The 92,376-nt window shown below is 39.8% G+C and carries 80 protein-coding genes, 1 pseudogene and 3 other annotated features (1 of these 84 cut by a window edge); of the genes and pseudogenes, 62 read left to right on the forward strand and 19 right to left on the reverse strand.

Translation table 11 applies throughout. The annotated features are described in order from the left end of the window. A protein-coding gene (locus KHA95_RS19640) for a hypothetical protein (RefSeq protein WP_349305505.1) crosses the window boundary here: on the reverse strand, positions 1-110 show its 5' portion. 256 nt of this gene lie to the left of the window's left edge; the window shows 110 of its 366 coding nt (coding positions 1-110); its start codon is at positions 108-110; its stop codon lies beyond the left edge, outside the window. 33 nt (positions 111-143) lie between these two features. Further along, positions 144-1,265, reverse strand: a complete 1,122-nt coding sequence (locus KHA95_RS19645) for an IscS subfamily cysteine desulfurase (RefSeq protein WP_213139253.1) — start codon at positions 1,263-1,265, stop codon at positions 144-146. A 197-nt stretch (positions 1,266-1,462) separates the two neighbouring features. Here KHA95_RS19645 and nadB point away from each other — a divergent pair, with 197 nt between their 5' ends. From nadB to nadA, 3 genes are read left to right on the forward strand one after another with little or no spacing between them, the layout of a single operon-like run. Then, positions 1,463-3,019 carry an L-aspartate oxidase gene (gene nadB, locus KHA95_RS19650; protein WP_213139254.1) on the forward strand — a complete coding sequence of 519 codons (1,557 nt, stop codon included), beginning with the start codon at positions 1,463-1,465 and terminating at the stop codon, positions 3,017-3,019. Next, complete coding sequence (gene nadC, locus KHA95_RS19655) at positions 2,988-3,836, forward strand: carboxylating nicotinate-nucleotide diphosphorylase (RefSeq protein WP_213139255.1); 849 nt, start codon at positions 2,988-2,990, stop codon at positions 3,834-3,836. The genes nadB and nadC overlap by 32 nt, the downstream gene beginning before the upstream one ends. Then, the gene (nadA, locus tag KHA95_RS19660) at positions 3,833-4,939 is read left to right on the forward strand and encodes a quinolinate synthase NadA (protein ID WP_213139256.1); all 1,107 of its coding nucleotides are present in this window, start codon (positions 3,833-3,835) and stop codon (positions 4,937-4,939) included. The genes nadC and nadA overlap by 4 nt, the downstream gene beginning before the upstream one ends. 61 nt (positions 4,940-5,000) lie before the next feature. Here nadA and KHA95_RS19665 read toward each other — a convergent pair whose 3' ends face one another. Continuing rightward, a complete protein-coding gene (locus tag KHA95_RS19665; protein ID WP_213139257.1) occupies positions 5,001-7,148 on the reverse strand; it encodes a lamin tail domain-containing protein in 2,148 nt (715 codons plus the stop codon). 329 nt (positions 7,149-7,477) lie between these two features. Here KHA95_RS19665 and KHA95_RS19670 point away from each other — a divergent pair, with 329 nt between their 5' ends. The 7 genes from KHA95_RS19670 (at position 7,478) to glpK (ending at position 14,436) form a co-directional block, all read left to right on the forward strand. Continuing rightward, the gene (locus KHA95_RS19670) at positions 7,478-9,127 is read left to right on the forward strand and encodes a glycerol-3-phosphate dehydrogenase/oxidase (RefSeq protein WP_213139258.1); all 1,650 of its coding nucleotides are present in this window, start codon (positions 7,478-7,480) and stop codon (positions 9,125-9,127) included. Between the two features lie 39 nt (positions 9,128-9,166). After that, on the forward strand, positions 9,167-10,162 hold the full coding sequence (gene dhaK / locus KHA95_RS19675) for a dihydroxyacetone kinase subunit DhaK (RefSeq protein WP_213139259.1): 996 nt from the start codon (positions 9,167-9,169) through the stop codon (positions 10,160-10,162). Between the two features lie 20 nt (positions 10,163-10,182). Further along, positions 10,183-10,806 (forward strand): dihydroxyacetone kinase subunit DhaL, encoded by a 624-nt coding sequence (gene dhaL / locus KHA95_RS19680; RefSeq protein ID WP_213139260.1) that lies wholly within the window; start codon positions 10,183-10,185, stop codon positions 10,804-10,806. 27 nt (positions 10,807-10,833) lie between these two features. Continuing rightward, the gene (gene dhaM, locus KHA95_RS19685) at positions 10,834-11,226 is read left to right on the forward strand and encodes a dihydroxyacetone kinase phosphoryl donor subunit DhaM (RefSeq protein ID WP_213139261.1); all 393 of its coding nucleotides are present in this window, start codon (positions 10,834-10,836) and stop codon (positions 11,224-11,226) included. A 40-nt stretch (positions 11,227-11,266) separates the two neighbouring features. Further along, complete coding sequence (locus tag KHA95_RS19690; protein ID WP_213139262.1) at positions 11,267-11,830, forward strand: glycerol-3-phosphate responsive antiterminator; 564 nt, start codon at positions 11,267-11,269, stop codon at positions 11,828-11,830. A gap of 246 nt (positions 11,831-12,076) precedes the next feature. Next, positions 12,077-12,907 carry an MIP/aquaporin family protein gene (locus KHA95_RS19695; RefSeq protein WP_213139263.1) on the forward strand — a complete coding sequence of 277 codons (831 nt, stop codon included), beginning with the start codon at positions 12,077-12,079 and terminating at the stop codon, positions 12,905-12,907. 35 nt (positions 12,908-12,942) lie between these two features. Then, complete coding sequence (gene glpK / locus KHA95_RS19700) at positions 12,943-14,436, forward strand: glycerol kinase GlpK (RefSeq protein ID WP_213139264.1); 1,494 nt, start codon at positions 12,943-12,945, stop codon at positions 14,434-14,436. Positions 14,437-14,643: 207 nt separating this feature from the next. Here glpK and KHA95_RS19705 read toward each other — a convergent pair whose 3' ends face one another. Next, entirely contained in the window at positions 14,644-16,101 is a 1,458-nt protein-coding gene (locus KHA95_RS19705; RefSeq protein ID WP_213139265.1) for a carbon starvation CstA family protein, read from the reverse strand. Between the two features lie 607 nt (positions 16,102-16,708). Here KHA95_RS19705 and KHA95_RS19710 point away from each other — a divergent pair. The 11 genes from KHA95_RS19710 to KHA95_RS19760 all read left to right on the forward strand — a co-directional run bounded on the left by KHA95_RS19710 (position 16,709) and on the right by KHA95_RS19760 (position 29,989). Continuing rightward, entirely contained in the window at positions 16,709-17,659 is a 951-nt protein-coding gene (locus tag KHA95_RS19710) for an ABC transporter permease (protein ID WP_213139266.1), read from the forward strand. Next, positions 17,652-18,602 carry an iron chelate uptake ABC transporter family permease subunit gene (locus KHA95_RS19715; protein WP_213139267.1) on the forward strand — a complete coding sequence of 317 codons (951 nt, stop codon included), beginning with the start codon at positions 17,652-17,654 and terminating at the stop codon, positions 18,600-18,602. The genes KHA95_RS19710 and KHA95_RS19715 overlap by 8 nt, the downstream gene beginning before the upstream one ends. After that, complete coding sequence (locus tag KHA95_RS19720) at positions 18,599-19,360, forward strand: iron ABC transporter ATP-binding protein (protein ID WP_213139268.1); 762 nt, start codon at positions 18,599-18,601, stop codon at positions 19,358-19,360. The genes KHA95_RS19715 and KHA95_RS19720 overlap by 4 nt, the downstream gene beginning before the upstream one ends. A gap of 205 nt (positions 19,361-19,565) precedes the next feature. Further along, entirely contained in the window at positions 19,566-21,443 is a 1,878-nt protein-coding gene (locus KHA95_RS19725; protein ID WP_213139269.1) for a sigma 54-interacting transcriptional regulator, read from the forward strand. Positions 21,444-21,699: 256 nt separating this feature from the next. After that, complete coding sequence (locus tag KHA95_RS19730; RefSeq protein ID WP_213139270.1) at positions 21,700-22,671, forward strand: enoyl-CoA hydratase/isomerase family protein; 972 nt, start codon at positions 21,700-21,702, stop codon at positions 22,669-22,671. Positions 22,672-22,780: 109 nt separating this feature from the next. Then, a complete protein-coding gene (locus KHA95_RS19735; protein ID WP_213139271.1) occupies positions 22,781-24,190 on the forward strand; it encodes a TIGR00366 family protein in 1,410 nt (469 codons plus the stop codon). 356 nt (positions 24,191-24,546) lie between these two features. Continuing rightward, complete coding sequence (locus KHA95_RS19740; RefSeq protein ID WP_213139272.1) at positions 24,547-25,938, forward strand: phenylacetate--CoA ligase family protein; 1,392 nt, start codon at positions 24,547-24,549, stop codon at positions 25,936-25,938. Positions 25,939-25,952: 14 nt separating this feature from the next. After that, positions 25,953-26,999, forward strand: a complete 1,047-nt coding sequence (locus tag KHA95_RS19745) for a zinc-binding dehydrogenase (RefSeq protein ID WP_213139273.1) — start codon at positions 25,953-25,955, stop codon at positions 26,997-26,999. 137 nt (positions 27,000-27,136) lie between these two features. Beyond that, entirely contained in the window at positions 27,137-27,994 is an 858-nt protein-coding gene (locus tag KHA95_RS19750) for a 3-hydroxyacyl-CoA dehydrogenase (RefSeq protein WP_213139274.1), read from the forward strand. Then, positions 27,981-28,784: an enoyl-CoA hydratase/isomerase family protein gene (locus tag KHA95_RS19755; protein ID WP_249317107.1), complete on the forward strand. Its 804-nt coding sequence runs from the start codon at positions 27,981-27,983 to the stop codon at positions 28,782-28,784. The genes KHA95_RS19750 and KHA95_RS19755 overlap by 14 nt, the downstream gene beginning before the upstream one ends. A gap of 2 nt (positions 28,785-28,786) precedes the next feature. Further along, positions 28,787-29,989, forward strand: coding sequence for a thiolase family protein (locus KHA95_RS19760; RefSeq protein ID WP_213139275.1), 1,203 nt, complete (start codon positions 28,787-28,789; stop codon positions 29,987-29,989). Positions 29,990-30,293: 304 nt separating this feature from the next. Here KHA95_RS19760 and pssA read toward each other — a convergent pair whose 3' ends face one another. Continuing rightward, the gene (pssA, locus tag KHA95_RS19765; RefSeq protein ID WP_213139276.1) at positions 30,294-30,785 is read right to left on the reverse strand and encodes a CDP-diacylglycerol--serine O-phosphatidyltransferase; all 492 of its coding nucleotides are present in this window, start codon (positions 30,783-30,785) and stop codon (positions 30,294-30,296) included. 187 nt (positions 30,786-30,972) lie between these two features. Between pssA and rpoN the strand changes: the two genes are divergently transcribed. Continuing rightward, entirely contained in the window at positions 30,973-32,307 is a 1,335-nt protein-coding gene (rpoN, locus tag KHA95_RS19770) for an RNA polymerase factor sigma-54 (RefSeq protein WP_249317133.1), read from the forward strand. 48 nt (positions 32,308-32,355) lie between these two features. Here rpoN and KHA95_RS19775 read toward each other — a convergent pair whose 3' ends face one another. Continuing rightward, positions 32,356-34,071, reverse strand: coding sequence for a putative bifunctional diguanylate cyclase/phosphodiesterase (locus KHA95_RS19775; RefSeq protein WP_213139278.1), 1,716 nt, complete (start codon positions 34,069-34,071; stop codon positions 32,356-32,358). Between the two features lie 241 nt (positions 34,072-34,312). On the opposite strand from KHA95_RS19775, the gene KHA95_RS19780 reads away from it, so the two are divergent. From KHA95_RS19780 to KHA95_RS19795, 4 genes and pseudogenes are all read left to right on the forward strand, one after another. After that, positions 34,313-35,179: an SAM hydrolase/SAM-dependent halogenase family protein gene (locus KHA95_RS19780; protein ID WP_213139279.1), complete on the forward strand. Its 867-nt coding sequence runs from the start codon at positions 34,313-34,315 to the stop codon at positions 35,177-35,179. A 73-nt stretch (positions 35,180-35,252) separates the two neighbouring features. Then, complete coding sequence (locus KHA95_RS19785; RefSeq protein WP_213139280.1) at positions 35,253-36,179, forward strand: manganese-dependent inorganic pyrophosphatase; 927 nt, start codon at positions 35,253-35,255, stop codon at positions 36,177-36,179. A gap of 324 nt (positions 36,180-36,503) precedes the next feature. Beyond that, complete coding sequence (pheA, locus tag KHA95_RS19790; RefSeq protein WP_213139281.1) at positions 36,504-37,325, forward strand: prephenate dehydratase; 822 nt, start codon at positions 36,504-36,506, stop codon at positions 37,323-37,325. A gap of 14 nt (positions 37,326-37,339) precedes the next feature. Then, a pseudogene (locus tag KHA95_RS19795) lies at positions 37,340-37,975 on the forward strand (DsbA family oxidoreductase); the annotation flags it as partial. An 811-nt stretch (positions 37,976-38,786) separates the two neighbouring features. Here KHA95_RS19795 and KHA95_RS19800 read toward each other — a convergent pair. Continuing rightward, the gene (locus tag KHA95_RS19800) at positions 38,787-39,458 is read right to left on the reverse strand and encodes a hypothetical protein (RefSeq protein ID WP_213139283.1); all 672 of its coding nucleotides are present in this window, start codon (positions 39,456-39,458) and stop codon (positions 38,787-38,789) included. Between the two features lie 116 nt (positions 39,459-39,574). After that, positions 39,575-41,578 carry a penicillin-binding transpeptidase domain-containing protein gene (locus KHA95_RS19805; RefSeq protein WP_213139284.1) on the reverse strand — a complete coding sequence of 668 codons (2,004 nt, stop codon included), beginning with the start codon at positions 41,576-41,578 and terminating at the stop codon, positions 39,575-39,577. A 128-nt stretch (positions 41,579-41,706) separates the two neighbouring features. On the opposite strand from KHA95_RS19805, the gene KHA95_RS19810 reads away from it, so the two are divergent. Continuing rightward, positions 41,707-41,907 (forward strand): hypothetical protein, encoded by a 201-nt coding sequence (locus KHA95_RS19810; protein ID WP_213139285.1) that lies wholly within the window; start codon positions 41,707-41,709, stop codon positions 41,905-41,907. Between the two features lie 7 nt (positions 41,908-41,914). On the opposite strand, the gene KHA95_RS19815 is transcribed toward KHA95_RS19810, so the two are convergent. Genes KHA95_RS19815 through KHA95_RS19830 form a run of 4 tightly spaced genes read right to left on the reverse strand, consistent with a single transcriptional unit; the run spans position 41,915 to position 44,769 of the window. Then, a complete protein-coding gene (locus KHA95_RS19815; RefSeq protein ID WP_213139347.1) occupies positions 41,915-42,355 on the reverse strand; it encodes a threonine/serine exporter family protein in 441 nt (146 codons plus the stop codon). Beyond that, a complete protein-coding gene (locus tag KHA95_RS19820) occupies positions 42,355-43,104 on the reverse strand; it encodes a threonine/serine exporter family protein (RefSeq protein ID WP_213139348.1) in 750 nt (249 codons plus the stop codon). The genes KHA95_RS19815 and KHA95_RS19820 overlap by 1 nt, the downstream gene beginning before the upstream one ends. 21 nt (positions 43,105-43,125) lie before the next feature. Continuing rightward, entirely contained in the window at positions 43,126-44,052 is a 927-nt protein-coding gene (locus KHA95_RS19825) for a sensor histidine kinase (protein ID WP_213139286.1), read from the reverse strand. 15 nt (positions 44,053-44,067) lie between these two features. Continuing rightward, entirely contained in the window at positions 44,068-44,769 is a 702-nt protein-coding gene (locus KHA95_RS19830) for a LytR/AlgR family response regulator transcription factor (RefSeq protein WP_213139287.1), read from the reverse strand. A 175-nt stretch (positions 44,770-44,944) separates the two neighbouring features. Here KHA95_RS19830 and KHA95_RS19835 point away from each other — a divergent pair, with 175 nt between their 5' ends. From KHA95_RS19835 to leuD, 21 genes are all read left to right on the forward strand, one after another. Beyond that, a complete protein-coding gene (locus KHA95_RS19835) occupies positions 44,945-45,691 on the forward strand; it encodes an ATP-binding cassette domain-containing protein (protein ID WP_213139288.1) in 747 nt (248 codons plus the stop codon). Further along, positions 45,684-46,847, forward strand: coding sequence for an ABC transporter permease (locus KHA95_RS19840; protein WP_213139289.1), 1,164 nt, complete (start codon positions 45,684-45,686; stop codon positions 46,845-46,847). The genes KHA95_RS19835 and KHA95_RS19840 overlap by 8 nt, the downstream gene beginning before the upstream one ends. A 51-nt stretch (positions 46,848-46,898) precedes the next feature. Further along, positions 46,899-47,181 (forward strand) — a binding site (T-box leader). A gap of 95 nt (positions 47,182-47,276) precedes the next feature. Next, positions 47,277-47,517: a binding site (T-box leader), on the forward strand. A 64-nt stretch (positions 47,518-47,581) separates the two neighbouring features. Further along, on the forward strand, positions 47,582-48,973 hold the full coding sequence (gene trpE / locus KHA95_RS19845; RefSeq protein WP_213139290.1) for an anthranilate synthase component I: 1,392 nt from the start codon (positions 47,582-47,584) through the stop codon (positions 48,971-48,973). A 405-nt stretch (positions 48,974-49,378) separates the two neighbouring features. Next, positions 49,379-51,136 carry an ABC transporter ATP-binding protein gene (locus tag KHA95_RS19850; RefSeq protein ID WP_213139291.1) on the forward strand — a complete coding sequence of 586 codons (1,758 nt, stop codon included), beginning with the start codon at positions 49,379-49,381 and terminating at the stop codon, positions 51,134-51,136. Further along, entirely contained in the window at positions 51,136-53,139 is a 2,004-nt protein-coding gene (locus KHA95_RS19855) for an ABC transporter ATP-binding protein (RefSeq protein WP_213139292.1), read from the forward strand. Before KHA95_RS19850 ends, KHA95_RS19855 begins: the two co-directional genes overlap by 1 nt. Positions 53,140-53,427: 288 nt before the next feature. Beyond that, positions 53,428-54,189: a class I SAM-dependent methyltransferase gene (locus KHA95_RS19860; protein WP_213139293.1), complete on the forward strand. Its 762-nt coding sequence runs from the start codon at positions 53,428-53,430 to the stop codon at positions 54,187-54,189. Positions 54,190-54,487: 298 nt separating this feature from the next. Beyond that, complete coding sequence (locus KHA95_RS19865; RefSeq protein WP_213139294.1) at positions 54,488-54,802, forward strand: hypothetical protein; 315 nt, start codon at positions 54,488-54,490, stop codon at positions 54,800-54,802. Positions 54,803-54,960: 158 nt separating this feature from the next. Beyond that, complete coding sequence (locus KHA95_RS19870; protein WP_213139295.1) at positions 54,961-55,503, forward strand: helix-turn-helix domain-containing protein; 543 nt, start codon at positions 54,961-54,963, stop codon at positions 55,501-55,503. Between the two features lie 64 nt (positions 55,504-55,567). Further along, positions 55,568-56,668, forward strand: a complete 1,101-nt coding sequence (locus tag KHA95_RS19875) for an ABC transporter ATP-binding protein (RefSeq protein WP_213139296.1) — start codon at positions 55,568-55,570, stop codon at positions 56,666-56,668. Continuing rightward, entirely contained in the window at positions 56,661-57,464 is an 804-nt protein-coding gene (locus tag KHA95_RS19880; RefSeq protein WP_213139297.1) for an ABC transporter permease, read from the forward strand. The genes KHA95_RS19875 and KHA95_RS19880 overlap by 8 nt, the downstream gene beginning before the upstream one ends. Continuing rightward, positions 57,461-58,267, forward strand: coding sequence for an ABC transporter permease (locus KHA95_RS19885; RefSeq protein ID WP_213139298.1), 807 nt, complete (start codon positions 57,461-57,463; stop codon positions 58,265-58,267). The genes KHA95_RS19880 and KHA95_RS19885 overlap by 4 nt, the downstream gene beginning before the upstream one ends. Continuing rightward, positions 58,264-59,337 carry an ABC transporter substrate-binding protein gene (locus KHA95_RS19890; RefSeq protein WP_213139299.1) on the forward strand — a complete coding sequence of 358 codons (1,074 nt, stop codon included), beginning with the start codon at positions 58,264-58,266 and terminating at the stop codon, positions 59,335-59,337. Before KHA95_RS19885 ends, KHA95_RS19890 begins: the two co-directional genes overlap by 4 nt. A 525-nt stretch (positions 59,338-59,862) precedes the next feature. Beyond that, positions 59,863-60,768, forward strand: coding sequence for a branched-chain-amino-acid transaminase (ilvE, locus tag KHA95_RS19895; protein WP_213139300.1), 906 nt, complete (start codon positions 59,863-59,865; stop codon positions 60,766-60,768). Positions 60,769-60,791: 23 nt separating this feature from the next. Further along, a complete protein-coding gene (gene ilvD / locus KHA95_RS19900; RefSeq protein ID WP_213139301.1) occupies positions 60,792-62,456 on the forward strand; it encodes a dihydroxy-acid dehydratase in 1,665 nt (554 codons plus the stop codon). A 1-nt stretch (position 62,457) separates the two neighbouring features. Continuing rightward, positions 62,458-62,706: a binding site (T-box leader), on the forward strand. 218 nt (positions 62,707-62,924) lie between these two features. After that, the gene (ilvB, locus tag KHA95_RS19905) at positions 62,925-64,658 is read left to right on the forward strand and encodes an acetolactate synthase large subunit (RefSeq protein WP_213139349.1); all 1,734 of its coding nucleotides are present in this window, start codon (positions 62,925-62,927) and stop codon (positions 64,656-64,658) included. After that, entirely contained in the window at positions 64,655-65,173 is a 519-nt protein-coding gene (ilvN, locus tag KHA95_RS19910) for an acetolactate synthase small subunit (RefSeq protein ID WP_213139302.1), read from the forward strand. The genes ilvB and ilvN overlap by 4 nt, the downstream gene beginning before the upstream one ends. 18 nt (positions 65,174-65,191) lie before the next feature. After that, positions 65,192-66,196: a ketol-acid reductoisomerase gene (gene ilvC, locus KHA95_RS19915; RefSeq protein ID WP_213139303.1), complete on the forward strand. Its 1,005-nt coding sequence runs from the start codon at positions 65,192-65,194 to the stop codon at positions 66,194-66,196. Between the two features lie 17 nt (positions 66,197-66,213). Continuing rightward, positions 66,214-67,761, forward strand: coding sequence for a 2-isopropylmalate synthase (locus KHA95_RS19920; protein WP_213139304.1), 1,548 nt, complete (start codon positions 66,214-66,216; stop codon positions 67,759-67,761). A gap of 342 nt (positions 67,762-68,103) precedes the next feature. Continuing rightward, positions 68,104-69,168 (forward strand): 3-isopropylmalate dehydrogenase, encoded by a 1,065-nt coding sequence (gene leuB / locus KHA95_RS19925; RefSeq protein ID WP_213139305.1) that lies wholly within the window; start codon positions 68,104-68,106, stop codon positions 69,166-69,168. Between the two features lie 7 nt (positions 69,169-69,175). Then, the gene (gene leuC / locus KHA95_RS19930) at positions 69,176-70,591 is read left to right on the forward strand and encodes a 3-isopropylmalate dehydratase large subunit (RefSeq protein WP_213139306.1); all 1,416 of its coding nucleotides are present in this window, start codon (positions 69,176-69,178) and stop codon (positions 70,589-70,591) included. Further along, the gene (gene leuD / locus KHA95_RS19935; protein ID WP_213139307.1) at positions 70,588-71,169 is read left to right on the forward strand and encodes a 3-isopropylmalate dehydratase small subunit; all 582 of its coding nucleotides are present in this window, start codon (positions 70,588-70,590) and stop codon (positions 71,167-71,169) included. The genes leuC and leuD overlap by 4 nt, the downstream gene beginning before the upstream one ends. A gap of 249 nt (positions 71,170-71,418) precedes the next feature. On the opposite strand, the gene KHA95_RS19940 is transcribed toward leuD, so the two are convergent. Genes KHA95_RS19940 through KHA95_RS19950 form a run of 3 tightly spaced genes read right to left on the reverse strand, consistent with a single transcriptional unit; the run spans position 71,419 to position 73,360 of the window. Further along, a complete protein-coding gene (locus tag KHA95_RS19940; RefSeq protein ID WP_213139308.1) occupies positions 71,419-72,105 on the reverse strand; it encodes a hypothetical protein in 687 nt (228 codons plus the stop codon). Further along, positions 72,102-72,992 (reverse strand): ABC transporter ATP-binding protein, encoded by an 891-nt coding sequence (locus tag KHA95_RS19945; RefSeq protein ID WP_213139309.1) that lies wholly within the window; start codon positions 72,990-72,992, stop codon positions 72,102-72,104. The genes KHA95_RS19940 and KHA95_RS19945 overlap by 4 nt, the downstream gene beginning before the upstream one ends. Beyond that, positions 72,989-73,360, reverse strand: a complete 372-nt coding sequence (locus KHA95_RS19950) for a GntR family transcriptional regulator (RefSeq protein WP_213139310.1) — start codon at positions 73,358-73,360, stop codon at positions 72,989-72,991. The genes KHA95_RS19945 and KHA95_RS19950 overlap by 4 nt, the downstream gene beginning before the upstream one ends. 296 nt (positions 73,361-73,656) lie before the next feature. Between KHA95_RS19950 and KHA95_RS19955 the strand changes: the two genes are divergently transcribed. From KHA95_RS19955 to KHA95_RS19965, 3 genes are all read left to right on the forward strand, one after another. Further along, on the forward strand, positions 73,657-75,816 hold the full coding sequence (locus tag KHA95_RS19955) for an MMPL family transporter (RefSeq protein ID WP_213139311.1): 2,160 nt from the start codon (positions 73,657-73,659) through the stop codon (positions 75,814-75,816). A gap of 111 nt (positions 75,817-75,927) precedes the next feature. Continuing rightward, a complete protein-coding gene (locus tag KHA95_RS19960; protein ID WP_213139312.1) occupies positions 75,928-76,608 on the forward strand; it encodes a response regulator transcription factor in 681 nt (226 codons plus the stop codon). Continuing rightward, on the forward strand, positions 76,605-77,984 hold the full coding sequence (locus KHA95_RS19965) for a sensor histidine kinase (RefSeq protein ID WP_213139313.1): 1,380 nt from the start codon (positions 76,605-76,607) through the stop codon (positions 77,982-77,984). Before KHA95_RS19960 ends, KHA95_RS19965 begins: the two co-directional genes overlap by 4 nt. A 45-nt stretch (positions 77,985-78,029) precedes the next feature. Here KHA95_RS19965 and KHA95_RS19970 read toward each other — a convergent pair whose 3' ends face one another. Continuing rightward, a complete protein-coding gene (locus tag KHA95_RS19970; protein WP_349305506.1) occupies positions 78,030-78,617 on the reverse strand; it encodes a Uma2 family endonuclease in 588 nt (195 codons plus the stop codon). A 214-nt stretch (positions 78,618-78,831) separates the two neighbouring features. Here KHA95_RS19970 and KHA95_RS19975 point away from each other — a divergent pair, with 214 nt between their 5' ends. The 3 genes from KHA95_RS19975 to KHA95_RS19985 are packed head-to-tail and all read left to right on the forward strand — an operon-like array spanning position 78,832 to position 80,604. Continuing rightward, entirely contained in the window at positions 78,832-79,155 is a 324-nt protein-coding gene (locus KHA95_RS19975) for a PadR family transcriptional regulator (protein WP_213139314.1), read from the forward strand. Positions 79,156-79,161: 6 nt separating this feature from the next. Further along, the gene (locus KHA95_RS19980; protein WP_213139315.1) at positions 79,162-79,827 is read left to right on the forward strand and encodes a DUF1129 family protein; all 666 of its coding nucleotides are present in this window, start codon (positions 79,162-79,164) and stop codon (positions 79,825-79,827) included. 12 nt (positions 79,828-79,839) lie between these two features. Beyond that, complete coding sequence (locus KHA95_RS19985) at positions 79,840-80,604, forward strand: HAAS domain-containing protein (protein ID WP_213139316.1); 765 nt, start codon at positions 79,840-79,842, stop codon at positions 80,602-80,604. A gap of 109 nt (positions 80,605-80,713) precedes the next feature. On the opposite strand, the gene KHA95_RS19990 is transcribed toward KHA95_RS19985, so the two are convergent. Continuing rightward, positions 80,714-81,244, reverse strand: coding sequence for a hypothetical protein (locus tag KHA95_RS19990; protein WP_213139317.1), 531 nt, complete (start codon positions 81,242-81,244; stop codon positions 80,714-80,716). Positions 81,245-81,477: 233 nt separating this feature from the next. On the opposite strand from KHA95_RS19990, the gene KHA95_RS19995 reads away from it, so the two are divergent. The 7 genes from KHA95_RS19995 (at position 81,478) to KHA95_RS20025 (ending at position 90,138) form a co-directional block, all read left to right on the forward strand. Further along, positions 81,478-82,866, forward strand: a complete 1,389-nt coding sequence (locus KHA95_RS19995) for a TldD/PmbA family protein (protein WP_213139351.1) — start codon at positions 81,478-81,480, stop codon at positions 82,864-82,866. 4 nt (positions 82,867-82,870) lie between these two features. Further along, entirely contained in the window at positions 82,871-84,214 is a 1,344-nt protein-coding gene (locus tag KHA95_RS20000) for a TldD/PmbA family protein (protein ID WP_213139318.1), read from the forward strand. A gap of 191 nt (positions 84,215-84,405) precedes the next feature. Further along, positions 84,406-86,133, forward strand: a complete 1,728-nt coding sequence (locus KHA95_RS20005) for an ABC transporter substrate-binding protein (RefSeq protein ID WP_249317108.1) — start codon at positions 84,406-84,408, stop codon at positions 86,131-86,133. Between the two features lie 114 nt (positions 86,134-86,247). Beyond that, positions 86,248-87,204 carry an ABC transporter permease gene (locus KHA95_RS20010; protein WP_213139352.1) on the forward strand — a complete coding sequence of 319 codons (957 nt, stop codon included), beginning with the start codon at positions 86,248-86,250 and terminating at the stop codon, positions 87,202-87,204. Positions 87,205-87,250: 46 nt separating this feature from the next. Beyond that, entirely contained in the window at positions 87,251-88,177 is a 927-nt protein-coding gene (gene opp4C, locus KHA95_RS20015) for an oligopeptide ABC transporter permease (protein ID WP_213139320.1), read from the forward strand. A 6-nt stretch (positions 88,178-88,183) separates the two neighbouring features. After that, positions 88,184-89,170 carry an ABC transporter ATP-binding protein gene (locus tag KHA95_RS20020; RefSeq protein ID WP_213139321.1) on the forward strand — a complete coding sequence of 329 codons (987 nt, stop codon included), beginning with the start codon at positions 88,184-88,186 and terminating at the stop codon, positions 89,168-89,170. Then, positions 89,167-90,138, forward strand: coding sequence for an ABC transporter ATP-binding protein (locus KHA95_RS20025; RefSeq protein WP_213139322.1), 972 nt, complete (start codon positions 89,167-89,169; stop codon positions 90,136-90,138). The genes KHA95_RS20020 and KHA95_RS20025 overlap by 4 nt, the downstream gene beginning before the upstream one ends. Before the next feature lie 42 nt (positions 90,139-90,180). Here the strand turns inward: KHA95_RS20025 and KHA95_RS20030 are convergent, their stop codons facing one another. After that, a complete protein-coding gene (locus KHA95_RS20030; protein ID WP_213139323.1) occupies positions 90,181-90,609 on the reverse strand; it encodes a hypothetical protein in 429 nt (142 codons plus the stop codon). Positions 90,610-90,714: 105 nt separating this feature from the next. Between KHA95_RS20030 and KHA95_RS20035 the strand changes: the two genes are divergently transcribed. Beyond that, entirely contained in the window at positions 90,715-91,905 is a 1,191-nt protein-coding gene (locus KHA95_RS20035) for an amidohydrolase (protein ID WP_213139324.1), read from the forward strand. Positions 91,906-92,058: 153 nt separating this feature from the next. Here KHA95_RS20035 and KHA95_RS20040 read toward each other — a convergent pair. Then, the coding region (locus KHA95_RS20040; RefSeq protein ID WP_213136900.1) for a transposase at positions 92,059-92,376 on the reverse strand (318 nt) is incomplete at its 5' end.

A 92,376-nucleotide genomic window follows, 5' to 3' on the forward strand; every position in this document is an offset into this window, starting at 1 on the left:
TGTAAAGCTTGCTGCTTCTGAGCCTGAAACTGCTGCTCCATTTGTGCTTTGTTTTGCTGCAATTGCTGATCGTGCATCTGCATTTGCTGTTCTTGGAAGTTTTGTTCCACGTGAAAAACTCCTTTTTGAATAGCATTCTGCATTTATGAACTTTTATCCATAATAATACGAATAATCGTCTCCGCTAATTGCTGTACATCGTTCTCCGTCGTTTCTTTTCCGAAAGAAATCCGAATAAATTCTTTTGCCGGTTTTCCGCTTAAGCCGAGCGCAGTCATCGTTTTTGATGGTGCTTGTAAGCCAATTTGGCAAGCACTTCCCGTTGAAATCGCAAAGCCGAATCGGTTGCATTCAAGCATGACAAATTGCCCTTCCAAACCTTTCACACGCATGCCAAGCGTTGATGGAAGCTGTGTAGAAACATCTCCGCCATAAATGACGCATGAAGATTTGACAGGACTTAAAGCCTCAAGAAAAAGAGTACGGAGTTTCCAACATTGCTGTTGGTGCTCTTCCATTTGTTTATATGCTGTTTGTGCTGCTGTGATCATGGCTGCAATTGCAGGAACATTGACAGTCCCAGGGCGAAAGCCATTTTCATGAACCGTTCCAGGCAAAAATGGATTCCAGCGCACACGTGGATTAATATATGCCGCTCCAATCCCTTTTGGTCCGTAAAACTTATGCCCGGAAATCGATAGGCTATCTACATGCGTTGCAATATTTTTTGCATCAACCTTTCCGAACGTCTGTACACAGTCACTGTGGAAAAGAATATCATTTTCTTTGCAAAGCTTACTTATTTCTTCAATCGGTTGAAGTGATCCGATTTCTGGGTTGCCATGTTGAATCGTAATTAGAATCGTATCCTCCCGAATCGCCTTTTTTAATTCAGAAACCTCAATTTGACCTGCGGAATTGAATGGAAGGGCGGTCACCTCATAATGATTTAGTGAATTGAGAACAGAGGAGTGTTCTGCCATTCCCGTAATAATATGTTTTCCCTTTTTTAGTGGGGAGGAAAGGAGCGCATGGATGGCTAGAAAATTACTTTCAGACCCACCACTTGTAAAATAGATTCCGTCTTTCTCAACCGCTAGCAGCTCAGCCAATGCACGACGGCAGTTTTCTAAAAGAGAGCTCGCTTCCTCACCAATATCATGCAAGCTGCTCGAATTTCCATAAAACTCTGTTGCTGCTTTTATATATACTTGAGCAGCTTCTTTATCTAGTGGACATGAAGCAGCATAATCAAAATATTTCATTTCCATTCCCCAACCTTTCTTGCAATAGGAGCGCATAAATCGGTTATTACCGATTATCTCGACTTTACTACCGATTCTTGCCATGTTATTACCGATTATCCCAGTTTTACTACCGATTATTAAAAAAACTCTTGTCATAAGTTTAAATCTATGTAAATATATGTGTCAAGACAGTTGTAAGATCATGGGGGTGGATGATGAAGTATTCCAACGTTATTATTATCGGAAGTGGGATTGCGGCTTTGCAATTGGCAAGGAAGCTTCGTGATGATTTAAATGTGATGATTATCACAAAGTCGTCGCAGCTAAATAGTAATTCCTATTTGGCTCAAGGGGGAATTGCTGCGGCAATCGGAATGAATGATCATCCAGAAAAACATTTTATCGATACGCTCGAAGCGGGTAGGTATCACAATCACCCCGGGGTTGTGCGAGCCTTAACCGAAGCGGCGCCAAACCTTATTAGTGACCTTGTTCATCACGGATGTGTATTTGATAAAGATGAATATGGGGAGCTTGCACTTGGAATGGAAGGCGCACATAGCGAAAAGCGAATCATTCACGGGGGCGGTGATGCAACAGGAAAAACCATCATCGATTTCATGGTTGCACAAAATAACAACATAAAAACAATTGAGAATGTATATGTGTTTGAGCTTTTGCTCGATTCAGCAGGAGAACGATGCATCGGTGTGAAAGGGAAAATGCCCGATGGCAAGATCGAAACTTATTTTGCGGATCATATCGTTCTTGCAACTGGAGGCTGCGGACAATTATACCGTTATACATCGAACGCGGAGCCGGTTATTGGTGATGGGATTGCGCTCGCATACCAAGCAGGAGCGGAAATTTCCGATATGGAATTTATCCAATTTCATCCGACCCTTCTCTATGTAAATGGAAAAACGCGTGGGCTCATTTCAGAGGCTGTGCGTGGAGAAGGTGGAAGACTTGTAACAGAAGAAGGCAAGCTGATCATGGAACATGTTCATCCTTTGGCAGACCTAGCTCCAAGACATATCGTTTCTCAGACGATTTATGATTATTTAAAGCGAGGAAAACAAATCTTTTTAGATATTTCAAATGTGAAATATTTTTCAAAGCGATTTCCTACAATCGCATCCAATTGTAAAAATAATGGAATCGATTTAAAGAAAAATAAAATTCCGGTCGTTCCCGGCAGCCATTTTTTAATGGGTGGCATTAAAACCGACCTTTTTGGAAGAAGTAGCTTGAAAGGGTTATATGCGATCGGGGAAGTCGCCTGTACAGGAGTGCATGGGGCGAATCGGCTTGCGAGCAATTCACTGTTAGAAGGATTGTTTTTTGGCCAAATGCTTGCGGAACACTTAAATAAGCAAAGTAAAGAGAAAATAAATTTCGATGTTTTTTCACGAAAGAAAGCTACCGTACAAAAGAATTTACCATCGATCCAAGATATTCAACATTTGATGATGGAGCGTGTTGGAATTGTGCGGTCGCAAGAAGGGTTATTACGGCAAAAACAATGGTTAAAAAGCTTTTCGATCGAAAACGTAGATTTAGCTGAATTACCTCACGAAAATATCTCGCAAGTTTTTATGCTTATTACCGCGTCATTAATTACAGATGCCGCTTTGGAACGAACTGAAAGCAGGGGAGGGCATTTTCGCCAAGATTATCCATGTGAAAACGATCACCTATGGCTGCGCAAGGAAATTAATTTAAAAGGGGATGGAGCGCGTGAACAAATTGAAGCTACGGCGGTTACTTGAGCCATTTTTTATTGAGGATATTGGAGATGGAGATGTGACCTCTCACATTTTTGCAGAAGATCAGCAAGGAATCGTTCAATTTATTGCAAAAGATCATGGGATTTTCTGTGGTGAGGAAATCATTCAAACGGGTTATCGCATTCTTGATCCATCGACGAAGGTGGAACTTAACATTAAAGACGGGGAGCGAGTAGAAAAGGGGCAAGTGCTTGCAACGATAAATGGATCGGTATCAACACTCTTAAACGGGGAGCGCGTCATCTTAAACTTAGTACAAAGAATGAGCGGAATTGCGACAAAGACACGAGAAGCCGTCTCTATTTTAAATAGCTCCCATACGAAAATTTGTGATACGAGAAAAACGACACCGGGATTAAGAATGCTCGAAAAATATGCGGTTCGCTGTGGCGGCGGCTATAATCACCGTTTTGGTCTTTACGATGCAGCAATGATCAAAGATAATCACATTTCTTTTGCCGGATCGATTACAAATGCGATTGAGGCAGTGCGAACGAATGTCGGTCATATGGTCAAAATTGAAGTAGAGACGGAAACGAAGGAGCAAGTGATGGAGGCAGTAAAGGCGAGAGCAGATGTCATTATGTTTGATAACCGTGAGCCAAGCGAAATTAAAGAATGGATCGAGCTTGTTCCTGAAAGCATCATTACGGAAGCGTCGGGCGGAATTACACTCGATACGCTTGCATCGTACAGCGATACGGGTGTTGACTTCATTTCATTAGGGTTTTTAACGCATTCGGTTCAATCATTAGATATAAGTGTAAAAGTCACAATCAAGGAGGCGGAGCGGGTATGAATATTTTCCAAACATTAGAGAAGCAATCGAATGTTCTTCCTGAACAATATCGAAAGATGGGCACGGATGAATTGGAGAAAATCGTTCAATCAGTGAAAGACAAACTCGGCAGCAAATTATATATTCCTGGGCATCATTATCAAAAAGATGAAGTCATTCAATATGCGGATGCAACAGGGGATTCACTGAAGCTTGCGCAATTATGCGAGGAAAACCGAGAAGCAGAATATATTGTTTTTTGTGGTGTACATTTTATGGCAGAAACGGCGGATATTTTAACGACCGAACATCAAAAGGTGTATTTGCCTGATATGCGAGCAGGCTGCTCGATGGCAGATATGGCTGATATTTATCAGACGGAACGGGCATGGACAAAGCTAGAAAACCTATTTGGTGAAACGATTCTTCCATTAACATATGTGAATTCAACCGCTGCAATTAAATCTTTTGTTGGCGTTCATGGCGGGGCAACCGTTACGTCTTCAAACGCAGAAAAAATGGTTCAATGGGCGTTTACGCAAAAGGATAGATTACTATTTTTACCTGACCAACATCTCGGAAGGAATACGGCTTTCAATCTAGGTGTAGGTTTAGATGAAATGGCCGTATGGAATCCAATCAAGGATGAATTAGAATACGATGGACCACTGGAAAAAGTGAAGGTCATCTTGTGGAAAGGTCATTGCTCTGTTCATGAAAATTTTACAGTGGCCAATGTCGAGGATGTGCGTCGTCAATACCCCGACATGAATATTATCGTCCATCCAGAATGCAGCCGCGAAGTCGTGGCGGTTTCGGATATGGCTGGCTCAACAAATTATATTATCGAAACAATTGAAAAAGCAGAGGCAGGGACGGCGTGGGCGATCGGAACAGAAATGAATCTCGTCAATCGGATCATTCAGCAGCATCCAGATAAGCAAATCATTTCACTCAATCCGCATATGTGCCCTTGCTTAACGATGAACCGAATTGACTTGCCACATCTTGCTTGGTGCTTGGAAACGATCGAAAAAGGCGAGGAGCATAACTTAATTAAAGTGGATGAGCAAGTGACAAAATATGCGAAGCTGGCGCTGGATCGGATGTTGGCATTAGTGTGAAATAAAATTGTACCAATAGATTGGCTGCGATTATGCCCGTCTATTGGTACTAGTTTACTAGCTATTTACGTTTCCTCTTAAGTCCTACCTTGTCTTCTTTCAATAATTGTTTTTTATCGATTATGAGCATGTGATCCATTGGGGATGTGGCAGTATAACGGTATTTATTGGCCCCTGATTCAAATACAACGTATAAGTATTTAGACTGTACATTAGCAATTCCTTCTGGCATTGGGATTGCCTCGACACTTCCTTGTGGCTTCGACTGTGCACCATCAAGAAACCAGGTGGGAACAGCTTTATTAGCAATTGTTATATAATCATACGGTTTTTCCTTTAATGGATTGTTATAGCGATAGAGTGCACTATCATTATCCGTGCCATAGGATGTGCTTAATATTACACCTTCCTTTTGAACGATCGCTCCCTGAACTTTATCGGTTGTCGAAAAAATATAATCTGGAATTGCAGGTAACTCGGATGCCTTATTCCACTGCTTATCGGTAAGCATGTCCGAATTCGAATGTAAATCAAAGCCAATCATCCAAGCATAATGAGTTTTTCCGGTCCGTGTTTTTAGGTGATGAGAAGGGTCTGTGGGATTGGCATTCTCTTCGTAAAATTCCCCAACCCAAAGTATATTCTCATCGTAAAAAGTGTAAGATGCATCGACGGGGACAGGTATATGATACTGGAAGTAGATTTCTCCATTATTAGGAGCAGATATAAGATCACTAATTGTAAATGAGTACAACGAATTCTCTGAGGAAACCCACACATGGTTCTTGCTGATTGTTATCCCGCCGGCATGGCCTGTAAATGGTGAGCCGTCTTTGTTATACAGCAAAACAGATTTAACCAATTCCTCGGTCGTTGCGTCTACTATCGTTATCGTACTCGGTCTATCGTTCTCCAAATAATTGACGATAAGCAACCAATCTTTTGGCTCGTAGTACGTCATCCCCTGCGGTATAAGATCCTGTGCTAAGCCGGGAATAATGGGACCATCTTTACTGATATCCCACAACTTATGATAGGCTGGATCCTTTTCGATAAAAGACCTTTCTTCCTGAGTAATCAGTTGATGAGATGGTTTAACCGTTAGAGGTGCGGATTTTTCTGAAAGATTTCCTGATATGTCCTCCGCAGCTACTTCAAGCGTGTATTCCACGTTTCCAGCTAATGTGGATAAGATGAATGTATGTTTTTCGGGAGGAACGGAAAATTCCCATATCCCATTTTTGTAAATGTGATATCGATATATATCTGTTTCATTATTAGGGCTCCATGTCAGCTTAATTTTTCCATTTCCCGGAACAGCATGAACATTTTCTAGTATGCTTGGTGGGCTCTTTTTCAATATAGGGCGCGGAGGGACTTGATTATTTTTAACCCATCCAGGTGAAGGTTTTTGATGTCCGCTTATTTTTTCCATCATCAAACTCCCATCTATTGGGTAGCTATAAACAATCGAATGGTTTAATGACACATCAACATCAGAATAACCTGCCTTAACCACCTCAGCCCCTTGTGGATCATTTATAGTAACAGTTTGATAACCACTGTTTCTTAACCCGCCAATATTATCCAATCCATATACTTTTTCAACGCTTAAATATTTATCATGGTAGGATGCAAAGTAATGATTATTAAATGCTTCTAATGTTAAATGCTGAATTTCCGCCCTCCTTGTCCAAAATAATTGTGTATTCCAAGGTTGGATGAAAATAGAATCCGTAATTTTCTTTCTCCAATTTCCAGACCAGATCGAATATCCTTTTAAGTTAATTGCTTCATTGCTATTATTGTAGATTTCAATGTATTCAAAGGCATTATAATTTCCGTAATTATCGGTGTCGGGTACAACTTCGGTAATGAGTATAGTAGGTGCATTGTCGACCTTTATTGATTTATTGAAGTCTTGGCTAAAAGTCGCTAACTTCTGCTCAAATCCTAGCTTCGGAGCCAATTGAAGCCCGTGAATTTTATAAAAATCCCATAATGGAATATTGGGGTTATTGAATTTTTTTAGCCAATTCCTTTGCTGATCCGATTGATTCATGATTGTCCAATGATGATCCATCCCAGTAAAATGATTTACTTTAAATGATAATGATGATTCATCTTGTAAGGCAAATCGTTCTTTAACTGGAAAGATGAAAAGTGTAATCGCTATAAATACTAGCAAACAAAAAATCTTCTTATTCACTTTTTATCCTCCTTTATAATCTCTTCACTACCCTTTCACCTTCACTCTCTAACTTAGGAATACGAAACTTTAACAAGTCAGACAGAAACCATTAGTTGTTTGTACCTATAATGTGCAGATGAGAACCGAAATTTTGACGATCATTCTTTATCATCGCAACATCCAAGGAAAAAGCACAAAAGATTCGACTAGACCGTTACTGTTTCAATGTGCTAAGATAATTATAAGTTAATAATCTGGTTGGAGCCGAAGAGAGACCAAAACAACATTATTGCAATATGCCATAGTGTTTGTTTTGGTCTCTCTTTTTTTATAAGGAGGAGAAGGAAATGGCTGGATTTTCGGGATTGGAAAGAAATCGGCTGCTTAATGAAATGCAAGGTGAACAATATGATTTGCTTATCATTGGTGGTGGGATAACAGGAGCGGGGATTGCACTCGATGCGGCGACGCGTGGACTAAAAACGGCGTTGGTGGAGATGCATGATTTTGCTTCGGGAACATCAAGTCGTTCGACAAAGCTTGTTCATGGCGGATTAAGATATTTAAAGCAGTTTGAAATTAAGGAAGTAGCAGACCTTGGCAAGGAGCGGGCGATTGTTTATGAAAATGGTCCGCACGTAACTACGCCGGAATGGATGCTCTTGCCATTTCATAAAGGTGGGACGTTTGGACGGTTATCGACTTCATTTGGATTACGAATGTATGATTTTTTAGCAGGAGTGAAGAAATCAGAAAGAAGAAGAATGCTTTCGAGAGAGGAAACGATCGCTAAAGTTCCGTTTGTAAAAAAAGGCGGTTTATTAGGAAGCGGGCTTTATGTTGAATATCGAACAGATGATGCGCGGTTAACAATTGAAGTGATGAAAACAGCGTTTGAAAAAGGGGCGATTGCCGTAAATTATGCAAAGGTCGATTCATTTGTATATGACGAGCAAAATCAACTGTCTGGAGCTGAAGTAATTGACAGGATAACAGGAAATCGAATGGTCATTCGAGCGAAAAAAGTCGTGAATGCAGCTGGACCATGGGTCGATGAATTACGGGAAGCGGATGGCTCGAAGAATGGAAAGCATTTGCAACTATCTAAAGGGGTTCATATTGTTTTTGATCAATCGATATTTCCATTACAACAAGCTGTTTATTTTGACACAGAGGATGGACGCATGGTATTTGCGATTCCACGTTCCGGAAAAACGTATGTAGGGACGACCGATACATTTTACGATGGGGATCCCGCTAAAGTTCACGCATCAAAAGAAGACAAAGAATATATATTACGGGCCATTCGATACATGTTTCCAGAATTAACCGTGCAGGAAAAAGACATCGAATCAAGCTGGGCGGGAGTAAGGCCACTTATTTACGAAGAAGGAAAAGATCCTTCTGAAATATCGAGAAAGGATGAAATCTGGGTTTCGGAGAAAGGCCTGATTACGATTGCCGGTGGAAAATTAACTGGTTACCGGAAAATGGCTGAAACAGTTGTGGACTTAGTTGTGAAACAATTGGGCGAAACGGGGGATGGAGAGGCTGGTATATCTGTCACAAAAAACTTACCGATCTCTGGTGGTGATATTGGTGGATCTAAAAACCTTGATTCATTTTTACAAGCAAAAATAAAGGAAGCAGAAAATTTAGGAATTTCAAAGGAAGAAGGAAGGATGTTAGCGAATGTTTATGGGACAAATGTAAACAAGGTATTTTCTTTTTTGCCAGAAGGAGATGTTTCATTGCCAAAAGGATTGTATGCCCAATTGCAATATGCCATCTATCATGAAATGGCGATGAGCCCCGTTGATTTTTTCTTTCGAAGAACGGGGGATTTACTATTTAATATTTGCATAGTAAAAGCATGGAAAAAGGAGGTGGTTAATAAGATGTCCATTATATATCAATGGTCAGAAGAAAAACGGAATCAATATGAAAAAGAACTAGAAAAGGAAATTGACCTTGCTTCATCGAGTCTCAAAAAATGATAAGCAGATTAGTAAATATATAAATACAGGAGGATTTTAATGAAAAAAATACTGAACAATCCTAATGATGTTGTTGATGAAATGTTAGACGGAATGGTAGTAGCGCATTCTGATTTAATTAGAAGAATCCCTGGCACTACAGTAATTGTTCGTAAGGGGTCTCCTGTTGTAGGAAAAGTAGGTATTGTCAGCGGAGGAGGGAGTGGACATGAGCCCTCACATGCTGGGTATGTTGGAGAAGGGATGTTAGATGCTGCTGTTGCAGGTGAAGTATTTACTTCTCCTACACCAGACCAAATTTATGAAGCGATTAAAGAAGTCGATAGTGGAAAAGGGGTACTACTTGTTATAAAAAACTATACTGGTGATGTTTTAAATTTCGAAATGGCGGCTGAACTTGCGGAAGCGGACGGAATCAAGGTGGCAAAAGTAGTCGTTAATGATGATGTCGCAGTCGAAGATAGTACATTTACAAGTGGAAGAAGAGGTATTGCGGGTACTGTATTTATCCATAAAATTGCAGGTGCATTAGCAGAAACTGGAGCTTCATTAGAAGAGGTAGAGGAAATAGCCAAACAGGTTATCCAAAATGTTAAATCTATGGGGATGGCACTGTCCCCTTGTATAATTCCTGCTATCGGAAAGCCGGGTTTTGAATTATCAGATGATGAAATGGAAATTGGGATTGGAATACATGGCGAACCTGGAATAAAGAAAACAAAAATTCTCTCAGCCGATCAAGTGGTAGATATTTTGTTGGAAAAAGTTCTTCAAGAAGAGGGTTTACTCGGTATGGAAAATTCAGCAGTATTGATTAATGGTTTAGGTAGTACTCCATTAATGGAACTATACGTTGTTGCTAAACGAGTGGCGGAAAAATTACATGAACAAAATATAAAAATACATTCATCCTACGTTGGTAATTATATGACAGCAATAGAAATGGCTGGCTTCTCCATCTCAATTTTAAAATTAAACGCATCATTAACGAAATTATTAGAAGCAAAAGCGAATACGATCGCATTTAAAAATTAATTAGAGAGGATGCTAACTTAATGGCGGAATTTGGAGTTAGGCAAGCGAAGGAATGGATGAAGAATATTAATCTACTTGTTCAGACACATAAAGGAGAGCTAAGTGAATTAGATCAGAGTATAGGTGATGGGGATCATGGATTAAATATGAGTCGAGGGTTCCAGGAAGTCCTAGAGAAAGTAGGAGATTCAGAATACAGTGATCTAGGCTCATTATTTAAAGATGTAGCTATGACATTAATAACTAAAGTTGGTGGTGCATCAGGTCCACTATATGGAAGTGCATTTTTAAAAGCTTCTCAATATGCAAAGGAGAAGGAAACTTTATCTATAAAGGAGCTCGGATACCTTTTGCAAGAATCTTTAGAAGCGATTAAGCTACGTGGCAAGGCCCAGATTGGTGATAAAACAATGGTTGATGTTTGGGAATATGCTCCTGCTATGTTATTCAATGAGAGCGAGAGTTTAGATTGGGACAAATGGATTGTATTTTTAAAAGATAAAATGGAGCATACCGGCAATTTAGAAGCAAGGAAAGGGAGAGCAGCATATTTGGGTGAGCGATCAATTGGTCATATTGATCCAGGAGCATTTTCCTCCTATTTAATATTTAAAGCAATGAGAGAAGTTTTTAAAAATACATGAGGTTGTATTTTGAAAGGAAGGTCTTCATTGAAATATGTAAATCTTGTACTTGTTTCTCACAGCAGGAAAATAGTAGAAGGGTTAAAGGAGCTGCTAAACCAAGTGGAGCCGAAAGTAAAAATTGCCGCGTCTGGCGGATTTGATGGTGACATTGGTACGAATCCAATGGAAATAAAGGCAGCTATTGAAAGTGTTTATTCGGATAAAGGTGTAGTCCTTTTATTTGATCTAGGTAGTGCTTGGATGAATGCGGAATTGGCGATTGAAATGCTGGATAATCTAAAAGCAATAAAAATTGTTGATGCTCCATTAGTAGAAGGTTCCTACGCAGCTGTTGTTGCTTCAGGTCTAGGTAAAGAGTTGGAACAGGTGGTTGCAACAGCAGAAAAGGTTAGAGCAGTAACTAAAATAAACCGTTAATTAGGTTGAAAAATACGATTTAAAAGAGAGGAGGATAAGAGTGTCATTTGATGGACAACAAATCCTACCTGCACTTCGTGATTTAAGACAATTTGAGAAAATATTAAACAGTCCATTTGAATATATGGTTTTACTTGAGGTTCACATTAGCAATCTAAAATCTATAATAGATACTGCATCTAGGAATCATAAAAAAGTGTTAGTGCATACGGATTTGATTCAAGGGTTAAAAACAGATGATTATGCTGCAGATTATATTTGTAATAATATTAATCCGGCAGGTATCATATCTACTCGATCTAATATGATCATTAAAGCAAAAGCAAAAGGGTTACTTGCTATTCAGAGAACCTTTTTATTAGATACGATTGCCTTGGAAAAGAGTTACTCGATTATCGAGCGGACAAATCCAGATTTCATTGAAGTGCTTCCTGGAATTATTCCAGGTATGATCAGTGAGGTTCAAACAAGAACAGGGATACCTGTAATTAGTGGCGGGTTAATTCGTACACTATCGGATGTTGCAAATGCGATCAATGCCGGAGCAAAGGCGGTAACAACATCTCATCCAGAATTATGGAAAGGACCTATAAACAATAAGTAGATTTCCGAAAATAAAAATTATATATAATATTGACAATATTATATAAATGGATTACACTAATAACAAGTTAATATTCGTGATTGGGTCGAGGAGTCCACATTTACTCATCTACGTTTGGTAGATGAATTTAAATGTGGGCTTTTTTATGTTGACTCAAATAATTGGAGGTGACATATCGATTTTTTTATAGCTTTAAATTTCATAGTTATTCAGTTACTAAATTAAGAATAAAGGGGAGGAAGAGGAATGTCACCATTTATTGGAGAATTAATAGGGACGATGATTTTAATCATATTTGGTGGTGGAGTTGTCGGTGGTGTATTAATGAAAAAGTCCAAGGCCGAGAATTCAGGGTGGATTGTCATTGCTGTTGGATGGGGGCTGGCGGTTGCAATGGGGGTATACGCAGTTGGAAATTATAGTGGAGCCCACTTAAATCCGGCAGTTACAGTAGGACTCGCTTCGGTAGGATCATTTCCCTGGTCCGATGTACCAATGTATATTTTAGCTCAAATGATTGGTGCAATATTAGGCGCGGTTATCGTTTACTTCCATTATCTTCCTCACTGGAAACAAACAGAAGATCAAGGAGCAAAGTTGGCAGTTTTTGCTACATCACCTGCGGTCAGACATCCATTATCAAATCTTGTAAGCGAAATCATTGGAACCTTTATTCTATTACTCGGATTATTGACAATTGGCGCAAATGAGTTTACAGAAGGATTAAATCCATTAATTGTAGGTGCTTTGATTGTGGCCATTGGTTTATCTTTAGGAGGAACTACTGGGTATGCGATTAATCCGGCACGAGATCTTGGTCCAAGGATTGCTCATTTCTTCCTCCCCATTCCGAGGAAAGGGTCATCAGACTGGGGATATGCTTGGGTCCCTATTGTTGGCCCAATGATTGGTGGTTCATTTGGTGCACTCTTTTATCAAAAAGTCTTTGAAGGTACAAATAATATTGCATTTTGGATTGTAGGTGCCATTACAATTGTACTTTTACTTGCAGCTCAAATAACGGTGAACAAAGAAAAGAAAACGGAGGTTTATAATAAACTAGTAAAAAATGCATAATTAAATAAAAAGAAAAATTTATAGGAGGAAAAAACATGTCTGAACAATTTATTCTAGCACTAGATCAAGGAACAACGAGCTCAAGAGCTATTTTATTTAACCAAAAAGGTGAAATTTATCATACGTGTCAACGGGAATTCCCACAATATTTCCCACAGCCTGGCTGGGTTGAGCATAATGCGAACGAAATTTGGAGTTCAGTTTTAGCTGTCATTGCTGGTGTGCTTTCAGAAAAAAATATAAAACCGGAACAGGTAACTGGAATCGGAATTACAAATCAGCGGGAAACGGCAGTCGTGTGGGATAAACATACCGGAGTCCCAATATATAATGCGATTGTTTGGCAATCAAGGCAAACGGCTGCTATCTGTGAAGAGTTAAAAGAAAAGGGTTATAACGATCTATTTCGTGAAAAGACAGGTCTCCTCATTGATGCTTATTTTTCGGGAACGAAAGTAAAGTGGATTTTAGATCATGTGGAAGGCGCAAGGGAAAAAGCGGAAAAGGGTGATTTGCTGTTTGGAACGATCGATACATGGCTGATTTGGAAACTATCAGGTGGAAAAGCTCATGTGACTGATTATACCAATGCGTCAAGAACATTGATGTACAATATTTATGACCTACAATGGGATGAGGAGCTGATTGATATATTAGGAGTGCCAGCTTCGATGCTGCCAGAGGTACGGCCCTCATCCGAAGTGTACGCACATACCGTAGATTACCATTTCTTTGGTCACTCAGCGCCAATTGCAGGAATTGCTGGAGATCAACAAGCGGCCTTATTTGGTCAAGCATGTTTCGAAAGTGGAATGGCCAAAAATACATACGGAACAGGCTGCTTTATGTTGATGAATACAGGTGAAAAGGCAGTAAAATCCGATCACGGCCTACTAACAACGATCGCTTGGGGACTTGATGGTAAAGTGGAATATGCACTCGAAGGAAGTATTTTTGTTGCGGGTTCAGCGATTCAATGGCTTCGCGATGGATTGAGAATGTTCACTAACTCAGCAGACAGTGAAGCATATGCTACGAGGGTGACATCATCCGATGGCGTGTATGTCGTGCCCGCGTTTGTTGGACTTGGTACACCTTATTGGGACAGTGATGTGCGAGGGGCAGTGTTTGGTCTAACACGAGGAACATCAAAAGAGCATTTTATCCGAGCGACATTGGAATCACTAGCCTATCAAACGAAGGATGTGCTTGCCTCAATGGAAGCAGACTCGGGCATTTCAGTAAAAACGTTGAGGGTAGATGGTGGTGCGGTAAAAAATGACTTCCTTATGCAATTTCAAAGTGATTTACTGCATGTCCCGGTTGAACGCCCTGTAATTAATGAAACGACAGCATTAGGTGCCGCCTATTTGGCTGGATTAGCAACTGGTTTTTGGAAAGATAAATCGGAAATAATGAAGCAATGGGATTTAGATCGTTCTTTCCATCCGGAAATGGCAGAGGAAAAACGCACCCAGCTTTATAGTGGATGGAAAAAAGCGGTGAAAGCGGCGATGGCGTTTAAATAATCTAATGATCACGATAAATCGGATCTCAAGGACAAAACCCCGCCAGTATTAGCAAAATTTGTCTTTCAAACTTCAGTTGAAGGACACTCTATGGAACTATAATGATGAAACTGTCTTAGAAAGCTGTAATTTCATAAAAATAGAAAAGCAGGTAAAGAAAAGCATGATCATTTTTCTTTACCTGCTTCATTTTATTTTAGCCTCTAGTTAAGATACCTTACCTAACCCATCATCAAGAATGATTGGATTGGTCCCTTTTTCATGTGCCTCAAGTTTTCTTCTTAAGGCGATAAAGAAGCCGACAATAATAATCGCAGTGATGATCCCCGCAATAATATAAGATAGGTTCATTGACAATCGAAAACCGATTTGTGCATTGAGTATAAATGTGAATGTTGTCATTGTAATGAACGCGGCTGGTATGGCAGCGATCCAGTAATTTTTCTTTTGCAGGGCTAGATACATTGCGCCAATCCATAATGCGATCATCGCTGTTGTTTGGTTTGCCCAAGCAAAGTAGCGCCACAAAATATTAAAGTCCATTTGCGTAAGAATGATAGAAATGATAAACATCGGTGCAGCGATCCATATACGGCTACTGAACTTCTTTTGAGCAAGACCGATGTAATCAGCAATAATCATTCGCGCACTGCGAAATGCTGTGTCACCAGATGTAATTGGTAAGACAATGACACCAAGGACAGCGAGTGTTCCAAAAATCGCACCCATTGTTGTCACGGAGACTTCTTTAACGACTCCGGCAGGTCCGACGGTTGCCAATAGTTCATTTAAGGATGCACCATTGAAAATCGCCATTGCAGCCGCAGCCCAAATCATAGCGATGATTGCTTCGGCGATCATCATTCCATAGAAAATATAGCGACCTTGTGATTCATTTTGTGTTGTACGAGAAATAATCGGCGATTGGGTTGCGTGGAATCCCGATAAAGCCCCGCATGCAATCGTAATAAATAGAATGGGGAAAATTGGCATGTTATCAGGATGCATATTTGCAAACGTCAACTCTGGAATAGTATGGCCTTGGAAAACTAGTGCACCACCAATTCCTACTGCACTAATTAAAAGAATAAGTCCAAATATCGGATAAAGCCGCCCAATAATTTTGTCAATAGGGAGGAGGGTGGCTAAAATATAATAAGCGAAAATAACGACAACCCAGACCCCGACGGACATCCAGCCTTTTGTTAAATCTCCAAGCAATTCAGCTGGCGCTGTAACAAACACGGTTCCGACTAAAATAAGTAATAAAAGTGAGAAAGCATTCACAACATGTTTAAATGCTTTGCCAAGGAACATACCAGCAAGCTCCGGTAAGTGAGCACCACGGTTTCTAAGTGAAATCATGCCAGTTAAATAATCATGAACAGCCCCGGCGAAAATTGCTCCGAGCACAATCCAAAGAAAAGCAACTGGACCGTATAAAGCCCCCATGATTGGTCCGAAGATAGGTCCGACTCCTGCAATGTTTAGTAGTTGAATTAAGGAGTTGCGCTGCTTCCCCATCGGAATATAGTCCAATCCATCTGCCATTGTGTATGCGGGGGTTTTTCGCTTTTCTTGCATTCCAAATACTTTTTCAACATACTTACCATACGTGAAATAGCTGACAATTAACAAAAGAATAGCTGCAAAGAATGTAATCATTTAACAACCTCCTCTTATTATGAATGCGCTTACATTATAGCATGGACACCTTATCCTTTAAAGGGTAAATTATTCCTTTTCAAACTGGGGGCCCTATTTAATAATACTTCCGCCCACTCCTTTTTCCCCATTACTCTATCGTAATCAGTAAGCTAATACCAAAACAAAAAGCTATATTAAAAGTTTTTTTAGTAGGGCTCTACGTCCAGGAGTGCTCTTGAAATCTATGTAAGATGATCATTTAAATCGTTTTTAAACAGATGTATACCGAATTGATTGGAGTGAAAGGTGCGACTCTTGTGGAATTAACGGAGGCAGGACGTATTTTAGGGAACGAAGCAAAAGTTGCCAAATCGTGTGGCAGCCAACGGATTTGTGACCAATATCCTGTTGGCCTGAGGCTCACCACCCGCCTAGAATGGAATCAACGGTGTATACTTTCCACATTTTATATTGTCGAACTTTTGTCATAGTTTGTAATGAGCTGATAATGATAATCAGCATTCTGTTGACTTGAAAGGCCCTAGTGATATAATGGAATTGATGCAGGTGATAATGATTTTCATTTGCTTTTTATTGATGCAAAAGTACTTTACTGGAGCTTATTATGAGAATAACTTATTTAATTATTGCCCTTATTGCGGGCTCACTACTCTCCTTGTTTGTAGGAGTGAGTAATATTACACCGTTAGACCTGCTTGATTTTCAATCAGAGGAAACACGGATTTTTTTAATTAGTCGTGTCCCTAGGCTAGTATCGATTTTGCTTGCGGGGGCGGGGATGAGTATTGCGGGGCTTATTATGCAACAACTAAGCCGCAATAAGTTTGTTTCGCCGACAACGGCAGGGACACTTGATGCGACAAGACTTGGAATTCTTGTTTCCATGCTTTTATTTGCGAATGCTACGATGTTAGAAAAAATGCTCGTTGCTTTTGCGTTTGCACTTGGTGGAACGCTATTATTTATGCAAATTTTAGATCGAATCAAGTTCAAGGATGCGATTTTTATCCCGCTCGTCGGTTTAATGTTTGGAAACATTCTTTCATCTGTTACGACGTTTTTTGCTTATCGTAAAGATGTGATCCAAAACATGTCGGCTTGGTTACAAGGCGATTTTTCAATGATTTTAAAAGGTAGATATGAATTATTGTATATTAGTGTTCCAATTTTAATTATTGCATATTTATATGCAAACCGTTTTACCGTAGCGGGAATGGGAGAGGATTTCTCCAAAAACTTAGGACTTGCATATAGACGAATTGTCAATATTGGTTTAATCCTCGTTGCTCTCATTACAGCAACGGTCGTATTGACTGTTGGGATGATTCCATTTCTTGGTTTAATTATTCCGAATATCGTTTCAATTATAAAAGGCGACCATTTGCAAAAAACATTGCCGCATACTGCATTGCTTGGTGCGATCTTCCTCCTCATTTGTGATATTTTAGGTCGAGTGCTTATTTATCCATATGAAATTTCAATTAGTTTAATGGTGGGAGTTATCGGCAGCGGAATATTCTTATACTTACTGTTCCGGAGGAAGGCATATGCGTAATTCGTTAAAAATTGGCATTCTCGTGCTGGTCGCAGTGGGATGCTGTGGTTTGTATTTATTTCATGAGTTAAACGGTAGCTTTGATTATGCGCTGCCACGCCGAGGAATGAAAGTGACTGCGATGGTGCTGACGGGACTGGCTATTTCCTATGCGACGGTTATTTTCCAAACGATTACTCATAATCGAATTTTAACACCGAGCATTATGGGGCTAGATTCACTTTATTTACTTATCCAAACGTTAGCGATCTTCTTTTTAGGCTCAGATCATATTACGGTCGTTAATAAACAAGTAAACTTTCTATTGTCTGTTCTGGCGATGATTATTTTCGCTTTACTGCTTTATCAGCTTCTATTTAAACGAGGAAGACAGCCGATTTATTTCTTACTTCTCGTAGGAATTATTGTTGGGACCTTTTTCTCAAGCATTTCGACATTTTTGCAAGTTTTGATTGACCCAAATGAGTTTCAGATTGTCCAAGATCGCATGTTTGCTAGCTTTAATAATGTGAATAGTGACCTTGTCTGGCTATCAGTATTACTTATCGCTTTCATCGTCGGGATTAATTGGAGCTCGCTCAAGTATTTAGATGTTCTATCATTAGGAAGGGACACTGCCATTAATTTAGGTGTTCCATATGAAAAACTTGTAAAGCGGATGCTCATTATTACAGCTATATTAATATCAATTTCAACAGCGCTTGTTGGACCGATTACCTTTTTTGGTTTAATTGTTGCCAACTTATCGTATCAGTTTTTCAAAACATATAGACATACGGTGTTAATTACAGGGGCATTTGCGATGAGTGTGATTGCACTGATCGGGGGACAATGGGTCGTTGAACGTGTATTCACCTTCTCAACGACATTAAGCGTCATTATTAATTTTGTCGGTGGAATTTATTTCATCTATTTATTACTTAAGGAGAGTCGATCCACATGATCCAAGTTCGCAGCTTATCAAAGTTTTATGGAAAAAAACGGGTTGTTGAGGATGTAACCGTCGATATTCAACGTGGACAAATTACATCGTTTATCGGACCGAACGGGGCTGGGAAATCAACATTGCTTTCAATGGTTAGTCGCTTGCTTGATGCGGATACGGGTGAGGTGCTAGTCGATAAGACGAATGTCCGTGGAATGAAATCAAATGATTTTTCGAAGCGGGTTTCAATTTTAAAGCAATCGAATTATATGAATGTTAGGCTTACGATTCGCGAACTTGTTTCATTTGGACGCTTTCCATATTCAAAAGGGCGTTTGACCGAGAAAGACGAGCAGATCGTTAATCAAGCGCTAGAATATATGGAATTAACTGAAATGGAGAATGCTTATTTAGACGAGCTTTCCGGCGGGCAGCGTCAACGTGCTTTTATTGCGATGGTCATCGCGCAAGATACGGAATATATTTTACTTGATGAGCCTTTGAATAATCTTGATATGAAACATTCTGTTCAAATTATGAAAATCTTGCGCAGGCTTGTCGATGAATTAGGCAAAACCGTTGTGATTGTTCTTCATGATATTAACTTCGCTTCTGTCTATTCTGATCGAATTGTGGCGTTGAAAAACGGTAGAGTCGTTAGAGATGGCCCGACAGAAGAAATCATTCAGTCGGATTCATTGAAGGAAATTTATGATATGGATATACCGATTAAGCAATTAAGCAATTGCAGAATTTGCGTTTATTTTAACTCGTAAAATGAAAAAATTAATACTCTTGCATGGAACAATCCGATTATTTCGGGTTGTTCTTTTTTGGGTTCAAATGGAAAAGGCTCTTTTTTAGCTTCTCATTTTGCTAATATAACTAAAGGGGCATGATAAACTTTTTTAATAATGAATATCAGAAGTTACATAAAATTCTGATATGATGGGAGTATCGAATGTAAAAGAGGTGGCGTTCATGATTGGTGTCATTGCTCCGTATTCACAGTTTAAAGAGGAAGTAGAAGAAATAGCAAAAACATTACATATTCCGGTTATCGTTGAGGTTGGTGCTTTAAGAGCTGGCTTGTATAAGGCAAAAAAGATGATAAAGGAGCACCAAGTTAAGGTCATCATTGCTCGTGGAGCGACGGCCAATTTTTTAAAGCAACAATTAGATATTCCAATCGTTAAAATCGATGTAACGAATTTTGATATTATGAAAACATTAAGTGAGGCGAAAAAGCTCGACGATACAATCGTTTTAATTGATCATGTTGAGAATAGAGGAAGAACGGACTTAAATTCGATCAAAGAAATGTTGCAAGTTCAAATTTTATTAAAAGAATACGAAAATGAGAAAGATATTGCACAGCATATCCATACAGTGGCGGAAGTGAGTGAACAGCGTCCGATCGTCGGTACAGCAGAATGCATGGCAAAGACAGCCGGAAATAAAGGAGTTCAGTCATTTATCGTATTTTCTCAAACAGATTCGATTCGTGAAGCTCTTTGGAGGGCGAAGGAATCATTGGAGCAATATGAAAAGGAGGAGCTAAAGCAAAAACATTTAGAATCGGTTATTTCACACGCGTTCGCCGGTGTGATCGCAACGGATCGCCAAGGTATCGTGACAGTTTGCAATGATGTAGCCGCTCGTCATTTGGACATTCGTCCATCTGATATCATCGGACGGAATTTGACAAATATTCATCTTCCCCTTTTTAAGAAATTGATTGGTGATTCGAAAGCAGCTTCACGGAAGGTCATCAAAAATGGCAATCGAAAATATATGATTAATCGTGTTTGTCTTGATCAACACGGAATGGTTATTCATTTTCAAGAGGCGGAAGAAATTTTACAAAATGATACAAAAATGAGAAGTGAGTTATACCACCGCCGCTTTTATGCAAAATATACATTTGAAGAGATTATTTATCGCAGTGATGTAATGGAACGCATGATTTCGTTAGCGAAGGCGTATGCGAAGTCAGATAGTAATGTATTAATCTATGGAGAGAGTGGGACAGGTAAGGAACTAATCGCTCAAAGCATACACAATGAGAGTGAAAGGAAATCAGGTCCTTTTATCGCAGTTAATTGCGCCGCCTTACCCGAAAATCTATTAGAAAGTGAACTATTTGGTTACGAGGATGGGGCCTTTACAGGAGCCAAAAAAGGAGGAAAGCCAGGACTATTCGAAATGGCGCATGGAGGTACAATATTTTTGGATGAAATCGGTGAAATTACCCCTGCGCTCCAAGCAAGATTACTAAGGGTTTTGCAAGAAAAAGAGGTTCGCAGAATTGGCGGGGAGCGAATCATCCCAATCGATATTCGGGTCCTTTCCGCGACGAATAAAGATTTACTACAACTAATTCAAACAGAGGAATTTCGCAGCGATTTATATTATCGGTTAAATATATTGCATATTCATCTGCCACCACTCCGTGATCGCAAGGAAGATATTGATCTTCTCATCGATGCATTGTTAAAAAAGCATCAAGGGAATATAAAGCTAATTACTGAAGAAACGAGAAGGATGTTACACCATTATGATTGGCCAGGGAATATAAGAGAATTGGAGAATGTTATTGAAAGAGCCGTAGCTGTCGGTTCACAGTTTCACGAGCAAATGATTCACTTATTGCCAAGACGAGTGCCTATCCATGTAGTGGAAAAGGTGGAAGCCGAAATAAATGATTATGTGAGAATAAAAGTTGGCAGTTTAGCAGCAATGGAGCGACAAATTTTTGATGCGATGAGTAGACGATTTGAAGGAAATCAGACGGAACTTGCCGAACATTTAGGAATTAGTAGAACGACATTATGGAAAAAGATGAAAAAAGTCGATTAATAAATAAGATGTTCAGAATTTAAACAGTTAATGTTCAATAACTAAACAAGTTTGTTGACTTATTGGACAGAGGCGATAGCTGAATGGATATAAATATGAAAATAAATGTAACGTTTATTATTTTTTTGAAAAATGAAGGCGGTTACTCATGAGAGCAGTTTACACTTGAATCTGATGAAAAAGATTCGAGTGTTTTTTATTGTTGGCACGGAACTTGCAAGTAATACTAATTAAATACAACTTAGGAGGAATAATTATGACATTTGATCATCACTTCTTACATCCACCACAACCAGGAGAGTTAGATTTGCAAAATGTTTTATATGAGAAAAAAGACGGTGTCGCAACCATTACTATTAATCGACCTGAAGTCTATAATTGCTTAAATTTCCAAACATTGCAGGAAATGACGCGTGTGTTTGAAATTGCATCATGGGATGATGAAGTTGGGGTTGTAGTATTAACTGGAGCAGGAGATAAGGCATTTTCAACAGGCGCCGATATGAAGGAGCAAAATAATGAAATTTTAGAAAGACCGCGTAATTATTGGAAATGGATGGGGCAATTTATAGATGCTCATAAAAAGTTGCTTGATATCGGAAAACCGACAATTGCTCGCTTGAATGGTATCGTTGTCGGCGGTGGAAATGAGTTTAATATGAACTGTGATTTGGCGATTATGGCTGATCACGGCTATATCCGTCAAGTTGGTAACTCGCATGGAAGTGTAGCAGCTGGTGGTGCAACACAATGGCTGCCAATTATGGTTGGGGATCGACGTGCACGTGAAATTTTGTGGCTGAATGAAGAAATTAGTGCAGAGAAAGCGTTGGAGTGGGGGCTTGTGAACCAAGTCGTTCCATATGAAGAGCTAGATGCCGCGGTTGAAGTGATGGCAAAGAAACTATTAAATAAATTACCAGAATGTATGCGTTATACGAAGGAACAAACAAACTTCTGGAAAAAGATGCCGCTTGATTTAACGGTCGGACATGCGCGTGATTGGCTCACGGTCCACACTGCAAACTATGAAACTCATGAAGCGATGCGTGCCTTTAGTGAGAAGCGTGCACCAGATTATAAAATGCTTCGTGAGCGCATGAGTTCCGGAGATTCATATGAGCATTTATGGGGGGCGCCGTCGCTTGATTGTCATGAATGTGGCGCGAAAGACATACCTGAACACTTTAAGCATTGTGGAGTATGTGGATCACCAATTAGTAAATAAGCAATTGAAAGCGACAGCCTTTCATTTAAGGGAAAGGCTGTCATAAAAAAATATGATTGAAAGCGCTTTATAAAGAGGAGTTCCTAATTTAAGTTAAGGGGTGTATTGCATGGCTCAACCTTCTCATGCAAAAAAACTGAACGACGTAAGCAGCGCCAAACTAAGTTTATCGGAAAAGGTTGCGGAGGGTTACAGCAGGTACTTTCCAGACTCTATGATCTTTGCCCTTTTACTAACACTTGTCTCAATGGTATTAGCTCTTTTATTAACTGATAGCGGACCAATGCAAATATTAAATTTTTGGTTTGATGGATTTCCTTGGATGTTCACATTTGCCTTTCAATTAATTCTTACGTATGCAGCTGCACTCGTCATTGTAGAAGCACCAGCGGTCGGAAAACAAATTACTCGGCTTGCTAAGCTTGTTAAGAAACCGACAACTGCTTATGTATCGACAGCGTTTATTAGTGGATTTGCATCATTGCTTGGCTGGTATATCGGTCCTGTTGTTGCTGCTACTTATGCTCGCGCAATTGGACAAACGAATAAAGATGTAGATTATCGACTTCTGACAGCAATTGCCTACTCATCCTTTGTTGTCTGGGTTGGAGGGCTTTCTGGGACCATTCCGTTATTTGTCGCAACAGAAGGAGCGCTAACTGAAATTCTTGGTGGTGTCTACTCATTAGATCAAACCATTTTTACACCGATGAATATTATTTTGATGACAACGACGGTGTTTGTGATCGCCGGGATCTTCTACTTTATTGGAAAAAATAAAACCGTCATTGTTTCCTATGATGATTTGCTAATTAAAGATGAGGAAACCGATGTAAAACAGAAAGTTATTAAAGAAGAAATGAAAGATGAAAGTTTAAGCTTTGCCGATCGTATTAATAAATATCGTCCGATTATTTGGGTAATTGGTTTGTTAGGTGTTATTTACATGTTTTACCACCTGTTTACGAAAGGATATCAGGGAATTAATTTAAATTCAATTGCCTTTCTAATGGTGTTTATTGGTTTTATGATCATTAAAAATCCGACAGATTATCCTAAAAGATTTGGAAAACACTTGTCTGCTAGTACATCCATTGCGGTTCAATTTCCTCTATATGGAGGTATTGCCTCGATTTTAACAGGAACGGGCCTTGCAAAAGTGTTTTCCGCAGCGGTAGTAAGTATTTCGACAGTGAACACCTTTCCTATGCTTACATTTTTGATGGAAGGCTTTATTCATTTATTTATCCCTTCTGCGGGCTCTTTATTTACCGCATCCGCTCCTGCGTTTATACCAGCGGCAGAACAGTTGGGAGTGGATATTCCTCGCACAATTATGGCGATAAACTATGGAGAAGCTTGGACCACTTTAATTCAACCATTTTGGGCGTTATTATTTATGCCAATCATGGCGGTGGGAACGAAACTTACTGTGCGGGATTTCTTAGGATATTGTTTGCCAATTTTAATCATAGTAGGTGTGCTCTGGATTCTAGGTGTAACATATTTGCCAATCTAGACTGTCTTCTATAGCTCAAATCAGCAAAAGTGGATGCTGGGACATAACTAAAGCAATCAATTTCGTGGACAGACAATGCAATACCTTAGCGATTTATATTTCCGCAGCGGGATAATTGCAGTTGCTAGCGATCGTAATTTGATTTGATAAAAGACTTCTGTCCCAGTTTCATGAAAAGCAGAGGGAGTTCAACCTCTCTGTATCTGGCGCTTCTGTATTGGTACAAAAAGATTTGCTGATTCAAATTTTGCTTTAGGTTGAGATTTTTAAAGTGAGCTCGAAAAAATCTGAACGCGATTACACTGAGGCGTAATTGATTGAATGATTTTCCAAAACTAAGCTTTGGAGGAAACAAAATGACAATCTCTAAAACTCAAATTCCTTATTATTATAAATCAGTCAATTTTGATGAATTAGTAAAAGAGTATGAACCGCCGATTGAATATATGGATGGCGGCTGGCTGTGGGGAAGAGATCAAATTGAAAGCACACAGTTCAAACGTCTCCATGAAACTTTGGCTCGCGGGGCTGAAATTCCTTTTTTTCAACGATTATGGAAAAAGCATGATTTTCATCCAAGTGATGTAAAGAGCTTAGCGGATATGCACAAGATCCCCCAATATACGATTGACGATATCCGCGATAGCATCGCGATCGATCCGCCATTCGGGGATTATCAAAAATACCATTTTGAAGATGGGACCCATGAACCGCTCCGTTTCTATACGAGCGGGGGGACAACAGGTGCGCCACGTCCAACGATTTATTCTGCTTGGGATCGCGAAGTAGGAGCGATATTAAGTGCGAGAACATTTTATTTACATGGAATTCGACCTGGCGATGCCGTCATGAATTCATGGGCTTATTCCACGCATAATGCAGCATGGATTATGGACCACGGCCTCTGGCATTGGTTAGGCTGTACACCGATTACAACTGGAACAGGTGTGGTAACACCGACGGAAAAACAAGTGGAGTTTGCAAAAACATTTGGTGTGTCTTCGATTTTAGCTACTTCAGATTACCTCGTTCATATCGGGAATACGGCGATTAAAATGGGGCTCGATCCGAAAACTGATTTGAAGCTAAAGACCTTGTCCGCATTTGGAAATAAAGAGCCTGTTGAGAAAATGTTCGGTATCCCAGTTTATGATTCCTATGCGTTCCATGAGGTACAATATGTCGCCGCGGAATGCGAAGCAGAAAGTGGACTTCATATTTTTGAAGATGCATTTATCGTCGAAGTTGTTGATTTTGAAACAGGAGAGCCATTGCCGCCAGGCCATCGTGGAAACATCGTAGTTACGGCGCTTTATAAAACAGGCACCCAGCAAATTCGCTACAACATCCAAGATATTTCAGCAAGCTATGAGATAAAGCAATGTGCATGTGGAAGCTGGCATAAGAAAATTGATTATTTCCAAGGGCGAAGCGATAACATGGTTAAATTACGTGGAATCAATGTTTGGCCGGAAGCACTCGGTGAAATCATTAATAAAAATCCGAAAGTAAATGGAGAATATTTTTGTTTTGTTGAAAAAGTAGCTAATCGTGACGAGATGACGATTTTAGTAGAACCAAAGTTTGCTAGTAGTGATGCTCAAGCACTGCAACAAGAAATTGAAGCAGACTTAAAAAGGCGAATCGGCGTGAAAATCCATGTGCAAATTGTTGAGGAAGATTCATTGCGACCGTTAACAGGCCATGGATCAAGGGCAAAATTAAAGCGTTTTGAGGATCGCCGCTAGGAGGTCGAAAAAGGATGTATGGAACGATGAATGGGATTGTTCTTGAAGAGCATGGGGATGTAGAACAGCTTTTATATAAAGAAGATATCCCGCTGCCAAAATTGAGAAACGATGAAATTAGAGTTCAAGTGAAATACTGTGGTCTGAACCACTTAGACATATGGTTACGCAAAGGAGGAACTGGGGATCGTTTACAGCTTCCGCGTATTTCAGGAAGTGATGTCGTAGGTGTCGTTACAGAATTGGGAGAAGAGGTAGATGGACTATCTATTGATGATCCGGTTGTGCTTTACCCCGGGAAAGGTTGTGGTCAATGTGTTGCTTGTTCTGAGGGAAGGGAAACATTATGCCGGCATTTCGAAGTTCTGGGCTATAACAATGATGGGGGCTATTGCGAATATGTCCAAATTCAAGGCAAAAGAGCTGTAAAAATTACGGATGAAGAACTAGAAAGCTGGGCAGGTGTACCGATTGCATACGTAACAGCATGGAATGCACTCGTTACAAAAGGAAAAATGACAGCGAAAGATACAGTTGTCATATGGGGTGCCTCTGGTGGACTCGGCTATGCTGCCCTTTCTATCGCTCAATCATTTGGAGCAAAAGTAATTGGCATCGTAAGTTCTAAGGAGAAGATCAGCTTTTTAAAAGAAAAGGGATTTGAACAAGTAAAATTTATTGTACGAGATGAAAACATCGGTAAAAACATTCGTGACCTTACGAATAAAGAGGGGGCAGATCTTGTTTTAGATCATGTTGGCCGCCAAACATTTAATGAAAGCTTAAAAATGTTAAAGCGGGGAGGGCGGCTTGCCTTTTGCGGTGTGACAACAGGTCCGATTGCGGAGATCGACTTACGGTTGATTTTCGGAAAACAGATCACAATTACTGGCTCATGGATGGGCGATTTACATGATTTTCATGAAGTTGTCCAATTTTTACTTAGAACAAAGGCTTTTCCACATATTGATCACGTATTTCCACTAAAAAAAGTAAAAGAAGCTCAGTTTGCATTAGAAAAGGGTGAGCATATAGGGAAAATAATTTTACAAATCGAATGATCGGTAGTAAAGCTGCCAAAATCGGAAGTAACGGAGCGATAATCGGTAGTAACTGACTAAAGATCGGTAGTAAAAGGTAGATAATCGGAAGTAACTATCTAAAGATCGGTAGTAACGGCGACAGGGGGAGGAAAGTCATGAACATAAAGCATATTTTAGTTGTCGGCTCAGGTATTATGGGAAGTGGAATCGCCTACGCTGGCGCAGTTGCAGGGTTTCAGACAACAATTTGCGATATTCAAGAGGAAAGCTTGAATAAAGCAAAATCATATATTGAAGGAATGCTTAATAAAGGTGTAAAAAAGGAAAAGATCACTGTAGAACAAAAAGACGTGGCTATTAAAAATCTTTATTACACGACTGATCTGAAATTAGCGGCGGCAAAAGCCGATTTTGTGATCGAGGCTGTACCAGAAGTAAAATCAATCAAACAGCAAGTGTTTGAGCAATTGGATGAGTATACGGACAAGGATGTTATTCTTGCAACGAATACATCCACAATGAGCCCGACAGAGATCGGCTCTTATACGAAACGTCCTGAAAAAGTTATAGCTATGCATTTTTTCAATCCTGTACCATTGATGAGGCTTGTTGAAATTGCCCGTGGACTTGAGACAAGTGATGAAACGGCTGAAGTGGTTAAGTCGGTCGCAACTGAAATGGGCAAGGAAACGGTCTTAATTAATGAATTTCCTGGTTTTGTTACTAGTAGAATTAGCAGCATGGTTGGAAATGAAGCCTTTAATATGTTAATGGAAGGTGTCGGTACACCAGAAGAAATTGATAAAGCGATTGAACTTGGCTTAAATTATCCAATGGGCCCGTTTAAACTAGGTGATTTAGTAGGACTGGATACACGTTTAAATAATCTTGAATATTTGCATAGTACATTAGGAGAGCGCTTCCGCCCAAGTCCATTGCTCGTAAAATATGTAAAAGCAGGGAGGTTAGGGCGGAAAACGGGAAGAGGCGTTTACGATTATGACGATCATTAAGGAGGTCGAGCAACGGATGGAATATAAATCATTGCGCATATCGATTCAAGATTTGATCGGCACGATCCAAATTTATCGTCCCGAAAAAAGAAATGCGATGGATCCAAATAGTTGGGCAGAGCTTGACAATGCAATTAAACAATTGAACGATGACGATCGTGTTCGTGTCATTGTCATTACAGGGCATGAGAAGACGTTTGTCGCAGGCGCAGATATTCAATGGATTCATGATCGTAACCCGCTGGATATATATGGGCTTGCTGTTCAAGATGTTTTATTGAATATTTATCGATCATATAAGCCTGTAATTGCGGCGATCAATGGCTATGCACTTGGCGGAGGGTGTGAGCTGGCACTTTCCTGCGATATTCGAGTTGGAAGTGAGACAGCTAAAATGGGTCAGCCAGAAATTAATTTAGGAATTTTACCAGCTGGTGGGGGAACACAGCAACTGACAAAAATTGTTGGCCTCGCAAAAGCGAAGGAGATGATTTTAACAGGGGATATGATTGATGCGTATGAGGCACATCGACTTGGTCTGTTAAATCATGTCGTGTCACCAGAGCAACTGCTAGAAAAGGCATATGAAATCGCTCATAAAATTGCCAGTAAGTCTCCGATTGCTGTAAAAATGGCAAAAATCGCATTGAATGAGAGTGCAACAGCGGATTTAGCTTCAGGCTTAGCGCTTGAAAAATCATTACAAGCTGTACTTTTTAGCACGGAAGATAAAAAAGAAGGAACGAAGGCATTTTTAGAAAAAAGACAGCCTATGTTTAAAGGTGAATGAAGATGAGAGAAGTGTATATCGTAGATGCTGTTAGAAGTCCAATTGGTCGGTATAAAGGGGCATTAAAATCGGTTCGCCCCGATGATTTAGCGGCACTTGTTATTAAAGGTCTTTTACAAAGAAACCCAACGGTCCCTGCTCAGGAAATTGAAGAGGTCGTGCTAGGCAATGCGAATGGAGCGGGGGAAGAGAACCGAAATGTTGCTCGTATGGTTGCATTGCTTGCTGATCTTCCGATTGAAGTAGGGGGGACAACATTAAATCGATTATGTGGATCAGGTCTTGATGCGGTAAATTACGCAGCAAGGGCGATCATGATTGGGGAAGGAGATATATTCATAGCGGGTGGAACGGAAAGTATGACAAGGGCTCCGTTCGTTATTGGCAAGCCGGAAGTTGATTTTCCACGAGGAAATATGGAAATGCTTGATACAACGATCGGCTGGCGCTTTACGAATCCAAAGATTGAGGAGCGGTATGGAGCGGACAGCATGCCGCAAACAGCCGAAAATGTCGCTCAAAAATATGGGATTTCTCGTGAGGAACAAGATCAATTTGCCTTGCAAAGCCAGATGAAAGCAAAAATGGCGATGGAAAAAAAACAATTCGCCAATGAAATCATTCCCATTGAAGTAACCGATCGCCGAGGAAATATAACAATTGTCGATATGGATGAGCATCCGCGTCCGAATACGACCATTGAAGGCTTACAAAAATTAAGGCCGATTTTTGAAAATGGGACGGTAACAGCTGGAAATGCGTCGGGTATTAATGATGGCGCGTCGGCATTATTATTAATGAGCGGGGAAAAAGTAAAAGAATTTGGATTGAAGCCGCTTGGAAAATATGTTGTATCTGCGATTGCTGGGCTTGAACCGGATGTGATGGGACTCGGACCGATTTACGCGTCTCAAAAAGCACTTGCACGGGCAAAGCTTTCGATCAATGACATCGGGCTCGTAGAACTAAATGAAGCATTCGCTTCACAATCACTTGAATGCATCCATCAACTTGAGCTGAATCCTGAACTTGTTAACGTAAATGGGGGGGCGATTGCATTTGGTCACCCGCTTGGCGCAAGTGGCGCCCGAATTTTAACGACATTGCTCCATGAAATGAATCGACGTGCTGATGTACAATACGGTCTCGCGACAATGTGTATCGGTGTAGGTCAAGGAATTGCAACGATTGTTGAAAAAGTATAAAAAACATAATGGAATCTTCCCATTATGTTTTTTTATTATCTAGGAAATTATAAAATACTTGCTTGTGGACAATTTCGATTGGAGCAATCTACGTCTAGCTCCAGTCGCCCAGCGACTAGCAAACTTCACTCTTCTTCCTACGATAAGTCAATATCGGCTCATTATTCGCCGTGTTTAGGCCTGCACGATGCAGGTCACAACGGCGTTGCCACAGGACGTGGCGGTTTTAGCCGTTGATCTCATAGAATCTCGTCAGAATCGCGAAAGGAAGTACGTCGCTAAACGGGCGCTTGCGCTTTTGTTCTTAAAGTTTTTTTATTCTAATTGGGCTTACCATTAATAGAGCGAGGATTAAAGTGATCCATGCATTGCTATATGAAAAAAATGCCATACCTGCCAATGGCAATCCGGCGGCTGGAATCGGTAATCCTTGAAAATAACCAATGGTTGGTTTAACGCTAAACTTAGCTAATCTTAATGCCCCCATCGTTGGGAAGAGGAAGAATGCCAAAGAAGTTAATAGAGATGGTGGAGCAATGGAATGAAATAAAAGTGCAGGAGCAACTCCGAAACTAACAATATCAGCTAAGGAATCAATTTCTACGCCAAATTCACTATTTACTTTCAACTTTCTTGCAATCCTTCCGTCAAGAAGATCTAAGGTAGCTGATAAGAAAATTAAAATAGAGGCGACTTGCAAAAAACCACTCATGTTAAAGGTGATTGAAAGAACACCGCATAATAAATTCCCAATTGTGAGTAGATTGGGTACAACTTTTGCTAATTGCTTAAGCACTCCTTCGCCTCCTTGCGTAAACAAATCGATTATGTATATAGCATTTCTATTTATTAATCCATTATTCCAGAAAGAAATCACTCGCACTGGATTTTTTCTCAGTCATTCGGTTGCACCTTTTTATTTCTCTATATACGGAAAAGTCGGAATATAGTAAAATGATGAGCGAGGGGGGATTCAGGTGAAAATGGAGATGGGTTTGGCACAACGTCAAACATTACATATAGCGATGACTCAGGAATTGCAACAGGCGATATCCATTCTTCAGTATTCTGCCCAAGAGCTTACCTCATTTCTTGAGATGAAAGCTATGGAAAATCCGCTCATCCAATTAGAAAGTCCTATGGTCAAATCTAACGATACATATGATGCAAGAATAAGAAGCAGAAAGACAAACGGGTCAGACTCTAATCAAGATAAATGGTTGGAACAAATCGCTGATTCATCTGAGCATCTAGCTGATTATTTAATTTCACAACTAATAATGGAAGCGTTACCAAATGGCGAAAAAAGGCTTGCGAAGCAACTCATTTATCAGCTTGATAAGAACGGTTATTTAGGCGTTTCATTAGAAGAAGTAGCGATGATCAATAATGTCGATATAAAAGCCGTGCAAAAATGTTTAGCTATCATTCAAGGGCTAGATCCTGCCGGCGTTGCCGCAAGATCACTGCAAGAATGCTTGTTGCTGCAAGTAAAACGGAGGAAAGATGTGCCGGAGCTTGTCATAACCTTATTAGAAAAGGATTTTAACAATTTCGCGGAAAGAAAGTGGAAGGAAATTGCTCAGAAAAGATCCGTTCGTCTTACAGATATCCAGGCAGCGGCTGATTATATTAAAACATTGCATCCGCGACCAGGTGCCGCATTTACGAATGAGCGACCACAATACATTGTTCCGGATTTAATTTTACAAATGGATAAGGATGGGCTGGAACTACAAGTGTGTGAGCATCATATCCCGAAGATCACATATGAAACGGATTATTATACACGAATGAAAAACTATGCAGATGAACGTGTCAATCAATTTTTAGGTGAGAAAAGGCAGGATTATCGCTGGATTATGAATAGCTTAGAGCAACGAAAGCTTACTTTAATGAAGGTCGGAACAGCGATTGTGAACATACAGAAGGATTTTTTCTTAAAGGGTCCGCGCTATTTGCGACCGCTAACAATGAGCGAATTGGCGCAAATGATCGATGTCCATGAATCAACCGTAAGCCGAGCGGTAAGAGGGAAATATATCCAAACCCCAAAAGGGACGTTTGAGCTAAAAATTTTCTTTTCTCAAGCATTGCAAGTGAGCCACCATGAAGACGGTGAACAGGCTTCAGCAAGCCAAGCGAAAGCAATGATCGAAGAGCTGGTGAAGAAGGAAAATAAAAGTAAACCATTATCGGATCAAAGAATCGTTGAACAATTGCAAGCGGATGGAATGGCATTATCGAGAAGGACGGTTGCAAAGTACCGTGAACAGCTTGGTATACCATCGTCAACGAAAAGAAAAAGGTATGTGTAATAAAAACAGGTGAAGGCATGTACTTCACCTGTTTCACTTAGTAAATCATCATTTCGCTACATTGGCTTTCATGTATTCTTCAAAGTCCGGGCTTGATAAAGGCTTGCTAAATAAGAAGCCTTGACCGCGATTACAGCCATCGTTTATCAAAATGTCTAGTTGTTCGGGCATTTCAATTCCTTCAGCAATGACTTTAATATTTAGTGAGTTTGCTAGGCTTAAAACTGCTTTTACTATCGCTTTGCTCTCATCATTTTCGTGAATATCTCTAATAAAGGAGGCATCGATTTTTAAAGAGTCTACCGGTAAATGTTTAATATAGCTAAATGAACTATATCCTGTTCCAAAATCATCGATTGAAATTTGTACACCGAGCTTTCTAATCTCCTGTAAAATTGTTGCTGCATTTTCCATATCAGCAAAGACGGTTTCCGTCACTTCAAGCTCTAGCCATTTCGGTTCTAGTCCCGTTTCTTTTAAGATCTGATCAACTTTTTTCACTAGATTGCCTTGTTCTAGTTGACGAACGGAAATGTTCACAGAAATTCTGGCCGGCGGATATCCTTGATCTTGCCAAGCTTTAGCTTGGGCACATGCATGGCGTAAAATCCAATCACCAAGTGGAACGATTAATCCTGTTTCCTCAGCTAAAGGAATAAATTGATTTGGAGGAATTCTTCCTAAATTGGGATGCATCCAGCGTACAAGAGCTTCCATTCCAATAAATTGATTCGTAGACAAACTGATTTTTGGCTGATAATCGAGATGGAATTGTTCAAGTTGAATCGCTTTGCTTAATTCAATTTCAAGTAAATATCGCTCCAATGACTGCTGCTCCATATGCGGTTCGTATTGAACATATCCGTTTTTTCCACCTTCTTTAATTGTATACAGTGCCGTATCTGCCCTCGTTAACAAAAGATCAGCTGTTTTCCCATTGTCGGGATAGACGGCGATCCCGATGCTGCATGAGAGAGTATGAGGTTGTCCAGAAATGATAAAAGGCTTACGCAAACTCGCTAAAACTTTTTCTGCTTGTTTACTAGCTTCCGCCTGATCTGTAATATTTAAAATAACTGTAAACTCATCTCCGCCAATCCGGGCAACTAAATCTGTCGGGAGAAGGGCTTGCTTAATTCGTAAGGCAGCTTCTGTAAGAACGACATCACCAACATCATGCCCCCAGTGATCGTTTACATATTTAAAGCGGTCTAGATCAACAAACATCACTGCGACCTTAGATGATGACTTTTTCGCCTGAGTAATATCTTTGCGCAGTTGATTCATAAATAGCCGGCGATTGGGGAGGTCCGTTAATATATCATGATAAGCTAAATGATATATTTTTTGTTCCATTCGTTTTCGTACAGTAATATCATTACGGATTGAAATGTATTGATAAGGCTTTCCTTTTTCATCTAAAAAAGGAACGATCGTCGTATCGACCCAATAAAATGAACCGTCTTTCGCTTTATTTTTTATTTCCCCACGCCAAACATTTCCTCTTCCAATCGTCGCCCACATCTGTTTGAAGAAATTCTTTGGATGATGATGAGAATTTAAAATGCGATGATCTTGTCCAAGTAATTCATCGCGATCATATTTGGAAATTTTGCAAAACAAATCATTTACATAAATAATCGTTCCTTTACGATCCGTAATTGCCACAATGGAGGCTTGGTCAAGCGCATATTTAATGTCCTTAAGTTTGATTAATGTATGCTTCAAATCCATGGTCTGCATGGAGCTTTCTTTTTGTTGCATAATGTTCACCTCTTTATCCATTCATCTAGTGGATGTTACTCTTATCATATCAAGTGCTAAAAGTTCAAGATAGTTCTAAGTCTTTGGAACAGGCAGCATTTTTTCTGCTAGTCAAAATATCGTCAAAATTATCCAGAATTCCTGTATGCGTTATCATCATCTGGCGTGTATTGACAAAGAAAATTACGTATATTAGCATAATTACAATCGTAATTTTTAAAAAATTCAATGGAATTAAGCTATGTCTAAAGATGAAAGGAAGAACGCAGTGGGGAGTCCCTTAATTTTTCAATCGGATTTTGGACTCGGGGATGGCGCGGTAAGTGCTATGTACGGAGTTGCAAATGGGGTTGATACGAACTTAAGAATTTTTGATTTAACGCATGAGATACCACCATACAATATTTGGGAGGGGTCTTATCGACTATTGCAGACGATCTCATATTGGCCAAAGCAATCGGTGTTTGTCTCTGTCGTCGATCCTGGTGTAGGTTCAGAACGTAAAAGTGTTGTCGTACGCACTGCCTCCGATCATTATATTGTTACACCTGATAATGGGACGCTTACCCATATTCATAAACATATCGGAATTACTCAAATGAGGCTAATTGATGAAGAAATAAACCGCTTGCCTAACTCGGGCGCATCACATACGTTTCATGGGCGTGATATTTATGCGTATACAGCAGCAAGACTAGCATCAGGAACGATTACATTTGAAGAGGTTGGACCGGAATTAGCGCTTGAATCCATTGTACTGCTTCCGTTTCAATCAGCAAGCATCGATCATGGAGCATTGTCAGGAATGATTGATGTGTTAGATGTGCGATACGGAAATTTATGGACAAATATAAGCAGAAAACTTTTAATTGAACTAGGTATCCAGTATAGAGAAAATGTGAAGGTTGCCATTGATTATGATGGAACGAGAGTGTACGAGAAGAAAATGATCTATGGAAAATCATTTGCTGATAATGAAGTGGGACAACCATTAATCTATATTAATTCACTTGATAATGTTGCCGTTGCGATCAATCAAGCATCTTTTGCGAAAAAATTCCAAATTGGAACGGGAATCGACTGGAAAATTTTCATCAGTAAAGCATAGGTTGATTCGCATCTTGCTCTTCATATGGTAAACTAAAGATGAGAAAAATTTACATAAAATCAAGGAGAACGATATGGAAAAGACGCTTATTTTTGGACACAAAAACCCAGATACAGATACGATTTGTTCTGCTATCGTGTATGCAGACGTGAAAACGAAGCTCGGCATGAATGTTGAAGCAGTTCGTTTAGGCGAAGTGAATGGTGAGACACAATATGCTTTAGATCATTTTGAAGTAGCTGCTCCTCGTCTAGTTGAAACTGTGGCTGAAGAAACAAATCAAGTTATTTTAGTTGACCATAATGAAAGACAGCAAAGTGTTGCGGATATTGAAAAAGTGCGCGTGGTCGAGGTCATCGATCATCATCGAATTGCTAATTTTGAAACGAGTGACCCACTTTATTTCCGCGCGGAGCCTGTTGGTTGTACAGCAACAATTTTGAATAAAATTTATAAAGAAAACGGCTTGGAAATCGATAAGAAGATGGCAGGTTTAATGTTGTCAGCGATTATTTCCGATTCATTATTATTTAAATCACCGACTTGCACGGAGGAAGATATCGTGGCTGCTAAAGAGCTTGCGGAAATTGCCGGAGTTGATGCGGATCAGTATGGCTTAGAAATGCTGAAAGCCGGCGCAGACGTAAGTGGCAAAACAGTGGAGCAATTGCTCTCCTTAGACGCGAAGGAATTTAATATGGGCAGTGCCAAGGTTGAAATCGCTCAAGTCAATGCGGTTGGCGTTGAAGATGTGCTTGCACGTGAAGCTGAAATCGAAGCAGCACTTGCTGAAGTCGTTGCTGAAAAAGGCCTCGATTTATTTTTATTCGTTGTGACAGATATTTTAACGAATGATTCAACAGCGATTGCGGTCGGACACTCTTCTGAAGCAGTTGAAAAAGCGTTTGGTGTAACGCTTGAAAACAAGAAGGCATTGCTAAAGGGAATCGTTTCACGCAAGAAACAAATTGTGCCGCCATTAACAGAAGCACTGAGCTAATGCTAGAGAGGCTAGGACATAACTAAGTGATCAAATCTAAAGACGAATAATAAATCGATTAGCGTAGGAAATATATTTAGACTCCTGCTGGAAGAATGGTCTCGGCGAGACTCCGCAGTGCCTGTTTAAGGAATGAAGCCTATCGTGTGTGGCAACGGCTTCGTGACCAACCATCTGTTGGACCGAAGGCTCAATAGCCGCCCGCGGAAAGCGAAGTATATTTTCGGAGCGAGTGAATTGCAGTTATTATCGTTCGGATTTTGATTTGCTAAAAAACTTTTGTCCTCGGCCTCTTTTCAATTTGGAAGAAGGAGTTTGATTATTTTGAAAGTAGCCTATTTAGGACCAAAGGGGACATTTTCCGAAGAAGCTGCACTAAAATACTTTGCAGATAAAGAAATTTCTCCCATTGAACACGGAACGATTTTAGACGTGTTAGAAGCGGTAGCAGAGGGACGAGTCGATAAAGGAATTGTGCCGATTGAAAATGCCATTGAAGGTACGATTACGATGACGACAGACGGCTTAACGAATTATGATGTATGGATTGAAGGCGAGGCGATATTGCCAGTCTCTCTGCACTTACTAACAAATGAAGGGGCCAAATTGGAAGACATTAAGGAAGTATGGTCGATTCCTCCTGCATTAGCCCAATGCCGTGATTACACAAGAGAGCTGCGCGTTGAGACGAAGCATTACAGCAGTACAGCTAATGCGGCTGAATCATTGAAAAAGGACGGACGTCTTGATGCGGGAGCAATCGCATCAGCTTGGGCAGCAGAAACATTTGGTTTGACGATTACAAAAAGTAATATTCAAGATTATGCAGGGAATTCCACGAGGTTTTTAATTTTAACAAAACAACATTCTCATCAGCAAAAAGCGGAGAAAACGATGTTGCTCGTTACTCCGACGGAAGACCGTCCAGGATTACTCGCATCGATGCTTAATGTATTTTCTTCGCTTGGAGTTAACTTGACGTGGATTGAATCGCGTCCAACAAAGAAAAAATTAGGTACGTATCGCTTTTTCTTTGAAGCAACAATGGGCTTGCATGAAAGTCATCTGCAAAAGGCGATCGCTATTTTAGAAACGTATGATTATGATGTACGTGTACTCGGGAGCTTTGATGCAAAGCATTTATAACGAGGGGTGAAAAAATGAAAATTGAAATTTGGTCAGATTTTGTATGTCCGTTTTGCTATATTGGAAAGCGAAGATTAGAAGCAGCTTTAGAGCAGTTTCCACATCGAGATGAAGTTCAGCTTGAATTCAAAAGCTTTGAGCTTGATCCGGACGCCCCGCTAAAGAGCACGCAAAGCATTCATGAAATGCTTGCAGCAAAATATGGAATGACAATTGAAAAAGCAAAGGAAATGAACGCAGGAGTCGGCGAACAGGCTGCAAGTGTTGGGTTGACGTTTAATTTTGACAATATGAAACCAACAAACACATTTGATGCGCATCGCCTTGCTCATTATGCGAAAAAGCATGGAAAAGCGAATAAAATAACCGAGAATTTGCTGCATGCCTATTTTACTGACGGGAAGGATGTCAGTGACAAGGAAACATTGGTTGCACTGGCAGAAGGCGTTGGACTCGAAGCTGATGCGGTATTAGCTGTTCTCAATGATGAGCAGGCGTATGCGGACGATGTTCGAGACGATGAAAAAACAGCAAGTCAAATTGGGGTTCGCGGTGTTCCATTTTTTGTTTTGAATGGGAAATACGCTGTTTCAGGTGCCCAAGCTTCGGAAACCTTTTTAGGAGCACTTGAAAAAGTGTGGGAAGAGGAACAGAATACAATCGACTAATACTTATAGGTTGTCTTTAGATCAAATCGATACGATTTGGTCTTTTCTGATTTGTGTTTATATTGATCATTGTTCAATGATTTTCTGAACGGTCAAGTTAGAAAAACGTTTTAAAATGAAAGGGCAATGTCGTAATACTAATTGTTTTTTGGTAAACATCGTTGCGCTCGATTGCCCTTCTAGGGGATTTATTTCTGTTGAGGGTAAATCGATCATGCTTCGATTGCCCTTCTAGGGGATTTATTTCTGTTGAGGGTAAAACGATCGTGCTTCGATTGCCCTTCTAGGGGATTTATTTCTGTTGAGGGTAAATCGGACGTGCTTCGACTGCCCTTCTAGGGATTTTTTTTTGTTGAGGGTAAATCGATCGTGCTTCGATTGCCCTTCTAGGGGATTTTTTTCTGTTGAGGGTAAATCGGACGTGCTTCGATTGCCCTTCTAGGGGATTTTTTTCTGTTGATGGTAAATCGATCATGCTTCGATTGCCCTTCTAGGGGATTTTTTTGTGTTGATGGTAAATCGATCGTGCTTCGACTGCCCCACTAGGGGATTTATTTCTGTTGATGGTAAATCGGACGTGCTTCGATTGCCCTTCTAGGGGATTTTTTTGTGTTGATGGTAAATCGATCGTGCTTCGACTGCCTGTATTAAAGACTTTACGCGGGAGAAGGGCAATCGGATGAAGTTAGATTGATTAAAATGACATAAATAGCTACCAGGAGGAAATCGATACTACCTGTGCATGGAAGGGGGCTATCCTAATTTCTAGGACAGCCCCTTCTTATCAACAATATTAATATCCAAACATATGCGCAAATTGAATCACGATCGCTTCAGCAATTAGGTCTGACATGGCCAATGCTTCCGCTTCGATTTCATCAAATATTTCTACATCTGCTTGATAATTTCTTTCAATCATAAGCACGGCCTCGTTCTTTGTTAAGGATAAATGGGTATAAAACATTTTTCTTACGACATCTTTATTTAAATATGGATTAATGCTACTTAAAAATAAAGTAATGTCGTCAGCGTTTTTATACCATTGTTTTTCTTTTTCCGTTGCTGTTTTCGTATCACCTTTTACAGCTGCTGTTACTAATTGTGCCGCGATAACTAAATGGTCTTTTATGAGAGCAGCATAGTGATCGGCAATTTGATCGCCGTAAAAAGGTCTAAGACAATTGCCTAAATCAGTGGCATTTTTTAACAACCGTTCTTGAACAAATGGTAAATCAGGCAAGTTGAATACAATGCTAATGATCGTCATTCTCGTCCAGTTAACATGCTCTTCCCAAAGAAGCCGGTTCATACTTATAAAATCAACTTCCGCTTGACTAATGACTCGTTCTTTTGACAATGCTGACTCCCTAGTAAGAACATATCTCACTGGCGCAGTATATTGTGAATAAGGTCCCAAATAAATCGGTTGTTGCTGTGCAGAGAATCTGTTTAGATAGTAGTACATACAATAAACTCCCCCTTATGGACATGTGCAAAAGCCCCGTATGCTAATATACTTCGGTCTCTTTGCGAATGTGATTGTCCGATTGAAAAACTTTTAGGGGGAGTTGATTATTATTTTTATTGTTTCACTTTCGTAAATATGTTTTTTACCTTTTCGACCACTGGACCAGATCCACTGTCTTCAAGCATGAAGGCAACTAATAAATCGGGAGCTTCTGCATGATAGGCGACAAACCAACCATTTTCTTTACCTTTTTCTCCTTGCTTTTCTTTCAATTCTGCCGTTCCAGTTTTACCTGCGAGCGGATATCCTTCAATTTTTGCTGCGCGGGCTGTTCCTTTCGGATCGTCAATTACTTTTCGTAATGCGTTTTGAATTTTCTCAGCGTTTTCCTCGCTGACAACTTTTTCTTTCCATACTTGTCCTTTTTCCTCATTGATTTCAAGGATTGGTTTAATCATATTTCCTTTGTTTATAAATGGTGTGTAGGTACTCGCTAAATGAAGTATACTCATTTCTACTTGTCCTTGCCCATAGCTGGAGTCTGCTAAGGCGATGTCATTGTCGATATTGCCAATTTGGGAAACCTCCATTGGATATAGGTAAGGGATGTCTTCATCAAATGCAAAACTTTTTAAACCTGAAATAAATGCATCATTGCCAAGTTCAAGTGCTTTTTGCGCGAAATAAATATTATCGGAGTAGACGAGTGCTTTTTCAAGATTTATTGGCTCTCCATAATCCGATACTCTTTTAACATTGTAACCGCCCCAGGATGAATCCTTTTGCCATGTGAGTCCGGTGATTGACAGTGCTTCATCCCAATTGATGGTTCCGTTATTTAGTCCAATCGCCGCTGTGATCGGCTTTAATACAGATCCAGGGGCAAATGTTTTATTAAAACGAATCGTTAATGGACTTTGTGGATCCTCTTGTAAGGCGGTCCATTGTTCATTCGTTGCTCCTAATGAAAGGGCAGTCGGATCAAAGCTAGGACTGCTCACTAATGCCAATGTTTCGCCTGTGATTGGATCAATCGCGGCGGCTGTTCCAGCTTGTCCGTTAAATTCTTCATAAACGGCTCTTTGTACCATAGCATCGATCGTAAGTTGAACGTTTTCACCATCTTGAACAGGCTTTTCTGCCAGCACGACTTCTGATCCATCTTCCTTTTTAATAATAATTTTTATGCCATTTTCTCCGCGTAAGCGATCTTCAAGCACCTTTTCCAGTCCTCGTTTACCGATCACGTCATTGCTTCCATAATTCTTCTCTGGAGATTTTTCGATTTCTTCAGCTGTGATCGTACCGATATTACCTGTTAAATGTGCTGCGGCTTCACCGAGTGGATAAATTCTTGCCTCTGTTTTCATACTTTGTACCGCTTGGATGGCGTACAATTTTTCCAGCAGCTCGCTATTATCTGCGGCGACGGTTTTAATGGGGACGAAAAGATTTGGCTTCACCCAGGAGGCATTCAATGCCTTATCAATTTGTTCAACTGACATTCCTAAAAGTTCGGAAATATTTTGCTTGATTGCTTCTTCTTGCCCTTCCATCTGTTCAGGGACGATGCCAATTTGTAAGGCGATTCCTGTTTCAGCAAGTTCAATCCCATTTTTATCAAGGATATCGCCGCGTTTTGCTTGTGTCGTGGATATGGAAACTTTATCACCAGCATCCAGCTCAGGGAAAATATAAGTTGTATTCCAATCAATATACCAATTGGTCGTTTCGTCTAATTCTTCCTTCACAAGCGTTGCCTCGTAATCAAAAGCCATTTTTCCAGCACTGCTTTCCATCGTTGCTGAGAAAGGAAATTGAACTTCAGTTAATTCCTCTTTCTTATCTTCTGTATCAGGTGCGTTGAATTGCACTGATAACTGATCAATTCGTAAATCGGTATATATTTTTTGATAACGGTCGGTAAACTCTTCTTTTGAAATGCTTTCTTTCGCTTCAGTCGATAAATAGGTATACATCTCTGAAAATTTTTGTTTATTCCAGAGATCAACATATTCGGCAAAGCGATCCTCTGGCTTTGGCTTTTCTTCTTTATTACATCCAGCCATAATTACGGCAAAAATTAGTAAACATGAGACGATCATAAACTTTTTCATATGTATTCCCCTCCTATCATAATTGTAACAAACAAGGTCGTAACTGTAACATGATTAAATGACTTTTTTACAAGATTCGATTATAGTAGGCATTGTGAGATGTCATTCGGAAAGGACGTATCTTTATCGTGAAAAAGTATTTTATTATCCGCATTCTTATATTATTGATGTATGTAGCCTGTCTATGGTATGGACTAAAAGTGCGAACCAATCTTGGTTATACGATCATCATTGCTGGTGTCCTTATCGGACTTGTACTTAATTATATTAATTACCGAGTCAATTATAAACCTCTTTTGGAACAGCAAAAAAATAACCCGAGCAATTAAACTCGGGTTATTTCATGTTAACGAAGATTTTATTGATTAATTGCATAATGACTTCGGCAAAGACAAGCCCCATTGCTATTGCTCCGGAAATAATAAAAGCTTTCATTGCTAGTGGGAGTGCTCCTGTATAATCATTGCTGACGACATGGCGCATCGCATCATAAGCAGAACCACCGGGAACGAGTGGAATGATTCCGGCAACGATGAAAATAATGATCGGCATTTTATATTGTTTTGACATGAGATGACCGATGAGAGCGACGGCAAATGCTCCTGAAAAAGCCGCAATCGCTAAATCGATTTGTGCATCAGACATCAGTTGAAACACGAGCCAACCGATCATCCCGACAAGTCCACATTGAAGGAGTGAACGTTTTGGGGCGTTAAAAATAATCCCAAACGCAGTCGCCGCGATAAAACTAAGCAATGAATGTGTAAGTATGTACATCATGAGACGCCCCCTATTAAAAAGACAACGGCTACTCCAGACCCAATTGCAAAGGCAGTTAAAAATGCTTCGGCTCCTTTGGATAAACCTGATACGAAATTACCAGCCATTAAATCACGAATCGCATTCGTAATAAGCAGACCAGGAACGAGTGGCATAACCGAGGCAATGATAATTAAATCGAGATCCATTCCTTGTCTAATATTCAATAAAAGCATCGCCGCCGTCCCGATCGTTGAAGCGGCTAGAAATTCAGCAAATAATTTTACTTTCGTTATATGATGAATAAATAAGAGAATGAGAAAGCCTAGACCACCAACGAAAAAGGCGGGAAGGAAATCAGCCCAACCACCATGAAACATAATCGAAAAGCTACCACTTGCAAAGGCAGCTGCGACGATTTGTAAGGGAATGGGGAATCCTAAATGAGCTCTCTCAATTGATTGTAATTGCTCTAAAGCTTCCACCGCATTAATCTCTTTACTCGCAATCATCCGTGAGATGCGATTCACTTCCGCGATTTTTTCTAAATCGGTTCCACGCTCGTTAATGCGAACGAGATGTGTCGGGCTTAACCCATCTAAGGAAAAAATAATTCCAGTAGGCGTAACAAAGCTTTGGCTTTCGGAGATGCCACAAGCATTGGCCATCCGCACCATCGTATCCTCGACCCGATACGTTTCCGCTCCACTCTGCATCATAATCCTGCCTGCCAATAGGCACGCTTTAACAATTGTCTGTTCAAGCATTGCTGCCTCTTTCAATATGAATCAACCTCCACTTCGAACGTTCTGCCTTATATCAGGTATTTTTATCTTTACCGAAAAGCTGTTTTGTATAGTTGAAAAATCAAGTGTTCCTTGAGAACTTCTTACAATACGCATCATTTGCTGTGTGCCAAATCCTTCATGGTTACCACCTTTTGTCGACTTAGCTCTTTTTGTAAACATCCGCTCGATTGTATCATGTTCAAGGGGGATCGTATTATTTTTACAATGGATAATCCATATACCACTTTGTTTTCTGCAAATGAAGCTAATTTCTCCTTTTTCCCCACTCTCACTTTGATAAGTGAAAGCTGCGTCAATCGCGTTTTCTAACAAATTACCAATCAATGAAATGAGCTCCTCGATTGGAATCGGTAAGTCGGAAAGAGCATGCTGAATATGATAGGTAAGTGTTATCCCTTTTTGCTTTGCTTGTTCAAAATGAGAATAAAGCGCCGCGGCAACGATATTTGATTCTTTATGTAATTGATCGATTTCCTTATATTGAGCGTGTACATGTGATCGATAGCTCTTTATTTGGTTGTCGACAGCATCCGCATGAAAAAGGGCGTTTGTATGTAAATGTAAATCATGGCGCTGCTTTCTAAGCTCATTTAATAACTGGGTTTGCTGATTAAAATTGGCGATGATTGCCGCATGATTTGCCTTTTCCTTTTGATACAGCTTAATGAGGTATGCAACTGCCGCTAGTTGAAGGAGCATTCCGAGTGCAATGATTGGCGTAGCTGTGTAGTAGGCAGACGCTACCCAACTAAGCAGCAATGAGGTAAGGACAATGTTAATTTGAAAAGGTAGACGAATGTTTATTACTTCTTTCAGTTGCCATAGGGTTCCAAATAATAGTAGGCAACAAAAAAGAAAGCTCTTCGTCCAAAACGTCCATATGATCGCTAAAATCCATGGAAACAACAGCATTATTCCACCTCAAAAATAATATTTTTGTAAATAGTCCATTTTCTCTTTTGTAAGCATTGCGGTTTTTTTCGTCCCTTCAAATGAAACACTATACGATTTTTTCGTATAAATGGAAAAGCTTTTTGCATAATGAAGGTTGATAATAAAAGAACGGTGTGACCGAATGAAATGATTTTCACGAAGTGTTCCTTCAAGCTCATTCATCGTTAAATATGTTTCATATACCTGATCAACTGTAAATATCGTTGTTGATCTTCCCGTTCGTTCTGCAAAAATGATGTCCTTTTTCGGAATCATTTCAATATGTCCTTTTTGCTTGAGAATCAATCTGCCTGTTACATTTCCTGCATGATGTTTTTCTCTATATCGCGAAAGCGCCCGTTGAAGGCGTTCCTTCGTATAAGGCTTTAAAATATAATCATGGACGTTTAACTCAAAGGCATGTACGGCATAGCCGCTTTTGGCCGTAACAAAAATAACAGTAATGAGTAAGCCGTGAGTTTGGATGAAGTCCGCAAGCTCATATCCCGAAATACCAGGCATTTCAATATCGGCGATTAATAAATCAATTTTGTTTTTTTGAATCTCCTTATATGCTTCTTCAGGACTTGTTGTCGCAAAAACAAGTTCCACATCCTCTTCCTCTTCTAATATGAATCTCAATTTATCAAGGTCTATCAGTCTGTCATCAACTATTCCGACTTTCATCATGAAAACCCCTTTGCAAATACTACCAATCATTATAAACCATTTTTTACGATAGATGTTTAGGAAGATTACATCCCCATTCGCGACATGTAAGTCCCTTTTCACGACAAGTTGGCAGACGAGGCGGAGATTTAATCGTACAATAAAATTACAAATGATCTGGAAGGGGAGAAACAGCATGATCGTGGTCAATCAAGTTTCGAAGCAATTTAAAGATAAAAAGCAATTCGTGAAGGCTGTTGATTATATAACTTTGCACATACCAAAAGGGCATGTAGTCGGATTAATCGGGGAAAATGGTGCAGGTAAAACGACTTTATTACGTATGCTCTGCACATTAATTGAGCCTGATGAAGGAATGATTACGCTTGATGGACGCAATATTTTTGAGCATAAAGAAGAAGTAAGATCAAAACTAGGTGTTCTTTTTGGTTCAGAGACCGGCCTATACAACCGCTTGACGGCGCGTGAAAATTTAGAGTACTTCGGCAGTCTGTACGGGATGTCCAATCATCAAATTAACAATCAGGTTGAAATGTTAGCAAAGCGTTTTGGGATGCGTAAGTATTTAGATCGAAAAGTGGAGGGGTTCTCCAAAGGGATGAGGCAAAAAGTGGCGATTGCCCGCACACTTATTCATGATCCAGATATCATATTATTCGATGAACCGACAACAGGCTTGGATATTACATCATCGAATATTTTTAGAGAATTTATTTATCAATATAAAGATGAGGGCAAGACGATTATTTTTTCAACCCATATCATGGATGAAATCGCTCAGCTTTGCGAGGATGTGATCATGATGCATAAAGGGCAATTGGTGTATGAGGGCAGCTTGGAAGAGCTTTATGTAAAGGAAAATAGCCGTGATCTCAATTATTTATTTACTTCCAAAGTAGTAAGGGGAGATTTATATGTTTAAAACGATATTTTTAAAAGAAATGAAGGATGTGCTACGCGATAAAAGGAGCATTACTTTATTAGTTCTCATGCCGATCATCATGATGGCAGGGTTAACGATTTTCTACGATAAAATACTTACATCTGGCCATGAAACAGAGTTTACGTTAGCTGTTGAAGAAGGAATGGATGCAGAGTTATTGCAGCAGCTAGAAGCCTATATGCCGACCTTAAAAGTGGAACAAAAGGCTGATGTTCAAAAGGCGGTGGAGGAGAAGGAAGTACAGGTTGGATTAATGCTTGATCCTGATTGGAAAGGGCTGCTGGAAACGCAAAAAACCGTCCCTGTTCAGATTATTTTTGATCCGGGAAGTCAAGATTCTTCCAGTGCCTCTGCCCTAGTTATGAGTGCATTTTCACAATGGCAGCAAGAGACGGTTCAACTTCGGCTCGCCGGTCATCAAATCGACAGCAGCATCGTTGAGGTTTTTCAAATAGAGACGAAAACAACAAAGGATGAAGACAATGCGATCGCTTCTTATATGTTAGCTATTTTAATTCCGTTACTGATTCCGATCGCGATTGCCAACGGATCTTATCCATCTGCAACTGAGCTATTTGCTGGGGAAAAAGAAAAGAAAACGATTGAAGCATTGCTAATTACGCCTGTAAAGCCAATAAAAATATTACTGGCTAAATGGCTTACGATTTCACTGCTTGGAATTTTTACCGGGGTATTATGCATTGGGGTTATTAGTGTGCTTATGAATTTTACAACTGAATTAAAAAAAGGCCTATCAACAATTGAACATCCGCTCAGCTTTATTTTCATGAGCATCGTGCTTATCGTCTTATTTGCGATTTTTATTGCTGAAGTGGAAATGATTTTAAGCATGCTCGCAAATTCAGTGAAAGAGGCAGGCTATTATATTACACCAGTGATTGGCTTTATTACACTTCCGATGCTATTTATGTTTTTTGCTGGAGAGGCACTTAATTTATCTCTTTATTCGATCCCAGTGATGAATTTATTTTTATTCGTTCGTGATGCCTTTGGCGGTCAATTAACTACGGCGGCATTCGGGATTGCGACAGGAAGTTATGTCGTGCTTATTTCGATTTTATTCCCAGTGGCATTGAGGCTTTTCGGAAATCATCGACTGATGCTTGGAAAATAACAGTTGACATGTGTGAAGATTTTTAATATTATCATAATCAACCAATTTAAAAATTTAGCTATGAAGAAGAGTAGTAGTCTGTCTGACACTTAAGAGAGCCGATGGGTGGTGTGAATCGGTGTGAGCATGCAGATGAATGGACTTCCGAGCTTCCAAACCGAACCTTTAACTCGAATCAGAGGATGCTGATCCAAGTTATGCCAAGGCGTAATTGATTAAGTGAGGTGTAGGCTTTGGCGAAAACCCCGTCGTTACAAGGGCGTCCTTGCTTATGCAAGAATAAAGAGCTGTTTTCAGCTAAAAAAAGGTGGCACCACGGTCCTTCGTCCTTTGTGATGAGGGGCCTTTTTGTATTTAGGCTCGCACGATGCGAGTCACAACAGCGGTGCCAGAGGACGTGGCGCTCTTAGCTGTTGTTTCTTAACATTAGATAAAACGTTGAACAAGAGTAGTAAGTACGCTGGGATTCGTTACAGAGAGTCGGTGATGGTGAAAATCCGACGTGAATACTTGTACTGAATGGACTTGTGAGTGGTTTCCTGAACAATAGTAGGGGAACACGGTCTTCCGCCGTTATATGGATAGGGCATCGGAGTAGATCCTGTGCCTGATCAAGATAGGGAAACACTCCCTAATATGAGGTGGTACCGCGGTCATAATCGCCCTCAAGCACATGCAATTATTGCATGTGCTTGAGGGCTTTTTCAATTTAAATAAAGAAAGGGAAATGCCAAATGCAAACGAAAAAAGTCAATTTTAAAATGAAAAAGCTAAACGGTGATGTATTAACGCCGATTAATGTTTTTTTGCGGCTTGAAGGGAAAAAGAAGTTTTTACTTGAAAGTTCATTAAAGCACAGTGAGCAAGGACGCTATTCTTTCATTGGTGTAAATCCATCGATGGAAATTGTCGGAGAGGGAAAAATCGCACGGGTATCATTAGCAGACGGTACAGTGGTAAAAGAGGAAAAAGGGTTGCCGTTATCAATTTTACAATCAGCATTGCCGAAGTTGGAATTGGAAGAGTTGCCATTTCCATTCTATGGTGGAGCAATCGGCTATGTTGGCTATGATGCTATTCGGCAATATCGGGAAATTGGTGAAGAGTTAAGTGATGAAATTGAAATGCCAGATGTCCATTTTATGGTGTATGAAGATGTCGTCGTTTTTGATCATCTTGCCCAGGCGATCTATTTATTATCGATCGATTTGCATGATCAGCGTACCGAAGTGGAGTTAGAAAAGCGACTTGAGCTATTGGAAAAACAAATTTCACAAAGGGAAACAGATGAGAGTCTTGCGGATTGTCGAATTGATTTCCAACCATTAATGGAAAAGGAGGAATTTGTTCGAAGAATTGAGCAGGCACAAGCGTATGTGAAGAATGGTGAAGTGCTACAAGTTGTTTTATCACAAAGAATGGTTGGCGACGTTAAGGCGGACCCGTTTCATTTTTACCGCGTGTTAAGAAATTCCAATCCATCGCCCTATATGTTTTTTGTAGACTTCGAAAAATACGTTGTGTTAGGCGCATCGCCAGAAAGCTTTGTGAAATCTAAAGGAAGACTTGTGTCAACGAATCCGATTGCGGGGACGCGCCCGCGAGGAGAAACAGCTGAAGAAGATAAAGAAATTGCAGCTGAACTTTTGGCAGATGAAAAGGAATTATCAGAACATCGCATGCTCGTTGATTTAAGCTGTGAGGATATGGGGCATATTTGTACACCGGATAGTGTGGAAGTTGCTAGCTATATGAAGATTGAACAATATCGTCATGTGATGCATATTGTTTCAGAAGTGGAAGGGAAGCTCGCTGAAGGCAAATCAGGTCTCGATGCACTTATTTCATGTTTACCAGCTGGCACGGTATCTGGAGCTCCAAAAACGAGAGCGATGCAAATCATTAATGATTTGGAAGAAGCAAAACGCGGAGTGTATGCAGGCGCAATCGGTTATGTGAATGCGAATGGAGATATTGACTTTGCCTTGGCCATTCGCTCGCTCATCATTAAAGAAAAACGGGCATACTTACAAGCGGGTGCTGGAATTGTGACTGATTCAATCCCGGAAAAAGAATATATGGAAACGATCAATAAAGCGAAAGCACTATTAAATCCAGGGGTTTAGCGCTCAGCGTATGAACAGAGCGAATTCGTTTGCGGCAGTACTTTTTTAGGATTGACATGGGAAAAATACGATGCTACGATAAGAACAATTCAAATAATTAATAATTTTAAGGAAAAGGAGGTTGAATGACGTGAGAAGGAAAATGATGATAAACCAATTAACTGAATACGGAATCAGCCTCCGTTCCATTTAAATTCCACATTTAAAATAGGCATGGGCTGTTTTCTGTCCGTGTCTTTTTATGTGAAGCGTAGCTATGCACATTTTTAGGCATAGCTGCGCTTTTTTTGTTGACTAAATTTAAGGAGGAATAAACATGTGTAACAACTTTATTTTGCTAATTATTGCTATTCAGGCAGGTAGTGGGTAGCTCAGATCGAAAGAACGTAACGGGAGGCATAAGACATGTTTAGTGTATTAGCGAAATTAGGCTGGTTTTTTAAAGATCATTGGAAACGATATACGATTGCACTCGTATTACTTGGTCTTGCCAATATTTTTGAAGTGATCCCGCCACTTTTATTAGGTGCGGCGATTGACCGTATATTTTTAGGATCAATGGCAATGGATACGCTTTTTCTCTATATTGGCATTTTAGCCGCTGTTGGAATTGCCAACTACGGAGTGACCTTTATTTGGATGTATCAGCTTTTTGGAGGAGCATTTGTTATTGAACGATTATTGCGAACGCAATTTATGAATCATTTATTAAAAATGACACCGACATTTTTTGAGAAGAACCGTACGGGTGACTTAATGGCTAGAGGGACGAATGATTTAAGGGCAATTTCAAGAACAGCTGGCTTCGGTATCCTCACATTATTTGATTCGACGATGTATATGTTTACGATCTTGTTGACAATGGGCTTTGCCGTATCGTGGAAACTGACGTTAGCGGCTGTTTTGCCACTGCCCATTCTCGCGTGGGTAATTAAAATTCTCGGAGCGAAAATACATGAACGATTTACAGTTGCGCAAAATGCATTTGGTGATATGAATGATCGTGTCCTCGAAGCAATCGCAGGTGTCCGCGTCATTCGAGCCTATGTTCAAGAAAAAGCGAATGAAGCCGAATTTAAACAAATGACTGAAGACGTTTATGAAAAAAACATTCATGTGGAACGGATTGATGCTTTTTTCAATCCAGTGACGAAGATTGTAACAGGAATGAGCTATTTAATCGGGATATCTTATGGTACGTACCTTGTTTTTCATCAAGAAATCTCACTAGGTCATCTCGTTTCTTTTAACGTCTATTTAGGGATGCTCGTATGGCCGATGTTTGCAATTGGTGAATTAATTAATATTATGCAGCGCGGCAATGCTTCCCTCGACAGGGTTCAGGCTACATTAAATTATGAGGAAGATGTGAAAGACCCGAATAATCCTCAACATGTTGAGCAAATGGGGAAGATCGCCTTTTCAAAAGCGACTTTTCGTTATCCGTTGTCAAAAAAGGATAATCTATCAAACATATCATTGGACATTGATCGAGGAGCGACGATTGGCATCGTTGGAAAAACGGGGAGTGGGAAGACGACGTTCATTAAACAGTTTTTGCGTGAATATCCAATGGGACGCGGCAATATTTCGATTTCAAATGTAAGTATTGCGAATCAGGCGAAAGAGCAAGTAAGGAGCTGGATTGGTTATGTGCCACAAGATCATATCCTTTTTTCTAGATCTATACGTGAAAATATTCTATTTGGTGCTGAACGAGCGACGGATGAAGAGTTGAAAAAAGCGATCCGGCTTGCTTATTTTGATAAAGATATACAGCATTTACCGGAAGGCTTGGAAACGCTCGTTGGAGAAAAGGGCATTGCTATTTCTGGTGGACAAAAGCAACGAATTTCGATTGCAAGAGCATTAATTAAAAATCCAGAAATGCTTATTTTAGATGACTCGTTGTCAGCCGTTGATGCAAAGACAGAAGCACAGATTATTAAAAACATCCGTAAAGAACGGAGAGGGAAAACAACGATCATTACGACTCATCGTCTATCCGCCATCGAGCATGCGGATTGGATCATCGTCTTGGATGACGGAAAAGTATTGGAACAAGGGTCACATGAGCAACTGCTTCAATTAGGTGGCTGGTATAAAGAACAATATGATCGACAACAAATAGAAAGCTTGTTTGAAGGCGAGGTGCATGCATAATGTCAACGGGAAAGCGTCTATATCAATATGCATTACTCTTTAAAAAGCTTATTATTGCTGCACTTGCGATGCTAACGATTTCAGTAAGTGCGGATGTGCTTGGTCCATTTGTCATCAAGCAATTTATTGATGAACATGTTTTAGGAATTGAGGATCATTGGCTGGAAACAACACAGGAGAAATCATCGGTAGATATTTTCGGGAAAAAGTATGTACGTGAGCGTTATGCTGAGGAAAATAATGGAGAACGTGCGACGATTCTCCAATTGGAACGCAGTTTTTATTTTGTAGACGGGGAAGCTCCATTAGAAGGAAAGCGTGAATGGAAAAATGGGGAACTTGTTATTTTGATCAATGGAGACGCTCATTCCTATCAAGCTGAAAAACTAACGTTAAATCAAGTTCTTCGTTTTTACGAGCCTGAGCTACCAGCGATGATTAAGCTTCTCTGCATTTATATGGGACTGTTTATCATTGCGGCCATTTTCCATTATGGGCAATATTTTTATTTGCAAAAGGCAGCAAATCGGATTATTCAAACAATGCGTACAAATATTTTTTCACATGTTCAAAAGCTGCCAATTCGTTATTTTGATGATTTACCTGCTGGAAAAGTCGTTGCAAGAATTACGAATGATACGGAAGCGATTCGGGAATTATATGTGACCGTATTATCGACATTCTTTACAGGAGCAATTTATATCACTGGCATCTATGTTGCGATGTTTTTCCTTGATGTAAAACTAGCATTCTTCTGTTTGTTGGTATTGCCGATTATGTATGGCTGGATGATCGTATATCGCAAATTTGCCTCCAAATACAATCATGTCATTCGGGCGAAGGTCAGTGATTTAAATGCAATGATCAATGAATCGATTCAAGGAATGGCGATTATTCAAGCCTTTCGCCGTGAAAAGCAAATGAGTGACGAGTTTGAAGCGGTTAACGAAACACATTTTCGTTATCAAAATAAACTGTTAACACTGAACGCTTTATCGTCACATAATTTTATTGGTCTATTGCGCAACATGATTTTTGTAGGATTTATTTGGTATTTTGGAAGTGGGGTTATCACGACAACATCTGCCGTTACGATTGGAGTTTTATACGCGTATGTCGATTATATGAATCGATTATTTAATCCAATTGGCAATATCGTTAACCAATTCGCTAATTTGGAGCAGGCACTCGTGGCTGGACAACGAGTTTTCGAACTGTTGGATGAAAAAGCCGAGGAGATAAGTGAGGAAAAAATAGCGCGGTATAATGGAAATGTTACGTTCGATCATGTTTATTTTGCTTATAAAGAAGATGAGTATGTATTAAAAGACATCCATTTTGAGGCAAAACAAGGGGAAACGGTGGCACTTGTCGGTCATACTGGATCAGGGAAAAGCTCGATTATGAATATTCTCTTCCGTTTTTATGACTGTCAACAAGGCGAAATTCGAATCGACGGCAAGAACATCCAACAGATTCCAAAGCAAACATTGCGTGATCATATGGGGATCGTGCTACAAGATCCGTATTTATTTACTGGTACGATTGCATCGAATGTTAGCTTAAATGATCCGAGAATTACTCGTGAAAAGGTCGAGGCAGCATTGAAAGCTGTCGGGGCAGATCGTGTATTGAAGCATTTAGAAAAAGGCTTTGACGAACCTGTGATTGAAAAGGGAAGTACATTATCATCTGGACAACGTCAGCTCATTTCCTTTGCCCGTGCACTTGCATATGATCCTGCGATTTTAATATTGGATGAAGCGACATCAAGCATCGATACTGAAACCGAAACGATCATTCAAGAAGCGATGGATGTATTGAAAAAAGGAAGAACGACTTTCATCATTGCGCATCGCTTGTCGACGATCAAAAATGCCGATCAAATCTTAGTGCTCGATCGAGGAATGATTGTGGAGCAAGGCAGCCATGACCAATTAATGGAGAAGAAAGGAAAGTATTTTCAAATGTACCAGCTGCAGCTTGGTCAAAGAGCTGGATAAACTATCTAAAAAAGTACTCCTAATATGGAAAGATCTAGTAATATTGTTGTTATTACTCCAGGCGGCCGCTTTCTGCGGGGTATTCGTGAGCTTTCTCAGGCTTTAACAGAATGATGGTAACGAAGCCATTGCTACACAAAATCTGGCGACCTAGGCTTCGTTCCTTTAAAGATTTCTGTGGGTTATGCTTACTGATGATCTCCAGGAGTTGTTTTATAAATATCCCTAAACATTAAGGACATCCGAAAAGCTGAGTGAAATTATAAAAAGAGAGAGGGAGAAAGGCATATGTTGGGTTATTATAGTAAACTTTCTTCAGAAGTATATGATTTAGACAAATATATTGGTCTTTCATTTGGAGATGTAGAATTTTATAGCGATAGATTAGCATTTTGTAAGGGGAATATACTTGAACCAGGTGTTGGGACTGGTCGAATTCTTATTCCACTTTTAGAAAAAGGCTTGAAAGTCGATGGTTTTGATGCATCAGAAGAAATGTTAAAAATATGCCAATATAATTGCGAAAAAAGAGGGTTAAATCCGAAACTAATTGAAGGGAAAATGGAGTCAGTTTCATTAGATACAGAGTATGAAGCCATTATTGTACCGACTGGAACATTTCTGCTGTTACATAGAAGAGAGGATTCTCTTAAAGCATTAAATAATTTCTATAATCATCTCTCTAATGGAGGTAGACTCATTTTAGATACCTTTTTGCAAACAGATCTATCGATTGATAAAATATCAACAAGAACTTGGGAATCTAAGAATGGTGATATTATCACATTAGAAACTAAAGTGGTTGAAGTTGATTATATTAACCAATACACAATATCTCATAATCGCTATGAAAAATGGAGTAATGGCGAACGAATACAAACAGAATTAGAACGATTTCCACTTCGTTGGTATGGAATTGAAGAATTTAAAATGATTCTTGAACAGGTCGGGTTTGAAAATATAATCATCTCAGCGGATTATAAATACGGACAATATCCCACTAAATCAAGTCAAATAATTACATTTGAAGCTGTTGCTAATAAGGAATAACATTTTTAAATTAAAGGCAAATATTACAGAAGTAAAGCAAATTTGAAAAGACTTTAGAAAGGAGATACTACAAGCTAGGCAGGTCTCCTTTATGTTTTTTAAAATAAATTTAAATGGTTTTATTATTTCTATCATTGGGAGGATGGAATTGATTATTGCTAAAGATCATTAAAATGATTGACGAATTGAATAAAATATAGATTAGTAACGACTCAAAATTCATTTTTAGAATTTGGGTCGTTTTTGTTTCATATAGGCATTGGCATTGAACGAAAAGTTGGATAAAAAAAGGCTATTGATGATTCTAATGAAATCCGTACGAGTTTGCAATGCGTTGATTGGAGTGGTGGCTGGCGACTCCTCGAAATTGCTGCGCAATTCCTTCGGGCGCGGTAGGTTCAAGGAAGCTTATTCAATGTCCTGCGGGATGGGCGTACAGCTTGAGACCTCACAGGAGCGCTTTAAAGGAACGAAGCCTAAAGTCGCCACGTTGTGTGGGAACGGCTTCATGATCAACATCCTCGGATCAAAGCACCCCCGCGGAAAGCACCCAGCCAGAACGGAAATCAACACCAATATTGGAATTGTTAAAAGAAGATCGGCCTTTTTTTAATGTCCTGTTTTTCACTGCTCTTTTTTTTCATAAACCTATTGCGCTATTACCGCAAATATGTATAATAGTCTAGGGTTAATAGTAAACATTAAGTAATGTAAAAGTAAACTTTGTTTACTGTAAGTTTACTTTTAATAAACATGATTGAGGGTAGGACAATGCAGATTGGTAAAAAAATTAAAAATTTGCGATTGAAAAAAGGACTTACTCAGGAAGAACTTGGAGAGCGTACGGATTTAAGCAAAGGATATATTTCGCAACTTGAACGTGAATTAAGCTCACCTTCGATTGATACCTTTTTTAGCATACTAGAAGTACTTGGTTGCAGCCCGAAACAGTTTTTTGATGATGAAGAAAGAGAACAGAAGGTCGTTTATAGTGAGGCAGACCAAACCCATTTCATTGATGACGAGCGAGGCTATGAAATTCAATGGCTTGTACCAGAGTCAAATGAAAAGGAGATGGAGCCGATACGGCTGATGCTGGAGAAAAAGGGAGAATTTAAACAATTCGAACCTTCCTTATCAGAAACCTTCGCTTATGTTTTATCTGGACGGGTAATGATTACACTAGGTAAGAACATCTATTATGCAAGAGCGGGCGAATCGATTTATTTCCACGCCTCACACGAACATCAAATTCATAATGTGTACGACGGAAAAACGGAATTGATTTTAGTAGCGACAGAATCATATTTGTAGACTTTGTTCAAAAATCGCTTCACCTTTTTTGGACGTTTGCAAAACGAAATAGGAGGGGAAATAGATGAATGAAAAAACGATTATTCGTTTTGAAAATGTCTCGAAACAATACGATGACGCAATAATTTTAGATGATGTAAGCTTTGAACTTGAGCGTGGTAAATTTTATACGCTACTCGGTCCTTCGGGATGCGGGAAAACGACGATACTTAGATTAATTGCTGGCTTTATCCAGCCGACGAAGGGAAATATTTATTTTAATGGCAAGAAGATAAACACGATTCCGGCCAATCGACGTCAAGTAAATACTGTATTTCAGGACTATGCATTATTTCCTCACCTTAACGTATTTGAAAATGTCGCTTTTGGTCTGAGGATTAAAAAAATAAATAAAACAAAAATTGATGAAAAAGTAAAAGAAGCTTTAAAATTTGTCAATCTATCGGGTTATGAGAATCGTGAAATTACGGAAATGTCGGGTGGGCAGCGTCAGCGTGTTGCCATTGCAAGAGCAATCGTCAATGAGCCTGAAGTCATTTTATTGGATGAGCCATTATCTGCCCTAGATTTAAAATTAAGAACAGAAATGCAGTACGAGCTTCGAGAGCTTCAACAGCGACTAGGCATTACCTTTATATTTGTAACACATGACCAAGAAGAAGCATTAGCCATGTCTGATGAAATTTTTGTCATTAACGAAGGGAAAATACAGCAAAGTGGCACGCCAATTGATATTTATGATGAGCCAATTAACCGCTTCGTTGCTGACTTTATCGGCGAATCGAATATTGTAGCTGGTAAAATGATCCGTGATTTTCAAGTGGAATTTGCAGGCCATCAATATGAATGTGTGGACCAAGGGCTTAACCCGAATGAACCTGTGGAAATTGTCATTCGACCAGAGGATTTAGAAATCACTTCTCTAGATGAAGGGGATTTGAAAGTTCAGGTAGACTCCCAATTATTCCGTGGTGTTCATTATGAAATTTGTTGTTATGATGCTGCAGGCAATGAATGGCTCGTCCATTCTACGAAAAAGGCGAATCCAGGTGATGAAATTGGCTTGCGCATTGAACCGGAAGTTATTCATGTCATGCGTTTTGGTGAAACAGAAGAAGAATTTGATAAACGACTAGAATCGTACGAAGAGGCTAGCCATGCATAAAACACGAAATTATTATCTTATTCCTTATGTATTATGGATCGCTTTATTCGTTGTTGCACCAATTCTTCTCGTCGTTTATTATTCCTTTTTTGATATAGAAGGCCAGTTTACATTAACGAATTATCAAAAATTCTTTACACCTGTCTATTTGAAAATGACTATCAGTTCTTTTTGGTATGCGTTTCTTATTACGGCGTTCACATTGTTAATCGCCTACCCGACAGCCTATCTATTAACAAAAACGAAGCATCGTCAGCTTTGGCTGCTTTTAATCATATTACCATCATGGATTAATTTACTTTTAAAAGCTTATGCATTCCTCGGCCTATTTGGAGCGTATGGCCCTGCAAACCAGTTTCTTGAAGTAATCGGAATTGGAGCAAAGCAGATTTTATTTACAGATTTTAGTTTTATTTTTGTTGCTGTTTATATTTTCATCCCGTTTATGATTTTACCGATTTATAATTCATTAGAAAAATTAAATCCGTCATATATCGATGCAGCGACGGACCTAGGTGCTTCAGCTTGGACAGCTTTTCGAAGAGTCATTTTTCCATTAACGCTTGATGGCGTGAAATCTGGATGCCAGGCTGTGTTTATCCCGGCACTTTCGTTGTTCATGATTACGAGATTGATTTCGGGAAATCGTGTGATTACATTAGGGACAGCGATTGAACAGCATTTTCTCGTTACGCAAGATTGGGGAATGGGTGCAACGATTGCAGTCTTCTTAATCATCGCAATGGCGATAATTATGATTGTTACAGGACAACGGAAGCGAGGCGATTTGACATGAAGGGAAAAAATAAACTCGCTACGATTTATTTAATTATTGTTTTTGCAATTCTATATGCACCAATTATTTATTTAATGTATTACTCATTTAATAGCGGCGGTTCAATGAGAGATTTTGATGGATTTACATTAGAATGGTATGCGGCAGTGTTTCAAGATACACGTCTATTAATCATTGCACTGAATACGTTGATCATTGCGCTTTTATCGGCAGCGATTTCGACGATACTTGGGGTTCTCGGCGCACTTGCCATTATGTATGTAAAAAAACGTCAGACAAAAAATACGCTGCAAACATTAAATAACGTTTTAATTGTAAGTCCGGATGTCATTATAGGTGCATCATTCCTTATCTTATTTACGATTGTTGGAATTAAGCTCGGGTTTACATCTGTATTGTTATCGCATATTGCGTTCAGTGTGCCTATTGTTGTTATCATGGTGTTGCCAAAGCTTCAGGAAATGAGCTCATCATTGATTGATGCTGCGCGCGATCTTGGTGCGACGAACTGGGATGTTTTATCAAAGGTTATTTTGCCGTATATTACACCGGGGATTTTTGCCGGGTTTTTTATGGCCTTAACGTATTCGCTTGATGATTTTGCTGTTACATTTTTCGTAACAGGAAATGGATTTTCTACACTATCTGTTGAAATTTATTCGCGAGCTCGTCAAGGAATCTCCCTTGAAATTAATGCTCTGTCAACATTGATTTTCCTACTTACAATCATGCTCGTGATTGGCTATTACTTTATTAATCAGCGGAATCTGAAATCTGCTGCTGCGGGGGTGAGGAAACTATGAGTAAACTAGTCCGCTCATTTGTCCTAATTTTCCTCGTTTCCTTTGCGTTGATTTATTTAGTCAACCATCTGAATTCTGCGCAAGGCTTTTCAAGCGGGAATACATTAAGCATCTACAATTGGGGAGATTATATTGATCCTGATTTAATTAAGAAATTTGAAGAAGAAACAGGTATGAAGGTCATTTATGAAACGTTTGACTCAAATGAAGCAATGATGACAAAAATTGACCAAGGGGGCAATGCTTACGATATTTCTGTTCCTTCTGAATATGCAATAAGTAAAATGAAGGAAGAAGGCCTGCTTTTACCGTTGGATCACGATAAGCTCCCAAATTTGAAAAACATCGATGAACGTTTCATGGATTTATCATTTGACGAACAAAATCAATATTCTGTTCCATATTTTTGGGGAACGTTTGGCATCGTCTATAATCCGAAAATGCTGAATGGAAAAGAAATTACGAGTTGGAATGATCTATGGGACCCCGATTTTAAAAATCAAATATTTCTTGTTGATGGAGCGAGAGAAATTATCGGTATGGGGTTAAATAGTTTACATTATTCTTTAAATGAAACAGATGAACAAAAACTCATTGAGGCAAAAGAAAAGCTCGATACAATTACTCCGAATGTGAAAGCAATTATAGGGGATGAAATCAAACTTCTTATTGCGAATGAAGAAGCGGCGATCGGTGTTACTTGGTCAGGAGAAGCTGCCGATATTATGTGGGAAAATGAAGATCTTGACTATGTTGTGCCTGAGGAAGGATCAAATTTATGGTTTGATAATATGGTTATTCCTTCGTCAGCAAAAAACATTGATGGTGCCCATCAATTTATTAACTTTATGCTTGATCCAGAAAATGCTGCACAAAACGCTGAATATGTTGGCTACTCAACACCTAATAAAAAAGCGATGGAGATTTTGCCGGAGGAAATTACCGAGGATGAGCGGTTTTATCCAGATCCGGAATTAACAGAGCGCCTTGAAGTGTATGATAATCTGGGAAAAAGAATGCTCGCCTATTATAATGATTTATTTCTAGAGTTTAAAATGCATCGAAAATGAATAAAAAATCGGCTACGCGAGTAGCCGATTTTTCTATTTAACGATGAACAAAGAAATGGAAGCCAACTACACTCGCTCGCCGATTTCGCTCCGAGCGTAAATCGGCGGTTAGCTGAATAACTTACTTCAATTTAAATAAATGAGTTAGCAATATCTTGGGTTCGTATCGTAAGGTATAGCTTTATAAGCACCTCGGGTTGGGCAAGAGGAATTAAAAGAAAATAACCTCATAAACAATCTGTTTAAAAACATTTTCATTAATCTGTTTCTAAACAGCGGATTCATCGATTAGGACATGCTGTTTTTTATAAGCTCTATTGAGAAAAAATTGTCAAAATTTGTTCAGTTTATGTCGAAGCTTGACATTATCGTGATGAAAGCGGATACTACTTCAATTTATTATTTCCAACAAATAAAACATTCTGAAAATCTATTGACGTTTTAGCAATACCAAGGTATCATTGAGAACAATTTAATAAATCAATTTTACATTTTCAATCGCATCGGTGAGAGGGGCGAAAAGCGGTGAGTGACCAATTGATCTTTCTCAATGGCCAATTCGTAAAAAAAGAAGAAGCAGTTATCTCTGTTTATGATCATGGATTCTTATACGGGGACGGGGTCTTCGAAGGAATACGGTCATATAGTGGTAATGTGTTTCGTTTAGAAGAGCATTTAAATCGATTATATGATTCTGCGAAGTCTATCCTTCTAACGATACCCTATACGAAAGAGGAAATGACAGAGATTATTGTCGAAACACTTCGAAAAAACAATCTGAAAGATGGCTATATTCGCCTTGTCGTTTCACGTGGAGTGGGAGATTTAGGGTTAAACCCTGTTTCATGTAAAACTCCAACGGTCATTGTCATCGCAGAACCACTTGCTATTTTTCCAAAAGAACTGTATGAAACAGGCCTGGAAATTGTGACAGTAGCAACACGACGTAACCGTTCGGATGTGCTTAGTCCAATGGTGAAATCTCTGAACTATTTGAATAATATATTGGTTAAAATCGAAGCGAATCTTGCGGGAGTGCCTGAAGCATTAATGTTAAATGATCAAGGGTATGTTGCGGAAGGTTCAGCAGATAATATATTTATCGTCAAAGGAAAGAAATTACTTACCCCGCCAGGACATGTCGGTGCTCTCGTTGGAATTACGAGAAATGCGATTATGGATATTGCGCGGGAAAAAGGATATGAAGTAGCAGAAGCTATTTTTACTAGACATGATGTTTATACAGCTGAAGAAGTATTTTTAACGGGTACGGCGGCGGAAGTGATTGCTGTTAATAAAGTAGATGGTCGTACGATCGGTGATGGAAAGCCTGGTCCAGTTACAGCTGATTTGCTAAAAAGCTTCAGGGAACTGACGGTCACGGATGGAGTCAATGCATTTGAACATGACCATACATTATTTGTCAGCTAACAATAGATTTAGGAGAGGTATACATGCGCAGTGATATGATTAAAAAGGGGATCGACAGAGCCCCGCACCGTAGTTTATTATATGCCACAGGTATAAAAACAAGGGACTTAGAGAAGCCGTTTATCGGAGTGTGCAACTCATATATCGACATCATTCCCGGACATAAGCATTTGCGCGAATTTGCTGATGTCGTGAAAGAAGCGATATGGGAAGCAGGCGGTGTGCCATTCGAATTTAATACAATCGGTGTGGATGATGGAATTGCCATGGGGCATATTGGAATGCGATATTCATTGCCAAGCCGTGAGTTAATTGCGGATGCAGCAGAAACCGTTATTAACGCACATTGGTTTGACGGGGTTTTCTACATTCCAAACTGTGATAAAATCACTCCTGGAATGTTAATGGCAGCATTTCGAACAAATGTCCCTTCTATTTTTGTTTCGGGTGGCCCGATGGAAGGCGGTATGTCATCAGACGGCGAACCATTGACGCTTACATCTGTGTTTGAAGGTGTTGGAGCATACCACGCAGGAAAAATGTCAGCGGAAAAGCTGCTCGATATTGAACAAAATGCTTGTCCGACATGTGGCTCATGTTCGGGGATGTTTACAGCGAACTCGATGAATTCATTGATGGAAATGTTAGGCGTGACATTACCAGGAAATGGAACAATTGTAGCTACATCCAAAGAACGTCATCGTTTGATTAAAGAAGCGGCACATCATTTGGTTAGAATGGTGAAAGAGAATGTTAAGCCACGTGATCTCGTTAATGAAAATACGTTCGACGATGCTTTTGCGCTAGATATGGCAATGGGAGGATCAACAAATACAGTTCTCCATACTTTAGCTATTGCACATGAAGCAGAAATAGATTATGATTTATCTCGTATCAACAAAGTGGCAGAAAGAGTTCCTTATTTATCCAAAATTGCCCCGGCATCGGATTACACGATGCAAGACGTTCACAACGCTGGTGGCATTAGCGCCATCATCCGAGAATTATGTGAGATGGGTGCAGTGGAAAGGGATCGAATGACCGTCACTGGGAAAACAGTATACGAAAATGTAAAAGATCATGTTATTACAAATCCTGAAGTCATTAGACCAAAGGAAAATCCATATAGTAAAGTAGGCGGATTATCCGTCTTATACGGTAATATTGCACCAGATGGCGGAGTCATTAAAGTTGGGGCTGTTGACCCATCGATTAAAACATTCCGTGGAAAAGCCATCGTGTTTGAGTCACAAGAAGATGCACAAAAAGGCATCAACGATGGAACGGTTCAAGCAGGGCATGTAGTCGTCATTCGATACGAAGGACCAAAAGGCGGACCGGGGATGCCAGAAATGCTTGCACCAACTGCGGCAATTGCCGGTAGGGGATTAGGAAAAGACGTTGCACTTATTACAGACGGACGCTTCTCCGGAGCATCAAGAGGAATTTCAATTGGTCATATTTCTCCAGAAGCTGCTGAAGGTGGACCAATTGCTCTAGTAGAAAACGGAGATGAAATTTATATCGACCTAATCAATCGGACGATTTCTCTTGAAGTAAGTGACGAAGTATTAGCAGAAAGAAATGAAAAAATAACACCATTTGAACCAAAAATCAAAAAAGGTTATTTAGCTAGATACTCTAAGCTTGTTACATCCGCTAGCACAGGCGGAGTTATGAAAATATAATAAATACGCAATGAAGAGGAAAAAATTAATGGGTCACTGTATTACCAGAGAGTCGGCATTGCTGGGAGCCGACAATACAGCCATTAGTGACATCGCCTCAGAGCATGGATTCTGAAAGCATCAGCGATTATGGATCCACGGGGACTATGATAGTAGTTCCCGATATCAATGAGTGGCTAATTGTCGCTCCCGAGTCAGTAAGCATTACTGAAAAGTAGGGTGGTACCATGAAAGTTTTTTCATCCCTGCATAAAAGGTTCTCCTTTTGTGTGGGCTGAAAAAACTTTTTTTTATTGTTAAAACGCTCTGTTACATTTGAATGTTGATTTCCGCCAAGAGTGGAAATCAACGGAATCTACAATAGAGCCATTATAAATATTTCAATGTAGAACATAGCCAAGTGATAAAGAAATCGATTATAGATGCTTTACAAATTCAGAAATGGAAAGGAAGGGCTCAACAGTGAGTATGGGTATCCCGAAGAATGCGAATAACCCCGAATCTGACATGGCTGGTAAAGAACAAATGAAGACTGGTGCAGACCTTTTTATCGAAGCGTTGCAAAAAGAAAATGTTGAAATCATTTTCGGTTATCCGGGAGGAGCAGCGTTACCGATTTATGATGCATTGTACAAAAACCCGATCAAGCATGTATTAACAAGACATGAACAAGGAGCAATTCATGCGGCAGAAGGTTATGCAAGAGTCACTGGAAAACCTGGAGTTGTCATGGCGACATCTGGTCCAGGAGCAACCAACTTAGTTACAGGAATTGCAGATGCAATGATGGATTCACTGCCACTCGTCGTTTTCACTGGTCAAGTAGCAAGCTCAATGCTTGGGACTGATGCATTCCAAGAGTCAGACATCATTGGCATTACAATGCCAATTACAAAGCATAATTACCAAGTGAAAAGAATTGAGGATTTCGGCAGAATCATCAAAGAAGCATTTTACATCGCTACATCAGGACGCCCAGGACCGGTACTTGTCGATATTCCAAAGGACATTGCTACAAATCCTGCTGGAAATTATCCAGACGAGCCGATTCATTTACCTGGTTATCAGCCAACAACGCGTCCTAATTACTTGCAAATTCAGAAACTTGCAAACGCGATGGCGAATGCGAAAAAGCCTTTAATCCTTGCAGGAGCCGGTGTTTTATTCGCTAAAGGGTCAGATTATTTAAAACAATTTGTAGAAAAAACGGGTTTCCCAATTACAAACACGCTTCTAGGACTTGGATCAATTCCTGGTGACCATCCTCAGTTTTTAGGAATGGCAGGAATGCATGGAACATATGCGGCGAATATGGCAATTACGGAATGCGATTTGCTTATCAATATCGGTGCCCGTTTTGATGATCGATTGACAGGGAACTTAAAAGATTTTGCACCAAATGCAACGGTTGCTCATATCGACATCGATCCTGCGGAAATTGGCAAAAATGTTCCGACGGCGATCCCAATTGTTGCCGATGCGAAAGAAGTGTTAAAAGAGTTAGTGAAAATGGACTATCAACTTCCTGACATTAGCAAATGGACAGAGAAGGTACAGGAGGATAAAGAAAAATATCCATTTAAATCCCCTGTATCAGAAGAGAATTCCTTGTCCGCACCACATGTAATTAAAATGATTCATGATTTTACAGGTGGAGATGCGATCGTGACAACCGATGTTGGTCAGCATCAAATGTGGGCTGCCCAGTACTACGGCTTTAACAAGCCTGATAACTGGGTAACATCCGGCGGTCTTGGAACGATGGGCTTTGGTTTTCCATCCGCGGTCGGTGCTCAATTAGCTGCTCCAGATAAAACGGTTGTTGCGATTACAGGCGATGGTGGTTTCCAAATGACATTGCAAGAACTCTCGGTCATTAAGGAATTAAACCTTCCGGTGAAAATTGCAATTATTAATAACGAAGCACTTGGAATGGTGCGCCAGTGGCAGGAGACGTTTTACGAAGAGCGCTATTCACAGTCGTTGATCCCTGAACAGCCTGATTTTGTAAAACTCGCCGAGGCGTATGGAATCAAAGGGTACCGAGCTACAACGGAAGATGAGGCTAAAGCGGTAATTGCGGAAGCATTCACGATAGAAGAGCCAGTACTCATTGATTTCCGAGTAGTTCAAAAAGAAAATGTTTATCCGATGGTTGCACCAGGTAAAGGACTGCATGAAATGATAGGGGTGGGAAAATGAAGCGGGTTGTTACTGTCACAGTCAACAATAACAGTGGAGTGTTAAACCGCATAACTGGATTATTCGCCAAGAGGCAATTTAACATCGAGAGTATTACTGTCGGTCCAACGGGGAAACCGGGCATTTCAAAAATGACGTTTATCGTTCCGATAGATGACCCCGCTAAAATGGAGCAAATGCTTAAGCAATTGCAAAAGCAAATCGATGTCTTGAAAGTATCGGATATTACTGATAAGGCAATCGTCACAAGGGAATTGGCACTTATTCAAGTCGCTTGCCCACCGCAGGTTCGCAGTGAGGTTTACAGTATTATTGAACCTTTTAGAGCAACCGTAATTGATATGGGCAAAAATATGGTCACTATCCAAATTACAGGTGAACCATCAAAAGTAGATGCATTTATTGAATTGCTGAAGCCATATGGCATTAAAGATATATCTCGCACAGGTGTTACAGCCTTCGTTCGGGAACAGCAAATACAAGAAACACCACAATTATCAATTTTACAATTATAAAAGAGGAGATGGGGAAAAATGGCAAAAGTATATTACAACAACGAAATCGATGAGCAGGTACTACAAGGAAAGAAAATTGCAATTCTAGGATATGGATCACAAGGACACGCACATGCAAGCAACTTGAAAGAAAGTGGCTTCGATGTAGTTGTAGGTGTAAGAGAAGGTAAATCATTTGATCAAGCTGTTGAAGACGGACATACTGTTTTATCAGTTAGCGAAGCTAGTGCACAAGCTGATTTGATTATGATCTTACTTCCAGATGAAAGACAAACAGCTGTATATGAAAACGAAGTAAAACCACATCTTACTGAAGGAAAATCACTTGTATTCGCACACGGATTTAACGTACATTTCAGTCAAATCGTACCACCATCTAACGTAGACGTGTTCCTAGTTGCACCAAAAGGACCAGGACATCTTGTAAGACGTACATTCCAAGAAGGTGCAGGTGTTCCAGCACTTTTCGCGATCTACCAAGACGCATCAGGCAAAGCTCGTGACGTTGCTTTAGCGTATGCAAAAGGAGTAGGAAGCGCTCGTGCTGGTGTACTTGAAACTACATTCCAAGAAGAAACAGAAACAGATCTATTCGGTGAGCAGGCAGTACTTTGCGGTGGAACAACTGCACTTGTAAAAGCTGGATTCGAAACGCTCGTTGAAGCAGGATATCAACCAGAAGTTGCTTATTTCGAGTGCTTGCACGAGCTGAAATTGATCGTTGACCTTATGTATGAAGATGGACTTGCGGGAATGCGCTACTCTATCTCTGATACAGCACAATGGGGTGACTTCGTTTCAGGACCACGCGTAGTTGATGCTGATACGAAATCCCGTATGAAAGATATCCTTGATGATATCCAAACAGGTAAATTTGCAAAAGGATGGTTGCTAGAAAACCAATTGAACCGTCCAGAATTCAATGCGATCAACCAACGTGAAAGCGAACATTTAATTGAAAAAGTAGGTCAAGAACTCCGCGAAATGATGCCATTTGTTAAAGCTGGAAAAAAGAAAAACTAACAAGGAAGTGGTAGCAAATGCGAAGGATTGACATTTTTGATACGACTTTACGCGATGGGGAGCAAACGGCCGGTGTTAATTTAAATACGGCTGAAAAACTCGAAATTGCAAAACAGTTAGAGCGCTTTGGAGTGGATGTAATGGAGGCGGGATTTCCCGCCGCCTCTCCAGGCGATCTAGACGCTGTAAGACAAATTGCCTCAACAATTAAAACCTCGTCTGTAACGGGGCTTGCGCGATCAGTGAAGTCTGATATTGACCATGCCTGGGAAGCGTTAAAAGTGGCTGAGTGCCCAAGGCTCCATGTTTTTATCGCTACCTCACCCATTCATATGACGCATAAACTAAAACAGACTCCTGAACAAGTAGTCGAAACGGCAGTTCAAACGATTACGTATGCTAAGAAATATTTCCCAATTGTTCAATGGTCAGCAGAAGATGCATTCCGTTCAGATCCTGCTTTTCTAGCACATATTGTAGAACAAGCGATTAAAGCTGGGGCATCCGTAATCAATATACCTGATACGGTGGGCTATGCTACACCACAGGAATATGGCGCACTTTTCCGCTATTTAAAGATAAATGTTCCAAATATTGCGGAAGCGAAGTTGTCAGCGCACTGTCATAATGACTTAGGGATGGCTGTTGCGAATACACTTGCTGCAATTGAAAACGGGGCAGACCAAGTGGAAGGAACGATCAATGGAATCGGTGAAAGAGCTGGTAATGCTGCACTTGAAGAGGTGGGAGTAGCTCTTTATACAAGGCAAGATTTTTATAAAAACATCGGAACAAACTTAAAGCTAAATGAAATTAAACGCACAAGCCAGCTCGTTAGTAAATTAACGGGCATGCAAATTCAAGCAAATAAAGCTGTTGTCGGAAAAAATGCATTTGCCCATGAATCTGGAATTCATCAAGATGGCGTGTTAAAAGAGCCAACAACATACGAAATCATTACTCCAGAATTAATTGGGGAAGCGTCTAACAATTTAGTTATGGGCAAACACTCGGGGCGTCACGCATTTAACGATCGAGCAAAGTCAATGGGCTTTGAGCTTGACCAAGAAACGTTAAACAATGCATTTAAAGAGTTTAAAAAGCTTGCTGATCGTAAAAAGGAAATCACCGAAGAAGATATATGGACGATTTTAACAAATCAGCAATTAAAAGATACGAAAGCTGCTATTTATGAGTTAGAAACCGTTGAGGTTCAGTATGAAACTGCACACACTCCGAAGGCAACGGTTCGTGTTAAAAAGCCAAATGGAGAAATTGTAGAAGAAACGGTTGAAGGAGCAGGCAGTGTTGAAGCGATTTTCAATGCACTTGAAAAAGCGATTGAAGGCAAGGTGCATGTATTGGATTATCGTGTATCTTCTATTGGAAAAGGGCGCGATGCACTTGCTGAGTCCGTAATTAATTTAACGTTCAATGATGAGGAGCTAAGAGGCAGGGACTCTGCTCAAGATGTGCTTGAAGCATCAGCAAAAGCATATTTAAATGCGATTAATCGCATCTTGCTTCAAAATCATATGAAAAAATTAATCAAAGCATCTGTTTAACTCGAATCAGATGATTTCCGCTGCTTCTATAAGTGATGGGATGAATGGCGTATTAGCTTGTAAATCAGGGATGTGGATGTTTAAACTTCCTGACGCTTCGCTATCAGTACAACATGATTTGCTGATTCAAGTTAATCCTCCGGTGGATGTCACAGATTTTTAGAGGAGCTTTTCGAGAGAGCCCGAAAAATTCTAAACACATTTATGCCGAGGTGTCATTGATTCGAGCAGTTTTGCTAATGGCATGTCAAGTTAAGCGCAAGTAGCCTATTGGAAAGCACGAGGCGCTTGCGCTGTTCTTTATAAATATCCGGATTTGTTATGAGATAAGGAGATTATGAAATGGAAAAACGGGTAGCTGTTTTGCGTGGAGATGGAATTGGGAAGGAAGTAACAGATGCGGCAGTCGCTGTATTGCAATCAATTGGACGCCGCTTTGATCATCAGTTTGATTTGAAATACGGTTTACTTGGTGGGGAAGCAATTGATCAAGCCGGAGAACCATTACCAGCTGATACAATTAAAATTTGCGAAGAGAGTGATGCGATCTTACTTGGTGCAGTTGGGGGACCAAAATGGGATCAGAACCCATCACATTTGCGTCCAGAAAGAGGGCTATTGCAAATTCGCAAGCATTTTGAATTAAGTGTTAATCTTCGCCCAGTACAAGCGTTCAAAAGCTTATTAGCTGTATCGCCATTAAAAGAGGAAGTGGCCGAGGGCGTTGATATGATGATCGTACGTGAATTGACTGGCGGATTGTATTTTGGGGAACCGAGCTTCCATGATGACAATAAAGCTGTTGATTCACTAGTTTATACTCGTGAAGAAATCGAGCGAGTTGTGATCCACGCATTTGAATTAGCGAAGCTTAGAAGAAATAAAGTAACTTCAGTCGATAAAGCTAATGTCCTTGAATCAAGTAAGCTTTGGAGAAAAATAGTTGAAGAAGTAGCAGAGAGATATCCTGAAGTTGAAGTTGAGCATATGCTTGTTGATGCGGCGGCAATGAAGCTAATTACATATCCAGCAGCTTTCGATGTCATCGTAACAGAGAATATGTTCGGAGATATTTTAAGCGATGAGGCTTCCGTCATTACCGGATCTTTAGGAATGTTGCCATCTGCTAGTCTTCGTGTTGATGGTTTCGGTATGTACGAACCAATACACGGCTCAGCACCGGACATCGCTGGACAAAACAAAGCAAACCCAATTGGCACGATTTTATCTGTGGCAATGATGCTTCGCAGCTCATTTGGAATGATTGAGGAAGCGAATGCAGTTGAAGAAGCCGTAAAAAATGTGCTTGAAAAAGGTAATTTTACTTCTGAATTTATTAATATCGGTAAAAACATTTTATCAACAACAGAAATGACTGAGAAAATTATTAAAGAAATTGAGGGGTGAAGGAAAGATGGGTAAGACAATCATTGAAAAAATCTGGGAGAATCACGTTGTTAGTCGCGAAGAAGGAAAGCCGGATTTACTCTACATCGACCTCCATCTTGTTCATGAAGTGACATCTCCCCAAGCGTTTGAAGGGCTTCGTATAAATAATCGAAAAGTGCGTCGACCAGATTTAACATTTGCAACGATGGATCATAATGTCCCAACTCGTTTAAATGAAGCGGTCGAAGATCCGATTTCGAAAAAGCAAATGTCAACATTGGAAAAAAACTGTGCTGAATTTGGTGTACCATTAGCAGGAATGGGTCATCCAAATCAAGGGATTGTTCATGTTATTGGTCCAGAACTTGGCTTAACTCAGCCAGGAAAAACAATCGTATGTGGGGACAGTCATACGTCAACACATGGAGCAATGGGAGCTTTAGCGTTTGGTATCGGAACGAGTGAAGTAGAGCACGTCCTTTCCACACAAACACTATGGCAAGCAAAGCCGAAGACGATGCAAGTTCAAGTAAATGGTAAGCTTGGTGCTGGTGTTACAGCGAAAGATTTAATTTTGGCAATCATCGCAAAGTATGGGATCAATATTGGAACAGGGCATATTTTCGAATATACGGGAGAAGCTATTCGGAATTTAACGATGGAAGAACGAATGACGGTGTGTAATATGTCAATCGAAGCGGGAGCGAAAGCTGGATTGGTTGCTCCAGACGAAACGACTTTTGCTTATCTAGAAGGTCGTCCGCACGTACCGGCAGGAGAAGAATTTGAAGCATTAAAAGATAAATGGCGTCAGCTTGCAACAGATCCGGATGCTGTCTATGATGCAGTCATTGAAATTGATGCATCGGAAATTGAACCAGTTGTTACATGGGGGACAAATCCAGGTATGGGTGTTGGTGTTAACGGAACAGTTCCACGCCCAGAAGATGCGAAAACAGACGCTGAAAAAGCGGAAATTGAAAAAGCACTTGAATATATGGGACTTGAAGGCGGAACAAAAATGACCGACATTGACATCCAATATGTCTTCATCGGTTCTTGTACGAACTCCCGTATTGAAGATTTACGTGCGGCATCGAAAATTGTAGCAGGGCAAAAAGTAAAAGAAGGTGTCAATGCGATCATTGTACCAGGCTCAAGAACGGTAAAAGCGATCGCAGAAGAAGAAGGATTAGATGAGATTTTCCTAGAAGCTGGCTTTGAATGGCGTGAAACAGGATGCAGTATGTGTTTAGCAATGAACGCTGACCAAGTACCTGCGGGCATGCGTTGTGCATCAACATCGAACCGTAACTTTGAAGGCCGTCAAGGAAATGGTTCACGAACACACTTAGTTAGCCCAGCGATGGCAGCAGCAGCGGCAATTGCCGGACATTTTGTCGATGTTCGCACATTTAGACAAGAGGAGGCGCTAGCATGAGACCGATCAAAGAAGTAACGAGCGTACTTGCACCATTAGACCGTTCGAATGTTGACACAGACCAAATCATCCCGAAACAATTTTTAAAGCGTATCGAGCGTACTGGTTTTGGTAGATTCCTGTTCTACCATTGGCGTTATGATGATGCTGGAGTAGAAAGACCAGAATTTTCGTTAAACAAACCAGCATACGCCAATAGTGAGATTTTAATAGCCCGTGATAATTTCGGCTGCGGCTCCTCGCGTGAGCATGCGCCATGGGCATTGGGAGACTATGGGTTTAGAGTTGTTATCGCAATGAGTTTTGCGGATATCTTTTTCAATAACTGTTTTAAAAATGGAATTTTGCCGATCCAATTGTCTGAAGCAGATGTAGAAGATCTATTGGAAAAATCGCAAGAAAAACCATTGAATATTACTGTTTCACTTGAATCAGAGACGGTTGTTACAGAAGATGGCGATACGTATTCCTTTACTGTTGACCCATACCGCCGCCAGATGCTTTTGAATGGCTGGGATGAAATTGCATTAACATTGCAATTGGAAGATAAAATTGCTGAGTATGAGAAAACAATGTAAAAAAACGACTTACTAAGATGTCTTAGTAAGTCGTTTTAATATCCTTTTTACTGTTTTTCTTATCTATCTTAGTGGAAAAGATAGTCATCAAAACGATGAAAACAGGTACTCAACTCCATAAAATTTCTGTGTTATTACTGATAATACTAAAAAGAAAGCAAGTGCTACAATCGATATATATACAGAGCGTTTATCGTGTTTATTCATCCTGAATACTCCCTTATAAACATCTATTGCGATAAATACCCTTTACACGGTTGATTTTCTAATAAGAAAGTAAGTGACAGGCAGATAAATAGCGATGAAAGGTAAAAGCCAATAGGCGATTTGTACGGCGCTTTTGCCCGCGAACCAATGGAAAATATCGATCCATAAACCAAAATTGTGAATGAGCAGCAGTGCGATGCTTATAATCAAAAGGATTAATATAGTGGAAACAAGCATCCCTTTTCCACCAAATCTCCGTGCGAAGCTGGAGATCAAAAATCCAGTAAAGAAAAAGAAAGTGAGTAAAATAATATTAATCATAATTTGTTCCAAGGAAGTACCGTCGCTTAAATAAGGAAAATGGAAAAAGTGCATCCCTGTTCCCCAACCGGCCGTATTGTTTTCGATGGTGGCTAATACGTATATAAGCAGGCCAATGACTACGCTTGAAATGAATCCCATCGTTGCTGTTCCAATAAAGTAATCTTTTCTTCTTACAGACATCCCGAGAGCGAATGGGAAGGTTTGCACCATCACTAAAATCCCCAATACAAGTGTATAAATGAAAATTGAGGAAAGGCCCCCGGTATAAAAATCTTCTGAACTGCCAATGAGATAACCGACGACCAAGTTCACAATGAAGCTGGAAGAAAGGATGATCGTAGGAATATAAAGCCATGACCATTTATCACGAGTGTGTATTTTGAATACGCTTTGGACATTACTCATTGCATATACACTCCTTCTTTTTCGGATTTTCCATTTGTCAGATGAACGATAAGTTGTTGCAGAGAAACAGGAGAGATTTCCAATCCTTCTGCCTGTTTTCGGTCAAAGCGATCACGATTTTCAATGACAGTCGCAGAAAGTAATCCACCAAACGGTTCATGATGTATCATTTCTTTACCGGCAACGAATGCTTCTACTTTGGCGGCTTGACCGGTAACAGTGTATGCTCTGCCTCTTAAATCCTCGGCATCTTGATCGATGAGGATTTGCCCTTTATTGATCACTAAAATATGCTCCAATAAATTGCTCACTTCATCAATCAAATGGGTGGAAAGTATAACTGTACGTGGATGCTCCGTATAATCTTCCATTAGTCGATCGTAAAATATTCCCCGTGAAACGGCATCCAACCCCAAATAAGGTTCATCAAAAATGGTGAGCGGTGCTCGACTTGCAAGGCCGACAATAATTCCAACGGCTGAAAGCATTCCTCGGGAAAGTTTCTTTATTCTTCGTTTTAGGGGTAAGTTAAAATCCTCAATCAGGGTGCGAGCAAAGTCAGCATTCCAGCTGGGAAACAATGTTTTCGAAACTTCTAACACATCAATGACCCGGAAGTTATCAGGATATTTTTGCCCTTCTTTAATAAAACATAATTTGCTAAGGACGTTAGCATTTTCATATGGAGTTTCCCCAAATACTTGCAAATCACCGTTAGTAGGGAAAATTTGAGCGGTAATCATATTCATAAGCGTTGTTTTTCCTGCACCATTTCTTCCAAGCAGTCCATAAATTTTATTTTCTTCAATCGAAAAACTAACATCGTTGACAGCTTTAAATGTTCCGTACGCTTTTTCTAAATGTTTCACTTCAATTACTTTATTCATCGCTCTGTATCTCCTCTCTGGATCATTTCCGTTAATTGTTCGGTTGTAATCCCTAATTTTTTTGCTTCTTGCACCATCGTAATAATATACTGCTCGAAAAATAATTCCTTTCTTTTCTCCATCACTTTTATGCGTGCACCATCAGCTACAAACATACCGATCCCTCGCTTTTTGTATAAGATTCCTTCATCTACAAGCAAATTTACACCTTTCGCAGCCGTAGCAGGATTAATTTTGTAAAATGCCGCGAACTGATTCGTTGAAGGGACTTGTGATTCCTCTAAGAGCACGCCTTCTATAATGTCATCTTCAATACGTTCAGCGATCTGAATAAAAATCGGGCGCCCATCATCGATTAACTGTTTCAATTTTTACCTCACCACCATATTGGTTAGTTACTTGTGTAATTAACCATATAACGAAGTAGCGAAATTGTCAATGGGCGAAATTAAAATGAATGAAAAATTTAAAGTTACGCAATTAAACGGGAGTTCGCGCAATTATTCAATAAAATACGCAATTATGCATGAAAGTCGTGCAATTATGTAGGGAAGTTATGCAATTCTCATAAAAAGTTAAAGAGTTTCCTAAATTCGGCATGGTCATTCATACTCCGTTCATATTCAACTCATAAAATGGGGTTCATTGAAGGGAGATGAATGGGATGTTGCGTATTTTTCAAAGATTAGCTGCTTATTCGAGTAGCTCAAAAGGTGCAAAAATAATTTTTAGTGTGTGGATGATCGCTGTCGTACTATTAAGTGCACTTGCACCTTCTGCGAAACAATATGAAGGAAATAGTAAAGAAGGAAGTGTGACAGGGGATACGCCTTCTGAACTTGCTGCACAAGTATTAAAAGAGCAATTCCCTTCAAATGAAGGGCTAACAGCATTATTAGTTTTTCACCGAGATGATAAGATCACGGAGCAGGACAGGGAAAAAATTACGAAGCTGAGTGAATGGCTTGCTTCTGATGAAAGGCCAGAATATGTTTCGAGTGCATTGCCGTTCCATCAATTTCCGTCTACTGTCCAGGAGCAAATGTTTTCAGAAGATGGAACGACGCTTTTATTTAACTTGTCATTAGAAGCCGATTTAGAATCAGGACTTGCGAATGAGACGATGGAAAAAATCCGGGAGCAAGTCGAGACACTCCAAATGGATGGGATGCAATTTGAAATTACGGGGCCAGCTGGAATTTCCGCGGATACCATTTCATTGTTCAAAAATGCTGATTTCGTATTAATGTTTGCAACGATCGGCTTGATTTTTATTATTTTAATCATCATCTATCGCTCGCCATTACTTGCGATTACGCCATTGATCATTGCAGGGATCGTGTATGGAGTTGTTGATCGGCTTTTAGGGTTGGCTGGAAAAAATGAGTGGTTTGCTGTTGATAGTGCTGCAGTTTCGATTATGCTCGTCCTGTTATTTGCTGTGTTAACAGATTATAGTTTGTTTGTTTTCTCACGTTATAAGGAGGAATTGAGAAAGCAAGCTTCGAAATACAGTTCAATGGATGAAGCAATGAAACATGTGGCGGAGCCAATTTTCTTTAGCGGCGGCACCATATTATTGGCAATGCTGACGCTATTCGTCACAATCTTTGAGCCCTATAATCACTTTGCACCTGTCTTTTCATTAGCGGTTATTGTCATTTTACTTGCAGGATTAACGCTGATTCCAAGCATCTTTGCTTTGATGGGAAGGAAAGCTTTTTGGCCGTTTGTTCCAAAAGTTGAAAAGGAGCGGAAACAGAAAAAAGGAGTTTGGGGAAAGATTAGTAACCTCGTGTTGAAAAGACCAGCATTATTAGCGAGTAGTTTGTTGCTTGTCTTGCTGATCGGAACCTTTAACTTTTCAACAATGAAATACTCCTTTAATTTATTAAAATCATTCCCAGAGGATATCTCTTCGCGACAGGGATTTGAACTTTTAGAAAATCATTATCCGGCTGGACAATTGGCACCCGTAACAGTGATTTTACAATCGGATGAAGAGATTGAAATGAACGATCTATTTTTGCAAAAAATGAATGAAATAAAAGAGGAATTAGAGGAGCAGAGTGGAGTTAGTTCGGTTACAACGACTATCCCTAGTGATGTAAACGAACTTCCGAGCAACTTTATAGCTAAGTCAAAAAAAGCCATACGGCTTCAAGTTGTATTGGATGATCATCCGTATGAAATAGAAGCGCTCAATACAGTTCAGCAACTTCGGGATTCTGAGGAGGAATTTCTAAAAGGGAGCGGATTTTCCAGCGTTCATTATGCGGGTCAAACAGCGCAGCAACTTGATGTAAAGCAAATGAATGGGCGTGATATGCTTGTCTTATTTTCACTTGTGACGGTGTTGTTAACGCTGATTTTAGGTTTCCAGACAAAATCAGTACTTTTGCCGATATTAATGATGTCGACAATTCTCTTATCTTATTTCGCAACACTTGGGTTTGGCTGGTGGATATTCAAGCATTTAATGGGGTTTGAAGCGATTAGCTATCGGCTTCCTGTGTATACATTCGTTTTCATGGTTGCTCTCGGGATTGACTACAATATTATGCTCGTTTCACGAATTAGGGAAGAGGCAAGGAGACATCCTTGGAAGGAAGCAGTAGGACGTGGTGTTGCGTTGACGGGAGGAGTGATTTCATCAGCAGGGGTTATTTTAGCTGCAACCTTCGCTGTATTAATGACACAGCCATTGCAAGAACTGTTCTTATTTGGATTTACGATGGCAATGGGGATTTTATTAGATACATTTTTAATTAGGGGAATCTTTTTACCGTCAATTCTGATTTTGACACGGAAAAAAATTAGGTAAGTGAAACTGAACGAACGGCAGGATTCAAGGGGAAATCGGCGGTAATCATTCATCGCAGATTGATTTTCGAGTCGATTTTCCTGTACATTAGGTAGAAAGGAGGAGTGGTGAATGCAAACACATATTTTAGTAGCGGATGATGACCCACATATTCGTGAATTATTGCGTTTTTACCTCCAACAAGAGCGCTATATCGTCATTGAGGCAGAAGACGGTGGGCAAGCATCGAAACTGCTCGAAACAGAACAGGTTCACTTGGCTGTTGTTGATGTGATGATGCCTGTAAAGAATGGCTGGGAACTTTGTGAGGAAATCCGCCAATATTATGATATTCCTGTCATTTTACTGACGGCAAGAGGTGAGATGGAGGATAAAGCGAAGGGATTTTTATCGGGAACAGATGATTATGTTGTTAAGCCGTTTGAACCCGAAGAATTGCTTTTCAGAATTCGAGCGTTATTAAGGCGCTATCAAATGGTGTCGGAAAAGATTATTACGATGGGGAATACAGTCATTGACCGCATTCTTCATGAGGTAAAAGTAGGTGACCAAGTTTTTCCATTGCCGCTAAAGGAATTTGAATTACTTACTCAGCTTGCAAGCCAGCCTGATCGCACGTACACAAGGGAACAATTAATTGAGCTTGTATGGGGTCTTGATTTTGAGGGCGACAGCCGAACGATTGACGTTCATATAAAAAGGCTGCGGGAACGGTTTCGCGATCGGACAGATGATTTTCAAATTGTTACGATTCGCGGATTAGGCTATAAGCTTGAGGTTAATGACAAATGAGATCACTTTATTTTAGAATTGTCGCGACCTTTGCCTTAGTTGCGCTTATTAGTGGATTGATCGCCTTTTTATTATCAAATCTTTATTATCAAGTAAAACTAAAAGATTATAATGAGGAAAAAATCGTAGAAATTGCTCGTGAAATCGCTCATTTATATGAACATACTGATCTACCCGTAGATGAATTTTTTACGAGCGTTGCGAATATGAACTTTCAGTTGTATGTGGTCGATGAAAACCTGCAAGGCGGGCGTTATGGTGATCGATTTCGCAGCTATGATTTAGATGAAAGCATCATAAAATCTGTGTTGCAGGGTGACACGTATTATGGCATTTCTAATTTTCAAAGCAGTCTATTCGTAACGGGATTTTTTAAAGATAATTTAGAGAATAGCATTGGAATTCCTGTGGAAGTTAACGGGAAAAAAGAGGCATTATTCGTTCGTCCGAATGTAGAAAAACAATTTGGTGAGATGCGAATCGTTTTTAGTTTATTGCTTGGCATTACCTTTCTTTTGAGCCTTGTACTTATATTCATATTTACAACTTTTCTCGTGCGTCCGATTAAAAAATTAAAGAAAGCAACGAGGAAGATTGCGAGTGGAAATTATCATATCGAGCTTGAAAGTAGTCGGTCTGATGAAATCGGTGAACTTGCAAAAGATTTCAGAGGGATGGCCAAATCATTGCAAAGATTAGATGAGATGCGCCGGGAGTTCGTTGCAAATGTATCACATGAAATTCAGTCACCACTCACATCGATTCAAGGTTTTACAAAAGCGATCAGGACAAAAACGGTATCAAAAGAAGAGGCAGATCGCTATTTATCGATCATTGAGCAAGAAAGCGTCCGATTGTCATCACTAAGCAAGCAGCTATTGATCCTTTCTTCATTAGATAGTCAAGTGAGGGATCTGAATAAGGGATCTTTTCGATTGGATGAACAAATTCGAGAAGCGGTTCTTGTGACAGAATGGCAGTGGAACGAGAAAAATCTCGACATAAATCTTGATTTAACTGAGTTTATTATCGAAGCAGACGAGCAGCTTTTGTTTCAAGTATGGATGAATTTGCTTACGAATAGCATTAAGTTTACGGAGGAAAATGGCTCTATTCATATTGCAGCGGCGGCTGATACAGAAGAAATTGTTGTAACAGTGACGGATACAGGAGCAGGCATTCCAAAAGAAGAACTTCCGCTTATTTTTGATCGTTTTTATATGGGGGATAAATCACGGACAAGAACAAAATCTGGAAGTGGATTAGGCCTTTCTGTTGTGAAAAAAATTGTCGATATTCATGATGGGACGATAACGGTTGATAGTACATTAGGTCAGGGAACGATTTTTACAGTACGATTGCCCCTTAAACGATAGGACAAGAGGATAATTAATCCGCTTGTCCCTATTTGAAGCAACGATTCACCCAGGCAAATCAGCAGCCGCATTTACAATTTGCTTCATAGTAAATGAAACGCAATTGAGTTGTTCCGATTGAACCGTTTCATCCCTTTCAAACACATTATTTAGTTTGTATGTACCATTACTAAGAAGATATTGCTCAAGGGTCGCATAGGAAGGATCGATAATCCAATACTCTGGAATGTTATATTGTGCGTAAATGTTAAGTTTGTTTTGCTTGTCTCTTTTAATTGAATGAGGTGTTAAGATTTCCGCTACCATATTAGGTATACCTTCAATTCCCCTTTTAGTAATGATCTCAATTTTATTGCGATGTACCATGACTAGATCAGGTTGGCGAACTTCAGTGTTTGACAAAATCAAATCAATCGGAGATGCAAAAATGATATATTCTGACTGGCAACTGTTCGTAAGTACAGATTGCATTTGAAAACTTATCAATTGATGTTTGGGAGATGGTGCGGGAGTCATCAACTCCAATGTTCCATCTACTAATTCGTAGCGCTTTCCATCATCAGGCATTTGTGCATAATCATCATAGGTGACGGTTTGTTCCTTAATTAACTTACTTTTATCAATAGACTTCACATCTACGCCTCCTTGATCGGGATATATTTATTATACCACTGAAAAAAATTGTTATTGACAAAATCAATGATAAAAATATATACTTACATTGACTACTTTGTATTACCAAGTAGTGATTTTTTTATTAGCTATCTTGGATAACAAAGTAGCAATTTTTAATACTCTACTACCTTGTATAACCAAATAGATAAAATTCCAGAGAGGAGGGTGTCATATGTCGATTCGAAGCCAATTATTAAAAGGGATTTTAGACGGCTGTGTACTCGCGGTAATTGAGAAGGAGTCTGTGTACGGCTATGAGCTTTCACAAAAGCTTCAAGAACTTGGCTTGAACGATGTAAGCGAGGGAACGATTTATCCCGTCTTATTAAGACTGCAGAAGAATGGGTTTATACGTGGGGAGATGAGGCCATCTGATACTGGGCCGAATCGGAAATATTACTTTTTGACGGAAGCTGGGCAAGAGGCTTTAGCAACGATTACAGAGGAATGGGAACAAATATCGGGGCCGGTCAACAAATTGTTAAAGGGAAGGTGAGGAAGGGTGAAAACGAAAGATCTTATTGAAGAAAACAATCGGAAAAGAGAATTATTGACCGCGGAAAATGAGGCGTATTATAGCGATATGTTAATTTATATTCGTCTGCAATTAACGCTTTCTGAGCAGCAATCGGAAGAAGTGTTAATGGAAATGCTTGATCATTTACTCGATGGGCAGGAGGATGGTAAAACGGCAAAAGATATATTTGGCCATGATCCGAAGTCCTATGCGGATGAAATTATTGAACAACTACCAAAAGAGAAAAAGCGGGAGGTTGTTCCGTTTCTACTCGGAATAGCTGGAAATATTATTAGTTGCTCTTTAATAATCCGAGGGATCCTGCTTTATGTCCTATCACAATTCGTAGAAGTCAATTGGAATGTCAATCTATTCGTCGTTTTTGTAAGTGCCATAGTTATCGCTGGCTTTATCATCATGATGATTTGGTTTATTTTTAAACTGATTAATCAATCATTATTCAAGGAGAAGCACAATACGAAAAAGGATATGCTCAAAGCTGGTTTAATGGGGGCAGCGGGCATGGCGGCTGTCTTGGCAACGGTAAAATTTACGCCAAATATCGGGCCATCTTTTCATTTTTCATGGTGGCTATCGTTACTCATCGGGGGAATATTACTTGGCTTAACGTATGTGCTGAAAAAAAGATAGGAGGAAGGAAAATTGTTAACGAAGAAAAGTGAAACTTTTTTAGAGAATCTTAGATTGTATTTAATGACTTCTGGGAAAAATGAAACGGAAATTAAGGAATTAACAGGGGAACTAAGGGATCATCTCATCGAATCAGAAAAACGAGGCAAGAATATCGAAGAGATCATCGGTTGTACACCTGAACAATATATGGCTACCTTAAAAAAAGAGATGAAAACCGACTATAAATCGATTATGAAATACCTACCAATCTATTTTTTCGGTGCCATCGCCTACATGTTAATGGGTCCAGCAATTCGAAATGAGTTTGCACTGAATATGATTCAAGTCATTGGATTGCCGATCGTGATTCTGCTTGGCTTCATTATTTATGTGATCTTTTTACAAAAGGCAGGAAAAAGGCAATATTCAACGAAACGATTTTTTCTTGTAGGGATGATTGCGTACTCAATTGTGGCTGTGCTTTTTCTTCTTCTATTAATGGGAAGTGCATTGATTGTCGAGCCCTTTTATAGAGGTGGCGATTTTGCAAATTGGACCGTTGTAGTAATCTGTTCATGCATCTTTATTGCAACCGCCATTTGGAGTAAAGTGTGGTTCCCGATTTGGATTCCGGCAGTTTTATTTATTCCAGATTTACTTTTCCGCTTTTCCAACTTGAAGGATGAAACAATACTTTGGATTCAAGCAGCATCCTTTGTCCTTCTATTTATTCTCATTATTTTAAGCATGTATATAACGGAGAAGAGCAAAAAGAGGAAACAAATAATGGTGTGAGTGCAACTATTGTTATTTAAAGCCGATTAAAAAGATATTAGACAAAAGGCTTTCGATAGAGGTGAATGAATTTGTCCTCGTCAATATGTATAGGGAAAATTTAATATGATCATTTATGAAATTGATAATTGATCACCCTTAATCGTGGCGTATTATTAAGGGTGATCATATTCGATAGTCGCTTATTTAATGGAAATTCTTTAATAATGTTCACACCATCTAAAAGTAGCAATGTGGAGTCAAATGCCAATTTCTTAACCTCTTTCAGATTTTCCCCATCTTTAATTTTATACTCTACGTGAAATGAGCCCTCTGTTCCTGGTTCAATAAGCCCAGTTGCTCCGCCACCCATTGAGACCATTTTAATAAACTTACTGTCATTAACCAATTCCATTTTTGATGCCAGCTTTTTGCCCGGTCTAACGACTATTTCAAGTCCATAATGATGGTGACCAGGAGAATCAAATTCGCTTTTAACAGTTTTTTTACCTAAGTTCTTTAATTTAATGTCATAACGGAGAACATTTTCAGCTTTGATAATAGTAGTTTCAATATTGGATATGCTTATTTGTTCTGCTCGATCAAAAGCAGTAAGGGGGATAAAAGTAGTAATTGAAAGTAACAATAATAACTTCCTCATGATGTCTCCCAGCTCCTTAATTAAGTTTATCTTCTTCTTTAGTATTCGCATGACTGAAAGAGCTATTCAAATAGTAAATGTAAATGAATTATAATAAACTTGTCCAATGTGCTGATTCGTTTTTTTATTAGTCTCCCTTTTTATCATAATAATGATAATTCGGTATATAATGGAAGATGCAGAAAAGGTAACAAATGATAGATTCATATTATATATGGAAAGGAAGTGGAGAGTTGTTAAATCAAGCGACGATTGAAGATGTGTTAAATGCGGCGTTAGCGACTGGCGGCGATTTTGCTGAGGTGTTTGCAGAGGATCGTTTTACGAACAATATGATTCTTCAGCAAGGGAAAATCGATCGTAGCCTTTCGGGCCGGGATGCAGGTGTGGGCATCAGAGTATTTAATGGTCTGCATAGTGTCTACGCTTACACGACGGATTTTACAAAAAGCGGGTTGCTAAAAGCGGCAAGTAATGCAGCGCAGGCGATTAAAGGGAATGGACAGCATACCATTGCGGAATTGAAGCAAGAAACAATCAACCCATTACATAAGATCATCCACATGCCGCGCACGATTGAAAATGAACGAAAAGCAGCAGTGATGAGAAAAGCATATGAGATTGCCAAAAACTATCATTCCCGGATTAAGCAAGCAACGGTGACGTATATTGATTCGGAACAAAATATTCTCGTTGCCAACTCAGAAGGCAAGTTTGTCGAGGATACGAGAGTAAGGAGTCGTCTTGCGATTCAGGCGATTGCTTCAGACGGAACACAAATGCAGCCTGGTTATTACGGACCTGGCGCTTATCAAGGCTTTGAATTTTTTGAAAGCCTCGATCTAGAGCATTATGCGGGGGAAGCGGCGCGAATTGCGGTTACGATGCTTGATGCGGAGGAATGTCCGAGCGGAAAATTCCCGGTTATTATCGACAATGAATTTGGCGGCGTTATTTTCCATGAAGCATGTGGACATGGCCTCGAAGCTACTGCCGTTGCAAAAAATAACTCCGTTTTTGCAAATCGAATTGGCGAAAGGGTTGCACCTGATATTGTGACGTACATTGATGATGGCACCCTTCCAAATGAGTGGGGATCGCTTAATATCGATGATGAAGGGGAAAAAACACGGAAAAATATTCTGATTGAAAATGGGATTTTAAAAGGCTATTTAATAGATAAATTAAACAGCAGACGAATGGGAATGGAGGCAACCGGTTCAAGCAGACGTGAATCATACCGTTTTACTCCAACATCAAGAATGACAAATACGTATATTGCTCCAGGAAAATCGACCCGAGAGGAGATTATTGCTGCAACTGAGCATGGAATTTATGCGAAATATATGGGCGGCGGATCTGTCAATACCGCCACAGGAGATTATAATTTTGCAATAATGGAGGCATATATGGTCGAAAACGGAACGATCGGCAAGCCTTTAAAAGGTGCAACTTTAATTGGAAATGGTCCAGAAACATTACAGCTTGTCGATATGGTAGGAAATAATCTTGCTCATGGAGCAGGAATGTGCGGCTCTGTCTCTGGCAGTCTTCCAGTCAATGTCGGCCAACCGATGATTCGTGTCAGTGAAATAACCGTTGGCGGAACGAAGGGAGAGTAAGCAAATGAGAATTGAAAAATTTCAAGAAATGCTATTAGGCAATGGACTTTCCTATGGGTTTGAAGACATGGAAATTTATTATGAAAGATCGAATCGCTTTGCTTGTGATGTGTATAAAGGAGAAATCGACCATTATGAAACAGCGGAAGATGGCGGCCTTTCATTTCGGGGATTATATAATGGTAAAATGGGCTACGCGTACACTGAAAAATTTGATGAAGAATCACTAAGCTTTTTACTCGAAAGTGCGAAGGCGAATGCAAGCATTGTCGAAGAGGAAGAACAAGACGAGATTTTTGCAGGCGATGATACGTATGAGGAAAAGGACTTTTATTCAGAAAGCTTGGAATTGATCCCGATTGCGGATAAAATTGCTTTTTTACAAGAAGTAGAAAAGGAGATTTCAAATTATGACCCGCGAATTGCCTCGCTTAATTCGTGTAAATTAATCGAACAGTCGAAGGAACGACTGCTTGCAAACAGCAAAGGGCTTGTTCTCCATGATCGAAAAAATTATTTGGCCGTTGTCCTATCAGTGATTGTAAAACAGGATGGGGAAACGAAAAGCGGTTCGAAAGTAAAGATTACAAAAGATTTCTCTCGCTTGAATGCGAAGGAAATTGCCAAGGAAGTAGCCGAAGAAGCATTGTCTTATCTTGGTGAAAAATCGATTCCAAGTAAGAAATACCCGATCATTTTTCGCAATGATGCTGCAGCGAGCTTACTTGGCACATTTACATCCGTTTTTTCTGCGGAGGTGGCACAAAAAGGTCGGTCATTGCTAGAAGGAAAAACGGGAACAGTGATCGCTGCCAATCACGTCACGATCATGGATGATCCCTTTCATAAGGAAGGGTTTGATAACAGAAACTTTGATGGTGAAGGGGCAGCATCGAAACGATGCACAGTGATTGATAAAGGCCTTTTGAAAACGCTGCTTCATAATCAAAAAACAGCGAAAAAAGCAGGTGTAGAGACGACAGGGCATGCATATAAGCCTTCGTATAAAGGGACTCTGACGGTGGCGCCGTCCAATTTTTATATTGTTCCAGGCGGGAAAAGCCGTGAAGAGCTTATCGGTGGTCTGGATGAGGCGGTTATAATTACGAAGCTTGCCGGCTTACATTCAGGCGCTAATGCAGTGTCTGGAAATTTCTCAGTAGCAGCACATGGTTTTTATGTAAAAGCTGGAAAAGTGGAGACGCCGATCAAACAAATGACAATTGCAGGGAATTTCTTTGATTTGCTAAAAGAAATTGAAGAAGTCGGCTCGGATTTATATTTTTCAACGAGTGGGATCGGCTCTCCATCACTTTTCGTAAAAGAATTATCGGTAACGGTAGAATAATTGAATCATTTAAGCACTGGATATTCAATCTAGTGCTTTTTTGAGGGGAATTTATAACTATTTTAACTAAACCTAGTTGACAAGTAGGAATAATGAGGTTAGTATACAATCGTGGGAGATTCGCGTTATGGAAGCGAATGCTTCAATATACATAGATATTTAGTAATACGAAGAAAAGGGAGATGGAAAGTTTGCAAGGCAATAAGTTTACGATTTTAATAAGTGTTCTCTTATTAAGCTTTGTTCTTGCCGCTTGTAGTGGAGAGAAAGAAGCGAAGCAAGGTTCAAATACTGAAAATCCTTCAAATGCAGGCGTTAACACAGTTGAAGATGCACGAATCGAGGCAGAAAATCCTTCCGCTTCACCCCAATTGGCAATCAACCGTGGAGATACAGTCGTTGTAGGTTTGCAAGAACCAGGTGGAGTGTTCACGCCTTATTTTAATACGAGTGGTTATGATGGAAACGTTCAATCTGTCATGTTCCCTCCGCTAGTTGATATTAATGAGGCAGGGGAGCCGGTTCCAGGCTTAGCGGAGAAATGGGAGATTTCAGAAGATGGATTAACATATACGTTCACATTGCGTGATGGTTTATTGTTCGATGACGGCACACCTTTCACAGCTGAGGACATAGAGTTTACATTGACTCTGCTTCATGATCCTAGTTATGGTGGCGGAACAGATATTACGGAAGCGAAAATTGTCGGCGGTCTGGACTATAAAGAAGGAGACGCAACAGAGGTTTCCGGAATTAAAGTCATCGATGAAAAAACAATTGAAATTACAACAGAAGAAGTAAATGCACGTTCTCTTAGATTGCTTGGAGGACAAATATTGAAAAAAGCTTACTATGGTGCAGATTATGAAAAAGGCAACTTAGATTACTTAAATGCATTGCATCTTAAGCCGCTCGGAGCGGGTCCTTTCCGATTTGTAGATTATTTACCGGGACAGGAAATTCGCTATGAGGCAAATGAGTATTATTATGGTGGAAAACCTGAAGTGGCTCAATTTATTTATAAAACAACTGAGGGAGATTCTCAGCAATTTTTCCAAACGGGTGAGCTTGATTATAGTGCTTTAGCAGCTAATCAAGATAATTTTGAATTTTTACAAGCGTTAGGATTTGCGGATATTAATGTATATACATCATCCGCTTATAGTTATATGTCATTTAATCATGAAAAAGAAATTTTTAAAGATCCAAAAGTACGTCAAGCATTTATCCTTGGTCTAGATCGTCAAACGATCATCGATGCACATTTCCAAGGATATGCACAAGTAGCTAATGTGCCGGTATCACCTACTTCATGGGCTTATTCAGATGAAATTGGCACGACAGCTTATGATCCTGAAAAAGCAAAACAATTGCTAGAAGAAGCGGGATGGACAGAAGGTTCTGATGGAATTCGTGAAAAAGACGGCGAGAAACTCAAAGTCTATTATTTCACTTCATCTGGCGGACTTGCGGATACGTTAATTCCGATCGCAAAAGAAAATTATCAAGAACTTGGAATTGATTTTCAAGTAGAACAAATGGACTTCAATGCTTTACTATCACGTGTTGATAACGGAGATCATGATCTTGCATCTTTCTCAACAACAATGCTGCCAGATCCTTATGATGGTGTATCAGGATTTCACTCCAAATCGACTTCAACTACATTCAAGGGTTATGCAAACGATGATATTGATGCATTAATTGATGCAACGATCGCAACGAATGATATCGATGGGCGTACGGAAGCATTCCATGAATTGTATGAGGGATTAGAAGAAAATCCACCTGTCATTTTACTTGGCTATACTAAAGTATTGAGCGGGGTAAACGCGAGGGTAGAAGGATTTGAACCGAATGGTTATAGAGGAATTGCTACAAGCTTGAAAAATTTAAAAGTCGTCGATGTAAGTAACTAGGCGATTTATATCTAGTTAACTTCCAATAGGATTAGGCGTATTCAAATGACATATTTGGATGCGCCTATATTGGCGTTTTCGATTGATTGTTCGTTGATTGGGGGAGAGAAAAGCTTGAAAGGCTATGTATTAAAACGAATTCTTTATTTGATCCCAACACTGATTGGTGCATCTATCCTTATTTTTTTCTTATATTCATTGGTTCCTGGTAACTTTATCGATTCGGATCCCAATTTGACAATAGAACGGAAGGCAGAACTTTATGCCCTTTATGGGTTTGATCAACCAGATATTAAGCGTTATTTCATTTGGATCGGTAATTTGCTGCAAGGGGATCTTGGCTATTCATTACAATTTCAACGACCTGTTGTTGAAGTGCTTGGAAACTATATTTGGAGTTCCTTTATCGTTGCTTTGGCATCGCTCGTATTAACATGGGTCATTGCGGTCATCATCGGAATCGTTTCGGCAACACGCCAATATTCCCTTTTTGATTCAATATCAACGGTGCTTGTTTTCGCCGCAATGGCCACGCCATCCTTTTTTCTAGGTTTAATTGTCATCAAGTTTTTCTCTGTCGACCTTGGGTGGTTGCCTGCTGGAGGGAAGATAACGACAGGCAGCAATTACACGGGGTGGGCATATTTTAAGGATATTGCTGAACATATGGTATTGCCCGTCTTAGTGTTGACGATGCTTGGAATTGGTGGATTGGCACGTTATTTTCGGACGAATATGCTTGAAGTAATTAAACAAGACTTCGTTCGTACGGCAAGAGCAAAAGGATTGAAAGAAAAAGTTGTCATTTATAAACATGCGCTAAGAAATGCATTACTGCCGGCAATTACACTCTTTGGATTTGAATTGCCTGCGCTGTTTAGCGGAGCAATCATTACAGAACAGATTTTCAACTGGCCAGGAATTGGCGCCATTTATATGCAAGCATTTTCGGTTCGGGATTATCCATTACTAATGGGCTTTACGATGTTTATCGCCCTATTGACAGTTATTAGTAATTTACTTGCCGACTTGTTATACGGCGTCGCCGATCCGCGGGTACGATTAAAATAATCAATATGTAAGATGAACTTGATAAAGGTAAGGAGGTTGAAAAAATTTGGAGAGTACAACGGTAACAGCTTCAAGTGAAAATAAAATACAACAACAAAAGCGATCTTCACTTTGGGGACAAGTATTACAAAGATTTTTAAAAAGAAAAATCGCCCTTGTTGGATTAGGATTTCTTATTTTCATTTTTTTATTTTCACTAGTTGGTCCATTTTTTTCACCTTATGTAAACGAAGGGGTTAATACAGCGAAAATAAACCAACCGCCAAGTGCCTCCCATTGGCTTGGTACCGATAAATTGGGGCGCGATGTGCTGACACGGCTCATGATGGCAGGAAGAATTTCGTTAACAGTCGGCCTCGGTGCGATGGTCATGTCGGTGACGCTAGGGGCAACATTAGGAATTTTAGCGGGTTATTATAGAGGAATCGTCGATCAAATCGTAATGAGAGCGGCAGATATTTTGATGACATTACCGGGATTGCCATTGTTATTCATTATGGCAGCGGTCATGTCAGAATGGAAAGTTCCTACTGAACAACGGCTTTATATCGTCATGTTGATGTTAAGTTTAGTAGGCTGGCCAGGATTGGCGCGGCTTGTTCGCAGTCAGATTCTTAGTTTACGGGAAAGGGAGTTTATCCAAGCGACGGAAGCTTTAGGATTGCGTGATCGCAGAAAACTGTTTAATCATTTACTCCCGAATACCGTTCCTTTGTTAATTGTGTCTGGAACGTTAAGTATCGGCGGAGCGATTTTAAGTGAATCAGTATTAAGTTACTTTGGGTTGGGGGTTGTCCCTCCAACTGCATCGTGGGGGAATATGATCAACGCAGCAAATTCATTAATTGATTTTCAGAAACGGCCTTGGTTATGGATTCCACCTGGTGTAGCCATATTTTTAACAGTCATCAGTATTAATTTACTCGGAGACGGATTGCGTGATGCGATTGATCCGAATATGAAGAGGAGATAATCAGAAGTGACAAAGGAATCGATACTTCAAGTCAATCATTTACTCACCCGGTTTCATGCGGGTGATGGTTATGTGAACGCAGTAAATGAAGTGAGCTTTGAAATAAAAGAAGGACAAACGGTTTGTCTTGTTGGCGAATCTGGTTGTGGAAAAAGTGCCACAGCCATGTCGATTATGGGTCTCATCGATCCTTCGTCCGGAGGAGTAAGCGGCGGAGAAGTCATCTTTGAGGGACAGGATTTACTAACGATGAAAAAAGGAGATCTTCGCAGAGCGCGTGGAAAAGATTTTGCGATGATTTTTCAAGAACCAATGTCGTCACTTAATCCAGTTTTAACGATTGGGGAACAAATAATAGAGCCGATCATGGAGCACGAACTATTGACAAAAAGACAGGCGAAGAAGCGGGCATTGGAATTAATTGAGCTTGTGGGGATCGGAAGAGGAAATGAAATTTATTCGTCATATCCTCACCAATTAAGTGGGGGAATGCTGCAAAGGATCATGATTGCGATCGCATTGTCTTGCAATCCAAGATTTTTGATTGCTGATGAACCGACGACCGCTCTTGACGTTACAATCCAAGCACAAATCTTAGATTTGTTGCGGAAATTAAAAGAAGAGAGAAATATGGCGATGTTGCTCATTACCCATGATTTAGGTGTAGTTGCAGAAGTGGCTGATTATGTCATCGTTATGTATGCCGGTAAAATCATTGAGCAAGCCCCAGTAGTGGAACTATTTAAAAATCCGAAGCATCCTTATACGAAAGGGTTGCTTGAAGCGAAACCTGTTATAAATAAAAGAAAAGAGAAGCTATATACAATACCGGGGCAAGTGCCGAATTTAACGGATTTAAAACCGTCCTGTTATTTTAGTGATCGTTGTTCAAGTTGCATGCAGATTTGTACAGAAAAAATGCCGCCAGTGAAACAAATAAATGACGATCACCAAGTTGCATGCTGGTTATATGAAGAAGAGGTGAGCGTATGAGCGAAGCAACTCCTCTCATTGAAGTAAAACAATTGAAAAAGTATTATGGGGAATCTAGCAATATATTTAAACGAAATAAAGATGTTGTCAAAGCAGTCGATGGAGTTAGCTTTACGATCAATAAAGGTGAGACATTTGGTCTTGTTGGTGAGTCTGGAAGCGGAAAAAGTACGATCGGCCGCAGTATTTTGCGCTTGATGTCCATTACAGACGGTGAAGTACTTTATAAAGGGAAAAATTTGCACCATCTATCGAAAAATGACATGAGGAATTTAAGGCCGAAACTTCAATTTATTTTTCAAGATCCATTTAGTTCGCTTAATCCGCGGATTAGAATTGGCGATGCCATTGGTGAAGCAATGATTGATCATGGATTATGCAGCAAGAGTGAAGTGAAGGAAAAAGTCCTTGAAGTGTTGAATATATGTGGTCTTGCTCCCTATCATTATGATCGTTTTCCGCATGAATTCAGCGGCGGGCAACGTCAGAGGATCGGAATTGCTAGGGCGATTATTTTAAACCCTGATTTTATTGTAGCGGATGAGCCAGTTTCTGCGTTAGATGTATCAATCCAAGCGCAAATTATAAATTTATTTAGTGAACTGAAGGAAGAGAAAGAAATTACCTTTTTATTTATTTCACACGATTTGAGCGTTGTCGAGCATCTTTGTTCAAAAATAGGAGTGCTTTATCTAGGAACGATGATGGAACTAGCAAGTAGGGACGATTTATATGGGGATCCACTTCATCCTTATACGAAAGCATTATTATCTGCGGTACCGATTCCAGATCCAACCGTGAAAAGGGAGCGGATTATTCTTAAAGGTGATATCCCAAATCCGGCCAATCCGCCATCAGGATGCAAATTTCATACACGCTGTCCTTTGGCGACAGATATTTGCCGGATGGAGATCCCTGAATTTAGGGAAGTGAAAAAAGATCATTTTGTAGCATGTCATCTTGTATGATCGAAAGGTTCCTGTTACATAAACAGGAACCTAGCTGAATAGTTATGCTAACTCAATAGTAATGGATGTTTTTCCTTCCGCATCTAAAGAGTTTTCGCGGATCATACAATTGGGCGAAAGCATCTGTTTTAAAGTTTTATATTGTGGTTGATCTAAAACTAATTCTGCAATCCCTTTTTCAGTTAGATGGTAATTACGTTCTTCCAATTGATTAAATTTTAAACGTAATAAATTTTGCAGTCCTTTGATCGTTACAAACTTAATCGTATATCCATCTTGAATAATAGAACGGAAATCATTTTTTTCGGAAAGCTCTACAAGCTCATTAAAATCAAAATTTGTGTTGAAACCCTTCCAAGGGCTAACATCTTTTTTCTCTGTTTGTTGAAGCAGCTCCTGATCGGATACGCCATGATGGCGAAGGGTTTCAATCATATAAGCGGTTGGTAAAGATATCTTGATGCATTCCATTGTTAGTCCTCCAATACAAATCTGGTACATACATCTTAAACTACGAATCTACAAAAGACAATTAAACCAATATGATTAATAGAAATGAAGAAAGAAGGGACTACAATGAGACAAAAAGCCGATTTATTGAACGACATTTTTATAGAATTGGAAAATAACTATGATGAAATGGTTTCCTGGAGAAGGCATATGCACCAGTATCCGGAGCTTTCATTTAAGGAAGTCCAGACAGCAAAATATATCGAGGAAAAACTAGTCAGTTTTGGTTTAGACGTGAAAACCAACATTGGTGGAAATGGATTAATCGGAATTTTACAAGGGGATCAACCTGGAAAAACGGTTGCGTTTAGAGCCGATTTTGATGCATTGGCGATCACTGATGAAAAAGATGTTCCATACAAATCACTTAACTCAGGTGTGATGCATGCATGTGGTCATGATGGTCATACCGCGGCTTTACTTGGTGCGGCGCAAGCATTAAGCAAATTTCGAGCTCAATTGAAAGGAAAAATCATCTTTATTTTTCAACATGCAGAAGAACTGCCACCGGGCGGCGCAAAGTTTATGATTGAAGAAAATGTGTTAGATGGCGTAGATTATATATTCGGTGCCCATCTAGCATCAGATATTCCACTTGGTCAAGTGGCTGTCGGTGCAGGCTATAAAATGGCTGCAGTCGATAAATTTGAAATTGTTATTGAAGGAAAAGGTGGACATGGTGCAAGGCCACAAAATACAGTCGATTCGATTGTGATTGGAAGCGAAGTCGTCAATTCATTGCAAAAAATTGTTAGCAGAAGAATCAGCCCGTTACAATCGGCAGTAGTTACAATCGGAGTATTCCATGCGGGAAGCGCCTTTAATATTATTGCAAATACAGCTAGACTTGAAGGAACCGTTCGTACTTTTGATGAGAAAGTCCGTCAACAGGTGAAAGAAGAAATTCATTCGATTGTAAAAGGAATTACAGAGGCCTTCCATGCTTCATATAAAATTGATTATTTGCACGGATATCCAGCACTGTTCAATCCTCAAGAAGAGACCGAAATGGTTAAGAACCTATTAACGGAAGTATTTTCGGCAGAATCTGTCATTGAGATCGAGCCTGGGATGGGAGCTGAAGACTTTGCTTATTTTCTGCAAGAACGCCCAGGCACCTATTTCAAAGTTGGTTCCCGCAATAATGATGAACGTACACATTTCCCACACCATCATCCGAACTTCGACTTTGATGAAAAAGCATTACTTAACATCGGGAAATCATTTGTGAAAATTGCATCGCATTATTTAGTATAAGAAAAGTCGATAAGGAAACAAAAAAACGCTCATTTAGAGCGTTTCAGAGCGTAGACAAAAGGGTTGGAAATCATTTTGATTTCCAACCCTTTTCCTATTAATTCAGGTTAAATCTGTGAAAAAGTTCATTTCAGCTTTCCATTTTGGTTCTTATTAAGCGATGGTTGGCGTTTTCCATGTCCAACTGGCCAACTTCTTAAGATTTAAGGCAGCAAAAGTCAGCATCGCCTGCATGGACAATTTTTTAATACCTTTTAAGGTTGTCCAGCGCATGCCATGCTTTTCTTTGGCATCGGCAAAGACACGTTCAATCGTCTCTTTACGCTTTCCGTATATTTCTTTAATTTCATGATTGTGTCGTAAGTCCTCAGCTACATCCAAGTAATCTTGCCAGATATGACGTTGGATCATTTTTTGGTGATTCTTACTCTCCGTGCATTGGCTAAGCACCGGACACGTGGCACAAATAGA

Source organism: Bacillus sp. FJAT-50079, from assembly GCF_018343515.1.
Classification (GTDB): Bacteria; Bacillota; Bacilli; order Bacillales; family Bacillaceae_C; genus Lederbergia.

What these genes read in the sequence shown, in the direction of transcription:
- KHA95_RS19645 (WP_213139253.1), bottom strand. Translation starts at nt 1,265, where the DNA reads ATGAAATATTTTGATTATGCTGCTTCATGTCCACTAGATAAAGAAGCT.
- nadB (WP_213139254.1), top strand. Translation starts at nt 1,463, where the DNA reads ATGAAGTATTCCAACGTTATTATTATCGGAAGTGGGATTGCGGCTTTG.
- nadA (WP_213139256.1), top strand. Translation starts at nt 3,833, where the DNA reads ATGAATATTTTCCAAACATTAGAGAAGCAATCGAATGTTCTTCCTGAA.
- KHA95_RS19670 (WP_213139258.1), top strand. Translation starts at nt 7,478, where the DNA reads ATGGCTGGATTTTCGGGATTGGAAAGAAATCGGCTGCTTAATGAAATG.
- dhaK (WP_213139259.1), top strand. Translation starts at nt 9,167, where the DNA reads ATGAAAAAAATACTGAACAATCCTAATGATGTTGTTGATGAAATGTTA.
- dhaL (WP_213139260.1), top strand. Translation starts at nt 10,183, where the DNA reads ATGGCGGAATTTGGAGTTAGGCAAGCGAAGGAATGGATGAAGAATATT.
- KHA95_RS19695 (WP_213139263.1), top strand. Translation starts at nt 12,077, where the DNA reads ATGTCACCATTTATTGGAGAATTAATAGGGACGATGATTTTAATCATA.
- glpK (WP_213139264.1), top strand. Translation starts at nt 12,943, where the DNA reads ATGTCTGAACAATTTATTCTAGCACTAGATCAAGGAACAACGAGCTCA.
- KHA95_RS19705 (WP_213139265.1), bottom strand. Translation starts at nt 16,101, where the DNA reads ATGATTACATTCTTTGCAGCTATTCTTTTGTTAATTGTCAGCTATTTC.
- KHA95_RS19710 (WP_213139266.1), top strand. Translation starts at nt 16,709, where the DNA reads ATGAGAATAACTTATTTAATTATTGCCCTTATTGCGGGCTCACTACTC.
- KHA95_RS19715 (WP_213139267.1), top strand. Translation starts at nt 17,652, where the DNA reads ATGCGTAATTCGTTAAAAATTGGCATTCTCGTGCTGGTCGCAGTGGGA.
- KHA95_RS19720 (WP_213139268.1), top strand. Translation starts at nt 18,599, where the DNA reads ATGATCCAAGTTCGCAGCTTATCAAAGTTTTATGGAAAAAAACGGGTT.
- KHA95_RS19725 (WP_213139269.1), top strand. Translation starts at nt 19,566, where the DNA reads ATGATTGGTGTCATTGCTCCGTATTCACAGTTTAAAGAGGAAGTAGAA.
- KHA95_RS19730 (WP_213139270.1), top strand. Translation starts at nt 21,700, where the DNA reads ATGACATTTGATCATCACTTCTTACATCCACCACAACCAGGAGAGTTA.
- KHA95_RS19735 (WP_213139271.1), top strand. Translation starts at nt 22,781, where the DNA reads ATGGCTCAACCTTCTCATGCAAAAAAACTGAACGACGTAAGCAGCGCC.
- KHA95_RS19740 (WP_213139272.1), top strand. Translation starts at nt 24,547, where the DNA reads ATGACAATCTCTAAAACTCAAATTCCTTATTATTATAAATCAGTCAAT.
- KHA95_RS19745 (WP_213139273.1), top strand. Translation starts at nt 25,953, where the DNA reads ATGTATGGAACGATGAATGGGATTGTTCTTGAAGAGCATGGGGATGTA.
- KHA95_RS19750 (WP_213139274.1), top strand. Translation starts at nt 27,137, where the DNA reads ATGAACATAAAGCATATTTTAGTTGTCGGCTCAGGTATTATGGGAAGT.
- KHA95_RS19755 (WP_249317107.1), top strand. Translation starts at nt 27,981, where the DNA reads ATGACGATCATTAAGGAGGTCGAGCAACGGATGGAATATAAATCATTG.
- KHA95_RS19760 (WP_213139275.1), top strand. Translation starts at nt 28,787, where the DNA reads ATGAGAGAAGTGTATATCGTAGATGCTGTTAGAAGTCCAATTGGTCGG.
- rpoN (WP_249317133.1), top strand. Translation starts at nt 30,973, where the DNA reads ATGGAGATGGGTTTGGCACAACGTCAAACATTACATATAGCGATGACT.
- KHA95_RS19775 (WP_213139278.1), bottom strand. Translation starts at nt 34,071, where the DNA reads ATGCAACAAAAAGAAAGCTCCATGCAGACCATGGATTTGAAGCATACA.
- KHA95_RS19780 (WP_213139279.1), top strand. Translation starts at nt 34,313, where the DNA reads ATGTCTAAAGATGAAAGGAAGAACGCAGTGGGGAGTCCCTTAATTTTT.
- KHA95_RS19785 (WP_213139280.1), top strand. Translation starts at nt 35,253, where the DNA reads ATGGAAAAGACGCTTATTTTTGGACACAAAAACCCAGATACAGATACG.
- KHA95_RS19800 (WP_213139283.1), bottom strand. Translation starts at nt 39,458, where the DNA reads ATGTACTACTATCTAAACAGATTCTCTGCACAGCAACAACCGATTTAT.
- KHA95_RS19805 (WP_213139284.1), bottom strand. Translation starts at nt 41,578, where the DNA reads ATGAAAAAGTTTATGATCGTCTCATGTTTACTAATTTTTGCCGTAATT.
- KHA95_RS19815 (WP_213139347.1), bottom strand. Translation starts at nt 42,355, where the DNA reads ATGTACATACTTACACATTCATTGCTTAGTTTTATCGCGGCGACTGCG.
- KHA95_RS19820 (WP_213139348.1), bottom strand. Translation starts at nt 43,104, where the DNA reads ATGCTTGAACAGACAATTGTTAAAGCGTGCCTATTGGCAGGCAGGATT.
- KHA95_RS19830 (WP_213139287.1), bottom strand. Translation starts at nt 44,769, where the DNA reads ATGATGAAAGTCGGAATAGTTGATGACAGACTGATAGACCTTGATAAA.
- KHA95_RS19835 (WP_213139288.1), top strand. Translation starts at nt 44,945, where the DNA reads ATGATCGTGGTCAATCAAGTTTCGAAGCAATTTAAAGATAAAAAGCAA.
- KHA95_RS19840 (WP_213139289.1), top strand. Translation starts at nt 45,684, where the DNA reads ATGTTTAAAACGATATTTTTAAAAGAAATGAAGGATGTGCTACGCGAT.
- trpE (WP_213139290.1), top strand. Translation starts at nt 47,582, where the DNA reads ATGCAAACGAAAAAAGTCAATTTTAAAATGAAAAAGCTAAACGGTGAT.
- KHA95_RS19850 (WP_213139291.1), top strand. Translation starts at nt 49,379, where the DNA reads ATGTTTAGTGTATTAGCGAAATTAGGCTGGTTTTTTAAAGATCATTGG.
- KHA95_RS19855 (WP_213139292.1), top strand. Translation starts at nt 51,136, where the DNA reads ATGTCAACGGGAAAGCGTCTATATCAATATGCATTACTCTTTAAAAAG.
- KHA95_RS19860 (WP_213139293.1), top strand. Translation starts at nt 53,428, where the DNA reads ATGTTGGGTTATTATAGTAAACTTTCTTCAGAAGTATATGATTTAGAC.
- KHA95_RS19865 (WP_213139294.1), top strand. Translation starts at nt 54,488, where the DNA reads ATGATTCTAATGAAATCCGTACGAGTTTGCAATGCGTTGATTGGAGTG.
- KHA95_RS19870 (WP_213139295.1), top strand. Translation starts at nt 54,961, where the DNA reads ATGCAGATTGGTAAAAAAATTAAAAATTTGCGATTGAAAAAAGGACTT.
- KHA95_RS19875 (WP_213139296.1), top strand. Translation starts at nt 55,568, where the DNA reads ATGAATGAAAAAACGATTATTCGTTTTGAAAATGTCTCGAAACAATAC.
- KHA95_RS19880 (WP_213139297.1), top strand. Translation starts at nt 56,661, where the DNA reads ATGCATAAAACACGAAATTATTATCTTATTCCTTATGTATTATGGATC.
- KHA95_RS19885 (WP_213139298.1), top strand. Translation starts at nt 57,461, where the DNA reads ATGAAGGGAAAAAATAAACTCGCTACGATTTATTTAATTATTGTTTTT.
- KHA95_RS19890 (WP_213139299.1), top strand. Translation starts at nt 58,264, where the DNA reads ATGAGTAAACTAGTCCGCTCATTTGTCCTAATTTTCCTCGTTTCCTTT.
- ilvD (WP_213139301.1), top strand. Translation starts at nt 60,792, where the DNA reads ATGCGCAGTGATATGATTAAAAAGGGGATCGACAGAGCCCCGCACCGT.
- ilvB (WP_213139349.1), top strand. Translation starts at nt 62,925, where the DNA reads ATGGGTATCCCGAAGAATGCGAATAACCCCGAATCTGACATGGCTGGT.
- ilvN (WP_213139302.1), top strand. Translation starts at nt 64,655, where the DNA reads ATGAAGCGGGTTGTTACTGTCACAGTCAACAATAACAGTGGAGTGTTA.
- ilvC (WP_213139303.1), top strand. Translation starts at nt 65,192, where the DNA reads ATGGCAAAAGTATATTACAACAACGAAATCGATGAGCAGGTACTACAA.
- KHA95_RS19920 (WP_213139304.1), top strand. Translation starts at nt 66,214, where the DNA reads ATGCGAAGGATTGACATTTTTGATACGACTTTACGCGATGGGGAGCAA.
- leuB (WP_213139305.1), top strand. Translation starts at nt 68,104, where the DNA reads ATGGAAAAACGGGTAGCTGTTTTGCGTGGAGATGGAATTGGGAAGGAA.
- leuC (WP_213139306.1), top strand. Translation starts at nt 69,176, where the DNA reads ATGGGTAAGACAATCATTGAAAAAATCTGGGAGAATCACGTTGTTAGT.
- leuD (WP_213139307.1), top strand. Translation starts at nt 70,588, where the DNA reads ATGAGACCGATCAAAGAAGTAACGAGCGTACTTGCACCATTAGACCGT.
- KHA95_RS19940 (WP_213139308.1), bottom strand. Translation starts at nt 72,105, where the DNA reads ATGAGTAATGTCCAAAGCGTATTCAAAATACACACTCGTGATAAATGG.
- KHA95_RS19945 (WP_213139309.1), bottom strand. Translation starts at nt 72,992, where the DNA reads ATGAATAAAGTAATTGAAGTGAAACATTTAGAAAAAGCGTACGGAACA.
- KHA95_RS19955 (WP_213139311.1), top strand. Translation starts at nt 73,657, where the DNA reads ATGTTGCGTATTTTTCAAAGATTAGCTGCTTATTCGAGTAGCTCAAAA.
- KHA95_RS19960 (WP_213139312.1), top strand. Translation starts at nt 75,928, where the DNA reads ATGCAAACACATATTTTAGTAGCGGATGATGACCCACATATTCGTGAA.
- KHA95_RS19965 (WP_213139313.1), top strand. Translation starts at nt 76,605, where the DNA reads ATGAGATCACTTTATTTTAGAATTGTCGCGACCTTTGCCTTAGTTGCG.
- KHA95_RS19975 (WP_213139314.1), top strand. Translation starts at nt 78,832, where the DNA reads ATGTCGATTCGAAGCCAATTATTAAAAGGGATTTTAGACGGCTGTGTA.
- KHA95_RS19990 (WP_213139317.1), bottom strand. Translation starts at nt 81,244, where the DNA reads ATGAGGAAGTTATTATTGTTACTTTCAATTACTACTTTTATCCCCCTT.
- KHA95_RS20000 (WP_213139318.1), top strand. Translation starts at nt 82,871, where the DNA reads ATGAGAATTGAAAAATTTCAAGAAATGCTATTAGGCAATGGACTTTCC.
- KHA95_RS20025 (WP_213139322.1), top strand. Translation starts at nt 89,167, where the DNA reads ATGAGCGAAGCAACTCCTCTCATTGAAGTAAAACAATTGAAAAAGTAT.
- KHA95_RS20030 (WP_213139323.1), bottom strand. Translation starts at nt 90,609, where the DNA reads ATGGAATGCATCAAGATATCTTTACCAACCGCTTATATGATTGAAACC.
- KHA95_RS20035 (WP_213139324.1), top strand. Translation starts at nt 90,715, where the DNA reads ATGAGACAAAAAGCCGATTTATTGAACGACATTTTTATAGAATTGGAA.